104 protein-coding genes and 4 tRNA genes (2 of these 108 running past the window's edge) are annotated in these 112,361 nt (G+C 58.7%); 56 read left to right on the forward strand and 52 right to left on the reverse strand.

Translation table 11 applies throughout. The features are described 5' to 3' along the window. Both cydB and BMS17_RS16020 read left to right on the forward strand, forming a co-directional pair. Positions 1-795: the 3' portion of a cytochrome d ubiquinol oxidase subunit II gene (gene cydB, locus BMS17_RS16015; protein ID WP_046028614.1), read on the forward strand. It extends 213 nt beyond the left edge of the window; only the last 795 of its 1,008 coding nucleotides appear in the window; its start codon lies beyond the left edge, outside the window; the stop codon is at positions 793-795. Between the two features lie 84 nt (positions 796-879). Beyond that, positions 880-1,047 (forward strand): DUF2474 domain-containing protein, encoded by a 168-nt coding sequence (locus BMS17_RS16020; protein ID WP_077431231.1) that lies wholly within the window; start codon positions 880-882, stop codon positions 1,045-1,047. Positions 1,048-1,118: 71 nt separating this feature from the next. Here the strand turns inward: BMS17_RS16020 and BMS17_RS16025 are convergent, their stop codons facing one another. Next, a complete protein-coding gene (locus BMS17_RS16025) occupies positions 1,119-2,243 on the reverse strand; it encodes a class I SAM-dependent methyltransferase (protein ID WP_046028612.1) in 1,125 nt (374 codons plus the stop codon). A 179-nt stretch (positions 2,244-2,422) separates the two neighbouring features. Beyond that, positions 2,423-3,133 carry an autoinducer binding domain-containing protein gene (locus BMS17_RS16030; protein ID WP_077431232.1) on the reverse strand — a complete coding sequence of 237 codons (711 nt, stop codon included), beginning with the start codon at positions 3,131-3,133 and terminating at the stop codon, positions 2,423-2,425. Between the two features lie 355 nt (positions 3,134-3,488). On the opposite strand from BMS17_RS16030, the gene BMS17_RS16035 reads away from it, so the two are divergent. After that, entirely contained in the window at positions 3,489-4,265 is a 777-nt protein-coding gene (locus BMS17_RS16035; protein ID WP_046028606.1) for a ferredoxin--NADP reductase, read from the forward strand. Between the two features lie 45 nt (positions 4,266-4,310). On the opposite strand, the gene mscL is transcribed toward BMS17_RS16035, so the two are convergent. Further along, a complete protein-coding gene (mscL, locus tag BMS17_RS16040) occupies positions 4,311-4,724 on the reverse strand; it encodes a large-conductance mechanosensitive channel protein MscL (RefSeq protein WP_077431233.1) in 414 nt (137 codons plus the stop codon). 285 nt (positions 4,725-5,009) lie between these two features. Here mscL and katB point away from each other — a divergent pair, with 285 nt between their 5' ends. The 3 genes from katB to radA are packed head-to-tail and all read left to right on the forward strand — an operon-like array spanning position 5,010 to position 8,566. After that, a complete protein-coding gene (gene katB, locus BMS17_RS16045) occupies positions 5,010-6,551 on the forward strand; it encodes a catalase KatB (protein WP_077431234.1) in 1,542 nt (513 codons plus the stop codon). A gap of 59 nt (positions 6,552-6,610) precedes the next feature. Then, positions 6,611-7,153 (forward strand): ankyrin repeat domain-containing protein, encoded by a 543-nt coding sequence (locus BMS17_RS16050; RefSeq protein ID WP_046028602.1) that lies wholly within the window; start codon positions 6,611-6,613, stop codon positions 7,151-7,153. Positions 7,154-7,198: 45 nt separating this feature from the next. Then, positions 7,199-8,566 (forward strand): DNA repair protein RadA, encoded by a 1,368-nt coding sequence (gene radA, locus BMS17_RS16055; protein WP_046028601.1) that lies wholly within the window; start codon positions 7,199-7,201, stop codon positions 8,564-8,566. Between the two features lie 31 nt (positions 8,567-8,597). Here the strand turns inward: radA and BMS17_RS16060 are convergent, their stop codons facing one another. Next, entirely contained in the window at positions 8,598-8,966 is a 369-nt protein-coding gene (locus BMS17_RS16060; RefSeq protein ID WP_046028598.1) for a PilZ domain-containing protein, read from the reverse strand. Between the two features lie 160 nt (positions 8,967-9,126). On the opposite strand from BMS17_RS16060, the gene BMS17_RS16065 reads away from it, so the two are divergent. The 3 genes from BMS17_RS16065 to yjiA all read left to right on the forward strand — a co-directional run bounded on the left by BMS17_RS16065 (position 9,127) and on the right by yjiA (position 12,540). Then, complete coding sequence (locus tag BMS17_RS16065; RefSeq protein WP_077431235.1) at positions 9,127-11,193, forward strand: carbon starvation CstA family protein; 2,067 nt, start codon at positions 9,127-9,129, stop codon at positions 11,191-11,193. Between the two features lie 15 nt (positions 11,194-11,208). Continuing rightward, complete coding sequence (locus BMS17_RS16070; protein WP_003228401.1) at positions 11,209-11,406, forward strand: YbdD/YjiX family protein; 198 nt, start codon at positions 11,209-11,211, stop codon at positions 11,404-11,406. Positions 11,407-11,568: 162 nt separating this feature from the next. Next, positions 11,569-12,540 (forward strand): GTPase, encoded by a 972-nt coding sequence (gene yjiA / locus BMS17_RS16075; protein WP_077431236.1) that lies wholly within the window; start codon positions 11,569-11,571, stop codon positions 12,538-12,540. Positions 12,541-12,668: 128 nt separating this feature from the next. Here yjiA and BMS17_RS29900 read toward each other — a convergent pair whose 3' ends face one another. The 4 genes from BMS17_RS29900 to BMS17_RS16095 form a co-directional block, all read right to left on the reverse strand. Continuing rightward, on the reverse strand, positions 12,669-13,235 hold the full coding sequence (locus BMS17_RS29900) for a hypothetical protein (RefSeq protein WP_139348093.1): 567 nt from the start codon (positions 13,233-13,235) through the stop codon (positions 12,669-12,671). 78 nt (positions 13,236-13,313) lie between these two features. Continuing rightward, complete coding sequence (locus BMS17_RS16085) at positions 13,314-13,844, reverse strand: hypothetical protein (protein ID WP_046028590.1); 531 nt, start codon at positions 13,842-13,844, stop codon at positions 13,314-13,316. A gap of 217 nt (positions 13,845-14,061) precedes the next feature. Continuing rightward, on the reverse strand, positions 14,062-15,315 hold the full coding sequence (glyA, locus tag BMS17_RS16090; RefSeq protein ID WP_046028588.1) for a serine hydroxymethyltransferase: 1,254 nt from the start codon (positions 15,313-15,315) through the stop codon (positions 14,062-14,064). Between the two features lie 249 nt (positions 15,316-15,564). Next, positions 15,565-19,413 (reverse strand): bifunctional diguanylate cyclase/phosphodiesterase, encoded by a 3,849-nt coding sequence (locus tag BMS17_RS16095; RefSeq protein ID WP_077431237.1) that lies wholly within the window; start codon positions 19,411-19,413, stop codon positions 15,565-15,567. A 285-nt stretch (positions 19,414-19,698) separates the two neighbouring features. Here BMS17_RS16095 and ettA point away from each other — a divergent pair, with 285 nt between their 5' ends. Then, complete coding sequence (ettA, locus tag BMS17_RS16100) at positions 19,699-21,363, forward strand: energy-dependent translational throttle protein EttA (protein WP_046028585.1); 1,665 nt, start codon at positions 19,699-19,701, stop codon at positions 21,361-21,363. Between the two features lie 368 nt (positions 21,364-21,731). After that, entirely contained in the window at positions 21,732-23,069 is a 1,338-nt protein-coding gene (gdhA, locus tag BMS17_RS16105; RefSeq protein WP_046028584.1) for an NADP-specific glutamate dehydrogenase, read from the forward strand. Here the strand turns inward: gdhA and BMS17_RS16110 are convergent. From BMS17_RS16110 to BMS17_RS16120, 3 genes are all read right to left on the reverse strand, one after another. Then, entirely contained in the window at positions 23,066-23,560 is a 495-nt protein-coding gene (locus tag BMS17_RS16110) for a GreA/GreB family elongation factor (RefSeq protein WP_046028583.1), read from the reverse strand. The genes gdhA and BMS17_RS16110 overlap by 4 nt on opposite strands. 180 nt (positions 23,561-23,740) lie before the next feature. Beyond that, on the reverse strand, positions 23,741-25,594 hold the full coding sequence (locus tag BMS17_RS16115) for a DUF4105 domain-containing protein (protein WP_046028580.1): 1,854 nt from the start codon (positions 25,592-25,594) through the stop codon (positions 23,741-23,743). A 92-nt stretch (positions 25,595-25,686) separates the two neighbouring features. Beyond that, the gene (locus BMS17_RS16120) at positions 25,687-26,175 is read right to left on the reverse strand and encodes a DUF3015 domain-containing protein (RefSeq protein ID WP_046028578.1); all 489 of its coding nucleotides are present in this window, start codon (positions 26,173-26,175) and stop codon (positions 25,687-25,689) included. Between the two features lie 280 nt (positions 26,176-26,455). On the opposite strand from BMS17_RS16120, the gene BMS17_RS16125 reads away from it, so the two are divergent. Together BMS17_RS16125 and BMS17_RS16130 are read left to right on the forward strand one after the other, a co-directional pair. Next, positions 26,456-28,894, forward strand: coding sequence for a Lon protease family protein (locus BMS17_RS16125; protein WP_046028577.1), 2,439 nt, complete (start codon positions 26,456-26,458; stop codon positions 28,892-28,894). Positions 28,895-29,216: 322 nt separating this feature from the next. After that, the gene (locus BMS17_RS16130) at positions 29,217-29,558 is read left to right on the forward strand and encodes a hypothetical protein (protein ID WP_046028575.1); all 342 of its coding nucleotides are present in this window, start codon (positions 29,217-29,219) and stop codon (positions 29,556-29,558) included. A gap of 5 nt (positions 29,559-29,563) precedes the next feature. Here BMS17_RS16130 and BMS17_RS16135 read toward each other — a convergent pair whose 3' ends face one another. Next, a complete protein-coding gene (locus tag BMS17_RS16135; protein ID WP_046028573.1) occupies positions 29,564-31,393 on the reverse strand; it encodes a hypothetical protein in 1,830 nt (609 codons plus the stop codon). Positions 31,394-31,563: 170 nt separating this feature from the next. Between BMS17_RS16135 and BMS17_RS16140 the strand changes: the two genes are divergently transcribed. The 3 genes from BMS17_RS16140 to BMS17_RS16150 all read left to right on the forward strand — a co-directional run bounded on the left by BMS17_RS16140 (position 31,564) and on the right by BMS17_RS16150 (position 33,312). Next, on the forward strand, positions 31,564-32,052 hold the full coding sequence (locus BMS17_RS16140; RefSeq protein ID WP_046028571.1) for a TIGR00645 family protein: 489 nt from the start codon (positions 31,564-31,566) through the stop codon (positions 32,050-32,052). A gap of 210 nt (positions 32,053-32,262) precedes the next feature. Beyond that, the gene (locus tag BMS17_RS16145) at positions 32,263-32,574 is read left to right on the forward strand and encodes a DUF6482 family protein (RefSeq protein WP_046028569.1); all 312 of its coding nucleotides are present in this window, start codon (positions 32,263-32,265) and stop codon (positions 32,572-32,574) included. A 120-nt stretch (positions 32,575-32,694) separates the two neighbouring features. After that, positions 32,695-33,312, forward strand: coding sequence for an FKBP-type peptidyl-prolyl cis-trans isomerase (locus tag BMS17_RS16150; RefSeq protein WP_008028844.1), 618 nt, complete (start codon positions 32,695-32,697; stop codon positions 33,310-33,312). 113 nt (positions 33,313-33,425) lie between these two features. On the opposite strand, the gene BMS17_RS16155 is transcribed toward BMS17_RS16150, so the two are convergent. The 3 genes from BMS17_RS16155 to BMS17_RS16165 form a co-directional block, all read right to left on the reverse strand. Then, entirely contained in the window at positions 33,426-33,683 is a 258-nt protein-coding gene (locus tag BMS17_RS16155; protein ID WP_046028565.1) for a hypothetical protein, read from the reverse strand. A 204-nt stretch (positions 33,684-33,887) separates the two neighbouring features. Beyond that, positions 33,888-34,229, reverse strand: a complete 342-nt coding sequence (locus BMS17_RS16160; protein ID WP_046028563.1) for a zinc ribbon domain-containing protein YjdM — start codon at positions 34,227-34,229, stop codon at positions 33,888-33,890. Positions 34,230-34,420: 191 nt separating this feature from the next. Continuing rightward, positions 34,421-35,389, reverse strand: coding sequence for a polyprenyl synthetase family protein (locus BMS17_RS16165; protein ID WP_046028560.1), 969 nt, complete (start codon positions 35,387-35,389; stop codon positions 34,421-34,423). Between the two features lie 240 nt (positions 35,390-35,629). Here BMS17_RS16165 and rplU point away from each other — a divergent pair, with 240 nt between their 5' ends. The 5 genes from rplU to BMS17_RS16190 all read left to right on the forward strand — a co-directional run bounded on the left by rplU (position 35,630) and on the right by BMS17_RS16190 (position 39,468). After that, positions 35,630-35,944: a 50S ribosomal protein L21 gene (gene rplU / locus BMS17_RS16170; RefSeq protein ID WP_003176051.1), complete on the forward strand. Its 315-nt coding sequence runs from the start codon at positions 35,630-35,632 to the stop codon at positions 35,942-35,944. Between the two features lie 34 nt (positions 35,945-35,978). Continuing rightward, positions 35,979-36,254, forward strand: coding sequence for a 50S ribosomal protein L27 (gene rpmA, locus BMS17_RS16175; protein WP_007943982.1), 276 nt, complete (start codon positions 35,979-35,981; stop codon positions 36,252-36,254). Between the two features lie 193 nt (positions 36,255-36,447). Continuing rightward, positions 36,448-37,671, forward strand: coding sequence for an Obg family GTPase CgtA (gene cgtA, locus BMS17_RS16180; RefSeq protein WP_027924200.1), 1,224 nt, complete (start codon positions 36,448-36,450; stop codon positions 37,669-37,671). 201 nt (positions 37,672-37,872) lie between these two features. Next, on the forward strand, positions 37,873-38,991 hold the full coding sequence (gene proB, locus BMS17_RS16185; protein ID WP_046028559.1) for a glutamate 5-kinase: 1,119 nt from the start codon (positions 37,873-37,875) through the stop codon (positions 38,989-38,991). 12 nt (positions 38,992-39,003) lie between these two features. Continuing rightward, positions 39,004-39,468 carry a CreA family protein gene (locus BMS17_RS16190; RefSeq protein WP_046028557.1) on the forward strand — a complete coding sequence of 155 codons (465 nt, stop codon included), beginning with the start codon at positions 39,004-39,006 and terminating at the stop codon, positions 39,466-39,468. Positions 39,469-39,646: 178 nt separating this feature from the next. Here BMS17_RS16190 and rpsT read toward each other — a convergent pair whose 3' ends face one another. After that, the gene (gene rpsT, locus BMS17_RS16195) at positions 39,647-39,925 is read right to left on the reverse strand and encodes a 30S ribosomal protein S20 (protein ID WP_007942340.1); all 279 of its coding nucleotides are present in this window, start codon (positions 39,923-39,925) and stop codon (positions 39,647-39,649) included. A 252-nt stretch (positions 39,926-40,177) separates the two neighbouring features. On the opposite strand from rpsT, the gene murJ reads away from it, so the two are divergent. The 6 genes from murJ to ispH all read left to right on the forward strand — a co-directional run bounded on the left by murJ (position 40,178) and on the right by ispH (position 47,674). After that, positions 40,178-41,716, forward strand: coding sequence for a murein biosynthesis integral membrane protein MurJ (murJ, locus tag BMS17_RS16205; protein WP_046028555.1), 1,539 nt, complete (start codon positions 40,178-40,180; stop codon positions 41,714-41,716). A 128-nt stretch (positions 41,717-41,844) separates the two neighbouring features. Then, positions 41,845-42,795 (forward strand): bifunctional riboflavin kinase/FAD synthetase, encoded by a 951-nt coding sequence (gene ribF / locus BMS17_RS16210; protein ID WP_046028554.1) that lies wholly within the window; start codon positions 41,845-41,847, stop codon positions 42,793-42,795. After that, positions 42,796-45,627 (forward strand): isoleucine--tRNA ligase, encoded by a 2,832-nt coding sequence (gene ileS / locus BMS17_RS16215; protein WP_046028553.1) that lies wholly within the window; start codon positions 42,796-42,798, stop codon positions 45,625-45,627. After that, positions 45,620-46,132 carry a signal peptidase II gene (gene lspA, locus BMS17_RS16220; RefSeq protein ID WP_046028552.1) on the forward strand — a complete coding sequence of 171 codons (513 nt, stop codon included), beginning with the start codon at positions 45,620-45,622 and terminating at the stop codon, positions 46,130-46,132. The genes ileS and lspA overlap by 8 nt, the downstream gene beginning before the upstream one ends. A gap of 7 nt (positions 46,133-46,139) precedes the next feature. Beyond that, positions 46,140-46,577, forward strand: coding sequence for an FKBP-type peptidyl-prolyl cis-trans isomerase (fkpB, locus tag BMS17_RS16225; RefSeq protein ID WP_175649033.1), 438 nt, complete (start codon positions 46,140-46,142; stop codon positions 46,575-46,577). Positions 46,578-46,726: 149 nt separating this feature from the next. Beyond that, positions 46,727-47,674, forward strand: coding sequence for a 4-hydroxy-3-methylbut-2-enyl diphosphate reductase (gene ispH, locus BMS17_RS16230; RefSeq protein WP_046028548.1), 948 nt, complete (start codon positions 46,727-46,729; stop codon positions 47,672-47,674). Here ispH and BMS17_RS16235 read toward each other — a convergent pair. Then, positions 47,643-48,200: a GspH/FimT family pseudopilin gene (locus tag BMS17_RS16235; RefSeq protein ID WP_077431238.1), complete on the reverse strand. Its 558-nt coding sequence runs from the start codon at positions 48,198-48,200 to the stop codon at positions 47,643-47,645. The two genes, ispH and BMS17_RS16235, sit on opposite strands and share 32 nt — an antisense overlap. Positions 48,201-48,330: 130 nt before the next feature. On the opposite strand from BMS17_RS16235, the gene BMS17_RS16240 reads away from it, so the two are divergent. From BMS17_RS16240 to thiO, 7 genes are read left to right on the forward strand one after another with little or no spacing between them, the layout of a single operon-like run. Continuing rightward, a complete protein-coding gene (locus tag BMS17_RS16240) occupies positions 48,331-48,804 on the forward strand; it encodes a GspH/FimT family pseudopilin (RefSeq protein WP_046028544.1) in 474 nt (157 codons plus the stop codon). Beyond that, entirely contained in the window at positions 48,801-49,250 is a 450-nt protein-coding gene (gene pilV, locus BMS17_RS16245) for a type IV pilus modification protein PilV (protein ID WP_046028543.1), read from the forward strand. The genes BMS17_RS16240 and pilV overlap by 4 nt, the downstream gene beginning before the upstream one ends. Next, the gene (locus tag BMS17_RS16250) at positions 49,247-49,960 is read left to right on the forward strand and encodes a PilW family protein (RefSeq protein ID WP_077431239.1); all 714 of its coding nucleotides are present in this window, start codon (positions 49,247-49,249) and stop codon (positions 49,958-49,960) included. Before pilV ends, BMS17_RS16250 begins: the two co-directional genes overlap by 4 nt. Beyond that, positions 49,957-50,427 (forward strand): PilX N-terminal domain-containing pilus assembly protein, encoded by a 471-nt coding sequence (locus BMS17_RS16255; RefSeq protein WP_077431240.1) that lies wholly within the window; start codon positions 49,957-49,959, stop codon positions 50,425-50,427. The genes BMS17_RS16250 and BMS17_RS16255 overlap by 4 nt, the downstream gene beginning before the upstream one ends. Beyond that, positions 50,414-53,506, forward strand: coding sequence for a pilus assembly protein (locus BMS17_RS16260; RefSeq protein ID WP_077431241.1), 3,093 nt, complete (start codon positions 50,414-50,416; stop codon positions 53,504-53,506). The genes BMS17_RS16255 and BMS17_RS16260 overlap by 14 nt, the downstream gene beginning before the upstream one ends. Positions 53,507-53,520: 14 nt before the next feature. Further along, the gene (locus tag BMS17_RS16265; RefSeq protein ID WP_046028535.1) at positions 53,521-53,922 is read left to right on the forward strand and encodes a type IV pilin protein; all 402 of its coding nucleotides are present in this window, start codon (positions 53,521-53,523) and stop codon (positions 53,920-53,922) included. A 56-nt stretch (positions 53,923-53,978) separates the two neighbouring features. Next, entirely contained in the window at positions 53,979-55,079 is a 1,101-nt protein-coding gene (gene thiO / locus BMS17_RS16270; protein WP_046028533.1) for a glycine oxidase ThiO, read from the forward strand. A 21-nt stretch (positions 55,080-55,100) separates the two neighbouring features. Here the strand turns inward: thiO and BMS17_RS16275 are convergent, their stop codons facing one another. The 4 genes from BMS17_RS16275 to BMS17_RS16290 all read right to left on the reverse strand — a co-directional run bounded on the left by BMS17_RS16275 (position 55,101) and on the right by BMS17_RS16290 (position 59,400). Further along, the gene (locus tag BMS17_RS16275; RefSeq protein WP_046028532.1) at positions 55,101-56,441 is read right to left on the reverse strand and encodes a sigma-54 dependent transcriptional regulator; all 1,341 of its coding nucleotides are present in this window, start codon (positions 56,439-56,441) and stop codon (positions 55,101-55,103) included. Positions 56,442-56,443: 2 nt separating this feature from the next. Continuing rightward, positions 56,444-58,033: a PAS domain-containing sensor histidine kinase gene (locus tag BMS17_RS16280; RefSeq protein ID WP_046028531.1), complete on the reverse strand. Its 1,590-nt coding sequence runs from the start codon at positions 58,031-58,033 to the stop codon at positions 56,444-56,446. Continuing rightward, entirely contained in the window at positions 58,023-58,256 is a 234-nt protein-coding gene (locus tag BMS17_RS16285) for a PP0621 family protein (RefSeq protein WP_046028530.1), read from the reverse strand. Before BMS17_RS16285 ends, BMS17_RS16280 begins: the two co-directional genes overlap by 11 nt. Positions 58,257-58,377: 121 nt before the next feature. Further along, the gene (locus BMS17_RS16290) at positions 58,378-59,400 is read right to left on the reverse strand and encodes an outer membrane protein assembly factor BamD (RefSeq protein WP_046028529.1); all 1,023 of its coding nucleotides are present in this window, start codon (positions 59,398-59,400) and stop codon (positions 58,378-58,380) included. 151 nt (positions 59,401-59,551) lie between these two features. Here BMS17_RS16290 and rluD point away from each other — a divergent pair, with 151 nt between their 5' ends. The 8 genes from rluD to BMS17_RS16330 all read left to right on the forward strand — a co-directional run bounded on the left by rluD (position 59,552) and on the right by BMS17_RS16330 (position 66,604). After that, positions 59,552-60,514 carry a 23S rRNA pseudouridine(1911/1915/1917) synthase RluD gene (rluD, locus tag BMS17_RS16295; RefSeq protein WP_046028527.1) on the forward strand — a complete coding sequence of 321 codons (963 nt, stop codon included), beginning with the start codon at positions 59,552-59,554 and terminating at the stop codon, positions 60,512-60,514. Further along, positions 60,511-61,230, forward strand: coding sequence for a peptidoglycan editing factor PgeF (gene pgeF / locus BMS17_RS16300; protein WP_046028526.1), 720 nt, complete (start codon positions 60,511-60,513; stop codon positions 61,228-61,230). The genes rluD and pgeF overlap by 4 nt, the downstream gene beginning before the upstream one ends. Positions 61,231-61,526: 296 nt before the next feature. Then, positions 61,527-64,091, forward strand: a complete 2,565-nt coding sequence (gene clpB / locus BMS17_RS16305) for an ATP-dependent chaperone ClpB (RefSeq protein WP_077431242.1) — start codon at positions 61,527-61,529, stop codon at positions 64,089-64,091. A gap of 299 nt (positions 64,092-64,390) precedes the next feature. Beyond that, positions 64,391-64,466: transfer RNA gene (locus tag BMS17_RS16310), tRNA-Asn, on the forward strand. A gap of 9 nt (positions 64,467-64,475) precedes the next feature. Continuing rightward, positions 64,476-64,552 (forward strand) — tRNA-Pro (locus tag BMS17_RS16315). A 5-nt stretch (positions 64,553-64,557) separates the two neighbouring features. After that, positions 64,558-64,633 (forward strand) — tRNA-Lys (locus BMS17_RS16320). Positions 64,634-64,729: 96 nt separating this feature from the next. Continuing rightward, positions 64,730-64,806, forward strand: a tRNA-Pro gene (locus BMS17_RS16325). A 172-nt stretch (positions 64,807-64,978) separates the two neighbouring features. Then, positions 64,979-66,604, forward strand: a complete 1,626-nt coding sequence (locus BMS17_RS16330; protein ID WP_077431243.1) for a methyl-accepting chemotaxis protein — start codon at positions 64,979-64,981, stop codon at positions 66,602-66,604. Between the two features lie 59 nt (positions 66,605-66,663). On the opposite strand, the gene BMS17_RS16335 is transcribed toward BMS17_RS16330, so the two are convergent. The 5 genes from BMS17_RS16335 to BMS17_RS16355 all read right to left on the reverse strand — a co-directional run bounded on the left by BMS17_RS16335 (position 66,664) and on the right by BMS17_RS16355 (position 70,123). Next, positions 66,664-67,062, reverse strand: a complete 399-nt coding sequence (locus tag BMS17_RS16335) for a hypothetical protein (RefSeq protein ID WP_077431244.1) — start codon at positions 67,060-67,062, stop codon at positions 66,664-66,666. A 327-nt stretch (positions 67,063-67,389) separates the two neighbouring features. Then, the gene (locus BMS17_RS16340; protein ID WP_046028521.1) at positions 67,390-68,688 is read right to left on the reverse strand and encodes an NAD(P)/FAD-dependent oxidoreductase; all 1,299 of its coding nucleotides are present in this window, start codon (positions 68,686-68,688) and stop codon (positions 67,390-67,392) included. Positions 68,689-68,748: 60 nt separating this feature from the next. Further along, entirely contained in the window at positions 68,749-68,922 is a 174-nt protein-coding gene (locus tag BMS17_RS16345) for a DUF3094 domain-containing protein (protein WP_032830895.1), read from the reverse strand. Positions 68,923-68,972: 50 nt separating this feature from the next. Then, the gene (locus BMS17_RS16350) at positions 68,973-69,500 is read right to left on the reverse strand and encodes an MOSC domain-containing protein (protein ID WP_077431245.1); all 528 of its coding nucleotides are present in this window, start codon (positions 69,498-69,500) and stop codon (positions 68,973-68,975) included. Further along, the gene (locus BMS17_RS16355) at positions 69,497-70,123 is read right to left on the reverse strand and encodes a DUF1780 domain-containing protein (RefSeq protein WP_046028518.1); all 627 of its coding nucleotides are present in this window, start codon (positions 70,121-70,123) and stop codon (positions 69,497-69,499) included. The genes BMS17_RS16350 and BMS17_RS16355 overlap by 4 nt, the downstream gene beginning before the upstream one ends. A gap of 129 nt (positions 70,124-70,252) precedes the next feature. Between BMS17_RS16355 and BMS17_RS16360 the strand changes: the two genes are divergently transcribed. From BMS17_RS16360 to BMS17_RS16370, 3 genes are all read left to right on the forward strand, one after another. Then, positions 70,253-70,726: an FAD/FMN-containing dehydrogenase gene (locus BMS17_RS16360; RefSeq protein ID WP_077432188.1), complete on the forward strand. Its 474-nt coding sequence runs from the start codon at positions 70,253-70,255 to the stop codon at positions 70,724-70,726. Further along, positions 70,723-71,412: an energy-coupling factor ABC transporter permease gene (locus BMS17_RS16365; protein ID WP_077431246.1), complete on the forward strand. Its 690-nt coding sequence runs from the start codon at positions 70,723-70,725 to the stop codon at positions 71,410-71,412. The genes BMS17_RS16360 and BMS17_RS16365 overlap by 4 nt, the downstream gene beginning before the upstream one ends. A 63-nt stretch (positions 71,413-71,475) precedes the next feature. Then, the gene (locus BMS17_RS16370; RefSeq protein ID WP_046028516.1) at positions 71,476-71,691 is read left to right on the forward strand and encodes a hypothetical protein; all 216 of its coding nucleotides are present in this window, start codon (positions 71,476-71,478) and stop codon (positions 71,689-71,691) included. Between the two features lie 3 nt (positions 71,692-71,694). Here the strand turns inward: BMS17_RS16370 and yacG are convergent, their stop codons facing one another. From yacG to pilB, 5 genes are read right to left on the reverse strand one after another with little or no spacing between them, the layout of a single operon-like run. Beyond that, positions 71,695-71,895, reverse strand: a complete 201-nt coding sequence (yacG, locus tag BMS17_RS16375; protein WP_046028515.1) for a DNA gyrase inhibitor YacG — start codon at positions 71,893-71,895, stop codon at positions 71,695-71,697. Beyond that, positions 71,892-72,515 (reverse strand): dephospho-CoA kinase, encoded by a 624-nt coding sequence (coaE, locus tag BMS17_RS16380; protein WP_046028514.1) that lies wholly within the window; start codon positions 72,513-72,515, stop codon positions 71,892-71,894. Before coaE ends, yacG begins: the two co-directional genes overlap by 4 nt. Further along, on the reverse strand, positions 72,512-73,384 hold the full coding sequence (locus tag BMS17_RS16385) for an A24 family peptidase (RefSeq protein WP_077431247.1): 873 nt from the start codon (positions 73,382-73,384) through the stop codon (positions 72,512-72,514). Before BMS17_RS16385 ends, coaE begins: the two co-directional genes overlap by 4 nt. Before the next feature lies 1 nt (position 73,385). Next, positions 73,386-74,603 (reverse strand): type II secretion system F family protein, encoded by a 1,218-nt coding sequence (locus tag BMS17_RS16390; RefSeq protein WP_077431248.1) that lies wholly within the window; start codon positions 74,601-74,603, stop codon positions 73,386-73,388. 2 nt (positions 74,604-74,605) lie between these two features. Continuing rightward, complete coding sequence (gene pilB, locus BMS17_RS16395; RefSeq protein WP_046028511.1) at positions 74,606-76,306, reverse strand: type IV-A pilus assembly ATPase PilB; 1,701 nt, start codon at positions 76,304-76,306, stop codon at positions 74,606-74,608. A gap of 225 nt (positions 76,307-76,531) precedes the next feature. Between pilB and BMS17_RS16400 the strand changes: the two genes are divergently transcribed. Further along, the gene (locus tag BMS17_RS16400; RefSeq protein ID WP_077431249.1) at positions 76,532-76,954 is read left to right on the forward strand and encodes a pilin; all 423 of its coding nucleotides are present in this window, start codon (positions 76,532-76,534) and stop codon (positions 76,952-76,954) included. A 308-nt stretch (positions 76,955-77,262) separates the two neighbouring features. Then, positions 77,263-77,616 (forward strand): BON domain-containing protein, encoded by a 354-nt coding sequence (locus tag BMS17_RS16405; RefSeq protein ID WP_077431250.1) that lies wholly within the window; start codon positions 77,263-77,265, stop codon positions 77,614-77,616. Positions 77,617-77,901: 285 nt separating this feature from the next. On the opposite strand, the gene BMS17_RS16410 is transcribed toward BMS17_RS16405, so the two are convergent. From BMS17_RS16410 to dksA, 16 genes are all read right to left on the reverse strand, one after another. After that, positions 77,902-78,162 (reverse strand): DUF2845 domain-containing protein, encoded by a 261-nt coding sequence (locus BMS17_RS16410; RefSeq protein ID WP_046028862.1) that lies wholly within the window; start codon positions 78,160-78,162, stop codon positions 77,902-77,904. Positions 78,163-78,197: 35 nt separating this feature from the next. After that, positions 78,198-81,182 (reverse strand): DUF748 domain-containing protein, encoded by a 2,985-nt coding sequence (locus BMS17_RS16415; RefSeq protein ID WP_077431251.1) that lies wholly within the window; start codon positions 81,180-81,182, stop codon positions 78,198-78,200. Between the two features lie 60 nt (positions 81,183-81,242). Then, the gene (locus tag BMS17_RS16420; RefSeq protein ID WP_077431252.1) at positions 81,243-82,259 is read right to left on the reverse strand and encodes a class I SAM-dependent rRNA methyltransferase; all 1,017 of its coding nucleotides are present in this window, start codon (positions 82,257-82,259) and stop codon (positions 81,243-81,245) included. 104 nt (positions 82,260-82,363) lie between these two features. Beyond that, complete coding sequence (locus BMS17_RS16425) at positions 82,364-83,236, reverse strand: oxygenase MpaB family protein (protein ID WP_077431253.1); 873 nt, start codon at positions 83,234-83,236, stop codon at positions 82,364-82,366. A gap of 65 nt (positions 83,237-83,301) precedes the next feature. Further along, complete coding sequence (gene acs / locus BMS17_RS16430; protein WP_077431254.1) at positions 83,302-85,239, reverse strand: acetate--CoA ligase; 1,938 nt, start codon at positions 85,237-85,239, stop codon at positions 83,302-83,304. A gap of 179 nt (positions 85,240-85,418) precedes the next feature. Further along, a complete protein-coding gene (gene pgi, locus BMS17_RS16435; RefSeq protein ID WP_046028504.1) occupies positions 85,419-87,083 on the reverse strand; it encodes a glucose-6-phosphate isomerase in 1,665 nt (554 codons plus the stop codon). 231 nt (positions 87,084-87,314) lie between these two features. Then, complete coding sequence (panD, locus tag BMS17_RS16440) at positions 87,315-87,695, reverse strand: aspartate 1-decarboxylase (RefSeq protein ID WP_003228271.1); 381 nt, start codon at positions 87,693-87,695, stop codon at positions 87,315-87,317. 207 nt (positions 87,696-87,902) lie between these two features. Further along, positions 87,903-88,763: a pantoate--beta-alanine ligase gene (gene panC, locus BMS17_RS16445; RefSeq protein ID WP_077431255.1), complete on the reverse strand. Its 861-nt coding sequence runs from the start codon at positions 88,761-88,763 to the stop codon at positions 87,903-87,905. Beyond that, positions 88,760-89,560 carry a 3-methyl-2-oxobutanoate hydroxymethyltransferase gene (gene panB, locus BMS17_RS16450; RefSeq protein ID WP_046028502.1) on the reverse strand — a complete coding sequence of 267 codons (801 nt, stop codon included), beginning with the start codon at positions 89,558-89,560 and terminating at the stop codon, positions 88,760-88,762. Before panB ends, panC begins: the two co-directional genes overlap by 4 nt. Positions 89,561-89,925: 365 nt before the next feature. After that, positions 89,926-90,411: a 2-amino-4-hydroxy-6-hydroxymethyldihydropteridine diphosphokinase gene (folK, locus tag BMS17_RS16455; protein WP_077431256.1), complete on the reverse strand. Its 486-nt coding sequence runs from the start codon at positions 90,409-90,411 to the stop codon at positions 89,926-89,928. A 4-nt stretch (positions 90,412-90,415) separates the two neighbouring features. Then, entirely contained in the window at positions 90,416-91,816 is a 1,401-nt protein-coding gene (locus BMS17_RS16460; protein WP_046028499.1) for a polynucleotide adenylyltransferase PcnB, read from the reverse strand. A gap of 925 nt (positions 91,817-92,741) precedes the next feature. Then, complete coding sequence (locus BMS17_RS16465) at positions 92,742-94,178, reverse strand: sigma-54 dependent transcriptional regulator (protein WP_046028497.1); 1,437 nt, start codon at positions 94,176-94,178, stop codon at positions 92,742-92,744. A 22-nt stretch (positions 94,179-94,200) separates the two neighbouring features. Continuing rightward, a complete protein-coding gene (locus tag BMS17_RS16470; protein WP_175648970.1) occupies positions 94,201-97,155 on the reverse strand; it encodes a sensor histidine kinase in 2,955 nt (984 codons plus the stop codon). Beyond that, entirely contained in the window at positions 97,139-97,315 is a 177-nt protein-coding gene (locus tag BMS17_RS29915) for a hypothetical protein (protein ID WP_003176118.1), read from the reverse strand. Before BMS17_RS29915 ends, BMS17_RS16470 begins: the two co-directional genes overlap by 17 nt. A 77-nt stretch (positions 97,316-97,392) precedes the next feature. Continuing rightward, a complete protein-coding gene (gluQRS, locus tag BMS17_RS16475; RefSeq protein WP_046028494.1) occupies positions 97,393-98,289 on the reverse strand; it encodes a tRNA glutamyl-Q(34) synthetase GluQRS in 897 nt (298 codons plus the stop codon). Positions 98,290-98,490: 201 nt separating this feature from the next. Then, positions 98,491-98,934 carry an RNA polymerase-binding protein DksA gene (dksA, locus tag BMS17_RS16480; RefSeq protein ID WP_046028491.1) on the reverse strand — a complete coding sequence of 148 codons (444 nt, stop codon included), beginning with the start codon at positions 98,932-98,934 and terminating at the stop codon, positions 98,491-98,493. Between the two features lie 335 nt (positions 98,935-99,269). On the opposite strand from dksA, the gene BMS17_RS16485 reads away from it, so the two are divergent. Together BMS17_RS16485 and sfsA are read left to right on the forward strand one after the other, a co-directional pair. Beyond that, positions 99,270-100,442 (forward strand): pyridoxal phosphate-dependent aminotransferase, encoded by a 1,173-nt coding sequence (locus BMS17_RS16485; protein WP_046028490.1) that lies wholly within the window; start codon positions 99,270-99,272, stop codon positions 100,440-100,442. Continuing rightward, a complete protein-coding gene (gene sfsA, locus BMS17_RS16490) occupies positions 100,442-101,155 on the forward strand; it encodes a DNA/RNA nuclease SfsA (RefSeq protein ID WP_046028488.1) in 714 nt (237 codons plus the stop codon). The genes BMS17_RS16485 and sfsA overlap by 1 nt, the downstream gene beginning before the upstream one ends. On the opposite strand, the gene BMS17_RS16495 is transcribed toward sfsA, so the two are convergent. Further along, entirely contained in the window at positions 101,152-101,469 is a 318-nt protein-coding gene (locus BMS17_RS16495; RefSeq protein WP_046028476.1) for a Rieske (2Fe-2S) protein, read from the reverse strand. The genes sfsA and BMS17_RS16495 overlap by 4 nt on opposite strands. Positions 101,470-101,634: 165 nt before the next feature. On the opposite strand from BMS17_RS16495, the gene BMS17_RS16500 reads away from it, so the two are divergent. From BMS17_RS16500 to BMS17_RS16510, 3 genes are read left to right on the forward strand one after another with little or no spacing between them, the layout of a single operon-like run. Continuing rightward, positions 101,635-102,507 (forward strand): hemin ABC transporter substrate-binding protein, encoded by an 873-nt coding sequence (locus BMS17_RS16500; protein WP_046028473.1) that lies wholly within the window; start codon positions 101,635-101,637, stop codon positions 102,505-102,507. A 50-nt stretch (positions 102,508-102,557) separates the two neighbouring features. Continuing rightward, positions 102,558-103,541, forward strand: coding sequence for an iron ABC transporter permease (locus BMS17_RS16505; RefSeq protein WP_175649034.1), 984 nt, complete (start codon positions 102,558-102,560; stop codon positions 103,539-103,541). After that, positions 103,541-104,308, forward strand: a complete 768-nt coding sequence (locus BMS17_RS16510) for a heme ABC transporter ATP-binding protein (RefSeq protein ID WP_077431257.1) — start codon at positions 103,541-103,543, stop codon at positions 104,306-104,308. Before BMS17_RS16505 ends, BMS17_RS16510 begins: the two co-directional genes overlap by 1 nt. A gap of 251 nt (positions 104,309-104,559) precedes the next feature. Here BMS17_RS16510 and BMS17_RS16515 read toward each other — a convergent pair whose 3' ends face one another. The 3 genes from BMS17_RS16515 to BMS17_RS16525 all read right to left on the reverse strand — a co-directional run bounded on the left by BMS17_RS16515 (position 104,560) and on the right by BMS17_RS16525 (position 107,067). Further along, a complete protein-coding gene (locus tag BMS17_RS16515; RefSeq protein WP_007948654.1) occupies positions 104,560-104,832 on the reverse strand; it encodes a TfoX/Sxy family protein in 273 nt (90 codons plus the stop codon). Positions 104,833-105,075: 243 nt separating this feature from the next. Next, complete coding sequence (locus tag BMS17_RS16520; protein ID WP_046028469.1) at positions 105,076-105,420, reverse strand: pentapeptide repeat-containing protein; 345 nt, start codon at positions 105,418-105,420, stop codon at positions 105,076-105,078. Between the two features lie 90 nt (positions 105,421-105,510). Next, a complete protein-coding gene (locus BMS17_RS16525) occupies positions 105,511-107,067 on the reverse strand; it encodes a bifunctional aminoglycoside phosphotransferase/ATP-binding protein (protein WP_077431258.1) in 1,557 nt (518 codons plus the stop codon). A gap of 118 nt (positions 107,068-107,185) precedes the next feature. Here BMS17_RS16525 and mrcB point away from each other — a divergent pair, with 118 nt between their 5' ends. The 3 genes from mrcB to BMS17_RS16540 are packed head-to-tail and all read left to right on the forward strand — an operon-like array spanning position 107,186 to position 110,602. Next, the gene (gene mrcB, locus BMS17_RS16530; RefSeq protein ID WP_046028466.1) at positions 107,186-109,510 is read left to right on the forward strand and encodes a penicillin-binding protein 1B; all 2,325 of its coding nucleotides are present in this window, start codon (positions 107,186-107,188) and stop codon (positions 109,508-109,510) included. A gap of 16 nt (positions 109,511-109,526) precedes the next feature. Next, the gene (locus BMS17_RS16535; RefSeq protein ID WP_046028464.1) at positions 109,527-110,267 is read left to right on the forward strand and encodes a tetratricopeptide repeat protein; all 741 of its coding nucleotides are present in this window, start codon (positions 109,527-109,529) and stop codon (positions 110,265-110,267) included. After that, positions 110,267-110,602 carry a YqcC family protein gene (locus BMS17_RS16540; RefSeq protein WP_046028462.1) on the forward strand — a complete coding sequence of 112 codons (336 nt, stop codon included), beginning with the start codon at positions 110,267-110,269 and terminating at the stop codon, positions 110,600-110,602. The genes BMS17_RS16535 and BMS17_RS16540 overlap by 1 nt, the downstream gene beginning before the upstream one ends. Before the next feature lie 122 nt (positions 110,603-110,724). Here the strand turns inward: BMS17_RS16540 and BMS17_RS16545 are convergent, their stop codons facing one another. Then, positions 110,725-111,141, reverse strand: coding sequence for a DUF4124 domain-containing protein (locus tag BMS17_RS16545; RefSeq protein WP_046028460.1), 417 nt, complete (start codon positions 111,139-111,141; stop codon positions 110,725-110,727). Positions 111,142-111,541: 400 nt separating this feature from the next. Here BMS17_RS16545 and BMS17_RS16550 point away from each other — a divergent pair, with 400 nt between their 5' ends. Beyond that, positions 111,542-112,361 carry the beginning of an acetolactate synthase 3 large subunit gene (locus tag BMS17_RS16550; protein ID WP_046028860.1) on the forward strand. The gene runs 905 nt beyond the window's last position, so only the first 820 of its 1,725 coding nucleotides appear in the window; the start codon lies at positions 111,542-111,544; its stop codon lies beyond the right edge, outside the window.

Genomic DNA, 112,361 nt, shown 5'->3' on the forward strand with positions numbered 1-112,361 from the left:
TTCCCGCTGGCGTATTCGGTGGTGCTTTCGGCGTTGTACCTGCCACTGATCCTGATGCTTATCGGGTTGATTTTCCGTGGTGTGGCCTTTGAATTTCGCTTCAAGGCCCGGGACGACAAACGCCATCTCTGGGACAAGGCATTTATCGGTGGGTCCGTCACCGCGACCTTCTTCCAGGGCGTGGCGTTGGGGGCTTTCATTGATGGGTTGCCGGTGGTCAATCGCCAGTTTGCCGGTGGTTCGCTGGACTGGCTGACACCGTTCACCCTGTTTTGCGGTGTGGCGCTCGTGGTGGCTTATGCGCTACTCGGCTGCACCTGGCTGATCATGAAAACCGAAGGCAAGTTGCAAGCGCAAATGCACGACCTGGCACGGCCGCTGGCTTTCGTGGTGTTGGCGGTGATCGGTATCGTCAGCATCTGGACGCCATTGGCCCACGCCGAAATCGCCGCTCGCTGGTTCACGTTGCCCAACCTGTTTTGGTTCATGCCTGTGCCGATTCTGGTGCTGGTGACCATGTACGGTTTGATCCGCGCCGTTGCCCGCAATGCGCACTACACGCCATTCCTGCTGACGCTGGTGCTGATCTTCCTCGGCTACAGCGGTTTGGGCATCAGCCTGTGGCCGAACATCGTGCCACCGTCGATCTCGATCTGGGACGCCGCTGCACCGCCGCAAAGTCAGGGCTTCATGCTGGTGGGCACGTTGTTCATCATACCGTTCATCCTGGGATACACCTTCTGGAGCTACTACGTGTTCCGCGGCAAGGTGACCCACGAAGACGGTTATCACTAACACCCTGGGAGCGAGCTTGCTCCGGGCGGCGTTCCGACGATGGCGCCCTCACCGGCGCCATCGATCTGACTGAGGATCGATGCAATGAACGGCAAACATTCCCTGCACGACATTGAAGAAGCCGAAAAAAAGCCGCTGTGGCAACGGCTTGGATGGCTGGCCCTGATCTGGGTCGGTAGCGTCGCAGCCCTGTTTATTGTGGCGAGCCTGATGCGCATGTTCATGAATGCTGCGGGGCTGACCACACACTGAAGATCCCATCCCGTTGCCTTGGAGGCACGGACTTGCAACCCTCCCGCGTGGAGGGTTTTTTTTGCCCGCGCTTATTTGCGGGCTTTGAGAATCACGAATTTTGGGGTGGCGGCCACTTGCTCGACGCCACGGAACAGTCGGGCGAGCTTGCTGTGGTAACCCAGGTGGCGGTTGCCGACGATGTACAGCGCGCCACCTACCACCAGCGCTTCACGGGCTTGCTGGAACATGCGCCAGGCGAGGAAGTCGCCGACGACTTGTTGCTGGTGGAAGGGCGGATTGCACAGCACTACGTCCAGGGATTGCGGTTCTTGCCCCGTCAGGCCATCGCCTGCCCGCACTACGACCGCTCTGTCACCCAGCGCCGCGTGCCAGTTTTCGGCGGCCGATTGCACCGCCATGAACGACTCGTCCACCAACGTGTACTGCGCCTCGGGGTTTTGCAGCGCACTGGCAATGGCCAACACGCCATTACCACACCCGAGGTCGGCCACTCGCGCGGTGCCAAGGTTTTTCGGCAAGTGCGGCAGAAAGGCCCGCGTGCCGATGTCCAGGCCTTCGCGGCAGAACACATTGGCATGGTTGAGCAGCTCAATGGCCGGGTCATCGAGTTGGTAGCGCGAAGGGTAGGGGGACACGGCAGGCGCTTTTGCTTCAGGTGTGGCGATCAATAGCCGGGCCTTTTTCACCGCCAGGGAGGCTTGCACCGGGCCGATGTAGCGTTCCAGCAGATCACCGGCAGCACGTGGCAGATGCTTGACCATCGCCGCCGCAATCACCTGGGCGCCCGGCGCCAGTTGGCTTTGCAGGCGAATCAATTGTTCCTCCAGCAACGCCAGGGTTTTCGGTACGCGGATCAATACCCGGTCAAACGGGCCACTGAGCACTTCGCTGGCAGGCACATGGGGCACCGCGTCAAACGCCTGGCCGTTACGGATCAGGTTTTTCTCCAGTCCCTGAAAGGCCAGGAACGAGTCGCCGTTGCTGATGACCCGGACCTTGCCCGCGAGGCTGGCAGCCAGCGCGCCAAAACTGTCGTTGAGCACCAATACCCGAGTCTCAGCCGTGGGGTGTTGTTCAGCGAGATGGTTGAGCAGGTATTCGTCAGCCGCATCGAAAGCTTGCAGCGGTTCGTTCTGCTGCTCTGGCTGACGGATCAGATCGAGTTGGGCGAAGGGCGTTTCGAGCAGGGGCATGAGGCGGGGCTCTGGGTAGTCAACGGGTGTGGTGTCCCGCTGCCGAAGGCGTTGTAGCGGGCGGGACCGTCCGAGTGCACATCGACGAGATGTTAAACACGTCATCACTCAGGGGGGACCGCAAATGGTACTTTTTTTTCGGTTGGATTACTCGCGGGTTTTCCATGAACCGGGTGGATTCAGATGGCGCCCGTCCTCACCGCCTTTATCACCGCTGCAATCTTGTTGTTCACGCCAAACTTCTGGATCGCGCTGCGCACATGGAAATTGATGGTGCGTTCGCTGATGCTGAGAATTCTGGAGCATTCATAGGCGGTCTTGCCGTCGGCCGACAATTTCAGGATTTCGACTTCACGCGTCGACAAATGAGGTGTGCAGGCTGTCGGCAGGCGATGCCGCAGTTTTTGAGCCGCGAGATCATGCATATGGTGGTTGATGAAAATGACGTAACCCAGATGTCCATACAGTTCCTCGGCAGTGATCGGGGGGCTGCTTCTGGCCAGGCTAAACATACTGCGCAGACCGCTACCGTCGTGTAACGATTGTGACCAGCCATACTGCAAGCCTTGTTTTTTTTGCGCCTGTCTCAACTGAGGAGCCTTTGAAAAGACCTCATCCTCCCAAAGAATTGGCAGCTCTGATTGATTGCAATGAGCTAGTATTGGATCTATGTCACAAAAATGTTCATGTTCATACTTCGTGTTCCAATCGGGCGGGTAATTGTTAAAATTTACCGTGTCGCAATTAAGCCCGTCCGCGGAGGATGTAATTGAAAAAGCACAGAAATTGAAGCCAAGACACTGGATCAGATCGAGTGAAATTTCATAGGCGGATTTAATTTCCTTGGCGTCGTATATCTGTCGTAACTGTGACTCCTTCCACATTTTCATTGCAATAACTCCATGCGAACATCTTGGGGGTGCATGTTTGGATCCGAGATCCAGCACGTGCCGAGTGTAGGAGTAATCCTACATAAGCGCTGCAATTTTTTTGCTCTTGAAAACTATCTGAAGTGCATATCTGGTTCTTAGCTTTGGGAGGCGCAGTAAAACTATCTAGCATGGTGCATGTAATTCTATTTATTGTTTTTTGTACAAGTTTTCGAATGTCCTTGACGATGTATAAACACTTGTACAACTCAGTGCGACTAACAGCGGATCTCATTTCTAAAGACACTACAAATTATCAGTGTTTACATCATCTGCTTTGCGAGACACTGGCGGTATCAGTTCAATGGAGCGACCCATGACCGCCAGTGCCGAAAAGTTCACTCGCCAAACCTTGCTCGACGTCCAGCCGTTGACCCCGAATCTCTTTACCCTGCGGGTTACCCGGGATCCGGGCTTTCGTTTCAGGGCGGGGCAGTTTGCCCGGCTAGGCGTTACCAAGGCGGATGGCGGTACGGTCTGGCGTGCCTATTCGATGGTGTCCTCACCCTATGACGAGTTTCTCGAGTTCTTCTCCATTGTGGTGCCAGGCGGGGAGTTCACCAGCGAGCTGAGTCGCCTGGACGTCGGCGATACCTTACTGGTCGACCGCCAGGCCTTTGGTTATTTGACCCCTGACCGCTTTGTCGATGGGCGTGACCTCTGGTTGTTATCCACAGGCACCGGCATTGCGCCGTTTCTGTCGATCCTGCAGGACTTCGAAGTGTGGGAGAAATTCGAGCGCATTCTCCTTGTCTATAGCGTGCGCGAAGCCCGGGAACTGGCTTATCAGGCGCTGATCGCCGAGTTGGGGCAACGCGATTATCTGGCCGAATACGCCCACAAGTTGCAGTTCATCGCCACCGTCACTCGCGAGCAACACCCTGGCGCCCTGAATGGACGGATCACTACGCTGATCGAAAATGGCGAGCTGGAACGGGCAGCAGGCGTGGCGCTGACGGCCGAGCATTCGCGGGTCATGTTGTGTGGCAATCCGCAGATGATCGATGACACGCGTAAATTGCTCAAACAGCGTGACATGCACTTGAGTCTCAGTCGACGACCCGGCCAAGTGGCTGTGGAAAACTTCTGGTAAAAAAACGGCGCCCCAAAGGCGCCGTTTCTTGTTGCAGCCAGCCTGTCAGGGCCGATTGTTCTGGGCTTTGAGAAGGTCGCGGATTTCGCTCAACAACTCTTCTTCCTTGCTCGGAACCGGCGGCAGTGTCGGGGCGGCGGCCTCTTCGCGCTTCAGTTGGTTGATCGCTTTGATCCCCATGAAAATCGCGAGCGCGACAATGACGAAGTCAATCATGCTCTGGATAAATTTGCCGTAGGCCATCACCACGGCCGGGGCGTTGCCTTCGGCGGCCTTAAGCGTAATGGCCAGATCACTGAAGTCGACCCCGCCGATCAACAGGCCAATGGGCGGCATGACCACGTCACCGACAAACGACGTAACGATCTTGCCGAAGGCCGCGCCGACGATGATACCGACCGCCATGTCGATCACATTACCTTTGACCGCGAAGGCCTTGAACTCACTTATCACGCCCATAGGTTATTTCCTTGTTACAGATGAGGTTGGTGAACGCAGTGTAAATCAGCAAAACGACTCGTGCTCGAAACACCTAATTACAATGCTCGATGTAATTGACCTGTTTGCCGGCAATTAAAAGGCAAAGTGCCAGCAATCGCGCGCAAAATACGCGTTAAGTAACTGATTGGCGACATAAAATTCTGAATCGTCACGTTGCGATATTTCTATTTAAGTTTTACCGCTTCGGTCCCTAGCCTCTGGTCCACGCACTGGGAGTGCGTCTTGAAAACAGAGGAACCTGATATGACTTCGACCATCGGCCCGGGGACTTTTCCCCATCGGCGTACCTTTGGCGTTTTAACCGCCACTCTACTGTCCTTCTCCGTCCATGCTGCAACACTGACCCGCGATAACGGTGCTGCCGTGGGGGATAACCAGAACTCACAAACCGCGGGTGCCACTGGCCCGGTGCTGTTGCAGGACGTGCAACTGATCCAGAAGCTGCAGCGCTTTGACCGTGAGCGCATTCCTGAGCGTGTGGTGCATGCTCGTGGCACCGGGGCCCATGGCACGTTCACCGTGACCAATGACCTGAGCGACCTGACCAAGGCGAAAGTGTTTGCTGGTGGCCAGAGCACACCGGTGTTCGTGCGTTTCTCCGCCGTTGTTCATGGCAACCATTCGCCGGAAACCCTGCGCGACCCTCGCGGTTTCGCCACCAAGTTCTACACCGCCGACGGCAACTGGGACCTGGTGGGCAACAATTTTCCGACCTTCTTCATCCGTGACGCGATCAAGTTTCCAGACATGGTCCATGCGTTTAAACCAGACCCTCGCACCAACCTCGACGATGATTCGCGGCGTTTCGACTTCTTCTCCCATGTCCCGGAAGCCACTCGCACCCTGACCGAGTTGTATTCCAACTCTGGTACTCCCGCCAGTTATCGGGAAATGGATGGCAACGGTGTGCACGCCTACAAGTTAGTTAACGCCAAAGGCGATGTGCACTACGTGAAGTTTCACTGGAAGAGTTTGCAGGGGATTAATAATCTCGATCCAAAGTCCGTGACAGAAGTTCAAGGTAAAGATTACAGTCATATGACAAATGACTTGGTTGCGCATATTAACAAGGGCGATTTTCCGAAGTGGGACTTGTACGTTCAGGTTGTAAAATCACAAGATCTGTACAAGTTTGATTTCGATCCATTGGACGCGACCAAGATCTGGCCCGGAGTTCCTGAACGAAAAGTTGGACAAATGGTCTTGAATCGTAATCCTTCGAATGTCTTCCAGGAAACCGAACAAGTCGCCATGGCCCCCGCCAATCTTGTTCCCGGTATCGAGCCTTCGGAAGATCGCTTATTGCAAGGGCGAGTGTTCTCCTACGCCGATACGCAACTCTATCGTCTGGGCGCCAATGCGCTGCAGTTGCCGATCAATGCGCCAAAAGTTGCCGTGAATAACGGTAATCAGGACGGCGCGATGAACATCGGTCAAAGCAGTACAGGCGTGAATTATCAGCCGAGTCGTCTAATGCCCCGCGAAGAACCGCAAGCCGCGCGCTACAGCCAATCGGCGCTGACGGGCAGCACCCAGCAGGCGAAGATCCAGCGCGAGCAAAACTTCAAGCAGGCTGGTGATCTGTATCGCTCCTTCAGCAAAAAAGAGCGAAATGACCTGATCGAGAGTTTTGGCGGTTCGCTCGCGACAACCGATGACGAGAGCAAGCACATCATCCTGTCGTTCCTCTACAAGGCCGACCCGGAATACGGGACGGGCGTGACCAAGGTGGCCAAGGGTGACCTGAGCCGGGTCAAGGCGCTGGCGGCCAACCTGGTCGACTGACCGCGTTTGCCTGAAAAGCGGGACCTCGGGTGAGGTCCCGTCGAGCCAAGGAGATTGCGATGCGTGATTATCTGTTTCTGGTGCTGGCGTTGCTTTCGACCAGTGCCTTTTCCTCCACAAGTGACGATGCGGCCGCGCTGTCTGCTCAATTGCAGGATTACTACTTCGACGCCGCCCGCCGTGGTGATGTGCCAATGCTCGACACGTTCATCGAGGCTGGATACTCGCTCGATACCCGCGATGGCAAGGGTTATACCGCGCTGATACTGGCGGCTTATCACGGCCAGACCGGCGCAGTCGATCGCTTGCTCGCCGCCGGCGCGGATGCCTGTGCTCAGGATCAGCGAGGCAACACGGCATTGATGGGGGCGATTTTCAAAGGCGAAGTGCAAATCGCCCGGACCTTGTTGTCGGCCGGTTGCAGTCCGGACCAGCGCAACGGCGCGGGGCAGACTGCGGCGATGTACGCCGGATTGTTCAAACGTGCCGAGTTGCTCGATGCACTCAAGGCCAAAGGCGCGGACCTGAACGCCGAAGATCCGTTAGGCAACAGCGCCACGCGTCTGGCCAGCGGCGAAATCCGTACCGCCGCGCCGCGCTGATCGGTGTCAGCTGAGCTATCATCGCGGTTTTTGCCGGGAGTTCAGATGGCCAAGGCCAAGCGCATGTACGGCTGCACCGAGTGTGGCTCAACCTTCCCCAAGTGGGCCGGCCAATGCGGCGAGTGCGGGGCCTGGAACACGCTGACCGAAACCATGGTGGAAAGCGGTGGCGCCGCCGCCCCGAGCGGTCGCACTGGCTGGACCGGTCAGCAGGCCCAGATCAAGACACTGGCCGAAGTCAGTGTCGAAGAAGTACCGCGGTTTTCCACAGCCTCCAGTGAACTCGATCGGGTGCTGGGCGGTGGCCTGGTCGACGGTTCGGTGGTGCTGATCGGCGGTGACCCGGGCATCGGCAAATCGACCATCCTGTTGCAAACCTTGTGCAACCTCGCCAAAAGCATGCCGGCGCTGTACGTCACCGGCGAAGAATCGCAGCAACAAGTGGCCATGCGCGCCCGCCGGCTGGGTTTGCCGCAGGACCAACTGCGGGTGATGACCGAAACCTGCATCGAAACCATCATCGCCACGGCCCGGGTGGAAAAACCCAAGGTCATGGTGATCGACTCGATCCAGACGATCTTCACCGAACAACTGCAATCGGCACCGGGCGGTGTCTCGCAGGTTCGCGAGAGCGCAGCGCTGCTGGTGCGTTATGCCAAGCAAAGCGGCACGGCGATTTTCCTGGTCGGCCACGTGACCAAAGAAGGTGCTCTGGCCGGTCCGCGCGTGCTGGAGCACATGGTCGACACCGTTCTGTATTTCGAAGGCGAATCCGATGGGCGTCTGCGTTTGCTGCGGGCGGTGAAAAACCGTTTTGGCGCAGTTAACGAATTGGGTGTGTTCGGCATGACCGACAAGGGCTTGAAAGAAGTCTCCAATCCCTCGGCGATTTTTCTCACTCGCGCTCAGGAAGAAGTACCGGGCAGTGTGGTCATGGCTACGTGGGAAGGCACACGACCGATGCTGGTGGAAGTCCAGGCCTTGGTGGACGACAGTCATTTGGCCAACCCGCGCCGGGTAACACTGGGGCTGGATCAGAATCGCCTGGCGATGCTGCTCGCGGTTTTACACCGTCATGGCGGCATTCCGACCCACGATCAGGACGTATTCCTCAATGTGGTGGGCGGGGTGAAGGTGCTGGAAACAGCATCAGACCTGGCGTTGATGGCGGCCGTCATGTCCAGTTTGCGTAACCGGCCACTGCCGCATGATCTGTTGGTGTTTGGCGAAGTCGGCCTGTCGGGCGAAGTGCGCCCGGTGCCAAGCGGTCAGGAACGCCTGAAAGAAGCCGCCAAGCACGGCTTCAAGCGCGCCATCGTGCCCAAGGGCAATGCGCCGAAAGAATCACCGCCGGGGTTGCAGATAATTGCAGTGACCCGTCTGGAACAGGCACTGGACGCGTTGTTCGAGTAACCCGCAATTCCTGTAGGAGCCGGGGGTGAATTCAGATCTCGATCAACGCCCCCAGCTCACGTTCCAGCTCTTGCGAGTCTCCCACGTTGAGTTCAATCAACCGCCGCAGGCGTTCAATCGATTCCAGGCTGATGTGTTTGCAGACGAAGCCAAGCTGGCCATGATCATCGTGGGTCAGTTGCACATCCATCTTGATGGCAACGTCATCGGTGAGGTGAATATCGACCAGGAAATGCCACTCTCGATTTCCCAGCCACGGCTCGGGCTTCTCGATCAGCAGTCCCTTGAGCGACAGGTCGATCAGCTTCACCGGCCAGATGTATTCCCCTTGGCTCAACTCGGTTTTGGCATCGAACGCGATACGTTTGAAGCGGCGGCGATCGGCGGCGTGCTCGCTCATGGCGTAATCCTCGAAAAGGTACGCTGACTATAGACCCGCAATATCAAAGCCTGCCAGCGCAGACAGGCGTTTAGACCAATGTTGGGGTATGGCCTTTGCCGTCAGGAGAGCTAAACTCGGGGTGGCTTTCTTTCTTGTCCACTCTGGCTGGAATCATAAAATGAAAAATAATAATAGCCTGCTAAGCCACTTACCCTGGCTGCTGCTGGCAATCGTCGGTGCGTGCGCACTTGGGGTAGTGGCACTGCGCCGCGGAGAGGCAATCAACGCCTTGTGGATTGTGGTCGCGGCGATGGCCATTTATCTGGTTGCGTATCGCTACTACAGTCTGTTCATCGCTAATAATGTGATGCAACTTGACCCGCGACGGGCGACCCCCGCCGTACTCAATAATGATGGTCTGGACTACGTGCCGACCAACAAACACATTCTTTTCGGCCACCACTTCGCGGCCATCGCTGGCGCTGGTCCTCTGGTCGGTCCGGTATTGGCGGCGCAGATGGGTTACCTGCCGGGTACTCTGTGGATAATCGCGGGCGTGGTGCTGGCCGGTTCTGTTCAGGACTTCATGGTGTTGTTCATGTCGACCCGCCGCAACGGTCGGTCCCTGGGCGACATGGTCCGTGAAGAAATGGGCCGCATCCCGGGCACCATCGCACTGTTTGGCTGCTTCCTGATCATGATCATCATCCTCGCGGTGCTGGCACTGATCGTCGTGAAAGCCCTGGCTGAAAGCCCTTGGGGCATTTTCACGGTGATGGCGACCATCCCGATCGCGATGTTCATGGGCATCTACATGCGCTACATCCGCCCGGGCCGCATCGGTGAAATCTCCGTGGTCGGCGTGTTGCTGCTGCTCGGTTCGATCTGGCTGGGCGGGCAGATTGCCGCTGACCCGGTCTGGGCCAAGGCGTTCAGCTTCACCGGCATTCAGATTACCTGGATGTTGATCGGCTACGGTTTTGTGGCCGCCGTGTTACCGGTGTGGCTGATTCTGGCCCCGCGTGACTACCTGTCGACCTTCCTGAAAATCGGCACCATCGTCGCCCTCGCGATCGGCATTCTGGTGACCATGCCCGAGCTGAAAATGCCCGCGCTGACCCAGTTCATCGACGGCACCGGCCCGGTATGGAAGGGCGGTCTGTTCCCGTTCCTGTTCATCACCATCGCCTGTGGCGCGGTCTCGGGTTTCCACGCGCTGATCTCTTCCGGCACCACGCCGAAACTGCTGGATAACGAAACCAACGCCCGTTACATCGGTTACGGCGGCATGCTGATGGAGTCCTTCGTGGCGATCATGGCCATGGTTGCGGCCTCGGTGATCGAACCAGGCGTGTACTTCGCGATGAACAGTCCGGCGGCCGTGGTCGGCGGTGATGTGGTAGCGGTGGCGCAAGCGGTCAGCGGCTGGGGTTTTGCCATTACCCCGGAAGCCCTGCAAGCCGTGGCCCATGACATCGGCGAAACCACCATCCTGGCCCGTGCCGGTGGTGCGCCGACCCTGGCGGTCGGTATCGCGCAGATCCTGCACAGTGTCCTGCCGGGTGAAAACACCATGGCGTTCTGGTACCACTTTGCGATCCTGTTCGAAGCGCTGTTCATCCTGACGGCTGTCGACGCCGGTACCCGTGCCGGTCGTTTCATGCTTCAGGATTTGCTGGGCTCTTTCGTGCCGGCGCTGAAACGTACGGAATCCTGGACCGCCAACCTGATCGCCACCGCCGGTTGTGTAGCGATGTGGGGTTGGTTGCTGTATCAGGGCGTCATCGATCCGTTGGGTGGCATCAACACCTTGTGGCCGCTGTTCGGCATCTCCAACCAGATGCTGGCCGGTATCGCGCTGATGCTCGGCACCGTTGTGCTGATCAAAATGAAACGCCAGCGCTACATCTGGGTGACGTTGGTGCCAGCGGTCTGGCTGCTGATCTGCACCACCACCGCAGGCTTCATCAAGCTGTTCGACGCCAACCCGGCGATCGGCTTTCTGTCGCTGGCCAAGAAGTACAGCGATGCGCTGGCCAACGGTCAGATCCTCGCCCCGGCCAAGGACATCACGCAGATGCAGCACGTGATCTTCAATGCCTACACCAACGCTACGCTGACGGCGCTGTTCCTGTTCGTGGTATTCAGCATCCTGTTCTATGCACTCAAGGTCGGCATTGCCTCCTGGGGTAAAAAAGAGCGCACGGATAAAGAATCGCCATTCCACGCCCTGCCTGACGCGTAATCGAGGATTGCAAACATGTTCAATGACCTGAGTCGTCTCGGTAAATACCTCGGTCAGGCCGCGCGCCTGATGGTCGGCATGCCCGACTACGACACCTACGTCGAGCATATGCAAACCAAACACCCGGACAAACCGGTGATGAGCTACGAGATGTTCTTCCGCGAACGTCAGGAAGCGCGTTACGGTGGCAAGGGTGGGCCGAAGTGCTGTTGATCCGACAGCCAGATTGATGCAACCCCTGTGGGAGCGGGCTTGCCCGCGATGACGGACTATCAGTCAGCATTGATGTTGAATGGTAAATCGCTATCGCGGGCAAGCCCGCTCCCACATTTGTTTTTGTGTTCACTTTTTATTTTATGAAGCAGGAGATTCAGTTTGTCCTCTCCCATCCCCGTCACGATCCTCAGCGGCTTCCTTGGCGCCGGCAAGACCACGCTGTTGCGTCACCTGTTGAAAGCAGAGCACGGCCTGAAAATAGCCGTGATCGAAAACGAATTCAGTGATGCTGGTATTGATACCCAACTGTTGGGCGACGAGCCGGTACAAGTCATGACGCTGTCCAACGGCTGCGTCTGCTGCACCATCCACACCGACCTGACCAAGGCGCTGTACCTGTTGCTCGAACGCCTGGACAGCGGCGACATCGCCTTCGATCGCCTGGTGATCGAATGCACTGGCCTGGCGGACCCGGCTCCGGTGGCGCAAACGTTCTTCATCGACGAAGAACTGCGTGAACGCTACCTCCTCGACGGCATCATCACCCTGGTCGACGCGGCGCATGCCGACACGCACCTGGCTCAAACCATTGCCCAGGCGCAAATCGGTTTCGCAGACCGCTTGCTGGTGAGCAAGCGCGATCTGGTGGATGAGCCGACCTTCAGCGCATTGAGTGAACGCCTGACCCGTATCAACCGGCGTGCGCCGATCCGCGTGGTCGATCACGGCCAGATCGATCTGGCTGAATTGCTCGACGTGCGCGGTTTTAATCTGAATGCCGACCTTGGCGGTGGCGTGAGTCTGCGTCCGGTAAGCAAGGCGCCATCCATCGACCGCATCTCCAGCCTGGTGCTGCGCACCGACAAACCGCTGGATATCGACAAGCTCAGCGAGTTCATGAATGAATTGCTCGAAGAGCATGGCAAGCAACTGCTGCGCTACAAAGGCGTATTGAACATCCTCGGTGAGTCTCGACGCATGGTGTTTCAGGGTGTGCTGAAACTGTATGGTTTCGATTGGGATACCGAGTGGGCAGACGATGAGGCCCGCGAAAGCGTGATCGTGTTCATTGCCGATGACTTGCCGCAAGAGAAGATTCGCGAAGGATTTGCACGGGTGGCAGCGCAGTAGTGTGCAGAATTTGGGTTGTTTTCAGGTGAGGCGGCGGTGATCACCGCCTCACCCCGACTATGCACCTCCCGGTTTTGAGTCGGGAGGGGACGTCCGCCGCCGCTCAACGGTATTGAATGCCTGGATCGTCAGACCTCATCGGGGCTGCTGACGTAAGGGGCATTTCTTTCCAGGATGTGCAGATTGAAAGCCAAGGGGGAATCCCCTTTGTCTGCGACATAAAGATAGGTTGAATCATGCTCTTTGTGTTGATGTAGAAGTCCAGACTCCTTCGGCTGCAGATAAATACTGAGCGATTCACTTTTTATAGTATCAAGGGTCAGCATGTTTCCGCGTTCGTCTCTCAGCGCAAAGACGTTCGAGTCATCAGAAGGGAATGCCCCAAGTAATCCGTTGTCACTCATGCTGAGGCATTTTCCATAATAATCCCCTGCTGTTCGGACATAGAGCCTGTAATGACGCTGCGTATGCCTGAAATAAAGCTGTAGGCGAGGTTTGGCGTCTACCGGGACATCAGGGCGAAAACCAATTAAGTGTGAATCATCCCGGCTTTGACGCTTTCCAGTGAAAAATCCACCGCTGGCAAGTCCTGAGTTGACTATTGCCCGTTTGCCAAGTGCGATGTCCAGGAAATTCAATAACGTTGTTTCTGTGCCAAAGGTTGCGGTGAAAGATAGTTGTCGGTCGGTTTTCATTTCAGGCTGTCCATGCTTGATTTTAGTTCGTCCATGTTGATTTTTTTTCGTTCAATATTGGCAGGTCGGGAGAATGACTCAGAGAGTGCCTCGGGTCAGTATTTCAAGTTTGAAGTCCAGAGGCTGTGCTTTGACTTTGCCTGTACAAACCAGGCCGCCTACCGCTGTATTGCCCCGTACGCTGAGCGTCCGGCCGCCCCGAGTCTGAATCCGGAGTGTCGGAGTGTCGTTGTCGATCTGGTCGAGGGTTATGACGTTTCCGTTTTTATCTAGCAAGTTAAAGGTTGTCTGGTCATGGTCAGGGCGGAAGGCGCTGATGAAGTCTTTGTCTTCATTACTCAGTGCATACTGGTGATACGGGCCGTCAGTGATCAGATAAATTGAGTAATAGTCGTCGATGCAATGAAACTCGAATTTTAGCTGCTTGGGTGCAGTGTTTGCTTTAACGCAAAGATAACTGGATACGTCCATATTGGCTTCGAAAGACCACGTGTCAAAATCAAGTTTTTTGATGCGTGTTGTTTTGCCGTGGGTGATGCCTGGTAAATGCAAGTTGCCATGGCTGGTTGTCATTGTGGCAATAAAGGATCGCTCTTTGTTTTGGCTCATGTTGTTCATTCCCTGTGTGTGGTTTTAATTTGTAAAGTTGGCCGAAGTTGTCGGCTGGTTATTAAGCTAACAGTCGAGGGGCGGGAATGAGTAGTTGTTTTTGGGCTTTGATGTTTCAGTAGTTTTCAATTAGAGAAGTGTCGAAGTTTGCAGGGGTGCAAAAATAACAGGCAAAAAAAACCCGGCTGTCAGGCCGGGTTTATTCAAGCTGCTGCTATCAAGCGCCGTAAACCGGCAACTTCTTGCAGATGGCCTTGACCTTCTCACGAACGGCGTCGATCACCGCTTCGTTGTTCAGGTCAGCCAGGATGTCGCAGATCCAGCCGGCGAGTTCCTTGCACTCGGCTTCCTTGAAGCCGCGAGTGGTCACAGCCGGAGTGCCGAAGCGCAGACCGGAGGTGACGAACGGGGAGCGTGGATCATTTGGTACGGAGTTCTTGTTCACGGTAATGAATGCTTTGCCCAGAGCGGCGTCGGCGTCTTTACCGGAGATTTCCTGCTTGATCAGCGACAGCAGGAACAGGTGGTTTTCAGTACCGCCGGAAACGACGTCGAAACCGCGTTCGATGAACACGCCGGCCATGGCCTTGGCGTTTTTCACCACTTGTTGCTGGTAGGTCTTGAACTCAGGCTGCAGTGCTTCCTTGAAGCAGATCGCTTTAGCGGCGATCACGTGCTCCAGCGGGCCACCTTGGGCGCCCGGGAATACCGCGGAGTTCAGCTTCTTCTCGATGTCGGCATTGGCGCGAGCCAGGATCAGGCCGCCACGTGGACCGCGCAGGGTCTTGTGCGTGGTGGTGGTCACGACGTCAGCGAATGGCACCGGGTTCGGGTAGACGCCAGCGGCGACCAGACCGGCCACGTGGGCCATGTCGACGAACAAGTAGGCGCCAACCTTGTCGGCGATTGCACGGAAGCGCGGGAAGTCGAGGATCTGCGAGTAAGCAGAGAAACCGGCTACGATCATTTTTGGCTTGTGTTCAACCGCCAGGCGCTCGACTTCGTCGTAGTCGATCAGGCCGTTGGCGTCGATGCCGTACTGGATGGCGTTGTACAGCTTGCCGGAGGACGAAACGCTGGCGCCGTGGGTCAGGTGACCACCGTGGGCCAGGCTCATGCCCAGGATGGTGTCGCCAGCCGACAGAAGGGCCAGGTAAACGGCGCTGTTGGCTTGCGAACCGGCGTGCGGCTGAACGTTGGCGTAATCGGCGCCGAACAGTTCTTTTGCACGGTCGATGGCCAACTGCTCAACGACGTCGACGTACTCGCAACCACCGTAGTAGCGCTTGCCCGGGTAGCCTTCGGCGTACTTGTTGGTCAGAACCGAGCCTTGAGCCTCCATCACCGCTGGGCTGGTGTAGTTTTCCGAAGCGATCAGCTCGATGTGTTCTTCCTGGCGCTGAGCTTCTTGCTCCATGGCGGCAAAAAGATCGGCGTCGTACTTGGCAATAGTCAAATCACGGCTGAACATGGCGGTCCTCAAGGATCGGGGGCAGAAAAGGGGGGCATTCTAACCCAACGGGTTTTGGATGGCATATGAAACGACATCATGTCGCAGACAAGTGGGCTTCATGAAGGGATCAGCGGTGATCATGCAGGCCTCATCGCGGGCAAGCCCGCTCCCACAAGTTCTCGGGTGTACATAAAATGCGCGAACACTGAAGATCCACTGTGGGAGCGAGGTTGCTCGCGATAGGGTCATCAGCCTCTCAGCAGGACTTCAGTCGAGCATGAAGAGGGCATCATTGCTGAACTGTGCTTCAAAGCGGCTGGGTGGCATCGGCCGGCCGAACAGATAGCCCTGAACCTCATCGCAACCATGCTCGCGCAGGAAGTCGAGTTGCTCTTGGGTTTCCACGCCCTCGGCGATCACCGCCAGGTTCAGGCTGTGTGCCATGGCGATGATCGCCCGGGCAATTTGCGCATCCTGTTCACCGGACGGCAGGCCATCGACAAACGTGCGGTCGATTTTCAGAACGTCGATCGGGAACTGCTTGAGATAGTTGAGCGATGAGTAGCCGGTGCCGAAGTCATCGACCGCAATGCTCAGACCTAGGTTTTTCAACCCGGCGAGAATCTGCATCGCCTCGCTGACTTCGCGCATCAGGATACTTTCGGTCAGCTCCAGCTCCAGGCACGCCGGCGGCAGGCCGGTTTCCTTGAGGATGGTGGCGATCCGCGTGCCCAACTGGCCGTCGGAGAACTGCCGCGCCGAGATGTTCACCGATACTTTTGGCACGCGGACTTTCGTCTGGTGCCAGGTCTTGAGCTGGCGGCACGCTTCGCCGATGACCCAGTCGCCGACATCCACCACCAGGCCGAGCTCTTCGAGCACCGGAATGAAATCCCCCGGCGGCACCAGCCCGCGTCGTGGATGACTCCAGCGCAACAGGGCTTCGGCACCGGTCAAGCGTTTGCCGTCGCCGCTGAATTGCGGCTGGTAATACAGCACGAATTCGTTCTGTTCCAGGGCGTGTCGCAGATCACTTTCCAGCTCCAGGCGTTCCAGTGCGCTGGCGTTCATGTCCGCCTGATAAAACTGGAAGTTGTTCTTGCCGCGTTCCTTGGCGTGGTACATCGCCGTGTCGGCATTTTTCATCAATTGGCTGAGTTCATTGCCGTCCTGCGGGCTCAGGGCGATGCCGATACTGGCCGTGACGAAGAACTCGCGGCCCTCCAGTACAAAGGGTTTCACCAGGCTGGCCAGAATCTGTTCCGCCACATGGATCGCCCGGTTCAGCGCGATTTCGCGGTTGACCCGGGGTTGCAGCAGCAAGGTGAATTCGTCGCCACCCATGCGAGCCACGGTGTCGTCATCATCGACGCAGCCGAGCAGGCGCGTGGCCATTTCCTTGAGCATGCGGTCGCCGGCGGCGTGGCCGAGGGAATCGTTGATCGGCTTGAAACGGTCGAGGTCGAGGAACATCAGCACCACCCATGACTTCTGCCGGTCCGCCGATTGCAGCGCCGTGTGCAGGCGATCCTGGAACAGCGTGCGGTTGGGAAGATGAGTCAGGGCGTCGTAGTAGGCGAGGCGGTGAATCCGCTGTTCACTGGCCTTGCGCTCGCTGATGTCGCTGAAGAAGCACACATAACTGGCCAGGTCGCCTTCGTCGTCCAGCACCGCCGTGATTCCGACCCAGGCCGGGTAGTGCTCGCCGTTGCGGCGCTTGAGCCAGACTTCGCCTTCCCACGTACTGTTCTGATGCAGTTGCTTGAGCACGTAGCGCAGATGAGCGTCCTGCTGCTCGTCGACAGTCAGCATGTTCGGTAACTGGTCGAGCACTTGTTCCACGGCATAGCCGCTGACGCGACTGAACGCTTCGTTGGCCTGAACGATGTAACCGGCCGGGTCGGTGATCAGAATCGCCGAGGTCGAGTGTTCAAACACCGTGGCCGCCATGCGCAGGTCTTTCTCGGCGCGGCGTTGCTGGCTGATGTCACGACCGACCCCCAGCACGCCTTCAAACGCGCCGTGTTCGTCCCAGACCAGCACCAGTCGCAACTCGATGGGAATCTTGCGGCCATCGGCGCGCAGGCAATCGAACAGGAACAGTTGGGTCTGCACCTGGCTGCGCAACAGTGCCAGTTGCTCGGGTTTATCCAGCGCTTTGCTGACCCGGTCCATCAAGGTGAAGATGCCGGTCAGTTGTTGCGGGTTGGCGACGATCGATTGCCAGCCGTTCTGGAAGATCCACTCTGCGTCATAACCCAGCACGGCTTGCACCGAAGGGCTGACGTAGTTGAGCGACAGTTTGCTGTCGGTGGAGAAAATCACGTCGCTGATGCTTTCGGCGAGCATCCGGTAACGCTGTTCGCTGTCGCGCAACGATTCACTGGCTTCGATCTGATCGGTGATGTCCTTCGCCACCCCGATGATGCGCGTGACCTGATTGTGCTTGTCCCGTGCCAGGGCCTGTTCACGAATCTCGAACCGCCGCCATTTGCCATCGCGATGACGGAAGCGCAGTTGGCACTGCATCAATTGGCTGTAACCCGCCTGACGCTGGATCTGGCGCGAGCGATGGTAGAAATCGGCATCCTCGGGGTGCAGCAGGATTTCCCAGAAATACTCACCCATCTGATGCAGTTCGGTACGGTCGTATCCGAGGGTCTGGCCGAGGTGGTGGTTGCTGAAAATCATCCGCTGGCTGATTACGTCCTGCACGTACAGGTGATCCGGCACGGTGCGCACCACATCGGACCAGAATCCTTCGCGTTCCAGCAGTGACAGCTCGATCAGCTTGCGGCTGGTGATGTCGGTAATGCTCAGGATCACCGCTTTATAGTCGTTCTGATCGACCGGCAGGCGCAGGACCAGCCACAAGTGCTGATCGCGGTCGTTGGCACCCTGCAGTTTGATTTCCAGCTCAAGCTGTCGCTGCTGGTTAAACACCGCTTCGAGCACTTGATTGCCAATGGCCGTGCCGTTCTGTGCATTGCCGTCGATCAACAGGTTCCAGGCCTGCCCGCAAGCATTGACGTTGAGCAGTTGCAGGGCAACCTGGTTGACCTCGGTGATGCGCAACTCCTGAAGCAGTTGCCGGCGTTGTTCCGGGCGCTCAAGCCAGGCCTGCAATTGTTCGTTGCTCTGCAACTGCGCCTTGTCGAAAGCGCCCTTGAGCCCCGATACGTCGAGTACACAGAGTGCAACGCCGGTGCCTTCGAAAATGTCCTGGTAGCGTCGACGCCCCTCATTCAACTGGCGTTGGCGGCGGCGCATGTTCAGCAGCGCAATGAACGGTAGCAGCGAAAACGCCAGGCCCAGCAGGCATTTGCCAATGAACGCCGGCAGCAGCTCTTCGAGCACCCGTTGCCGATCGAACAACCCGCGCATTTGCCAGTCGCTGCTGCTCAACGGCACGGTCAGCACACTGCTGGCCAATTCATCCGGCGTCAGCACGGCTGGCGTGCTGGAGGGCACGGCATCATCGCGGCTGATGATCTGGCGATTAATGCGGTTTTCCACCAGCCACAGCGGACGGATGCCGGCCTCGCTCTGTTTGGTCAGCGTCGAGAAAAAGGTCGGTGTCAGGCGCAGGGCCCAATAGCCTCGGGAGCTGCCGCTGGCTTGATGCAGCAGTAGGTGCACCACCGAACCGTCATCGGCGTTGCTGAAGTAGTGGGCCTGGGCATGACTGCGCCGGACCAGATCACTCAGGTAGTCGGCGTCCTGACTGTCATCGGCGCTGTCGTTGAGGATTTTCCCGGAGGGGCTGAGCAACGCCAGGCTGCGTAGTTCCGGTAATGACTGTTGCAGCTTGCGCAGTAACGCCCGCTGTTCGTCGGCGCTTTGCGGTTGTTCGACGATCGGTAGCAGGTTGAGGGCGATTTGCGCGTTGAGCGCCATGTTCAGGCTGACTTGCGCGGCCAGGTCGGCGGTGTAATCGATGGTGTATTGGCGCTGGTGTTTCTGGGTTTCGCGAAGTTGATCCAGCAACTGCCAGAACAGCAGGGCGAGCAGCAACAGAACGAGTGTCGCCAGCGCGCCTTTCAGGGTTCCGCGCAGGGGCGAGCCGGTCGCAGGACTGGGAGCGCTCACGGAAGCTTGCGGAGTGGCATTAGACAAACTGGAATCCTGCGGTTTGACTGGACTGGCGCGACGTGCACTATAAGCCTGACGCCCGAAGGGCGGCTAGCATGCCTTGAGTTGTGGCTAAGTGCCAGCCCCTGTCGGCTGGACTGCCTTCCGTCAATCAGGTAGCTTTGCCGGTTACGCGGGAGCGTTCCAGCTCCTAGACTCAGACTTTTTCAGCGTGCACGTATTGATCGCCATCAATCGGACGACGCGCACAGTCTGGCCAGGCTTCGCCTGCGCTCCAATCATTCATCTGTCACTGACCCAAGGTTCTCCATGGCTCAATACGTCTTCACCATGCATCGGCTGGGCAAAGTGGTTCCGCCGAAGCGGGAAATCCTGAAAAACATTTCTCTGTCGTTCTTCCCTGGCGCCAAGATCGGCGTACTCGGCCTCAACGGTTCGGGTAAGTCCACGTTGCTGAAAATCATGGCCGGCGTCGACACCGAGTTCGAAGGCGAAGCCCGTCCGATGCCGGAACTGAACATCGGCTACCTGCCACAGGAACCGATCCTGGACCCGACCAAAACCGTGCGTGAAGTGGTTGAGGAAGCGGTCAGCGTGATCAAGAACGCCCAGGCGCGCCTGGACGAGGTCTACGCGGCTTACGCTGAAGAAGATGCCGACTTCGACAAGCTGGCGGCTGAACAGGCCAAGCTCGAAGCCATTCTGCAGGCCAGCGACGGTCACAACCTTGAGCGTCAACTGGAAGTCGCCGCCGATGCGCTGCGCCTGCCAGCATGGGACGCGAAAGTCGAATTCCTGTCCGGTGGTGAAAAGCGTCGCGTGGCCCTGTGCCGCCTGCTGCTGTCCGCTCCGGACATGCTGCTGCTCGACGAACCAACCAACCACCTGGACGCCGATTCCGTCGCCTGGCTGGAGCACTTCCTGCACGATTTCCCGGGTACCGTGGTTGCGATCACGCACGACCGGTACTTCCTGGACAACGTCGCCGGCTGGATCCTCGAACTCGACCGCGGTGCCGGCATCCCGTACGAAGGCAACTATTCGGGTTGGCTTGAAGCCAAGTCCAATCGTCTGGCTGCCGAATCCAAGCAGCAGTCGGCCCACGAAAAAGCCATGAAGGAAGAACTGGAGTGGGTGCGCCAAGGCGCCAAGGCCCGCCAGTCCAAATCCAAGGCTCGTCTGCAACGCTTCGAAGAAATGCAATCGCAGGAATTCCAGAAGCGCAGCGAAACCAACGAGATCTACATCCCGGCCGGTCCGCGCCTGGGCGACAAGGTCATCGAATTCAAGAACGTTTCCAAGGGCTACGGCGATCGCGTGTTGATCGACAACCTGTCGTTCTCCATGCCTAAAGGCGCCATCGTTGGCGTGATCGGCGGTAACGGTGCCGGTAAATCGACCCTGTTCCGCATGCTGATGGGCAAGGAAACGCCGGACTCGGGCAGCATCGAAGTCGGCGAAACCGTGCAACTGGCGTGCGTCGATCAGAGCCGCGAAGACCTGGACGGCAGCAAGACTGTGTTCCAGCAAATCTCCGACGGTTCGGATCAGATCCGCATCGGCAACTACGAGATCCCGTCGCGCACCTACGTCGGTCGCTTCAACTTCAAGGGCGGCGATCAGCAGAAGTTCGTCAAGGACCTGTCCGGTGGTGAGCGCGGTCGCTTGCACCTGGCCCTGACCCTGAAGGAGGGCGGCAACGTCCTGCTGCTCGACGAACCGTCCAACGACCTCGACGTTGAAACCCTGCGTTCCCTGGAAGAAGCACTGCTGGACTTCCCGGGCGCCGCCATTGTGATCTCTCACGATCGATGGTTCCTTGACCGCGTCGCGACGCACATCCTGGCGTACGAAGACGACTCGCAAGCGGTGTTCTTCGAAGGCAACTACACCGAATACGAAGCCGACCGCAAAAAGCGTCTCGGCGAAGCAGCTGCCCAGCCGCATCGTGTACGGCACAAAAAACTGGCCTGATACCGGATCGGTTGCATGAAAAACGGAGCCTTCGGGGCTCCGTTTTTTTATGCGTTTTTCAGTGGGATCGCGGTGAATTCATCGCAGGAAAGCCCGCTCCCACGGGAATGTGGATTGCCCGGGATACGCAAAGCTTCACGGACACTGTGGGAGCGGGCTTGCCCGCGAAGACGGTGTACCTGATGGTGCAAGACTTGAGTTGTGAATCCCCATTCAGGTGCAAAAAAGCTAAAAAACCAGATTAATTTATATCCTGTGCACCATTTAATTTCATAAATGCGACGTTATGCGCTGTTCTCGTGCATGAATCGTTTGTTACAGTCCGGCTCAATCTCCTCCAACGACAATAAATTTGCCGAGACTTTTCCATGATCGAATCCGTCGAATCCTTCCTTGCGCGCCTGAAAAAACGCGACCCGGATCAACCCGAGTTTCACCAAGCGGTTGAAGAGGTCTTGCGTAGCCTGTGGCCGTTTCTCGAAGCCAATCCACACTATCTGACCTCCGGCATTCTGGAGCGTATTTGTGAGCCGGAGCGGGCGGTTGTTTTTCGGGTTTCCTGGGTCGACGATCAGGGCAAGGTGCAGGTCAATCGCGGGTTCCGCATCCAGATGAACAGCGCGATCGGCCCCTACAAGGGTGGCTTGCGCTTCCATCCCTCGGTGAATCTGGGCGTGCTGAAGTTCCTCGCGTTCGAGCAGACGTTCAAAAACTCCCTGACTTCACTGCCAATGGGCGGTGGCAAGGGCGGTTCGGACTTCGACCCTAAGGGCAAAAGCGACGCCGAAGTCATGCGCTTCTGCCAGGCGTTCATGAGCGAGTTGTACCGCCACATCGGTGCCGATGTGGATGTGCCGGCCGGTGACATTGGTGTTGGCGCCCGGGAGATCGGCTTCCTGTTCGGCCAGTACAAGCGCCTGAGTAACCAGTTCACCAGCGTGCTGACCGGTAAAGGCCCGAGCTATGGCGGCAGTCTGATTCGCCCGGAAGCCACCGGTTTTGGTTGTGTCTACTTCGCCGAAGAGATGCTCAAGCGTCGCGGATTGACGGTCGAGGGCAAACGCGTGGCGATCTCCGGCTCCGGCAACGTCGCGCAATACGCTGCACGCAAGGTGATGGACCTTGGGGGCAAGGTTATTTCGCTGTCTGATTCCGAAGGCACGCTGTACTGCGAAAGCGGTTTGACCGAAGAGCAGTGGCTGGCCGTGCTGGAGCTGAAAAACGTCCAGCGCGGTCGTATCCGCGAACTGGCCAGCCGTTTTGGTCTGGAATTCCGTGGCGGCGAACTCCCGTGGTCCCTGAGCTGCGACATCGCACTGCCGTGCGCGACACAAAACGAGCTCGATGCCGAGGCCGCTCGCACCTTGCTGCGCAACGGCTGCATGTGCGTGGCGGAAGGCGCGAACATGCCGACGACCCTTGAGGCCGTGGACGTGTTCATTGAAGCAGACATTTTGTTCGCGCCAGGCAAGGCGTCGAATGCCGGCGGCGTTGCCGTGAGCGGGCTGGAAATGTCGCAGAACGCCATGCGCCTGTTGTGGACCGGCGGTGAAGTGGACAACAAGCTCCACGCGATCATGCAGTCGATCCATCACGCCTGCGTGCATTACGGCGAAGAGAACGGGCGGGTCAATTACGTAAAAGGTGCGAACATCGCCGGCTTCGTTAAAGTCGCCGACGCCATGCTCGCCCAAGGCGTGGTTTAAGCCGGTTCGATGCGGATAACTTCAATCAATTGATCTCCGGCGGGGCGTTGCCACAGCACTTCAGCTTGCAGTGGTGCACCCAGCAACGCGCGCCCCAGTGGCGAGTCCCAATTGATCAGGCCATGCGCGGCATCGGCCTGATCCTCGCCGACCAATTGCACACGGTGTTCGGTGTCGTGTTCGTCGGCGTAAGTGACCCAACTGCCGATCTGCACTTTTACCGTCGAGGTGGCGGGCTGCACGACTTGAGCGCTGCTCAGGCGTTGTTTGAAGTAGCGCAGGTCCCGTTCCAGATCTGCCACGCGCTGTTTGTCGGCCTGTTCGCCCTTGGCGGACTGCTCGGCATGCAGGGCTTGCAGTACAGCGACCTTGCCCTGTAACAGGCTCAAGCCTTGGGGCGTGACGTAATTGGGCTGCGCACTGACCTGCCGTTCGACCGGCTGATCGGCTTGCGCGGCAGCGTTATCTTCGTTGACGAATGCGCGGCTCATGGTGATCTCCCGTTATAGGGTTTGGGCCATGGTTGCAGGCTTTTGGTTTCGGTGGATGTCTGCGTACGACTCATTGCGAGCGATGGGCGCGGACGAGGCTGTTCAATGGGCTATCAATCAGTATTGATGATGAATGGTAAATCGCTATCGCGGGCGAGCCCGCTCTCACAGGGATTTACGTCAATAGTGATACCACTTCACCTCTAGCATCACTTCATTCTCGGGTGTGGCGAGGTGACTGAAGTCGCGCTGGGCGCTCAGGCGCAGGCCCAGGTTACGCGACAGTTCCCACTGCTGATTCAGGCTGATGTTTCGGCGCACTTCGCCATTGGTGAAGAAGTCGCCTTTGGTCTCCAGGCTGAAATTGCCCAGCGGGTTGTTCCACAGTACACCGGTGTTGAAGCCCGCCGCCGGGGCGATGAAAGCGGCGAAGTCGTTATTGTGTTCAACGCGCACGGTGCCCAAGGCAAAGCCGAGCAGGTCGTCACCCAGTTGCCAGGTGCCGCCGCCACCGCCATTGACGTGGCTGACCAGGGTTTCGTCGTCATGCTTGCCCGGCACGCGCTCCAGACCGCCGGTCACCTGCCACGACAGCGGTTGCAGCAGCTCGTTGCGCGGGGTCAGTGAGCGAATCGTTGCCAGGTCTAGCTGCTGAAACTGCCATTGATTGCCTTCGTACTGGCGCAGTTTCATTTGCAGGATTTCGATCTGTGCGCCGAGCGGGAAGCTTTCGGCGTTGTCGTTGAGATCGTGATAGGCCATGCGCAGGCCGTACTCGCCAAATGCTTTATCGCCCCGGGTGCCGATGCCGGCCTGCCAGGTGCGCGATTCATGGCCGTCCTCGGGCAGGCCGGGTCGCGGGATATCCAGCTCCGGCGCGGGGTTCTGGTTGATCGCCCGCAGCAGTTCGAAACTGCGTTGCGCTCGCGCCGGGTCGCGTTCCTGGCCGTTGGCGCGGTAGCGTTCCAAGCGATAAGCGGCGTCGATGATCAGCGCCTGGCGGTCTTTGGGTTGAGCCTTGAAGGCGGGGGCCTGCAACTGTTTCTGATCCGCGCTGACGTTCAGCACCCATTGCTGTTCATCAGCGTTCAGCGGTTCGGCGCGACTCAACAATTCACGCTCGCGCGACGGTCGATACGTTATCGACTCGACTAGCCCGGCTTCCTTGACCGCTTTGACGGTGTCGGTGGGGATGGCGGTCAGCGGGAATTGCTCGGTCAGGCGCAGGCTCGGTCGTGCCACCTGAAGCAATTCGAGCAGGCGGTAGGAGCAGTTTTCGTCGAAAAAGAAGTAGTCGAACTTGATCTGCTTCAGCTCCCAGACGTGCTCGACCATGCGTGCGGTTTCGGGCTGGGTCAGGTTCAGTCGGTATTCCCACAAATCACGGTTCTCGAGACTGCGGTATTCCGAGAGTTTTTCCTGATACGGCACCAGTGCGAACAACCCGGGATAACCGCCCATCAAGCCTTTCCAGGCGTAAAGGATGCTGTTGTCTGACCCTTCGATGTAGGCGCCAAAATTGATGGCGTAACTGAGCAGGGCGGTGTGGTCGCTTTGCACGTCTTTCTGGTCGATGCGCAGCAGCGTATGACCGAACATAGATGACGGACTGTTCAAGTAGGCCGCCGGGAAAATCATCACCGCGCTGTCGGGCGAGACGTCCTTGAACCACTGCTTGAACTCGGCACAGTCCAGTGTCGGCAGGTCGGTCAGCTTGAGCTGGGCCTTCAACCAGCGGGTGCGGGCCGGGTAAACGCATTGGGCATGTCGTTCGCCGGCACTGGCCGGGGCGTACAGCGCTTGCACGGTCGCGGCCAGTTCATGGTCGGGATGTTCGTTGCCATCAGGCGCAAGAAAGAACTTCTGGTCGCTGACATAGCTGCGCCAGCCGCCGAGCTTGGCGGTTTCGTAGTGGCCCAGGGAAATCCAGAAGGGGTCGTTGGCCAGTTGCTGCAAACGTTGATTGTCGAGGTGTGGCGCGGCGGACAGCGGGGCACAGACACAGAGCGCCAGCCAGGCAAGGCGTTTGAGCATAGTGAGCAACTTAAAGTCGAAAAAAACAAAGACCCAAAGAGGGGCGGGCCAAAAAATAAATCCGCTCCCCGAAAGGAGCGGGCGGTTCGAGCTTAAGCTTGAGTGGCGTACTTGGCCAGACGCGGATCGCTCTTCAGAACGGCCAGGGTGTTGGTATGCACGTCTTCAGCGGTCACGTCAGCCTTGCTGAAAATTTGCTGGAAGTGTTCGTGAGTCACCGCAGCGAAATGTGCACGGTCTTCCGGCGCCACGCCCAGTACCACGGCGTAAGTGGTTAGCGCTTCGCCCTGACCTTTAGCCATGTCTTCGGACAGCTCGTTCATCATGCCATTCATGGCAATCCAGGATTTACCGCCGTAGGTCAGCGATGCATTCGTGGCGCAACCGTTGGTACCGGAGGTCATGCCGAAGGTCGCGTTGCCGGAGGTGCCGTTGGTGGTGGAGGCCATGAAGTGAGCCGGGGTGCCACGCTGACCTTCGAACAGCATGTTGCCCCAACCGCAATCCGGGCCGCCTGGCGCCTGTGCCATGGCATTGATGGATACAGCGGTGAAGAGAGTACCGAGAAGAATCCGTTTCATAGCTATGTTCTCTTTGTGTGCATACCGATGGACTAGGGGGTTCTGGCCCATTCTGGCGCCAGTGGGCCGGTTATTTATCCAGCCGCGCAGTTTGGAGTTTAGGCACGATCCGGGGGTTCCGTGTTTTTTTGCAAAACATTCGCTGAAATCATGGATTTAGCCCCGGTCCACCTGGGGATGGCGGCTTGCCGATGCTTTGGCTTGAGGTGCGCCTTGCAAGTGAGGTATGGGCAGCGCCAGAATGCCGCTATCTGCCCCGCCTGATTGTTAAGGAAGCCCGATGCCTGATCCTGTTGCTGCCAGCTTGCGTCTAGCGCCTGAAGCGCTGACCCGTCCGTTTTCCGCTGAACAGTTCAGCTTCTCTACCACCAATGATCTGGAGCCCTTTCGCGGTGTGCTTGGCCAGGAACGTGCGGTTGAAGCCTTGCAGTTCGGTGTGGCCATGCCACGCCCTGGTTACAACGTCTTTGTCATGGGTGAGCCCGGTACCGGCCGGTTTTCTTTCGTCAAACGCTACCTGAAGGCCGAAGGCAAACGCCTGAAGACCCCGGCGGACTGGGTCTACGTCAACAATTTTGATGAACCGCGCGAGCCGCGCGCCCTGGAATTGCCGTCGGGCACCGCGGGTGCTTTCATCGGCGACATCAACGGCTTGATCGATAACTTGCTGGCGACCTTTCCGGCGGTGTTCGAACACCCGTCCTACCAGCAGAAGAAAAGCGCCATCGACCGCGCCTTCAACCAGCGCTATGACAAGGCTCTGGATGTCATCGAGCGCCTGGCCCTGGAAAAAGAAGTCGCCCTGTATCGCGACGCCAGCAACATCGCGTTTACCCCGATGAGTGAAGGCAAGGCGCTGGATGAAGCGGAATTCGCCCAGTTGCCGGAAGCCGATCGCGAACGTTTCCACGAAGATATTTCCGGTCTGGAAGAGCGTCTGAACGAGGAACTCGCCAGCCTGCCGCAATGGAAGCGTGAGTCGAGCAATCAACTGCGCCACCTCAACGAAGAAACCATCACCCTGGCCTTGCAGCCGCTGCTGTCACCTCTTTCGGAGAAGTACGCAGAAAACGCGGCGGTGTGCGGTTACCTGCAAGCGATGCAGGTTTATTTGCTGAAAACGGTTGTCGAGCAACTGGTCGACGACAGCAAAACCGACGCCATTGCCCGCAAGTTGCTGGAAGAGCAGTACGCGCCAAGCCTGGTGGTCGGGCATTCGGCCAGCGGCGGTGCGCCGGTGGTGTTCGAGCCGCACCCGACGTACGAAAACCTGTTTGGCCGTATTGAATACAGTACCGACCAAGGCGCGTTGTACACGACCTATCGGCAGCTGCGTCCGGGTGCCTTGCACCGGGCCAACGGCGGCTTCCTGATTCTTGAAGCGGAAAAAATGCTCAGCGAGCCGTTCGTGTGGGATGCGCTCAAGCGCGCCCTGCAATCGCGCAAGCTGAAAATGGAATCGCCGTTGGGTGAGCTGGGTCGACTGGCCACCGTGACCCTGACGCCGCAACACATTCCGTTGGCGGTCAAAGTCGTCATCATCGGTGCCCGCCAGCTGTATTACACGCTGCAAGACCTCGATCCGGACTTCCAGGAGATGTTCCGCGTCCTAGTGGACTTCGACGAAGACATCCCGATGGTCGACGAGAGCCTGGAGCAGTTTGCCCAGTTGCTCAAAACCCGCACTTCCGAAGAAGGCATGGCGCCGTTGACGGCCGATGCGGTGGCGCGTCTGGCCACGTACAGTGCACGCCTGGCCGAGCATCAGGGGCGCTTGTCGGCGCGTATCGGTGATCTGTTCCAACTGGTCAGCGAGGCGGACTTCATTCGTCACCTGGCCGGCGATGAAATGACCGACGCCGGTCACATCGAGCGTGCGCTCAAGGCCAAGGCCACGCGTACCGGGCGCGTTTCAGCTCGGATTCTCGACGACATGCTGGCCGGTATCATCCTGATCGACACCGATGGCGCGGCGGTCGGCAAGTGCAACGGGCTGACGGTGCTGGAAGTCGGCGACTCGGCCTTCGGTGTGCCCGCGCGGATTTCCGCCACGGTGTATCCAGGTGGCAGTGGCATCGTCGACATCGAGCGCGAAGTTAACCTCGGCCAGCCGATTCACTCAAAAGGCGTGATGATCCTCACCGGGTATCTGGGCAGTCGTTACGCCCAGGAGTTCCCGCTGGCCATTTCCGCGAGCATCGCCCTGGAACAGTCCTACGGGTATGTCGATGGTGACAGTGCGTCGCTGGGCGAGGCGTGCACGCTGATTTCGGCCTTGTCGAAAACACCGCTCAAGCAGTGCTTTGCGATCACCGGGTCCATCAACCAGTTCGGCGAAGTGCAGGCCGTGGGCGGGGTCAACGAGAAGATCGAAGGTTTCTTCCGGCTTTGCGAAGCGCGCGGGCTGACCGGCCATCAAGGGGCGATCATTCCGCAGGCGAACGTTGCCACGCTGATGCTCGATGAGAAAGTGCTGACCGCCGTGCGCGCGGGGCAGTTCCATGTCTATGCGGTGCGTCAGGCGGACGAAGCCTTGAGCCTGTTGGTGGGCGAACCGGCAGGTGCGCCGGATGAAAATGGCGAATTCCCTGAAGGCAGCGTCAATGCGCGGGTGGTGGAGCGTCTGCGGGTGATTGCCGAGATGATCAGCGAGGAAGACCTCAAGGAAGCCGAGAAAGAGATGGCGCAGGAGGCGTTGGCCGAAACAAAACCAGCGTGACGCGGTTTTGAGCTGAGTTCATACACCTCCTGTGGGAGCCGAGCTTGCTCGCGATGAGGCACTGACATTCAACATCTTTGTTGGTTGAAAGTCCGCTATCGCGAGCAAGCTCGGCTCCCACAATTTTTTGTGGTGTAGGCCGAAAGTGCCATCACTCTGGCGTCAATCTTCACACAATGACCATTCGGCGCCTTCTGGTCTCGCCTGGCGTGCTAGTCAAACTTTTCTTCTATTCTCTGGTTCAGGGATATCGACAGTAATCACAGGATCGAGACAGCCTTCCCGTGGGGGCTGAATACCGGATCTACCGAGGGTCGCCGCCATGTCGCGCAACCTCTGCCTTACCCGTCAATGCCTGGGTCTTGTCACCCGTATCGAATGTGCTATCCGCCCTCTGGCGGGAGATACGGGCATGTGGACCCTGCTCTTCGCCGCCGGAATGGCTGGCGAGCAACCCTCGGCCATCAAGGCGCAAGGCCCGTTTCATGGCCCTTTCGTGGCTGAATCCATCCTCGACACCATTGTTGAAAGCCTGACCCTGCACGGCTACGAACTGGCCGACGATCCACAAATCTGGTGCCTGCACCTGCAAGCCCAACTGCGGGAAATCAATGGTGGCCGTTGCCGCAATCTCGGCGGGTTCGAGTATCGGCCCGATCACTGAGCGGCTTATTGATCAAGCTGGCTCATATCAGCCTTGGCCAGTTTGACTTCGAAACCGTACTGCACGGTGGCGAGGTCGGTTCGCTGATAACTTTCCAGTTGTGTGGGCTGGCCATAGAAGTAGTGCACGTCGAATAACGCCGGGCCATCGGTACTGGCGTCGTGCGTGACCGCAAGAATCTCCTTCAGGTAGTTCCCACTGTCATCCTTGGCGAAAAATCGCCAGTCCTGCGCAGGAAACAACTTCACATCCACCATCAGCGCATTGCCTTTGAGCTCCAGGCCCTTGGGTAATTTGCGGGTGTCGAGCGTCTGTTTGTCGACGGTGGCCAGAAACAACGGCATGGAGCCCACTGCGAAGGCCGGTGTTTGCGCAAACAGGTTCAGGTCATAGGTGATCGTGCCGCGCAGAGGGTCGACCTGGTAAGCCTCTGGCGGCAGTTCGATCGGTTCATCGCGTTTGCCGTTACTGTCCGCGGTAAAAAAACTGACCGGGCTATCGCCGGGGCTGAAAGAGTTGCCAAGCAATTCGTCATTGAAGCTTCTGGGGTGAGTGAACTCGATACGCGCTGCGCTCGGGTCTTCCACCGACTGATTGACGTTGATGCTTTTTTTCAGCTGTTCCTCACTCAGTGTCGCGCCCTTGAGCCAGTTCGGCACCTGATCGTCGTACACCACCACCGGCAAGGTCAGCGGCTGAATGGTTTTTGCCGTGGTATGCGAGTCGAAGCTCAGTACCGTCAGCTTCAGGTCCTTGCGGGTTACGGTGACGCTCGAGAAGTCCAGCAGGCTGACTTCAAGGGTCTCGATCGGCCCGTTGAAATACACCTTGGAATAGTGCCGGCCCTGCTGCTTCTCGAACGTGCGCTGTTCTTCATCGAGCTGATGTTCGAACGCCTCGCTCCAGGCCTTTTGTTGCTGCATTTTCGCCAGTTGTTTTTGATAGAAGGCAATTTGCGTGGCGGTTTCGTTGATCGAGCCGGCCCGCGAGAGAAATTGCCCGGTGGTGTCTTTGGCCTGGACAATCAGGGGGTTCAGCGGCGTTTCACCGACTTCGGGGGCCACTGGCGCGCTGTTGGTGTATTCGATCTCGGCGTAGTTCTTTTCAAGCTTCAACAGGGTCACGCTGAGGTTGTCGTTGGTGCGGGTCTGGCCAACGTCCTTTTTGCTCAGGTCGAAGTTATAGAGCCGGTGCGGTGCGATCACTTCGACTTTGCCTTGCAGGCTCACCGGTTGCGGCTGGTTTTTTTTGTCGACATCCAGGCCTTCGATGAAAGGGTAAGTCACCGTCAGGTCATCGGGGTTGGTCAGGTTGGAACTCGACGGGCTGAGTTGAATGCCGGGATCGGTTTCCGACCATTCGGGCTGGAAGGGGATGACTCGTTTGTTGCTCAGTGTCACCGACTGCCATTCCAGGCCATGGGGGAACAGGAACGCTGCCGGAATACTGAAATTGAAGGGGAACACCGGTTGCAGGTCGGTCAGGTAATCGGAGCTGGAATCCTTGTGCAGCACAAACAGGCCATTGATGTAGGTGTCGACCAGAGCCTGGGGCGTGGGGTAGTGCTTGAGCACGGCGAGGGCATCTTCGCCGTATTCGGTTTCCACCGGTTTGCTGTCGAGTTTGAGCTGCGCACGTTCAAGCAGCAGGAGTGAACCGCCGAGTTCGGAGACCGCGTCCTTGAGTTTCGGGTCCTGGATCTGATCCAGTGACTGCTCGAACTGCGCGGTTTTTTCCTCGAGGCTGACCTGATGCTTATCCTCGCCGGGCGAGCAGCCGCTCATCAGCAGAATCAGGCAGATACCGGCACTCGATAAAGGCAATCGCACATCCATTTTCCAGTCTTCCTGTCCGATGTCGCTGAGCGGTCAATAGTCTGGACACTAGCAGAAAAACTTTGTGACACACGCGCAGGTGGCGGATTTCTCGACGGTTTCTGGCTGCTTCTGGGTATAGACAGGTGGCTGATATACTCGCCGCCATTTCCAACCCTGTGTGAGATTCAATGGAACGCTTTATCGAAAACGCAATGTACGCCTCCCGCTGGCTGCTGGCGCCAATCTACTTCGGACTGTCCCTCGGGCTACTGGCTCTGGCGCTGAAGTTCTTTCAGGAAGTTTTCCACGTTATCCCTAACGTATTCTCGATGGCGGAGTCGGATCTGATCCTGGTGCTGCTGTCGCTGATCGACATGGCGCTGGTGGGCGGTTTGCTGGTGATGGTGATGATTTCCGGTTACGAGAACTTCGTCTCTGAACTGGACATCGACGAACACAAGGAAAAGCTCAACTGGCTGGGCACCATGGATTCATCTTCACTGAAGATGAAAGTGGCGGCTTCTATCGTGGCGATTTCCTCTATCCACCTGCTGCGGATCTTCATGGATGCCAAGAACGTCGATCCCGAGCATTTGAAGTGGTACGTGATCATTCACATGACGTTCGTGATATCGGCGTTCGCCATGGGCTACCTGGACAAGCTGACCAAGCACTGATTAGCCCAACCCCTGTAGGAGCATGGCTTGCCTGCGATGGCTACACCTCGGTCTGACGATAAACAGCGGTGATGCCATCGCGGGCAAGCCATGCTCCTACAAGGGTTATTCGGTCGAACCGGACGGGCGGTGTCGTTTCTGGCTTGTACTTTGATGCGCCGAAGCCTATCCCTGTAAGTAGTCTCGGCTCGTCACTGTAGGGGTGCATCCATGAACCTTGTTGAATTACGTGCTTATGCCATCGCAGGGAAAATCGATGAGCTGAACCTGATCTCCATGGAAGGCGGGATCTACTTGCTGGAAGCACGCATGCATGGCGCAGCGTATCCCTTGAGTGATGCCCATGACCAAATGTTCAATCTACGTTCGGTCGAGCATGCGCGTCAGATACTCCATGACTTCCCCACATTGCCATTCAACCTTGTGCATACCCTGGTTCATGATGAAATGTGCGGGCTTGTTTCCAATGCAGAGGAAAACCTGAAGGTGCAACTCGCCTTCCAGAGCGCATGGCACCACTGAGGTCCTAATCAACGCTACGGCATCTGTGCTAGTCTGCTGGCCCTTTTGGTTCCGGGCGCTCCGGGACGCGCTGTGCACGCACGGCAAGTTCCCGAGCCGTCCGCACAGCGGAGCAGTGTCATGTCCGAAGTAAATCTGTCCACCGACGAAACCCGCGTCAGCTACGGTATTGGCCGTCAGCTGGGCGACCAACTGCGCGACAACCCGCCACCGGGCGTTAGCCTGGACGCAATCCTGGCTGGCCTGACCGATGCCTTCGCCGGCAAGGAAAGCCGTGTTGGCCAGGAAGAAATGTCCGCGAGCTTCAAGGTGATCCGCGAAATCATGCAGGCCGAAGCGGCTGCCAAAGCTGAAGCGGCTGCTGGCGAAGGCCTGGCTTTCCTGGCTGAAAACGCCAAGCGTGATGGCATCACCACCCTGGCTTCCGGCCTGCAATTCGAAGTATTGACTGCCGGTGAAGGCGCCAAGCCAACCCGTGAAGATCAAGTGCGTACTCACTACCACGGCACCCTGATCGACGGCACTGTGTTCGACAGCTCCTACGAGCGCGGCCAGCCTGCAGAGTTCCCGGTTGGCGGCGTGATCGCTGGCTGGACCGAAGCCCTGCAACTGATGAACGCCGGTAGCAAATGGCGTCTGTACGTGCCGAGCGAACTGGCTTACGGCGCTCAAGGCGTTGGCAGCATTCCGCCGCACAGCGTACTGGTATTCGACGTCGAACTGCTCGACGTTCTGTAATCCCCCCTGTAGGAGCATGGCTTGCCCGCGATGGCATCAACTCGTTTTCAAGGCGAAACCAAATCGTCTGTATCGCGAGCAAGCTTTGCTCCTACAAGGATTTTCGGACTTTTTCATATCTCGATCCTGTGGTGCAGTTCACTGCTGGGGCGCAACGCCCGGGCATAGCAGAACAGAAACAGATTACGCACCAGTTCCTTGAGCACCAGTGGCTCGCTGGAACTCAGGCCATTGACGTCCAGGTCACCCTGATCCTGCAGTTCATTCAGCGCTTCTTCTTCAAGTACCGCGCAGACTTCCCCGGTTTCCCGATGCAGGATCCTGAGGTAAGGGTGTGGGCGGTCGAGCCAGGCATCGATTAAGTAAGTCATGAATCTCATCTCCATTGATGGGTTTCAATGAGAATAATTCTTATTCATCAAATAGCAAGGGCCTATTGGCGGATCGGGATTTTTTCTGGGTAAAGACTGCGCAAGGTCAAGCGGCTGGCGTTTGGCTATGTCTCGTGTTTGCGGATTGAAACGGGGAGGGCGAAGCACCATCCCACGCAGGGCGCGGGATGGAATACAGCAGGTTCAGACTTTTCTGACGAACTCGGATTTGAGCTTCATCGGGCCGATGCCGTCGATCTTGCAGTCGATGTCGTGGTCGCCATCACACAGGCGGATGTTCTTGACCTTGGTGCCGACCTTGACCACCAGCGACGTGCCTTTGACCTTGAGGTCCTTGATCACGGTGATGGTGTCGCCGTCCTGCAGGACGTTGCCGACCGAATCCTTTTTCACCGTGTCATCGGACGCCACGTCAGCTTCACCGCTGGCAGACCATTCGTGCGCGCACTCGGGGCAGATCAGCTGTGCGCCGTCTTCATAGGTGTATTCGGAATTGCATTTTGGGCAGGGTGGCAACGTGCTCACTAAAGCTCCTTGGATTCAGGATCGCTAAAAAGCGCACATTATATAGGGTTTTTGGCGGATGGTGGGGCAGCGCGATCTTTGTAGGAGCCGGGCTTGCCCGCGATGGCATCACCACGGTTTATCGTTAGACCGGGTTGATGCCATCGCTGGCAAGCCAGGCTCCTACAGGAGCCGGGTTCTAACAGGTGGGATCAGTGCGTGCGGGCGACCGCAAATTCGCTCAATTCGACCAGTGCATCGCGGTATTCGCTGGCAGGCAGTGCGTCGAGGCACTTGATAGCCCGGGCCACGTAATCACGAGCCAGTTGCGCGGTATATTCCAGCGAACCAGACGCTTCTACCGCTTCGCGGATGCTTTCCAGGTCTTCGATGCCGCCTTTCTGGATCGCCTTGCGCACCAGCGCAGCTTGCTCTGGCGTGCCTTCGCGCATGGTGAAGATCAGCGGCAGGGTTGGCTTGCCTTCGGCCAGATCGTCACCGACGTTCTTGCCCAGGGTTTCGGCATCGCCCTTGTAGTCCAGCAGGTCGTCCACCAGCTGGAAAGCCACGCCCAGGTGGTCGCCAAAGGTGCGCAGTGCTTCAGCCTGTTCCGACGTGGCTTCGCAAAGAGCGGCGGCGCTGTGGGTCGACGCTTCGAAGAGCATCGCGGTCTTGCCGCGGATGACTTCCATGTAGGTTTCTTCAGTGGTGCTGGCGTCACGGACCTTCGACAGCTGCAACACTTCGCCTTCGGCGATGATGCGGGTCGCTTGCGAAAGGATCTTCATGACCGGCATGGAGCCCAGTTCGACCATCATTTCGAAGGAACGCGAGTAGAGGAAGTCGCCAACCAGCACGCTCGGTGCGTTGCCCCACATGGCGTTTGCCGTCGAGCGGCCACGGCGCATGCCTGACATGTCGACCACGTCGTCGTGCAGCAGGGTCGCGGTGTGCAGGAATTCGATGGTTGCCGCCAGCAGGCGCAGGTCATCGCCTTCACGGCCCAGCGCCTTGCCACACAGCAACACTAATAAAGGACGAAGGCGTTTACCGCCAGCCGAGGTAATGTAATCGCCGATTTTCGATACCAGCGGCACTCGGGAAGTCAGCTGCTTCTTGATGATGCCGTCGACGGCGCTAAAATCGTCCGCCACCGCGCGGTAGAAAGCTTGGGGTTGCATCAGCGACAGTTGCTCCAGAAGGGTTGCGCGGCATGCTAGGACCCACGTCGGCGGGTGTCAAGGCACGATAGACGGCCTCTTGCATCGCTCCGGCAGCTTGCGTACAATCGCGCACCCTGAACTTCCTGGGCAGCACCTGCCTTACGCAATTGCAAACAGGCCTTCCAGCCCTATGCAGCCATGCCAGCCAATACCTCTTCTTATAAAGAGCTGGGTGAGCAGGATTATCGGAGAAATACCATGTCGTACGCAGTAATTGTTACTGGTGGCAAGCAATACAAGGTCGCCCCAGGTGAATACCTGAAGATCGAAAAACTGGAAATCGCTACCGGCGAATCCGTTACTTTTGATCGCGTTCTGTTGGTCGCCAATGGCGATGACGTGAACATCGGCGCTCCAGTTGTTGCTGGCGCTACCGTTGTGGCTGAAGTGATCTCCCAAGGTCGTCACGATAAAGTCCGCATCATCAAGTTCCGTCGTCGTAAGCACCACATGAAGCGTATGGGCCACCGCCAGTGGTACACCGAGATCAAAATCACCGGTATTCAGGCTTAATTTTAGCCTAATTCCTCACTAGGAGAATTGACTCATGGCACACAAAAAAGCTGGTGGTAGTACCCGTAACGGTCGCGACTCAGAAGCCAAACGCCTTGGCGTGAAGATGTATGGCGGCCAGGTTATCATTCCGGGCAACATCATCGTGCGTCAGCGCGGCACCCAATTCCACGCCGGTTACGGTGTTGGCATGGGTAAAGATCACACTCTGTTCGCTAAAATCGACGGCGTGATCAAGTTTGAAGTAAAAGGCGCTTTCAACCGCCGTTACGTAAGCATTGTCCCGAAGACTGACGTCGTCGCGGCATAATTACGTGGTTGCTGGAAAAGCCCTGTCTTGCGACGGGGCTTTTTCGTTTGTGGGGTGAGTCTCTTGCAAAGCTGTTTGTGATGGGCTCCAGCGCAGGTTTTGCGGTCGTTGAATGAGGTCGCTGCGCTCATTTTTGCAAGAGTCTTATGTCTAGATTTTTTCGGCTCGTCCGTATGGCGAGAGGCGTTTTGTTATGAAGTTTGTTGATGAAGTATCGATTCGAGTAAAGGCCGGTGACGGCGGTAACGGTTGCATGAGCTTCCGTCGCGAAAAATTCATTGAAAACGGCGGCCCGAACGGCGGTGATGGTGGTGATGGCGGCTCGGTCTACATGATCGCCGACGAAAACCTCAACACCCTGGTCGACTACCGTTACACCCGTCACTTCGATGCCGAGCGCGGTTCCAACGGTGGTAGCACCGACTGCACTGGCAAAAAAGGTGAAGAGTTGGTGCTGCGCGTACCGGTTGGCACCACTGTCATCGATGCGGCCACTCAAGAAGTGATCGGCGACCTGACCAAGGCTGGTCAGAAGCTGCTGGTGGCTCACGGTGGCTGGCACGGTCTGGGTAACACCCGTTTCAAATCCAGTACCAACCGCGCTCCGCGTCAGACCACTCCGGGTAAGCCGGGTGAGGCGCGTGATCTCAAGCTGGAAATGAAAGTACTGGCTGACGTCGGTCTGCTGGGCTTGCCGAATGCCGGTAAAAGTACCTTTATCCGCTCGGTATCGGCCGCCAAGCCGAAAGTCGCCGACTACCCGTTCACCACTTTGGTGCCGAACCTGGGTGTGGTCAGCGTCGATCGCTGGAAGAGCTTCGTGGTTGCGGACATTCCGGGGCTGATCGAAGGTGCTTCCGATGGCGCCGGCCTGGGGATTCGTTTCCTCAAGCACTTGTCGCGTACCCGTTTGCTGCTGCACCTCGTGGACATGGCGCCACTGGATGACACCAGTGCGCCGGATGCTGCTGAAGTAATCGTCAGCGAGTTGACCAAGTTCAGTCCGTCCCTGGCTGAGCGTGATCGCTGGCTGGTGCTGAACAAGTGCGACCAGATCCTTGAAGAAGAGCACGATGCTCGCGTCAAGGAAATCGTTGATCGCCTGGAGTGGACCGGCCCGGTTTACGTGATCTCGGCCATCTCCAAGCTGGGCACTGAGCGTCTGTGTCACGACATCATGCGTTATATGGAAGACCGTGCTGATCGCCTGGCTGCCGACCCGGCCTACAAGGAAGAGTTGGCTGAGCTCGATCAGCGCATCGAAGACGAAGCGCGTGCTCAACTGCAGGCCCTGGATGACCAGCGTGCCCTGCGTCGTAGCGGCGTGAAGTCGGTCCATGACATCGGCGACGATGATTGGGATGAAGAAGATGTGGATGACGAAGACGGTCCGGAAATCATTTACGTGCGTGACTGATTCGGTAGGAGCCGGGCTTGCCCGCGATGGCGGTTTATCTGTCTGATCGCGGTGTTATCATCGCTGGCAGACCGGCTCTCTAAGCGCCGCTCAATTGAGCGGCGTTTTAGTATCTGGAAATCGGTAGTTGGTCACGAATAGCCACGAATAACGTCACGGGCAGTGCCAGGTCGCGCTGTCCTCAAGCTAAGGTTGAAGATGATGCGGAGCAAGGTGACAGGTGCGCAGCGTTGGGTCGTGAAGATCGGCAGCGCTTTGCTGACGGCGGACGGCAAAGGCCTGGATCGCGCGGCAATGGGTGTCTGGGTCGAGCAGATGGTGGCGTTGCATGAGGCTGGCGTCGAACTGGTGTTGGTGTCTTCCGGGGCTGTGGCTGCCGGCATGAGCCGCCTGGGCTGGAGCGTACGACCCAGTGCGATGCATGAATTGCAGGCTGCCGCTGCCATCGGTCAGATGGGGTTGGTGCAGGCTTGGGAGTCGAGCTTTGCCGAGCATGGCCGGCATACCGCGCAGATTCTCCTGACGCACGATGACTTGTCTGATCGCAAGCGCTACCTGAATGCCCGCAGCACCTTGCGTGCGTTGGTGGAGTTGAAGGTGATCCCGGTGATCAACGAAAACGACACCGTGGTGACGGACGAAATCCGTTTTGGCGACAACGACACACTGGCTGCACTGGTTGCCAACCTGGTCGAGGCCGACTTGCTGGTGATCCTTACGGATCGCGATGGCATGTTCGATGCTGACCCGCGCAACAACCCTGATGCCAACCTGATTTACGAGGCGCGCGCCGATGATCCGGCGCTGGACGCGGTGGCTGGCGGTACCGGCGGCGCGTTGGGGCGTGGCGGCATGCAAACCAAGCTGCGTGCTGCGCGTCTGGCGGCTCGCTCCGGGGCGCATACCATCATCGTCGGCGGGCGCATTGAGCGCGTGCTGGATCGCTTGAAGGCGGGTGAGCGCATCGGCACCTTGCTATCGCCTGAGCGCGGCATGCTGGCGGCGCGCAAGCAGTGGCTGGCCGGACATTTGCAGACCCGCGGCACGCTGGTGCTGGATGCGGGGGCCGTGACGGCGCTGTCCCAGGGCAATAAAAGTTTGCTGCCGGTGGGCGTGAAGCTGGTGCAAGGCAGCTTCCGCCGTGGCGAAATGGTGGTGTGCGTGTCGCCGGACGGTCGTGAAATTGCTCGCGGCCTGGCCAATTACAGTGCCTTGGAGGCACAAAAAATTATCGGTCAGTCGTCTGAGGCGATTGTCGGTCTGTTGGGTTATATGGCTGAGCCGGAACTGGTTCACCGCGATAACCTGATTCTGGTCTGAAGGAATATCTGAATGCGCGTGGCAAAAGGATTATTGGGGCTGCTGCTGGCAATCCCGCTGCTGGCTTCGGCTGAGGAAATTGGCCAGGTGTCGACGGTGTTCAAATTCGTCGGCCCGAACGACCGCATCGTCGTCGAGGCGTTTGATGACCCCAAGGTTGAAGGCGTGACCTGCTACCTCTCGCGCGCCAAGACCGGCGGCGTGAAGGGTGGTCTGGGTTTGGCTGAAGACCGTGCGGAGGCATCTATCGCTTGCCGTCAGGTCGGGCCCATCAGCTTCAAGGGTGAGCTGAAAGATGGTGATGAGGTGTTCAAGGAGCGCACATCGCTGGTGTTCAAGACCATGCAGGTGGTGCGTTTCCTCGACAAGAAGCGCAATACGCTGGTGTATCTGGTCTATAGCGATCGTTTGATCGAGGGTAGCCCCCAGAACGCGGTGACGGCGATTCCAATTCTGCCCTGGGCGCACGCTCAATAACCTACGCAAAACCAATGCGAGCTTGCTCGCGATGACTGACTAACATTCAATATCTCTGTTGACTGAAAGTCCGCTATCGCGAGCAAGCTCGCTCCCACATTTTTTTTGCGCGTTGTCTTGTTAAATCGCAGGCAATAAAAAACCGACCCTGAGGTCGGTTTTTCAACAAGCTTATCGCTTATGCGGCAACAGCAAGGTTCAGAGCCTTGACGTGACCGTTCAGGCGGCTCTTATGACGAGCAGCCTTGTTCTTGTGGATGATGCCTTTATCGGCCATACGGTCGATAACTGGCACGGCCAGAACGTAAGCAGCTTGAGCTTTAGCAGCGTCTTTTGCGTCGATGGCCTTAACTACATTCTTGATGTAGGTACGAACCATGGAACGCAGGCTGGCGTTGTGGCTGCGACGCTTCTCAGCCTGTTTTGCACGTTTTTTGGCGGAAGGTGTGTTGGCCACCGTCGAGCTCCTCGAAAGACTTTTTAGGAAATAGCAAACAAAATAGGCCGCGAATCATGCCGATGAGTTGATGTCTTGTCAAGGGCGGTTGAGACGTTCCGCTAAGTGGTAGGTGTAAAGAGGCGGGATATTTATTTCCGGCGCTTGACCTGTAAACTCGCGAGCTTTGGCTCTGTGCTGTTGCGGCGCGGAGTATCGCATAAGTAGGCGCTTTGTTCGCCTGCTGTTTATCGACAGGCACAAACTCTTTCAATGAATCTGCTCAAATCGTTGGCCGCCGTCAGCTCTATCACGATGATTTCCCGGGTTTTGGGGTTCGTTCGTGACACGCTCATCGCACGTATATTTGGTGCCGGGATGGCGACAGACGCCTTCTTTATCGCCTTCAAACTGCCCAACCTGCTGCGGCGGATCTTCGCCGAGGGGGCTTTTTCCCAAGCATTCGTGCCGATTCTGGCCGAATACAAAAGCCAGCAAGGTGAGGAGGCGACGCGAACGTTCATTGCCTACGTGTCGGGCCTGCTGACGCTGGTGCTGGCGCTGGTCACGGCGTTGGGCATGCTGGCTGCGCCCTGGGTGATCTGGGCGACCGCGCCGGGTTTTACCGATACACCGGAAAAATTCGAGCTGACGACCAGCCTGTTGCGGGTGACTTTTCCCTACATCCTGTTGATTTCCCTTTCGTCCCTGGCCGGGGCGATCCTCAATACCTACAACCGTTTTTCGGTGCCGGCCTTCGTGCCGACGCTGCTCAACGTCAGCATGATCGTCTTTTCAGTGTTCCTGACCCCGTACTTCGATCCGCCGGTCATGGCGCTGGGGTGGGCAGTTCTGGTGGGTGGTCTGGCGCAATTGCTCTATCAACTGCCGCACCTGAAAAAAATCGGTTTGCTGGTATTGCCACGCCTGAACCTGCGTGACAGTGGCGTCTGGCGGGTCATGAAACAAATGCTGCCCGCGATTCTCGGCGTATCGGTCAGCCAGATTTCGCTGATCATCAACACTATTTTCGCGTCGTTCCTGGTGGCCGGTTCCGTGTCCTGGATGTATTACGCCGACCGCTTGATGGAGTTGCCGTCCGGCGTTTTGGGTGTGGCGTTGGGCACGATTTTGCTGCCGACCCTGGCCAAAACCTACGCCAGCAAGGACCGTCACGAGTATTCGCGCATTCTCGACTGGGGCCTGCGCCTGTGCTTCGTACTGGTGTTGCCGTGTTCCCTGGCGTTGGGAATTCTTGCCGAGCCGCTGACCGTTTCCCTGTTCCAATACGGGCAGTTCAGCGCTTTCGATGCGTCCATGACGCAACGGGCGCTGATCGCCTACTCGGTCGGATTGCTCGGAATTATCGTGATTAAGGTGCTGGCACCGGGGTTTTATGCGCAACAAAACATCCGCACGCCGGTAAAAATCGCAATTTTCACCCTGGTGGTCACACAGCTGTTCAACCTGATGCTGATAGGTCCTCTGGCCCACGCCGGCTTGGCCCTCGCCATCAGCGCGGGTGCTTGTATCAACGCGAGTTTGTTGTTTTATCAACTGCGCAAGCAGCAGATGTACCAACCGCAGCCGGGCTGGGCGAAGTTCGGCTTCAAGCTGGTGATTGCCGTGCTGGTGATGTCTGCCGTGTTGTTGCTCGGCATGCATTTCATGCCAGCGTGGGATCAAGGGCATATGCTTGAGCGGTTCCTGCGCCTGGGCGCTTTGGTCGCGGCCGGCATCGTTAGCTATTTCGGGATGTTGCTTCTGATGGGCTTCCGTTTGCGCGACTTCAATCGCAAGGCGCTGAGCTGAGGTCGCGACCTCGATAAACACGGGCGAGCCGGCAGTTTTGTCGGCTCGATCACTTTGGTTACGGTGTTGCCTGTCGTCGGCCGCCGGGTGTGGTTATAATCGACCACTTTATGAGCAAGAAGCGCGTTATGCAGCTGGTTCGAGGCCTCCACAATCTGCGCCCCCAGCATCGGGGCTGTGTCGCCACTATTGGCAACTTTGACGGTGTTCACCGTGGTCACCAGGCTATCCTGGCAAGGCTGCGTGAGCGCGCGCTCGAGTTGGGCGTGCCCAGCTGCGTGGTGATTTTTGAGCCGCAGCCGCGAGAATTCTTCGCCCCGGACACGGCTCCGGCCCGTCTGGCCCGGCTGCGGGACAAACTGCAGCTGCTTGCCGACGAAGGTGTCGACCGCGTCCTGTGCCTGGCCTTCAATCAGCGGCTGAGCAAGCTCAGCGCCAGTGAATTCGTTGATACCATTCTGGTGGACGGCCTTGGCGTCCAGCACCTGGAAGTCGGCGACGACTTCCGGTTCGGCTGTGACCGGGTAGGGGACTTCGATTTCCTGCAACAAGCCGGCAGTGTTCAGGGCTTTACCGTCGAAGCGGCGCAAACCGTCGAGCTGGACGGCATTCGCGTCAGCAGCACCCAGGTCCGTAATGCCCTGGCCGCAGCTGATTTTGCCTTGGCCGAGCGACTGCTCGGGCGGCCGTTCCAGATTACCGGGCGGGTGCTGCACGGCCAGAAGCTGGCGCGCCAGTTGGGAACGCCCACGGCCAACATACAACTCAAGCGCCGTCGCGTTCCGCTTTCCGGGGTTTACCTGGTCAACGTCGACATCGACGGCAAGACCTGGCCAGGTGTCGCCAATATCGGCGTGCGGCCAACGGTTCAAGGTGATGGCAAGGCCCACCTCGAAGTGCATCTTTTAGATTTTGCCGGCGATCTGTATGACCGGCGTTTGACGGTGGTCTTCCACCACAAGCTGCGTGAAGAGCAGCGTTTCGCCTCTCTGGAGGCGCTTAAGACGGCGATCAATGCGGATGTCGCCGCCGCCCGTGCCCTGTCGCACCTAGCGCCAATCGCTAATGAAGAGCCTTAAATGACCGACTATAAAGCCACGCTAAACCTTCCGGACACCGCCTTCCCAATGAAGGCCGGCCTGCCACAGCGCGAACCGCAGATTCTGCAGCGTTGGGACAGTATTGGCCTGTACGGTAAGTTGCGCGAAATTGGCAAGGATCGTCCGAAGTTCGTCCTGCACGACGGTCCTCCGTACGCCAACGGCACGATTCACATCGGTCATGCGCTGAACAAGATTCTCAAGGACATGATCATTCGCTCGAAGACCCTGTCGGGTTTCGACGCACCTTATGTGCCGGGCTGGGACTGCCACGGTCTGCCGATCGAGCATAAAGTCGAAGTGACCCACGGCAAGAACCTGGGCGCGGACAAAACCCGCGAACTGTGCCGTGCCTACGCCACCGAGCAGATCGAAGGCCAGAAATCCGAATTCATCCGTCTGGGCGTGTTGGGCGACTTCGCCAACCCGTACAAGACCATGGACTTCAAAAACGAGGCCGGTGAAATCCGTGCCTTGGCTGAAATCGTCAAGGGCGGTTTCGTGTTCAAGGGCCTCAAGCCTGTGAACTGGTGCTTTGACTGCGGTTCGGCCCTGGCCGAAGCGGAAGTCGAGTACGAGAACAAGAAATCCTCGACCATCGACGTGGCCTTCCCGATTGCCGACGAAGCCGAGCTGGCTGCCGCGTTCGGCCTGCCGTCGCTGGCCAAACCGGCTTCGATCGTGATCTGGACCACCACCCCATGGACCATCCCGGCCAACCAGGCGCTGAACGTTCATCCAGAGTTCAATTACGCCCTGGTCGACGTCGGCGACAAGCTGCTGGTGCTGGCTGAAGAACTGGTCGAGTCGTGCCTGGCCCGTTACAGCCTGCAAGGCTCGGTCATCGCGACCACCACCGGTAAAGAGCTGGAACTGATCAATTTCCGTCACCCGTTCTACGACCGTTTGTCGCCAGTTTACCTGGCCGAATACGTTGAACTGGGCGCCGGCACCGGTGTGGTTCACTCCGCGCCGGCCTACGGCGTGGACGACTTCGTGACCTGCAAGAAGTACGGCATGGTCAACGACGACATCCTCAATCCGGTGCAAAGCAACGGTGTTTACGCGACCTCGCTGGAGTTTTTCGGCGGCCAGTTCATCTGGAAAGCCAACCCGGCCATCGTCGACAAACTGACTGAAGTCGGTGCGCTGCTGCACACCACCATCATCGAACACAGCTACATGCACTGCTGGCGTCATAAGACCCCGTTGATCTACCGCGCCACCGCGCAGTGGTTCATCGGCATGGACAAAGAGCCTGCGACCGGCGAGACCCTGCGCAAGCGGGCGATCAAAGCCATCGAAGACACCAAGTTTGTTCCGGCCTGGGGCCAGGCGCGTCTGCACTCGATGATCGCCAATCGTCCGGACTGGTGCATTTCCCGTCAGCGCAACTGGGGCGTGCCGATCCCGTTCTTCCTGAACAAGGAAAGCGGCGAGCTGCACCCACGTACCGCCGAGCTGATGGAAGAAGTCGCCAAGCGCGTCGAAGTCGAAGGCATCGAAGCCTGGTTCAAGATGGACGCCGCCGAGTTGCTCGGTGACGAAGCGCCGCAGTACGACAAGATCAGCGACACCCTGGACGTCTGGTTCGATTCGGGCACCACGCATTGGCACGTTCTGCGCGGTTCGCACCCGATGGGCCACGAAACTGGTCCACGTGCCGACCTGTATTTGGAAGGCTCGGACCAACACCGTGGCTGGTTCCACTCGTCCCTGCTGACCGGTTGCGCCATCGACAACCACGCGCCGTACCGCGAGCTGTTGACCCACGGCTTCACCGTCGATGAGTCCGGCCGCAAGATGTCCAAATCGCTGGGCAACGTGATCGCGCCGCAAAAGGTCAACGACACCCTGGGCGCCGACATCATGCGTCTGTGGGTGGCTTCCACCGACTACTCCGGTGAAATGGCGGTTTCCGAGCAGATCCTGCAACGCAGCGCGGACGCCTACCGGCGTATCCGTAACACCGCGCGCTTCCTGCTCTCCAACCTGACCGGTTTCAACCCGGCCACCGACATCCTGCCCGCTGAAGAAATGCTCGCGCTGGACCGTTGGGCCGTGGACCGCACCTTGCTGCTGCAACGCGAGTTGCAAGAGCACTATGGCGAATATCGCTTCTGGAACGTCTACTCCAAGATCCACAACTTCTGCGTGCAGGAGCTGGGCGGTTTCTACCTCGACATCATCAAGGACCGTCAGTACACCACTGGCGCCAACAGTAAGGCCCGCCGTTCGGCGCAAACCGCGCTGTATCACATCTCCGAAGCGCTGGTGCGCTGGATCGCACCGATCCTCGCCTTTACCGCTGACGAACTGTGGGAATACCTGCCGGGCGAGCGTAACGAATCGGTGATGCTCAACACCTGGTACGAAGGTTTGACCGAGTTGCCGGAAGGCTTCGAGCTGGGTCGCGCCTACTGGGATCGCATCATGGAAGTGAAGGTTGCAGTCAACAAGGAAATGGAAATCCAGCGCGCGGCCAAGGCCGTCGGTGGCAACCTGCAAGCCGAAGTGACGCTGTTCGCCGAAGAAGCGCTGAGCGCCGACCTGGCCAAGTTGAGCAACGAATTGCGCTTCGTATTGATTACTTCGACCGCCACCGTTGCGCCGTTTATCAAGGCACCAGGGGACGCGGTAGTCACCGAAGTCAGCGGCTTGAAGCTGCAAGTGGTCAAGTCGAGCCACGCCAAGTGCGCCCGTTGCTGGCACTGCCGTGAAGACGTCGGCGTGAACCCGGAGCATCCGGAAATCTGCGGTCGTTGTGTCGACAACATCAGCGGCGATGGCGAGGTCCGTCACTATGCCTAATGCCGTTGGCCGCTTTGGGCGGCTGGGCTGGCTCTGGTTGAGTTTGCTGGTCCTGGTCATCGACCAGGCCAGCAAGTTCCACTTCGAAAGCTCGCTCACCATGTACCAGCAAATTGTGGTGATCCCCGATTATTTCAGCTGGACCCTGGCCTACAACACCGGTGCCGCGTTCAGCTTTCTGGCCGACAGCTCGGGTTGGCAGCGCTGGTTGTTTGCCCTGATCGCAGTGGTGGTCAGTGCGGTGTTGGTGGTGTGGCTCAAGCGTCTGGGGCGCAATGAAACCTGGCTGGCGATTGCGCTGGCCCTGGTTTTGGGTGGTGCGCTGGGCAACCTGTACGACCGCATTGCCTTGGGTCATGTGATCGATTTCATCCTGGTGCACTGGCAGAACCGCTGGTATTTCCCGGCGTTCAACTTTGCCGACAGCGCTATTACTGTCGGTGCCGTGATGCTGGCACTGGATATGTTCAAAAGTAAAAAGACCGGAGAAGCCGTTCATGACTGAACAGGTATTGGCTGAGCAACGCATCCGCCAGAACACGGAAGTCACCTTGCACTTTGCACTGCGCCTGGAGAATGGCGACACCGTCGACAGCACCTTCGACAAAGCCCCGGCGACCTTCAAGGTCGGCGACGGCAACCTGTTACCAGGTTTCGAAGCGGCACTGTTCGGCTTCAAGGCTGGCGACAAGCGCACGCTGACGATTGCGCCGGAAAACGCTTTCGGCCAGCCAAACCCGCAGAACGTACAGATCATTCCGCGTTCGCAGTTCAAGGACATGGACCTGTCGCCGGGTTTGCTGGTGATCTTCAACGATGCGGCGAATACTGAGTTACCCGGCGTGGTGCAGGAATTCGATGACGAGCAAGTGACCATCGACTTCAACCACCCGCTGGCCGGTAAGACATTGACGTTTGACGTAGAAATCATCAGCGTCAGATCGTTGTAACTGACCGAACACGGTCACCTGTAGGAGCGGAGCTTGCTCGCGAAGGCGTCACCACATTCAGCATCAATGTTGACTGACACACCGCTTTCGCGAGCAAGCTCAGCTCCTACAATGTTTTAATTTCTTGCGCGCAAGACACGAGGCACAGCATGCAAATCAAACTCGCCAACCCCCGTGGCTTCTGCGCCGGTGTGGACCGCGCAATCGAAATCGTCAACCGCGCCCTGGAAGTGTTCGGGCCGCCGATCTATGTGCGCCACGAAGTGGTTCACAACAAATTTGTCGTCGAAGACCTGCGTGCTCGTGGGGCGATCTTTGTCGAAGAGTTGGATCAGGTGCCGGACGACGTCATTGTGATCTTCAGTGCCCACGGCGTTTCCCAGGCCGTGCGTACCGAGGCTTCGGGCCGTGGATTGAAAGTATTCGATGCGACCTGTCCGCTGGTGACCAAAGTGCACATCGAAGTTGCGCGATACAGCCGTGATGGCCGTGAATGCATCCTCATCGGCCACGCCGGTCATCCGGAAGTCGAAGGGACCATGGGCCAGTACGATGGCAGCAATGGCGGCGCGATTTACCTGGTCGAAGACGAGAAAGACGTCGCCGCGTTGCAAGTGCACAACCCTGAAAAACTCGCCTTCGTGACCCAGACCACCCTGTCCATGGACGACACCAGCCGCGTGATCGACGCGTTGCGTGCGCGCTTCCCGGCGATCGGTGGTCCGCGCAAGGATGACATCTGCTACGCCACGCAAAACCGTCAGGACGCCGTGAAGCAACTGGCTGACGAGTGCGACGTGGTGCTGGTGGTCGGCAGCCCGAACAGTTCCAACTCCAATCGCTTGCGTGAACTGGCCGAGCGCATGGCCACTCCGGCTTACCTGATCGACGGTGCTGAAGACCTGCAAAAGAGCTGGTTTGACGGTGTCGAGCGTATCGGCATTACCGCTGGTGCCTCTGCTCCTGAAGTATTGGTGCGTGGTGTGATCCAGCAATTGCAGGCCTGGGGTGCGACTGGTGCCGATGAGCTGGCAGGTCGTGAAGAGAACATCACGTTCTCCATGCCTAAAGAGCTGCGCGTGCGTTCGGTGCTTTAAAACGCTTCCCTCCCGGACATAGCGCCTGCTCAGCCTTATCGCTGCGCAGGCTGATGCGACCTGTAGCCGCCAGCACCACCTGGAGCTGGCTGACCGGTTCGCGGGCTGCACAAACGTGCAATGTCCCCGCTTGAAAGGCCCGCCCGGGCATCTGTGGTTCGCCTGCCCCATTGAATCGAACGTATTGCCGGACCGGCCAATTGCCGACAATCGGCACCCGAGCGCCACTCTCGCGCTCAACCAGCAGCGGATTGCTGCTGTCCTCCGGCCCTTTGCCACTGATGTCCAGAATGATCCGCCAGCCTTGACCCCAGTCCCCGTTGATCCCATGAACGACAACGGTCTGGTGGCGTGTGATGGCGATTGTCCTTGCGTTGCGTAGACCGCTGGCCAGCGCCTGTGCTGCCTGCTCCCGGTGGTTCGATTCAGTGAGTGATGCGAACGCCGGACTGACCAACAGCAGAACAATTGCGGCAATTGCCAGTCCCATAAACAGTTCGATCAGGCTGAAGCCCTGTTGATGCATGGCATTTCCCTCCCTGGAGCGTTGTGTACCGCGCATTCCTTGCGCGAGTCATAGCCAAACAACCTGCCTGCGCCGGTCGAATGTTCTAGCGTGTAGAGGCAGGTATAGCCGACGGCAACGGAGGGCATCGATGGATCATCGTACAAAAGGTTTCACGCTGATCGAGTTGTTGGTCACGCTCGCGGTGTTTCTGATCCTGGTGACCCTGGCCGTGCCCGCGTTTACCCGTTCGGTACAAACCACGAGGACCGACACTGAGGTCGGCGACCTGCAACGGGGACTCAATTTCGCCCGACTGGAGGCAATCGACCGAGGCATCACCACCCGGGTTCGTCCAACGGCCGGCGGTAGCGTATGGACCGGTGAGTTGACGGTTTATGACGGTACCGGCACGCCGGCCAATGTATTACGGGTTGTTCCAGCGATGAGCAGTGGCGCCACTCTGACGCTAACCTCAGGTGTGACCGCTCTGGACTTCAACAATCTGGGCGGTTTGTCGACGCCGTCCACCGCCGTGGTCATCAACTATGTACTGGGGACGCAAAGCAGGACGCTGAACGTGTGTTTGAACGGACGAATTCTATTGGGTGGAAGTTGCGGATGAGGGTATGGAGCAAGCGTGCACAGGAGGGCATGACGCTGATCGAAGTCTTGGTTGCGTTGTTGATACTGACAGTGGGGCTACTGGGGGCTGCGGCGATTCAGCTCAATGCGCTGAAGTACACCGACAGTTCACGGATGACGAGTCAGGCCAGTTTTATCGCCTACGACATGATGGATCGCATCCGCGCCAACGCCGCTGCCGATTACACGGTCGCGCCACCGACCTCGGGCAACCTGAGTGTCGCGCGGGACCAGGACCTCTACGATTTCACCACCAACATCATCAATTTCGGCGGCCCGACGGCCACCGGCAGCGTGGCACTGAACCAGCGGGTCTACACCATCACCATCAATTGGGATGACTCACGCGCCGCCAATTCCGCCAACTCGCGCCGCAGTTTCGTGCTGACCAGTCGCGCCACCGTCGACCCGGTTTCCACGCCATGAGCCGCAGCAACCGAGGGTTCGGCCTGATCGAGTTGCTGATCGCGCTGGCGTTGAGCCTGATCGTGGTACTGGGTGTGGCGCAGATTTTCATCGCAGCGAAAAATACTTACGTCAGCCAGAACGTCTCCGCCGGCATGCAGGAGGACGCGCGTTTTGTGTTGAGCAAAATGATTCAGGAAATCCGTATGGTCGGTATGTTCGGTTGCCTGGGCGCCATCACTGACGCCAGTTCGGCAGGTGATTTCAACGCCAGTCAAATAACCCCCATCAGTTGGGATAACGCGAGCCTCAAGCTGACCCTGGTGACGGCGGATGTCGGCGGCACGGGCGCAGTGCCGACCTGGACAGTGGTGTCTGACTGCCGAAACTCGGCGACCGCGTACACAGGCGTGCGGACACCAGCGACGGGATTTCTGGCGTTTCCGATACGGCGATCGGTCTACAGCTTCAGCAATAACCAGATCCTGATGGGAACCGGAGCCGGCACGCCAACCCAGTTCGTGCTGGTGAACAACGTGAGTGCTTTTAACGTGAGCTTTGGCCTCGCCAGTTCGGCCGCCGATGTCGCGGCCTCCAGCTACAGCAGTAATCCGTCGGACCCTGCGCGTATTCGCAGCGTACGGCTGAGCCTGACCCTCGCCGATCCGAACAACCGGGTGCGCAATCAAACCTTCAGCGTGGTTGCCGCCTTGCGCAACCGCTTGCCATGAGGGCCACTGCCATGACGTCTTACGCTCAGCGTGGCATGGCGCTGCTGGTCAGCCTGGTGTTTCTGCTATTGCTGACGCTGATCGGCCTTTCTTCGATGCAAAACGCCACCCTGCAGGAGAAAATGGCCGGCAGCGTGAGTTTGCGCAACCAATCGTTCCAGGGCGCCGAAGCGGCGTTGCGCGTGGGTGAAAGTGCAGTGCAACTCGACACCTTTTCTCTGCCGGTTTGCAGCCAGTGCGCACCGCCGCCCGAGGCCTCGGTCATCACTGCCGCCGGCCTCAACTCCAGCTCCGGGGTGACGTGGGTCGCTTCCGGCAGTGGTTTTTACGGGGTGCAAAACATCGGCACCACGCTCACCGCCGTCAATGTGCCGAGCAATACCTCCGCGACGCTTTACCGGGTGACCGCCGTCGGCATCGCGGGCAACTCGCGCAGCGTCGTGGAGAGTATTTATGCGAAGTACTGAAAGGCTTGCCAGGGTTTGGCGGCTGCTGTGTGGCGCGGTGTTCGGGTTGTATCTATCAGCCCCGGTCTACGCCTTCACGCCTTCGGATTCACCGCTGTTAAGCGCAGCGGCAGTCGCGCCGAACGTGATGTTGTTGATCGACGATTCGGGCAGCATGAACAGCATCATTTATGCCGCCGGGTTCGATCCCACGGTCACTGGACGGACCCCCGCCAGGCAGTGCAATTATTTCGCCGGGCTGTGTTCGAACGGGAGCGATATCGTCGGTGATTCAATCTTCCTTTCCAGCCTGCCGCAGTCCGGTTGTTCCGGTGGCGGCTACGCGTTTTACAACAACAGCGTGGCGCCGCTGTGCCTGAAGTTGCCTGACCCGGTCGGTAATGAAAATACTCGGTACTCCGACGATTACCTGTCTTATCTGGTGGGGCTGGCCAACGGCAGCAACCGCGACTTCACCACAGGCTCGATTCCCAACGATTACCGCATGAACGTGGCGCGAAATGTGTCCACAGCCCTGGTGAGCAGTAACCGCGGACTGCGCATGGGCCTGGCGACCTTCAATCCGGCCAATAACAACAACTCTGGCAATGGCGGTTTCATCGCCCGGTCGGTCAGCGACCTGTCGGTAGTGAGCGGCAGCGTCACGCAGTCTCAGGCCGATACCAATTACAACAACCTGATCGCCTCCATCAATGGTTTGAGTGCCGTGGCCAACACGCCATTGGCGGAAACCTATTACGAAGTCACCCGGTATTTCCGGGGGCTGGCGCCTTACTACAACTCGACGCCCACCACTTACACCAGCCCGATCCAGTACCGCTGCCAGAAAAACTACGGGGTAGTCATCACCGATGGCCTGCCGACATTTGATCGGACCTTTCCGGCCAATGACCCCTTGGCAAAAACTTCACTGCCGAACTGGGATGGCGTGAACAACGATGGCAACAACCCCGAAGGTGATCGCGAAGGGGACACCCTTTACCTCGACGACATCGCCAAGTTCGCTTTTGACATCGACATGCGCTCCACCGGCACCGACGCGGCGGGCAAGAGCTGGAACGCAGTGGATTTCCCGAAGCAGAACATGAATACCTACACCGTAGGTTTTACCGCCGCGAATCAGATGTTGTCGGACGCGGCCGGTTATGGGCAGGGCAAGTACTATCAGGCGACCGATAGCACAGGGCTCAACAGCGCCTTGTCGTCGGCATTGAGCGACATCACCTCCAAGGCCGGTTCCGGTGGCAGCGGCGTCTCCAGTGGCACGACCCTGGCCAGTGGTTCGAGCTACTTCCAGACCAGTTATGACCCGAAAGACTGGCGCGGCACCGTCAAGTCCTTCGGTTTTAATTCGGCGGGCGCGGTGAATACTTCGGCCGTGCTGTGGACAACTGACACGACCATCGTCCCGGGTGCCACGGCTCCCACCTACCAATCCTGGAACACCCTGACGAATGCCGCCGTCGCGCTGACCTACAACAGCTTTTCCCCGGCGCAGCAGACGTCGTTGAATCAAGGTCTGCCCGCCGGTGTCACCGGCAATGATCTGCTCGAGTGGAGCAAAGGCATCAACAAAACCGGGCTCAAGGTACGCAGCGTATTGCTCGGAGACATCATCAACTCACCTCTGGTGCTGGCGTCCCCGACGGAAAAAACCGCCTCCGATCTGGCCGGGGACACCACTTACAGCACTTATCTGAACACCAAGGCCGCCACCATGAATGCCAGTCTGGTGGTGAACGCCAACGACGGCTTTGTGAATGTCATCAACTCGGCCACGGGTGCCCGGCGTTATGCCTACATGCCTTCCAGCGTTTTGCCATCGCTGCGTTACATCGCCGATCCGACTTATATCAACGGCGTGAGCCACAAGTTTCTGGTCGACGGTCAGGTCGGCGTGTTCGACGCCCAGCTCGGCGGCGCCTGGAAAACCCTGGCCATCGGCGGCACCGGAGCGGGCGGCAAAACCTTTTATACCCTGCAATTGTTCGATGCAGCGGCGGGGAACGTCTTTAAAGCGCTGTGGGAAATCACTGCGCCTGCCATAGCCAGTACCGCGAACGTTTTCAATGATCTGGGTTATGCCTATGCGCGGCCGGAGGTGGCACGCTTGGCCGATGGTCGATGGGCGGCGTTTATTTCCAACGGCTACGGCAGCAACTCCGGGGTCGCGGCGCTGTACGTGGTGGATGTTCGTGACGGTTCGCTGATCAGGAAAGTCGTGGTCGACAGCAGCGAAACTAACAATGGCCTGTCTTCGGTGAATCTCCGGGTCAACTCGCAGAACGTGGTACAGGCCGCTTATGGCGGAGACTTGAAAGGGCGGCTGTGGAAATTCGATCTGAGTGCCACGGCGCCCGATAGCTGGGGTGTGGCCTTTTCAGGTAAGCCGCTGTTTACCACTGCCGGCGGTGCCACTCAGCCCATCACGGCGCAGCCATTGCTGGCGGACAATTCACTGGGCGGCAAGGAGATTTTTTTTGGTACCGGAAAGTTCAACGAGACCGCCGACAAGACCAACAAGGATCTGCAGGCGTTTTATGCGGTGTGGGATGCGGACGGCGGATCGGGTCAAATCACTGTCTCCAGTTTGCAGGCCCAGGCGGTGACGGGGGTGTTCTCGGGCAGCACCGGTCAATTCATCACCACCACTCAGAACGACGTAACTTACCCGGCGGAGAAAGGCTGGTATTTGCCATTGGTGTACAACAACGCGCTGCTCGGCGAACGGGTGCTCAATCAGGCAAGCCTGGTGCTGGGACGAATCATTTTCACCACGGCAGGTGTCGATACCACGGACCCGTGCGCCAGTTTCGGTACCGGCAAACTGGTCGAGCTGGAGGCATTCAGCGGTAAGATGCTCAACTATGCGGTTCTCGATACCAATGGCGACGGTGTGGTAGACAGCACCGATGCGGTGTCGAGCGGGGTGATTTTTACCGGTGGCATTCCGACCCTGAACGCCATCGTCAACGGAGCAACCCGTAAAATCGTGAACGATTCCAGTGGCGGTATCACCACGCTGGTGGAAAAATCCGGCGGCGGCAGCCGTCGCATCATGTGGCGCCAAATACAGTAAGTGAGAATTGAGGCATGCGTAGATCCAACCGAGGTTTCACCCTGATCGAAATCATGATCGTGATTGCGATCATCGGCATCGTCATGACCATCGCCGCCCCGAGCATTACCGAGTACCTGAAGAAGGGCCGGCGCAGCGAAGTCGCCGGGCTGCTATCCGAACAGGCGCAGATCCTTGAACGGTTCTACTCCAAGAACAATGTCTACACCAATGCGACCGGCCTGAGCGCTGGAAACGACTACTACACCATCACCCCGACCCTTGCCGATCAGACTTTCCTGCTGACAGCGGTGCGCAAGGCCGGTACCAGCATGGCAACCGACAAGTGCGGGGATTTCACCCTCACCAATACCGGTGTCAGGAGCATGGTCAATGCGACGGCCGGCTTGACCACCAAGGATTGCTGGGGTCGTTGAATTCCTCTTTCGGGTGCCTTTTGCGCCCTCTGTCTATTTAACGGTTGGATCTGAACATGACCAGGCAACAGCAAGTGGTGATTGTCGGCGGCGGCGTAATTGGGCTGCTGACGGCGTTCAATCTCGCGTCCGAAGTACACAGTGTTGTGCTGCTGGATCGCTCGAACGTCGGGCAGGAGTCTTCATGGGCGGGGGGCGGGATTGTTTCGCCACTGTACCCGTGGCGCTACAGCCCGGCGGTCACGGCGTTGGCGCATTGGTCACAGGATTTTTATCCACAGCTTGGTGAGAGACTGTTCGCCGCGACGGGTGTTGATCCTGAAGTTCATACCACCGGCCTGTACTGGCTCGATCTGGATGACGAGGCCGAGGCGCTGGCGTGGGCCAAGCGCGAGAATCGTCCGCTGCGTGCTGTGGATATCTCGGCCGTGCACGACGCGGTGCCGGTGATGGGGGCAGGTTTTTCGCGGGCAATCCATATGGCCGATGTGGCCAATGTGCGCAATCCGCGACTGGTGAAGTCGTTGAAGGCTGCATTGCAGGCACTGCCGAATGTGACGATTCATGAACAGTGCGAAGTCAGCGGGTTTGTCCGTGATGGCGATAAAGTCGTCGGAGTGCAGAGTTCGGCGGGCGCGATTCGCGGTGATCAGGTGGTCCTGACGGCGGGTGCCTGGAGTGGTGATCTGCTGAAAAGTCTTGGGCTGGTGCTGCCGGTCGAGCCGGTGAAAGGGCAGATGATTCTCTACAAGTGCGCGGCGGATTTCCTGCCGAGCATGGTGCTGGCCAAGGGGCGCTATGCCATTCCCCGGCGCGACGGTCATATCTTGATTGGCAGCACGCTGGAGCATGAAGGCTACGACAAGACACCGACAGAGGCAGCATTGGAAAGCTTGAAAGCGTCAGCAGTCGAGTTGATTCCTGCGCTGGCGGACGCCGAGATCGTAGGGCATTGGGCCGGATTACGGCCAGGTTCGCCTGAAGGCATTCCCTACATCGGGCGGGTGCCAGGGTTCGATGGGCTCTGGCTCAATTGCGGGCATTACCGCAATGGCCTGGTGCTGGCGCCGGCGTCGTGTCAGTTGTTGGCCGATGTGATGCTGGATCGCAAGCCGATCATTGATCCTGAGCCCTATGCTCCCATCGGGCGGATTTAATCGCGGCCGCTGAAAAGGGCCTCAATCCAGTCCGAATTTTTTCAGTCGGTAACGCATCGACCGAAATGACAGGCTCAACCGCTGAGCCGCCGCCGTGCGGTTCCAGCGGGTTTCCTCCAGCGCCTGGAGGATGAGTTTGCGTTCGACGTTTTCCAGATAGTGTTCAAGATTATCGATCTGCGTCAGGTCCGGCACGCCGGTCTCTGCCGTGCAATTGCCTTCGGCCAGGCGCAGGTCGCTGGCTTCGATCTGCTTGTTTTCACACAGGGTGTAAGCCCGTTCGAGCACGTTCTCCAGTTCCCGCACGTTACCCGGAAATCGGTAGCTTTTCAGTGCCTCCAGGGCCAGAGGGTGGAGCTTTGCGGCAGGTTGGCCGCTGCTGGCTGCCAAGCGCTTGAGCACGTGGCTGGCCAGTGGTTCGATGTCGTCACGGCGTTCGCGCAAGGGCGGAACCGGCAGCTCGATCACGTTGAGCCGGTAATACAAATCCTGACGAAAACGTTCTGCAAAGACTTCGGCATCAAGGTCTTTGTGGGTGGCGCAAAGGATGCGCACATCGACCACCGTTTCCTGTGATTCGCCGATGCTGCGAACCGCTTTCTCCTGAATCGCGCGCAGCAGTTTGACCTGCATCGCCAAAGGCAGATCCGCGACTTCGTCGAGAAACAACGTTCCGCCGTGGGCTGCCTGGAACAACCCTCGCTTGTCTTCGATGGCGCCACTGAAACTGCCTTTGCGATGGCCGAAGAACTCGCTCTCCATCAGCTCTGACGGAATCGCCCCGCAGTTGACCGGGACAAATGGATGATGGGCTCGCGGTCCTTGCTCGTGAATCAGCCGTGCGACCAACTCCTTGCCACTGCCGGATTCGCCGCTGATGTACACCGGTGCCTGGCTGCGGGCGAGTTTGTCGATGTGTTTGCGCAGACTGCGCATAGGCAGTGAGTCACCCAGCAGGCGACGATCACTGGCCGTACTGGCTCCGCCCGGTGCAGGCAGGCGCAGGGCACTGGTGACCAGTTCCCGCAGGCGAGTGAGGTCGACCGGTTTCGTCAGGAAGTCGAAGGCGCCAGCCTTGAGCGCGTTGATCGCAGTTTCGAGACTGCCGTAGGCGGTGATCATCGCCACCGGCACTTGCGGATAACGCTGCTGGATATGCTGCACCAGTTCGAGGCCGGTGCCGTCAGGCAAGCGCATGTCGGTCAGGCACAGGTCGAATGTTTCCCGGGCCAGCAAGGCTTGGGCATCGCCCAGGTTACGGGCACTGAAGGTATCGAGTTTCATCCGTCCGAGGGTGATTTCGAGGAGTTCGCGGATATCCGGTTCGTCGTCGACGATCAGGACTTTTGGCCGTGGGCTCATGTTCAACTTTGTTTCCGTCCGTGAGCAAAAGTGATGCGAAAGCAGCCGCCGCCTTGGCGTGGTTGGAAGTCTAGGCGGGCCTGGTTGCTTTCGCACAGCTCACGGGACAGATAGAGCCCCAGGCCTGTGCCTTGGCTACTGGTGGTAAAGAACGGTTCGAACAAATGCACCTGCTGGTCCGGAGCCACGCCGGGCCCATCGTCCAGCACTTCCAGTATGGGCAACTGGCTGTCGACATCGACAAACAGCTCAAGCCAGACCTGGGCTTCGTCGTGATTGAGGGCGCTATGGCGCCAGGCATTGCGCAACAAATTGTCCAGAATCTGGGTGAGCTGGTTCGGGTCCATCAAGGTGTTGAAGTCGCCTGGCCCGGTACGCAGGTGAATGTGCTGACCCAGAGGGGCGCCCTCGCGGGTTTCGGCGACGAATCGTTCCAGCCACGGCTTCAGATCGAGCCGTTGCGATACGGTTTGCTGGCGGCGGGACAGTTGCAGGACGTTTTCGATAACCCGATTCATTCGCGCTGAGTGATCTTGAATAATCTGGGTCAGACGCCGATCCACGCCATTGAGTTCCTCGGATTCGCGCAGCAATTGCGCGGCATGACTGATGGCACCCAGTGGGTTGCGGATTTCATGGGCAATACCTGCCGTCAGTCGACCGAGGGCGGCGAGTTTCAACTGCTGTGCCTGTTGTGCGACCTGAGCGAGGTCCTCGAGAAACACCAGGGTCTGATGGTTTGGGCTCTGGTCCAGAGCGATGAAACTGGGTTGCAGTTCCAGGCCACTGCTGGCGTTTTTCAGGCTTTGCGGGCGCAACGTCGGATTGTTGAGCCAGAGCTGAAGACGTTCGACCAGTGCGGGTGAAAAGTCGTCGATCCGATGTCCATCGAGTGCTTTATGCCCCAGCAAGGTCAAGGCGCTGTGATTGGCCAGTTGCACACGTCGTTGTTCATCCAGCACCAGAATGCCGGTGCGCATGCGTTGCAGGATCAGCGCATTGAGTGCTTCGAGGCCTACCACTTCGCTGGCTCGCTGTTCGGCGAGGTGTTCGCTGACCTCCAGTCGCCTGGTCAAGCCTTGTACCAGCCATGCTGCGGCAAAGCACAGTGCGCCGAGCGTGCTGACTTGCAGGTAGTCGTTGGGGCTGGTCGGGTGGCTGAAGCTCAGGAGGAAACTCAAGCCGACGATCCCCAGTGCGCCGACAGCGGCTATCAACAGGCCGGTACGTCCACGCAGCAGGGCATTGCTGATGGCCACCGACACGATCAATAGATTGCCGATGGCGCTGGCCACGCCGCCTGCGGCGTAGAACAAACCACAGAGCAGCAAGACGTCGACCAGTGCCAGACTGAAGAGCTGTGCTGGTTTTTGGGTGTTTTCCAGAAACACCACCAGCAGAATATTCAGCACCAGGTACAACCAGCTGCCATTGCGCAGCAGGTCGTCTCTGGCGAACGTCAGTAACTGGTTGTCCAGGTTGCTGGTAGTCAGCAACACCAAGGTGATGCCGACGCTTAAGCGATAGAGGTGATAAAGGCGCAGCAGCCGCTGAGCCTGTTTGCCGCCGGGACTGGACGTCTCAGCGACCACTCGGGCCCGGGCCTTGCTCAAGGTGAGCCTGGCTGCAATACCATTGCTGTTGAAGACTCAGCGCACGGTCGCGAGGCAGGTGCACGCCACAATGGGCGCAGCGGACCATGGGGGCGGCCTCCAGCTCAGGGGAGGACTTGGGGGCGGAAGCCGAGCCCTTGAATTTGCGCCAGAACCATACCGCAGCGGCAATCAGGGCGATCCAGAACAGTAAACGAAGCATGATGAGCTGCTATTTGGCGAGTGATTCAGCAGTTTAGCCAAGGACATGCCGAGCGCACAGCCTAATAATCACGCCCACAAAAAAGGAGCCTCGCAAGGCTCCTTTTGTACAACCTGAGGTGTCAGTCGAACACGCCAAAGGTCATGTAGCTGAACCAGGAACGGTCGCTGTTGTTGCCTTCGGCCTCGTGATTCTCTTCTTCGATCGCGTCGCCATTTCCGTCTTTAGGCTTCAGCTCGCTCGGAATTGCGTCCTTGGCGTCCTGGAACTGTCGCTGCACGTCCTGGTTGGCGCGGGTTTCGCCCGGCGGCAGCGGTGGGCTGGATTCGATCAGGCCCAGCGTGGCCTTGCTCAACCACGAACGGTTGTCGGCTTCGGCGACCGAAGGCTTGAACTGACCGTCTTCCAGGCTTGGGTGGTTCGGGTAGTTGAGCTTCAGGGTTTCAAGGCTGGTGGCCGCCAGCTCGTCCAGGTGCATGCGCATGTAGGCTTCAGTCATGACCGCCAGGCCGTCACCGACCGAAGGCGTCTCCTGGAAGTTTTCTACCACGTAACGGCCACGGTTTGCGGCGGCGACATAGGCCTGACGGGTCAGGTAATAGTCGGCAACGTGAATCTCGTAGGCCGCCAGCAGGTTACGCAGGTAAATCATGCGCTGCTTGGCGTCTGGCGAGTAACGGCTGTTCGGGAAGCGGCTGGTCAGCTGGGCGAACTCGTTGTAGGAGTCGCGGGCAGCGCCCGGGTCACGCTTGGTCATGTCCAGCGGCAGGAAACGCGACAGCAGGCCAACGTCCTGATCAAAGGAAGTCAGACCTTTCAGGTAGTAGGCGTAATCCACGTTCGGGTGCTGCGGGTGCAGACGAATGAAACGCTCGGCAGCAGACTTTGCAGCTTCTGGCTCGGTGTTCTTGTAGTTGGCGTAGATGAGCTCGAGTTGAGCCTGATCAGCGTAGCGACCGAACGGATAACGCGATTCCAGAGCCTTCAGCTTCGCGATGGCGCTGGTATAGCTACTATTGTCGAGATCTTGCTGAGCCTGCTGGTACAGCTCGACTTCGCTAAGGTTTTCGTCTACGACTTCCTTCGATGAGCAAGCAGCGGTCAATGCGAGGATGGCGATCAGCAGCAGGTGTTTCACTTGCATGGCGGCTTGCGTCCCTATGACGGCCGCTGTCTTGGGCGAGGCCGTCCTGTTATGATGAGCGCCCCGTTGAATAGCCTCGGGGCAAAAGACGCCGTATTTAACCACAAGCGCGCAGCCGAAACCAAAGGCTGTGCCGACGCCTAGTCTGAGCATGTCCGATAAAATTGAACTTCGCGCAGAGGTGCCGTCCGAATTGGGCGGCCAACGCCTCGATCAAGTCGCCGCACAATTATTCGCTGAGCACTCGCGCTCGCGCCTTTCCGCCTGGATCAAAGACGGCCGCCTGACTGTGGATGGGGCGGTTATCCGCCCGCGAGACATCGTTCACGGTGGCGCCATTCTTGAACTGACTGCCGAGCAGGAAGCTCAGGGCGAATGGATCGCTCAAGACATCGAGCTGGACATCGTCTATGAAGATGACGACATCCTGGTGATCAACAAGCCTGCGGGCCTGGTGGTGCATCCGGCTGCCGGTCACGCTGATGGCACCTTGCTCAACGCCTTGCTGCACCACGTGCCGGACATTATCAATGTGCCCCGCGCCGGTATCGTGCATCGCCTGGACAAGGACACCACCGGTCTGATGGTGGTGGCCAAGACCATTCAAGCGCAGACACAGCTTGTCACGCAATTGCAGAGCCGCAGCGTAAGCCGGATCTACGAATGCATCGTGATCGGTGTGGTGACGGCGGGTGGCAAGATCAACGCGCCCATCGGTCGTCACGGTCAGCAACGCCAGCGCATGGCCGTGATGGAAGGGGGCAAGCAAGCCGTCAGCCATTACCGCGTGCTCGAGCGTTTCCGCTCCCACACCCACGTTCGGGTGAAGCTGGAAACCGGTCGTACCCACCAGATTCGTGTGCACATGGCTCACATCAACTTCCCGTTGGTCGGAGACCCTGCCTACGGCGGTCGCTTCCGCATCCCGCCGGCAGCTAACCCGACCATGGTCGAATCGTTGAAGGCGTTCCCGCGCCAGGCCCTGCATGCACGGTTCCTGGAGCTGGATCACCCGACTACTGGCGTGCGCATGAGCTGGGAATCGCCACTGCCGGACGATTTCGTCTGGTTGCTGACCCTGCTCAAGCAAGACCGTGAGGCGTTCATCGGATGAGTGACTGGCTGATTCCCGACTGGCCTGCGCCTGCCGGGGTGAAAGCCTGTGTGACCACCCGTGCGGGCGGCGTCAGTCTGGCGCCGTTCGACAGCCTCAATCTCGGCGATCACGTCGATGACAGCCCTGAAGCTGTTGCCGAAAATCGCCGTCGCCTGACCGATCACTTTTCTATTCAACCGGCCTGGTTGCAGCAGGTTCACGGCATCGTCGTGGCTCATGCAGACCCAAGCCAGGTCGCCACGGCTGACGCCAGCTGGACGGCAACACCCGGCATCGCCTGCACGGCGATGACCGCCGACTGTTTACCTGCGCTGTTTTGCGACCGCGCCGGCACTCGCGTGGCGGCGGCCCATGCCGGTTGGCGTGGATTGGCGGCGGGTGTGCTCGAAGCGACGCTCGACAGCCTGGACGTGCCGCCCGCCGACGTACTGGTCTGGCTTGGCCCGGCCATCGGCCCGCAAGCCTTTGAAGTCGGCCCGGAAGTGCGCGAAACCTTCGTTGAGCAATTGCCGGAAGCCGCCAAAGCCTTTGTGCCGAGTGCCAATGCTGGCAAATTTATGGCTGACATCTATGAGCTGGCGCGTTTGCGTCTGGCTACTCGCGGTGTCACGGCTGTTTATGGTGGCGGTTTCTGCACGGTGACCGATCCACGCTTCTTTTCTTACCGTCGCAGTCCCCGCACCGGCCGATTCGCCTCCCTTATCTGGCTGTAGTGCCCGGTCTCACGAATACTGTTCCTTTTTGACGGCGTCTGTTGCCGTCATGCTGCGTTGCCGCTTCTCGCCATAGCGGGCGATGACTCGTTGCGGCGCCTTGCCTGACGACAACCGCCACTCGTCAAAAGAGGAACGTATTCGTGAGACCGGGCACGAACGCTAGACTTCTCTGATCTGCATCAACGTCACGACGCTTGAAACTCCCAGAATCGACCGCATCTATAACGGTATCTGGCAGGTTTCTTCATTCAGGATGTTTTATAGGTCCGGCCTGCTCAAAAGGAAGGTGACCCATGCGTATAGATCGTTTAACCAGCAAATTGCAGTTAGCACTATCCGACGCCCAATCTCTGGCCGTCGGCCTTGACCATTCCGGCATTGAACCGGCGCACTTGATGCAAGCCATGCTTGAACAGCAGGGTGGTTCGATCAAACCCCTGCTGATGCAGGTCGGTTTCGACGTCAACAGTTTGCGCAAAGAGCTGACCAAAGAGCTCGATCAACTGCCGAAAATCCAGAACCCGACCGGCGACGTGAACATGTCGCAGGACTTGGCGCGCCTGCTCAATCAGGCTGATCGCCTGGCCCAACAGAAGGGCGATCAGTTCATCTCCAGCGAACTGGTGCTGCTGGCCGCCATGGACGAGAACAGCAAGCTCGGCAAATTGCTGCTGGGTCAGGGCGTGAGCAAGAAAGCCCTGGAAAACGCGATCAACAACCTGCGTGGTGGCGAAGCGGTCAACGATGCCAACCACGAGGAATCGCGCCAGGCGCTGGATAAGTACACCGTCGACCTGACCAAGCGCGCCGAAGAAGGCAAGCTCGACCCAGTGATCGGCCGAGACGACGAAATTCGCCGGACCATTCAGGTCCTGCAACGTCGCACCAAGAACAACCCGGTACTGATCGGTGAACCTGGCGTGGGTAAAACCGCCATTGCCGAAGGTCTGGCCCAGCGCATCATTAATGGTGAAGTGCCGGATGGCCTGAAGGGCAAGCGCCTGCTGTCCCTCGACATGGGGGCGCTGATTGCCGGTGCCAAGTATCGCGGTGAGTTTGAAGAGCGCCTGAAATCGCTGCTCAACGAGCTGTCGAAGCAGGAAGGGCAGATCATTCTGTTCATCGACGAACTGCACACCATGGTCGGCGCCGGTAAAGGCGAAGGCTCGATGGATGCGGGCAATATGCTCAAGCCTGCGCTGGCTCGCGGTGAACTGCATTGCGTCGGTGCGACCACGCTCAATGAGTACCGCCAATATATTGAGAAGGACGCAGCCCTTGAGCGGCGCTTCCAGAAAGTACTGGTGGATGAACCGAGCGAGGAAGACACCATCGCCATTCTGCGTGGCCTGAAAGAGCGTTACGAGGTTCACCACAAAGTGGCGATTACCGACGGCGCGATCATCGCTGCGGCCAAGCTCAGTCATCGCTACATCACCGACCGCCAGTTGCCGGACAAGGCCATCGACCTGATCGACGAAGCGGCCAGCCGTATTCGTATGGAGATCGACTCCAAGCCGGAAGTACTGGATCGTCTGGAGCGTCGCCTGATTCAGTTGAAGGTGGAATCCCAGGCGCTGAAAAAAGAAAGCGATGAAGCGGCGATGAAACGCCTGGAAAAACTCCAGGAAGAAATCGCGCGTCATGAGCGTGAATACTCGGACCTCGAAGAAATCTGGAACTCGGAAAAAGCCGAAGTCCAGGGCTCTGCGCAGATCCAGCAGAAAATCGAACAGTCCCGTCAGGAACTGGAAGCCGCGCGCCGTAAAGGTGACCTGAACCGCATGGCCGAGCTGCAGTACGGGGTGATCCCGGACCTGGAGCGCAGCCTGCAAATGGTCGATCAGCACGGTAAAAGCGAGAACCAGTTGCTGCGCAGCAAGGTGACCGAAGAAGAGATCGCTGAAGTCGTGTCGAAGTGGACCGGCATTCCGGTGTCGAAAATGCTCGAAGGCGAGCGCGACAAGCTGATGAAGATGGAAAGCCTGTTGCACCAGCGTGTGATCGGTCAGGACGAAGCCGTGGTCGCGGTCTCCAACGCCGTGCGGCGTTCCCGGGCCGGGTTGTCCGACCCGAATCGCCCGAGCGGTTCGTTCATGTTCCTCGGCCCGACCGGTGTCGGTAAAACCGAGCTGTGCAAGGCGTTGGCCGAGTTCCTCTTTGATACGGAAGAGGCCATGGTGCGAATCGACATGTCCGAGTTCATGGAGAAACATTCCGTGGCCCGACTGATCGGTGCGCCACCAGGATACGTAGGCTACGAGGAGGGCGGTTACCTGACCGAGGCGGTGCGTCGCAAGCCTTACTCGGTGATCCTCCTGGATGAGGTTGAGAAGGCCCACCCGGATGTGTTCAACATCTTGCTGCAAGTGCTGGAAGATGGTCGCTTGACCGACAGCCATGGCCGCACGGTGGACTTCAAGAATACCGTGATCGTCATGACCTCCAACCTGGGCTCGGTGCAGATCCAGGAACTGGTCGGTGATCGTGAGGCGCAGCGTGCGGCGGTGATGGATGCGATTTCCAGCCACTTCCGGCCGGAGTTCATTAACCGGGTCGACGAAGTGGTGATCTTCGAGCCGCTGGCGCGGGATCAGATCGCGGGCATTACCGAGATCCAGTTGGGTCGCCTGCGCAGTCGCCTGACCGAGCGCGAGCTCAAGCTTGATCTGAGCCCTGAGGCCATGGATAAGCTGATCGCGGTGGGTTACGACCCGGTGTACGGCGCACGTCCGCTCAAACGAGCGATTCAGCGCTGGATCGAGAACCCGCTGGCTCAGCTGATTCTGTCGGGTCGCTTCATGCCCGGCGATACCGCCAAGGGTGTGGTGGAAAACGACGAAATCGTATTCGTCTGATCCATCCTGGCAACAAAACTGACGAGGCCTCGCATTGCGAGGCCTTTTTTTCGCCAGGCTGTTGAACTCTAAGGAAAAGGCTTGTAAAGTGCGCCCCGCAGTAAGTCACCCGGAAGGGTTTCTGCTCCCCAAGCGGAAATCTGAAATAAGTTGCAAATCATTAACTTGAAAGCAATTTAGGGGGTTGACAGAGGTGCTTAAGATTGTAGAATAGCGCGCCTCAGACACACGAACGCAGCGATGCGAACGGGTCGAAGAGAACGCAAAAAGCTTCACCGTTGTAAATTGAAATATGTAGTTCCGTGATAGCTCAGTCGGTAGAGCAAATGACTGTTAATCATTGGGTCCCAGGTTCGAGTCCTGGTCACGGAGCCAATTTCAAACCGGGGTATAGCGCAGTCCGGTAGCGCGCCTGCTTTGGGAGCAGGATGTCAGGAGTTCGAATCCCCTTACCCCGACCATTTTTGGGTCGTTAGCTCAGTTGGTAGAGCAGTTGGCTTTTAACCAATTGGTCGTAGGTTCGAATCCCACACGACCCACCATTTTTGAAACCAGTTAACGCTGGAATCGAATCTTAAGATCAGAGGCCAAAAGCGCTGATCGAAGAAGGCGACTTGCAAAGGTCGCCTTTTTTTTACCGGGGTATAGCGCAGTCCGGTAGCGCGCCTGCTTTGGGAGCAGGATGTCAGGAGTTCGAATCCCCTTACCCCGACCATATTAAAAATCCTCGTATCGAAAGATACGGGGATTTTTTTTGTCTGCCGTTTTTTTGTCTGCCGAAAAGGCAATTCCCTTCAAGTCATCGTACAACTTGCCGATAGCCAAGCGACGGGGTCCTGCCGTAACTGCCCCTTATCCAAGTCATTACAAGAAAAAGGGCGTTCGTTATGTTGCTTCGTCAGTTGAATATTGCTCCTCGAGCAGCGTTGGGGTTTGCCCTGATCGCTGTGTTGGTCGCTTTGCTCGGCGTATTTGCGCTGGGGCAGATGTCGAGCATTCGCGACAGTGAGGTGGCAGTGGAGAAGCAATGGCTGCCGAGTATTCGCGGTGGGGACGAGATCCGCGAGTTGATGCTGCGCATTCGTACCATTTCATTGCGCATGGCCCTGGACCAAGACCCGAAAAACATTCCGGTCTACCGCGGACAAATGGACACCCGAAACAAAGAACTGAGCGAGAAAATCGCGACTTACGACAAGTTGGTCGACACCCCCGAAGGCCAGGTCTTGTATGACCAGTTCAAAACCACTTTCGCGGCCTATCGCACAGGCATTGCCCAGTCTTTCACCCTTGCCGAGCAAGGTCGCCATGACGAACTGACCAAACTGTTGCTGATCGACATGAAAACCGTGGTCGACGGCTCCGGCAAGCAGCTTAATGACTTGGCCGACCTGTTCGCCAAACAAGTTGCAACTGAGAGTGAGAAGTCCGCAGCGCATTACGACACGTCGCGAACGATCGTCAGCCTGTTCATCGCATTGGCGGCGCTGGCCACCGTCGGCCTGGCAATGTTGCTGACCCGCAGCATCGTCCGTCCATTGAACGAAGCCCTGACCGCAGCGGAAAGTGTGGCGCGAGGCGATTTGACCCGGCCTATCGAAACCCATGGCAATGACGAAGTCAGCCGCTTGCTCAAAGCCCTGGCGACGATGCAGCGCAATTTGCGCGAAACCCTGCAAGCCATCAGCGGTTCGGCCACGCAACTGGCCACCGCGGCGGATGAGTTGAACGCCGTCACGCTTGATAGCACTCAAGGTCTGCAACAACAGAACAACGAGATTGAGCAGGCCGCCACAGCGGTCAATCAAATGACCATCGCCGTGGAAGAAGTTGCGCGCAACGCGGTGTCGACCTCCGATGCCGCCCGTCAGTCCAGCGAATCGGCGCATCTGGGGCAGGAGCGGGTCAGCGAAACCGCGAGTGCCATCAGCGCCTTGGCCAATGACGTGCAGCATACCGGTGAGTTGGTGCAGTCCTTGGCCAACCAGTCTCAGGACATCGGCAAAGTGCTGGATGTGATTCGGGCTATCGCCGAGCAAACCAACCTGTTGGCGCTCAACGCGGCGATTGAGGCGGCGCGCGCGGGTGAAAGCGGACGCGGTTTTGCGGTCGTGGCCGATGAAGTGCGTGCGCTGGCGCATCGCACGCAGCAATCGACCCAGGAAATCGAGCAAATGGTCCAAGGCATGCGCAATGGTTCGAGCCTGGCGCTGGACTCGATGAACGCCAGTGCTTCCCGTGCTGCCAGCACGCGGGTCCTGGCGGAGCGGGCAGGTGACGCGCTGCAGACCATCACTGCCTCGGTCCATGAAATTCACGAACGTAATCTGGTGATCGCCAGCGCCGCCGAAGAACAAGCGCAAGTGGCCCGCGAGGTGGACCGCAACCTGGTGAACATTCGTGATCTGTCGGTGCGTTCCTCCACCGGCGCCGATCAGACCAGCGCCTCCAGTCATGAGTTGTCAAAATTGGCCAACGCTCTGCAGGGCTTGGTACAGCGCTTCCAGGTGTAAATCCGCCAGACAAAAAAGCCCCGCTTCTCGTTGGAGAGCGGGGCTGGGTACTCGAAGGCTTAGGCGCCGTCTTGGTCTTTCAGGTGCTCGAACAAGCCTTTTGGCATTTTCTTGCCGTTCGCTTCGAAGTTGGCTTTCACGTTGTCGTAAGCCTCTTTCTCGTCGATGAAGCCATCGTGGTTGGTGTCGATCTTGTCGAAGTTGGACTTCGGCGCAACTTTCTGGAATTCCGCGCGGGATACCTTGCCGTCGCCATCGGTGTCGGTCTTGGCCATCGACGCATCGCCACACTTGCCTTCGCCACATTTGCCCTCAGGGGTTTTCACCACCTGTTCGGCCGAAGCCAGCAGATAGCCTTGAGTCAGCGGCTGCGAAGCGAATACGGTGCCGGTCAACATCATGCCACCGGCCAAGACAGCGCCAAGCAAACCGATAGTGTTTTTGGTGGTACGGGACATTTCAAATCTCCTGGGTTGCGCGACACAACCGTTCGATAAAGGACGCCACGTGAGTGCGGCGATAACCAGTGCAGGCGGGGTGCCTTGCTCGGGTGTGGCCATTTAGCGGGATGGGTGTATCGCTACTGTGTCGCGCAAGGGGGGAGTTTGTAAGCGAAGGGGTAAATCGCGGGGGCAGATACAGTGAGACACAGAAGTGTTCGCCGGTTAGACCGAGGCGCCTGCATCGCAGGCAAGCCACGCTCCTACATTGGATCTGCGTCGTGCACAGATCAATTGTGGGAGCGTGGCTTGCCCGCGATGAGGCCCTGGCTGACGCCGGAAACTTTAGTGCAGCTTGAGCCGAGGCTCAGTCCCGCGACCAATCTTGCTGCCCAGCATCAGCATCGCCGTGCGGAACGCGCCATACAGCGCCATCTGGTGCATGCGGTACAGCGACACGTAAAACATCCGCGCCAGCCAGCCTTCCAGCATCACGCTGCCGGTCAGGTTACCCATCAAGTTACCCACAGCCGAAAAACGCGACAGCGAGATCAATGAGCCGTAATCGGTGTACTTGTACGTCGGCAATGCCTTGCCTTCGATACGCAGCTTCAGCGATTTGGCCAGCAACGAAGCTTGCTGGTGCGCTGCCTGTGCACGCGGCGGCACATTACGGTCAGTGCCCGGTTGCGGGCAGGCCGCGCAGTCACCGAAGGCGAAGATGTTCTCGTCGCGCGTGGTTTGCAGGGTCGGCAGTACCTGCAGTTGATTGATGCGGTTGGTTTCCAGGCCGTCGATGTCCTTGAGGAAACCCGGTGCGCGAATGCCCGCCGCCCAGACTTTCAGGCTGGCATTGATCACTTTGCCATCGGCGGTGATCAGGCTGTCGGCCGTCACTTCACTGACCGCCGCATTGGTCATCACATTGACCCCTAGTTTCTCCAGGGTTTTATGCACAGGCCCACCGATACGTTCTGGCAGGGCGGGCAACACCCGTGGGCCGGCTTCGATCAGGGTGATGTGCATGTTTTCCGGTTTGATCCGGTCCAGGCCATAAGCGGCCAGCTCGTGAGCGGCGTTGTGCAGCTCGGCGGCCAGTTCCACGCCAGTGGCACCGGCGCCGACGATGGCCACGCTGATCTGTTCGACCTTGTCGGTTTGCCCGGCATGGGCACGCAGATAGTGGTTAAGCAGTTGCTGGTGGAAACGTTCGGCCTGTTTTCGGGTATCGAGGAACAGGCAGTGCTGCGCCGCGCCCTGAGTGCCGAAATCGTTGGTGGTGCTGCCGACGGAGATCACCAGCGAGTCGTAGGGCACTTCGCGGGCCGGGACCAATTCCAGGCCGGCCTCGTCATAGGTGGCGGCCAGCTGGATTTTCTTCTGCGTGCGGTCAAGCCCGCTCATGCGCCCCAGCTGGAACTCGAAGTGGTTCCATTTTGCCTGGGCAACATAATTGAGTTCGTCTTCGGAAGAGTTCAGCGACCCGGCCGCCACTTCATGCAGTAACGGCTTCCAGATGTGGGTCAGGTTCGCGTCGACCAGCATCACACTGGCCGTGCCACGCTTGCCCAGAGTCTTACCCAGACGGGTAGCCAACTCCAGACCGCCGGCGCCGCCGCCGACAATAACAATACGATGGGACATGGGGATAACTCGCAAGGCTAAAAGAAATCGGTGCAATTACCCGAGCGAGCGCGATGCGGCTCATAGCGTCAGGTAACTGATAAGTCGGCTCAAAAGGCCCAGACCAATGGTCACTGCCAACACCACCACCAGGAGCATCCACGGCCGGAAAGGCCGGCGCTCGACTCGGTGCTGGGACAGGTGCAGGTACTCTTCGACATGCTTCTGGTCGTCTGGGTTCAAGCGGCTGGTCATATAGGCCTCGTCAGTAGACGTTGCTGAATGTGTAGAAGCTACAGGCTGAGTTAACGAACGTTGAACGGAGCATAGCCGCTGTCCGGGATGGGCTCGACGCTCACCGTGTTGTCCAGTCGAATGATGCCACTTTGTAACACTCGGACGGTGATTCCGCCATGGCCGCGCACGGCCTGAAAGGTCCCGGGGCCGAGGTTGTGTTCAAGGCGCGCGCAGGGCTGGCACCAACCAGTGGTTTCAAAAATGGCCTGGCCGATTTTGAAGCGTCGGCCCTTGAGGCTGAACAGATTGATGCCGCTGACCACCAGGTTGCGCCGTAGGTCCTGCGGCAATACCGGTTGATCGTCGGGCCGGCCCATCAGCGAACTGATGGCGGCCAGGTGTTCCCATTGAATCAACGTCACCTGCCGCGCATTGCGCGCTCCGGGCCGGGCGTGATCGCCGGTCAAACCGGCTTCAAACCGCGCCTCCACAGCATCGAGTGCGATCATCGGCGAGCGTGATTGCGGGCGCACGCCGATCCAGCGTACGCGGCCGGTTTGCGGGACCTGCGCGATCAATTCCTGCAGTGGGCTCACAGGCTGATGCCGACATCGAAGACGATGCTGCGACCCAGGTTGTTGCGCAGGAAATCCGGGGCTTCGGGGTGCGCGAACAGCACCCGGGCGAATGTCGGGCCGACCAGCGATAACGAGCGCCAGCCTTGGCGCAAATATTCGGTCGGGGGTGGAAAGTGGCTATTGAGGTCCAGCACTTCGCGCTTGAGGCTGGCGAAGGCGATGATGTCGAGCTCCCCCAGGTCCATGCCACGTTCTTTGTAGTTGTGCGCTTTTTTGCGCAAGGTCGGCGCCAGTCTCAGCAAAAATTCATTGGCGGGGATGCGTTTGGGTTTGGCTTCACGTCGTACTAACTGACTCAACGAAAACGCGCTGCGGCGACGTTGCAACTCGTCGCGCCATTCGTCGTTCAGGCGCCGGCCCTCATCGAGCACGAAGAACACTTCGAAATTCGCCTCGCGAAACAGCACGTCCGGCGGCTCGCCGGCCGGGGCGAATTCGTCGGCGCGGTAGGGAATGTTCAAGCCTTGCAGCAGGCGCTGGCATACCCAACGCTCCCGCTCCCATTTGCGGGCATTGGAGAGGAACGCGTTGGCTTGCTCGGCCGCGATGGTCAGCAGGCGTAAATAATCTGAGTCATCCATAGGCCCAAGCTTAGCGTTCAAATGCGACAAGCAGAAAGCGTTTACCGGCAATGGACGTCACTGGGCAGTCTGAAAGAGCGGTGTAGACTGATGGCCATCATGCAGAAGCGATAGGACAAGGGGATGAATGTGAAATATTGGCCGGTGTTGCTGCTCGGATTTCTGCCCTTGTGGGCCCAGGCGCTGGAAGTGGGCGAGCGGCTGGCGCCCTGGACCTTGCTCGATCAGTACGACCAGGCGTTTACACTGGATAATCAGACCAAGACTCAGACGCTGCTGGTGGCGCGAAGTATGGATGCCGCCAAACTGGTAGAGGCTGCGCTGCAAGGCCAGCCAAAAGGCTATCTGGAGGCGCGGCACGTCGTATTTTTAGCGGACATTCAGCGCATGCCACGGTTGATCGCGAAGATGGTTGCCATTCCGGCCATGCGTGATTACTCCTACCGGGTAATGCTGGACCGTGAGGGGCGTGTGGCGCCGCGCTACCCTGGGGCTGAGGACAAAGTACTGTGGTTGCAACTCAAGGACGGCCAATTGTTGGCACAACACGAATATGCCACGGCCGCGCAACTGCATGAGGCGCTAGAGAAGGCCCGGCCATGATCGGCGCCGAGCTGCTGTCACCCGAAACGCTGACAGTCGGCTGGCTGATCTTTGTGCCCATCGTGCTCTGGGCCATCTGGCGTGCGCCCTGGGTTGAGCTGTTCACCGACAGTCGCCGCCAGCATTTGCTGTTTGGCACGGTGTTCGCGCTGTTTATGCTGTGGCTGGTGCGACGGGATTTCGACACCGGCGTGTCTTATCACTTCATCGGCATGACGGCCGTGACCTTGTTGCTGGATTGGCCGTTGGCAATCGTCGGCGGCTTGATTGCGCAGTTCGGGCTGGTGTTGCTCGGGCGTCAGGACCTGGTCGCTATCGGCGTAAACGGGGCGTTGCTGATTTTGCTGCCCGTGTGGGTTACCGAGTGCATCGCCATCCTGGTGGAGCGTGCACAACCGCGTAATCCCTTTGTGTATATCTTCTGTTCCGGTTTTTTTGCCGCCGCGCTGTCGGCATTGTTGTGCCTGCTGCTGGCGCTGTTTGTGTTGTGGTACGACGAACGCTTTGCCATGCCGTATTGGCTGGAAGATTTTGTCGGCTATCTGTGGCTGCTGATTTTTCCGGAAGCGTTCATCAACGGCATGCTGGTCAGCGCACTGGTGGTGTTTTGCCCCGAGTGGCTGGAGACGTTCAACCGCACACGCTATCTTTCAGCACCCTGGAATGACGACGATCCGAAGTCTTGATCCGCATCAAATCTTTCTGACGCGGGTGAACTCATGCTCGGCAAAACCTTCAGGAGCATGGGCATGAGTGTTTACGAATGGGCACGGCAGGAGTTGCGTCAGAGTCTGGATGGGGCGCAGGAGGTGGGATTTGATCCGGGCTTGAGCTTGCGCGCCCTGCTCAGTGCCGTGGTGCAGCAGAGTAAAGCGGTGCGCAGTGCCGAAGACCTGGCCGACGAGTTGCGTTTTCTCGCGGAAAACCTCGATGACGGCCAGGACTACGGTTTTACGCGGCCTTGAACATCAGTGGCGCGGTTCGAAATCTTCGCTGAACATTTCGTCTTCGGCGTCCGGGCTGACGGGAATCTTGTGTTCTTCCGATGCCCACGCCCCGAGGTCGATCAGTTTGCAGCGATCCGAGCAGAACGGCCGGAAGGTGCTCTCGGCACTCCATTCAACAGGAGCGCCACAGGTTGGGCATTGGACGGTTGGGGTCTGGCTCATGACTGGCCTCCACGCAAAGTAAGGTAAAAGTGATGCAGGCGTTCGACCTCGCTGTGCAGCCAGGCGAGGTCACGGTCGTTGACCACGACGTCGTCGGCATGGCTCACGCGGTCCTGGCGGCTGGACTGGGCCTTGAGGATCGCCTGGACCTGTTGCTCGCTGGTCTGGTCACGCTGCAAGGTGCGTTCGATCTGTAGTTTTTCAGGGGCATCGATCACCAGGACACGTTGGGTCATGGCGTACTGCCCGGATTCGATCAGCAGCGGTGAAACCAGAATCGCGTAAGGCGATTGTGCCTTGGCTAGATTGTGAGCAATTTCTTCACCGATCAACGGATGCAACAAGCCTTCGAGCCACCGGCGTTCCTCCGGCACTTCAAAAATCAAGCTGCGCAGAGCCGCGCGATCCAGTTGCCCGTCGGCTTGCAGCACGCCGGGGCCGAAGTGTTCGGCGATGGCGGCCAGCGCCGGGCGACCCGGTTCCACCACCCAGCGCGCCGCGTGATCGGCGTCCACGACATGGATGCCCAGGTCGATGAAGTGCTGGGCAGCGGCGCTTTTGCCGCTGCCGATGCCGCCGGTCAGGCCAAGAATCCAGGGTTTTTCCACAGGGGTATTCATTTCAAACCGACAAACTGCCAATAGAAGTCGGTTATTTGACCACCCCAGAGCAAGGCAATCCAGCCGGCAATCGCCAGATAGGGGCCGAAGGGGATCGGTGTCGATGTATTCGCATTGCGCAAACGCAGCAAAATCACGCCGACGAATGCCCCCACGAGCGATGACAGCAGAATCGTCAGAGGCAAAATCTGCCAGCCGCCCCAGGCCCCCAGCATGGCCAGCAACTTGAAATCACCGTGGCCAATCCCGTCTTTGCCGGTGAGCAGCTTGAACAGCCAGTACACCGTCCACAACACCATGTACCCGGCCACTGCTCCCCACAGGGCTTCATGCAATGGCACGAAAACCCCGAAGCTGTTGACGATCAACCCCAACCACAACAGCGGCAGCACCAACACGTCCGGCAGCAATTGGTGCTCGGCGTCGATCAGGCTCATCGCCAGCAATCCCCAACTCAGGACCAGCACCGTGCCGGCCTGCCAACCGAAACCGAAATGCCAGGCGATAAACGCCGAGAGCAGGCCGCAGGCCAGTTCAGTCAGCGGGTAGCGCTTGCTGATCGGTGCGCTGCAGTTTGAACACCGCCCCCTTAAAAACAGGTAACTGAGCACCGGAACGTTTTCCCATGGGCGAATTCGATGGTCGCAATGCGGGCAATGGGAATGGGGCAGCATCAAATTGTAGGGTGGGCCTGGTGCTTCGGCGGGGACACCGAGCACGTCATGGGCCTGCAACCGCCATTCGCGGTTGAGCATTTTCGGCAGGCGCCAGACCACCACATTGAGGAAACTGCCCACCAGCAGACCTACAACCAGTGCAATGGCCACGAACGCCAGCGGATAAACAGTCAGGATTTCATTCAAGGGCATGTCAGATCGCTGAGCCGAGTTGGAAGATGGGCAGGTACATTGCAACCACCAGGCCTCCGACGATAACACCGAGCACGACCATGATGAACGGCTCCATCAGGCTGGTGAGGTTATCGACCATGTTGTCCACTTCGTCCTCATAGAAACTCGCGACTTTGTCGAGCATGTCATCCAGTGCGCCGGACTCTTCGCCAATCGCTGTCATCTGAATCGCCATGTTGGGGAAGATGCCCGAGGTGCGCATGGAGAAGTTCAACTGCATGCCGGTCGACACGTCCTGCCTGATCCGCAGCACCGCACGCTTGAACACAATGTTGCCAGTGGCGCCGGCCACGGACTCCAGCGCTTCGACCAGCGGGACACCTGCGGCAAAGGTGGTCGACAGCGTACGGGCGTAACGGGCCACGGCAGATTTGTACATCAGCGTGCCAATCAGCGGCAGCTTCAACAGCCAGGTGTCCGTCCAGTCGCGAAACCCGGGGGACTTCCTGAAAGCGTGGCGCACACCGAAAATGCCCGCGATCAACCCGCCGAGCAGCGCCCACCACCACTGCTGCATGAACGCCGAAAGGCCGATGACCATCACGGTGAACGCCGGCAGTTCAGCGCCAAACCCTTTGAACACCGACTCGAACTGGGGCACCACCTTGACCAGCAGAATCCCCGTGACAATGATCGCGACAAACACCACCGCGAGCGGGTAGGTCATGGCTTTCTTGATCTTGGCCTTGAGGCTTTCGCTCTTTTCCTTGTAGGTGGCCACCCGTTCCAACAGGGTATCGAGAGCGCCAGCCTGCTCGCCGGCGTCCACCAGGTTGCAGTAGAGCTCATCGAAATACTGCGGCTTCTTGCGCAGGGACGCGGCGAAGCTGTTACCGGCCGCGACTTCCTGTTTCACCTCGTCCACCAGTTTGCGCATGGCCGGGTTATCGAAGCCTTCGCCGATAATGTCGAATGACTGCAGCAGCGGCACGCCCGCTTTCATCATGGTCGCCATCTGCCGGGTGAACAGGGCAATGTCCTGGGGCTTGATGCGTTTGCCGACGCTGAAAATCGAGGCGGATTTCTTGCGTACCTTGCCGGGATTGATGCCTTGCTTGCGCAGTTGGGCCTTGATCAACGCCGGGTTCTGGCCGCTCAACTCGCCTGTCATTCGGGTGCCTTTGCGGTCTGTGCCTTCCCAGGCATAGACGCTGATTTTTGCTGCTTTGACCGCCATGTTCAGTCCTTGGTGACCCGGTTGATTTCTTCAAGGCTGGTGACGCCTTGCATGGCCTTGAGCAGGCCCGAGGTGCGCAAGTCGTTGAAACCGTCCTTGCGCATCTGGCTGTCGATTTGCAGTGAGTTGCCCTCGGCCATGATCAGCCGTTGCAGGTCCTTGGTGTTCTTCACCACTTCATAAATCCCGACGCGCCCTTTGTAGCCGTTGTTGCACTGATCGCAACCGACCGGCTCATAGATCGCGAATGAGCCGATGCGTTCCTCGGGGAAACCTTCCTTGAGCAGCGTTTCACGAGGGACGTCGATGGATTGCTTGCAGTGGTTGCACAATTTGCGCGCCAGACGCTGGGCGATGATCAGGGTGACCGAGGTGGCGATGTTGAAGCCCTGAATGCCCATGTTATGCAGACGGGTCAAGGTTTCGGCGGCGCTGTTGGTGTGCAGGGTGGACAGCACCAGATGCCCGGTCTGCGCGGCTTTGATGGCGATTTCGGCGGTTTCCAGATCGCGGATTTCGCCCACCATGATCACGTCCGGGTCCTGGCGCAGGAACGAACGCAGCGCCTGGGCGAAATCCAGCCCCTGCTTGGGATTGACGTTGACCTGGTTGATGCCTTCCATGTTGATCTCCACCGGGTCTTCGGCGGTGGAAATATTGATGTCCACGGTGTTGAGGATATTCAAGCCGGTGTAGAGCGACACGGTCTTGCCCGAGCCGGTGGGCCCGGTGACCAGAATCATGCCCTGTGGCTGCTTCAGGGCGGCCATGTACAAGTCTTTCTGGTCGGACTCGTAGCCGAGGGCATCAATGCCCATTTGCGCGCTGGACGGGTCGAGGATCCGGATCACCACTTTCTCGCCCCATAGCGTCGGCAGGGTATTGACCCGGAAATCAATCGACTTGCTCTTGGACAGGCGCATTTTTATCCGCCCGTCCTGAGGTTTGCGGCGCTCGGAAATGTCGAGGCTGGCCATGACTTTGAGCCGCGCCGCAATGCGGTTGGCCAATTGAGTGGGCGGCTTGGCCACTTCGCGCAACATGCCGTCGGTGCGCATCCGCACCCGGTATGTTTTTTCATAGGGCTCGAAGTGCAGGTCGGACGAGCCGCTCTTGATCGCGTCGAGCAGCATTTTGTGGACGAAACGCACGACGGGCGCATCGTCGGCATCCTGTCCGGCAATAGCGTCCTTTTTGTTGTCATCGACCGACTCGATGTCCAGCCCGTCGAGATCGACATCTGCCATGTCTTCCAGGCCACTGGCATGGCTGTCGAAGAATTTCTCGATGGCATCGCTGAGCTTGTCGTCCTCCACCAGGATGGCTTCGGTGTTCAGCCCGGTGCTGAACTGGATGTCATTGATCGCCTGATGATTGGTCGGGTCGGAAACCCCCACGAACAACTTGTTGCCGCGTCGCCAGAGAGGCAGCGCATGGTGCTGGCGGATCAGCTTTTCGCTGACCAGTCCTTTGGGCTGGGTTTCCTTGTCCAGGCAATAGAGGTCCAGCAGCGCCATGCCGAAATGCTCCGAGGCAATCTCGGCGATTTGTCGACTCTTCGCCAGATTGTTCTGTACCAGGTAACTGACCAGGGAAATCTTGTTGCGTTGGGCTTGCTGATACGCCTGTTGCGCGCTTTTGTCAGTGAGCAGCTCGGCCAGGACCAATTGCTTGGCCAGACCGCTTAGGGCGATGTCGTTCATGGGGATACCGGACACAGACAGTTCAAGACTTATAGCCTAGTCAAGGCGCTGAACCAAACCAGCGGCGTTGAGGTGACAAAAAGTGTCAGATAGTGCGGTTGCAGGGGGCTCGAAAGCCCTTCGGCTCGACTTCGCGCCCCGCCAGCAGGGGCTCTGGCGCTTGGCATGGGCTGTGCTGATGCTCTTGCAGATCATGAGATTTCAACTCATGCATGGAGCGTGTCTATGAAGACTCAGAAAGGTTTTACCCTGATCGAACTGCTGATCGTGGTGGCGATCATCGGGATTCTGGCGACGTTTGCGTTGCCGATGTATTCCAAATATCAGGCTCGGGCGAAAGTGACGGCAGGCTTGGCCGAGATTTCCGCCATGAAGGTTCCGTATGAAGATGTGATCAACCAGGGGACTGCGCCAACGGTGGCCAACGTGGCGCCGGCGGGCAATGCCACCACCAGCAATTGCACGGTCGCAGTGACAGGTACGGTTGCCACGGGTGCCGGCACCATCACGTGCACGATCTTGAATGCACCGGGGCCCGTGTTGAGCAAGACCATCACATTGACCCGTGATGCCGCCAATGGCTGGTCGTGTACCAGCACTGCTCAACAAGACTACGTGCCTAAAGGCTGCACGGGTTCCGCTACGTAAACGCTGAGATCCGGCACAGCCCCGCTTCTAAGGACACGGGGCTTTGTTTGCTTGCGAATGTCTTGCAGACACAGAAAAAAAGCCAAAAAATTCAGCGTGTTAGGAACTTTGTGAAAACCCGCATGTTGCATGCAGAGATTTACCAGGTCATGCATTTTGCATGATTTCGAAAATGGATAGAATTTGTAAGTTATTGATTTATAAGAATTTGTTAGTTGTTTCAAAGTTGGCACAGCGTTCGCAATATCCCCAGTAACCCTGCTGAGAAGACAACCAGCAGACTTTCTAGAAAAACAGGAGTTACTCGTATGAAGAAGTTCGCTATCGCTGCCGCTACTGCTACCGCGCTGACCCTGACCCTGGCCAACGCAGCATTCGCGCAGACCACCACCACTCAAGCCCCTTTGACATTGGCTTCTGGTGAGGCTGCCAAGGTCGAGGAAGCTACTTCCGATACCTGGATCACCACCAAAGTTAAAAGCGACCTGCTGACTGAAAAAGGTATTCCTGGCACCGACATCAAAGTCGAAACCAACAAAGGTGTTGTGTCCCTGTCGTCCACGGTTGCCGTGACTGATTCTCAGAAAGCCACCGCTGTGGCGATCACCAAGAAAATCAAAGGCGTCAAAGCGGTCTCCGCTGACGGCCTGAAAGCCGAGTAAGGCAAGACTTCTCGCCTGGACCGGGAGAAGGTGTGGCAGACGGGCTGAGCAATACGCCTGCCGCTTCTTGGGAGTTCATGCGAACGGCCATAAGGATGTGGCCATTACAGGCCTCCGACATTCGTGTCGGGGGCCTGTTCTATATGGGCAACACAAAACAACTGTGGGAGCGAGCTTGCTCGCGATGAGGGCATAACATTCAACATCCAGGTTGACTGTTAGACCGCCATCGCGAGCAAGCTCGCTCCCACATTTTTGATTGTGGCAACTTGAGGGTGTGGGGATTTAATTGCCGCGTTTGCTGGTGATTTGGGTCAGGCGATTGCCTTCAAAACGCAGGAACTGGTACATCCCGCCGTTGGGCCCGTAGGTCCATTCCTCCACCTGGAACTCTTCACGTCGATTGGCACTGCGTTTGTACCCGAGCAAATCGCGGCTGACCGGTTCTCCGCATTTCTGCAGCACTTCGCTGGACCTGTCGCCGACGCTGATCAATTGACTGCCACAGCGCAAGGTGTCGGCCGCGGAGGCTTGGCTGGCGCCCATCACCAGCACCAGGCCTGAGAGCAATCGCCTGACCTTCACTCGGCGTCCAGATGCATCGGCGTCACCACCCGGCCATCACTTTCTGCTTCGCCAAGGCTGGCGTCGATGAAGTACACGCGGTCATCGGCCAACTGGCCCTTGTCGACCAGATAATCCTTGATGCTGCTGGCGCGGTCCTGACCCAACTGACGCAACAGCACATCGCTGGTACTCCAGAACTTGATCACGTCCGCACGCATTTTCGCGGTGCGATCTTCCTTGCCCAGGTCCTTCCATTCGGCGGGTGGCTGGGTCTTCAGGCGGGTGCGGTAGATGCCTTCCAGCAGCGGGCCTTTCTCGTTGTCCGGAACATCCAGCAATGAGGCCTGTGCCGGCACCTTGTCGCCACGACGCTGGAGCATTTTGTAGTAGTTGTACTGGTATTCCCGTTCCAGGCGTTGCTCGGCGATCAGCGGGCCATCGCTGCTCGCCGCCGCCGTGCCTTCGATTTCCAGGCGCAGGGCCGGGCGTTCCTTCAGGGCGTTGGACAGTTTGACCAATGCCGCTTCGGCATCCTTGCCCAGGTCGCTTGAACCCGGCGCGAATGACACGCTGCCCAAGTCTTCGGAACCGCCGCCACTGACCAGCCCGCCAATCATTTTGAACGGCGCAGCGGCCGCCTTGACGATCAGGTTGCGCAGGGTTTGCCAGATAATCGGCATGACGCTGAACTGCGGGTTATTGAGGTCACCGGTGACGGGCAATTCGATGGAAATCTTGCCGTCGACATCCTTGAGCAAGGCAATCGCCAGCTTCAACGGCAGGCTCACGGCATCCGGGCTGTCGACTTTTTCCCCTAGCTGCAATTGCTCGACCACCACTTTGTTTTCGGCCTTGAGCTGACCTTTGGTAATCAGGTAATGCACGTCGAGATTGAGCCGGCCCTTGCGGATGCGATACCCGGCAAATTTGCCGGAGTAAGGGGTGAGCGTGGTCAGCTCAACGCGTTTGAAACTGGTGGCGATGTCGAGGCTGGCCATCGGGTCGAATGGATTGACTGCGCCCTTGATCGTCACGGGTGCATAACGATCTACCTTGCCTTTCACATCAACGCTGGCCGGTTTTGGCTGACGGCTGTCGATGGTGCCGATCTGCCCGTTGAGCTGTTGCACAGCGGTGGCGAAGTTCGGGGTCAGGCTGAAGTCGGCGAAGTTGGCCGAACCGTCATTGATGGCAATGCCGCCGATGTGGATGCCCAGTGGTTTGCCGTTGCCGGCCGGTTTGGCCGCGGTGGTTTTCGCGCCGGTGTCGGGCGGTTGCGGGATCAACAAGTCATCAATGTTGGTGGTGCGATCTTCATTGATCATGAAGCGCACATAGGGCTGGAACAGGTTGACCTTGTCGATCGACAGGCTGTCACCGTGTTGATAGTTCAGGCCTTCGACCACCACCTGCTGCCACTTGAGAAAGTCCCGGGTTTTCAGGGTGTCGAGGGTGTGCAACTGATCGACCTGAGCGCGACCGGTGACGCTGAACGCCAGAGGCTCGGTGCTTTTCAGATCGACTGCCAGATCACTGCCGAGCATGCCGCTGCGCAGTTCCAGGCGAATGAACGGGGTGATGTATGACTGGGCGACACGCAGGTCGATGTCTTTGGTCTGCACCTTCAGTTTGGCGCTGATCGGGGCGAGATTGACCACGCCGTCTGCCAACACCTTGCCCTGCTTGCCCAGGCCGGTGTCGAGCTTGAGATTGAAAGGCGAGCCATTGAGGCTGTCGAAGTTCTGCAGGTCCAGGTTCAACGGGCCCACTTCCAGCGCGACGGCGGGTTGCGCCTTGCGGTCGGCCAGGTGCACCTGGTAATCGCGCAGTTGCACGTCTTTGAGCAGCACTTGCCACGGTTTGCTCGGTGGCGCAGGTTCCGGTTTCGGTGAGTCGGCAGCCGCGGGTGTACTGGCCGGTTCGGCCTTGGCTTTGGCAGCGGGTTTGGATGGCTGGCTGGCGAGCAGTTTTTGCCAGTCAAGTTGCCCGTCGGCTTCGAGGGCGGCCCAGGTTTCCAGTTTGTGGCTGCGGACTTTGCCGACCACCACTTGTTGCTTGGCCAGGTCCACGGTGGTGTCGCTGATGTCCAATCGTTCGAGCTTCACCAGCGGCCGCCCGTCCGGGGCCTTGATCGCGAAAGGCGCGACGCTGACAGCGACATTGCTCAACAGCAGTTCGGTTTCCTTGGACAGATTGAGCTTGTAGTCGGTGCTGAGGCTCATGATGCCGCTTTCGAGGTCCAGGGGGACTGCGTCGCGGACATAGGGCCAGAAGGCTTTCATCTTGCCATCGGTGATTTTCAGCTTACCTTCGGAGGCGAGCGGGATCAGGCTGAAGTTGCCGGTCCAGTCGATCTGTCCGCCGTTGGGGCCGATGGCCACCAAGGTCATGTCGGCGCTGTCTTCGGGCAGGGTGCTGAGGTTTTTCAGCTCAAAGTCGAGTTTGTCGTAGAGAAACTCGATGGGTTCGCTGGGCCGGGCATCTTCAAAGTGCAAGGCGCCGCCCGCCAGCTGGATCCGCTCGATGCGCAGTGGAAACGGCTTGGCATCCGGGTCGGCGGGGGTGGGTTCGCTTGCTGGCAGTTTGAACAGCCCAAGCAGATTGAGCTTGCCGTCCTTGCCGAAGAGGATTTCAGTCTTGAGTTTGTCCAGTTCGATATCGGACAGATGCACGGCCTTGGTCCAGAGGCTGTCGATTTGCAGGTTGGCGTACAGGCGTTCGAAGCCGATCTGTTCCTTGCCCGGCTCGCCGATGACCAGGCCCCAAAGGGTCACTTCAAGGCTGAACGGGTTGAGTTCGATACGCTGGAGGTGGGCGGGCACCGTGGCGTAGTTGGCCAATTGTTGGTTGGCAACCCGCAAGGCGATGCCCGGTAAAATCAGAAACCCCAGCAAGCTGTAGAGAGCCAGAGCAGTCAACAAGGCGCCGATAGCGCGAATCAATCCTTTGGGCATGTGCGGCTTCATCTGTCTGAATCGGAGTGCCTTGGAGTATGGCATGCGATTGCCGTTCCGAAGTAACCACGCTTTGCAGGATTTGTCTGAATTTTTGGGTGAATGTCAGAGCTGCAGAATCAGCGTTTTCAGCGGCGGCTGCTGATCCATCGACGGGAAATCAGCGCCCGGTGTCATCACTGTCCACTCGCGCACCGGTCGCCCGGCTTTCTCTGCGCAGCGCAATACCTGTTCGCGCCAATCGTCCATGCTGACCTTTGCCAGGTTGTTGCAACAGATCAGCACGCCATTGTCGGCAGTGGTCAGTAGTGCGGGTTTGAGCAGGCTCTGGTAGTCGCGTAGCAGGTCGACGGTGCCGAAAGCACTCTTGGCCCAGGCGGGCGGGTCGAGCAGCACCAGGTCATATTGACGCTGTTCCAGGCGCTGATAACTCGGCAATTTCTGCCCACGGCGTTGACTGATGGGCAGCCCCGCCAGTTGGCGGATCGCCGGGAAGTAGTCGGACTGGATGAATTCCATGGTGGGCAATTGCGGATTGAGCAGCCCATTCTCACGGCCGACTGCCAGGTTGCCCTCGGCGAAATCCAGGTTGCACACCTCGCGGGCTTCCCCGGCCGCCGCACTCAGCCCGACGCCACAGGTGTAGGCAAACAGGTTGAGCACGCTTTTGTTCTGGCTGTGTGCTTTGACCCAGCCACGGGTGTTGCGCAGGTCGAGGAATAGCAAAGGGTCCTGGCCGGCATGGCGCCCGCGAACCCGGTAGTTCAGGCCCCACTCGTGGCCGACCAAATCCTGAAGCGCGGCTTCATCGGCCTGGTAGACGGTGTCTTCGCGGTCGATGCGCGAATTGCCACGGGAGCGGTCGTTGTAGACCAACAGGGTTTCCAGGCCCAGGTGTTGATTTATGGCGTCGTGCAATTGCAGCAGGGCGTCGCGTTCCAGAGACTGGTGAAAGCTTTGCACCAGCAGTTGCGGACCATAGCGGTCGATGGTCAGGCCGCCGGCGCCTTCCTGGCTGCCGTGGAATAGGCGATAGCAATCGGTGCCTTGCTGATGCAGTTCGGCAAGCAGGTCCTGGCGATGTTCGAGGGCGGCGCGCAGCGCCTGATTCAAGGAAGACATGCTGGGCGCCTTGCAGGAGGGAATTTGGCGCGGGAGTTTAACAGCATTGCACCTGATCCCGAGCCACTGATCGTTCCCACGCGGAGCGTTGGAACGATCAATCGTCAGGTCAACAGCCCCATCCGCCGCTTCGCCCGCTGCACCGAGCCATTGCGCACTGCCCAGCGCAGCATCGGTGCACTGCGGTTGACGCTGGCGCGGATCAGTTTGCGTTGCAGTGGATTCTGGCTGACGCCGAGCATGGCACTGGCCCAGTCCGGTAGCAGATCGATACCCGCCTGCATCATCAAACCGCCAAAAGGCTTGGCCAAACGGCTGGGGGAGGGCGCGCTCAGCAGCAACCGCAACACTTCCCGGCTGCGTTCGTCGCACAGCAACTGAGGGCGAATGCGCGCAAGGTAATCGGCAATGGCCTGTCGCGAGCGGGGTACATCGCGGGCACCCAGGCGTTCGGCAACGAGGGCGATTTCTGCGTAGTAGCGATCCTGATCGGCCAGCGACAGCGCCGGATTGCGGTAACGCAAATGCGCGGCGAGAAAGTTGCTGACCTCGGCCACATGCACCCAGGTCAGCAAGTCTGGATCACTGGCGGCGTAGGGGCGTCCGTCCGGTGCCGTACCGGTGACTTGCAGGTGGATGGTGCGGACTTTCTCGATCAGCCAGTCGGCATCCTTTCGCGAACCAAACGTGGTGCCAGAGATGAACTGCCCGGTGCGGCGCAGTCGGCCGAGCATGTCCTCGCGAAAATTCGAATGATCCCAGACCCCGGCCAGCGCCAGTGGATGCAGGGCTTGCAGCATCAGGGCGCTGATGCCGCCAATGAGCATGCTGCTGAAATCGCCGTGCACTTGCCAACTCACCGAGTCGGGGCCGAACAGGCCGGGATCACCTTTGGGATTTTCCAGATCGAGCTTGCCCAGTGACAGACCGCTCAGGCTCATGATTTGGGTTTCGATGCGGGTACGGATGAATTCCATGGCGACTCAGTGGCGAAAAAAAGGCGCGGCCATCGCTGGCCGCGCGGGTGGGATGCAACAACGAATCATTGGTTCAGGCGTTTGTCGATCAAGCCCTGAACGACACTCGGATCGGCCAGGGTCGAGGTGTCGCCCAGGCTGTCCAGTTCATTGCAGGCGATCTTGCGCAGAATACGCCGCATGATCTTGCCCGACCGGGTTTTAGGCAAGGCCGGAGCCCACTGGATCAAGTCCGGTTTGGCGAAGCTGCCGATGTCCTTGCTGACGTGGTCGAGCAATTCCTTCTTCAGTTCGTCATTGGGGTCGGTGCCGTTCATGGGCGTGACGAAGGCGTAGATGCCCTGGCCTTTGACGTCGTGGGGATAACCGACCACGGCGGCTTCGGCGATGCTGTCATGCAGCACCAGGGCGCTTTCCACTTCGGCAGTGCCGATGCGGTGGCCGGAGACGTTGATCACGTCGTCGATGCGCCCGGTGATCCAGTAATCGCCGTCCTCATCGCGTCGCGCGCCGTCGCCGGTGAAGTAATAACCGGGGTAGGGCTTGAAGTAGGTGTCGATCATCCGTTGCGGGTCGCCGTAGACACTGCGGATCTGTGCCGGCCAACTGGACTTGATCGCCAGCACGCCGCTGCCGGCGCCTTTGATTTCCTTGCCCGTTTCATCGAGCAACACCGGTTGTACACCAAACATCGGTTGCGTGGCGCAGCCGGGTTTGATTCGTTGCGCGCTGACCAGCGGGCTGAGCATGATGCCGCCGGTTTCGGTCTGCCACCAGGTATCGACGATGGGGCAACGCTGCTCGCCGACCACATTGAAGTACCAATCCCACGCCTCCGGATTGATCGGCTCACCAACAGTGCCGAGTAATCTGAGGCTTGCGCGGGACGTTTCCTGCAACGGTTCGCGGCCTTCACGCATCAAGGCGCGCAGGGCGGTGGGCGCGGTGTAGAAGATGTTGACGTGGTGCTTGTCGATGACTTGCCAGAAACGCGAGGTGCTGGGGTAACTCGGTACGCCTTCGAAGATCAGCGTGGTTGCGCCGTTGGCCAGCGGACCGTAGACGATGTAGCTGTGGCCGGTGACCCAGCCGACATCGGCGGTGCACCAGAACACTTCGTCATCACGGTAGTCGAGCACGTATTTGAAGGTCATCGCTGCTTGCAGCAGGTAGCCGCCAGTGGTGTGCAACACGCCTTTGGGTTTGCCGGTGCTGCCGGAGGTGTAGAGGATGAACAGCGGATCTTCGGCGTCCATCGGTTCCGGCGGGCAGTCGTCGCTGACATCACGCAAGGCCTGGTGATACCAGAGATCGCGGCCTTCAACCCAGTTCACATCGCCCTGGGTGCGCTCGATGACGATGACCGTGCTGACGTTCGGGCAGCTCTGAAGGGCCTTGTCGACGTTGTGTTTGAGTGGCACGAATTTACCGCCACGCACGCCTTCATCGGCGGTGATTACCGTGCGGCAGTCAGCGTCGAGAATCCGGTCGCGCAGGGAGTCCGGCGAGAAACCCCCAAACACCACCGAATGCACCGCTCCGATGCGTGTACAGGCGAGCATGGCGTAAGCGGCTTCGGGGATCATCGGCATGTAAATGCAGACGCGATCGCCTTTCTTCACGCCGCGGCTCTTGAGCACGTTGGCCAGGCGACAGACGTTGTGATGGAGTTTTTTGTAGGTGATTTGCGCGGATTCGGCGGGATCGTCGCCTTCCCAGATGATCGCGATTTGATCGCCGCGTTGTTTCAAATGACGGTCGATGCAGTTGTAACTGACGTTCAACTGACCGCCGGCAAACCAGCTCGCTTCACCGGTTTTCAGGTTATAGCGCTGGACGCTGTCCCACGGCGTACTCCAGTCGAGAAAGCGCGTGGCTTGTTCGGCCCAGAACGTACTGGGGTGTTCGATGGATTCGCGATACAGGCGCTGGTAGTCGTCTTGACTCAAATGCGCAGCCCGGCGGACGGCATCGGCTTTGGGGAACGTGCTGATATCGAACATGACGGTTCCTTATGCTTGTTTTGCGACAAGGATAAAGATGCGCCGAGTAGCGGGTGGGTTCAAGCCTTGCACCGCCGCTGTAAGAGCCGAGCTTGCTGGCGATGCAGACGTCGCGGTGGATCAGATACACCGCGTCATCGTTCATCGCGAGCAAGCCCGGCTCCTACGGGAGTGGGGTGTTAACCGCGGTGACGACCGCGGAAGTAGTTGATCAGACCTTGGGTCGAAGCATCGTCAGCCGGGGTTTCTTCGCTGCCGACGAGGCGGTTGTAGACGCCTTTGCCCAACTCTTTACCCAGTTCCACGCCCCACTGGTCGAAGGCGTTGATGCCCCAGACCACGCTTTGCACGAAGACTTTGTGTTCGTACATGGCCACCAATGCACCGAGACGACGCGGGCTGATGCGCTCGACCACCAGGGTATTGCTCGGGCGGTTGCCCGGGATCACCTTGTGCGGTGCGAGTTTCTGCACATCGGCTTCGCTCATGCCTTTGTCGCGCAGTTCGACTTCGGCCTCGCTGAGGGTCTTGCCGAGCATCAGCGCCTGGCTTTGCGACAGGCAGTTGGCGTACAGCCACTGGTGGTGGTCGGACACCGGGTTGAAGCTGACGATCGGCACGATGAAGTCGGCCGGGATCAGTTGGGTGCCTTGGTGCAGCAACTGGTGATAGGCGTGTTGGCCGTTGCAGCCGACGCCACCCCAGATCACCGGACCGGTGTCGGTGGACACTGGCGTGCCATCCTGACGCACGCTCTTGCCGTTGGATTCCATGTCCAGCTGTTGCAAGTGCTTGGTGATGTTCCGCAAGTAGTGGTCATACGGCAGGATGGCGTGGCTTTGTGCACCCCAGAAATTGCCGTACCACACGCCGAGCAAGGCCAGCAGTACCGGCATGTTCTGCTCGAACGGCGCGGTCTGGAAATGCTGGTCCATGGTGTAGGCACCGGACAGCAGTTCCTTGAAGTTGGACATGCCGATGGCCAGGGCAATCGGCAAACCGATGGCCGACCACAGCGAGTAACGACCGCCGACCCAATCCCACATCGGGAAGATGTTTTCTTCACGAATGCCGAAGGCCACGGCCGCTGCATTGTTGCTGGAAACGGCGATGAAGTGGCGATACAGCTCGGCTTCCGAGCCGCCCTGAGCCAGGTACCAGGCGCGTGCGGCCTGGGCGTTTTTCAGGGTTTCGAGGGTGTTGAAAGATTTCGACGAGACGATGAACAGCGTGGTCTCGGCGCGCAGCTTCATGGCCAGTTCGTGGAATTCGCTGCCGTCGATGTTTGCCAAATAGTGGCAACGCACGCCTTTCTGGGCGTAGGACAGCAAGGCTTCGGACACCAGTTCCGGGCCGAGGAACGAGCCACCGATGCCGATGTTCACCACGTCAGTGATCGGCTTCTCGGTGTAACCGCGCCACAAGCCGTCGTGGATGCGGCCCACGAGGTCGGTGATCTGGTTCAGTACTTTGTGCACTTCCGGCATCACGTTGACGCCATTGACCGACAGCTTGTCGCCAACCGGGCGGCGCAGTGCGGTGTGCAGGGCCGGACGACCTTCGGACGCATTGACGATTTCGCCTTCGAACAGCGATTTGATCGCGCCCTTGAGGTCGACTTCGTTGGCCAGACCCACCAGCAGATTGCGGGTCTCGGTGGTGATCAGGTTCTTCGAGTAATCGAGAAACAGACCGCAGCTGCTAAGGGTGAATTGAGTGAAACGCTGCGGGTCGGCATTGAAGGCCTCGCGCATGCTGAAATCCTGCATGGCTTGGCGGTGATCATTCAACGCTTGCCAGGCGGGCAGAGCGGTAACGTCGTGAGGGGTGCGGTAGTACGCCATCGCTGCGGGTTTCCTTTTTACTTGAACGGCCTTTTGAACACTAAAAATCCCGGAGCGCCTGGGGTGGCGCGTCCGGTCAACTGCGTCGACACGATCTCATGGCGCAGGGCGACTACAGTAAACCCCGCGCCTTGATCTGTCTTGACTTTGTCTGACCTGTTTCCTGTACTTTTTTAACATCGAAGTCAGGAACAACCCGACAAACGGAGGGTCGGCAACGCGTCGGTGCGATCAGGCGACCTGAACCGGAATGGCATTGCTGGTGTGGCTCAATTCATTGCCCGGTGCCATGTAGAGCATGCGCGGCTTGAAGTTGAGCAGCTCGGCTTCGCTGTAATGAGCGTAAGCGCAGATGATCACGCGGTCACCGACCTTGGCCTTGTGGGCAGCGGCGCCGTTGACCGAGATCATGCGCGAGCCTTCTTCGCCACGGATGGCGTAGGTGGTGAAGCGTTCGCCGTTGTCGACGTTATAGATCTGGATTTGCTCGTATTCGCGGATGCCGGACAAGTCCAGCCATTCGCCGTCGATGGCGCAGGAACCTTCGTAATCAAGGACAGCGTGGGTAACTTCGGCGCGATGCAGCTTGGCCTTGAGCATGATGGCGTGCATGAGTGTTTCCCCAGGTCGGAATCGAACGGCGGGCAGTTTGCCCGAAGGGTTTGTGGGCGGCAATACAGCTGAAATGCAATCTTCAGAGCCACCAAAAAACCTGTGGGAGCCGAGCTTGCTCGCGATGAGGCCCGCACATTCAACATCATTGTTGAATACCAGATCGCTATCGCGAGCAAGCAAGGCTCCCACAGGGTTTGGTGGTGTTTAGACGGGGGCGTCGAGGTTCAGGTGCAGGTTGTCGATCAACCGCGTGGTGCCGAGGAACGCGGCCACCAGAATCACCAGATCGCGATCTTCGGACGTCGCCGGGCGCAAGGTCAGCGCATGGCGGATTTCCAGATAGTCGGGACGCAAACCGGCGGTTTCAAGTTGTTTGATCTGTGCGTCGATCAGCGCCGGGAAATCCCGCTCACCTTGCTTGATTGCCTCGGCAATCGAACTCAGCGTGCGATAGACCACGGGCGCCACGGCACGCTGTTCTTCGCTGAGAAAACCATTGCGCGATGACAGCGCCAGGCCATCGGCTGCACGGACAGTCGGTTCGCCAATGATCTGGATCGGCATGTTCAGGTCATGCACCAGGGATTTGATCACCGCCAGTTGTTGGAAGTCTTTCTGGCCGAAGATCGCCAAGTCTGGCTGGACCATGTTGAACAACTTGCTGACCACCGTCGCCACACCTTCAAAGTGCCCCGGCCGGCTGGCGCCGCACAGGCCTTCAGACAGCAGTGGAACGCTGACGCGAGTCTGGCCGGCCATGCCATCCGGGTACATTTCTTCAACGGCTGGCGCGAACAGCAAGTGGCAACCGGCCTGGAGCAGCTTCTCCTGGTCGGCGGCGAGGGTGCGCGGGTATTTGTCGAGGTCTTCGCCAGCGCCGAATTGCAGCGGGTTGACGAAAATGCTCGCGACCACGAAATCCACCCGCTGGGAGGCTTTGGTAATCAGTGCAATATGACCGCTGTGCAGGTTGCCCATGGTCGGCACGAAGCCGATGCGCTTGCCTTCGCTGCGGGCACGGGCCACGGCGGCCCGCAGTTCGCGTACGGTTTTTACGGTGTTCATGCAGAGAATCCGTGTTCGATGCCTGGGAAAGTCGCCGCTTTGACTTCGGTCACGTAAGCACTCAGGGCTGCTTGAATGGTGTTCTGTCCAGTCATGAAGTTCTTCACGAACTTTGGCACACGACCGGTAATCGACAAGCCCAGCATGTCGTGCAGGACCAGGACCTGGCCGTCAGTGCCGCTGCCGGCGCCGATCCCGATGACCGGAATCTTCACGGCCTGGGTGATTTCTTCGGCCAGTTCGCTGGGCACGCATTCGAGCAGCAACATGGCGGCGCCAGCCTGTTCCAGTGAGATGGCATCGGCGCGCATCTGCCTGGCCTGGTTTTCGTTACGCCCCTGGACTTTGTAACCGCCCAGGATGTTCACCGATTGCGGCGTCAGCCCCAGGTGTGCGCACACCGGGATACCGCGTTCGGCCAGCAGGCGGATCGAGTCCGACAGCCACAGTGCGCCTTCTACCTTGACCATGTGCGCGCCGGCCTGCATCAACAGGGCACTGTTGGTCATGGCTTGTTCGGTGGTGGCGTAGGCCATGAACGGCAAGTCGGCGAGGATCAACGCATCGGTGTTGCCGCGTTTGACCGCTGCGACGTGGTAAGCCATTTCGGCGGTCGTCACGGGCAGGGTACTGTCGTGACCTTGCAAAACCATGCCGAGGGAGTCGCCCACCAGCAACACTTCGACACCGGCCTCATTGCAGGCGTGGGCGAAGGTCGCGTCATAGCAGGTCAGCATGGTGATTTTTTCACCTTTTTGCTTGAGACCTTGCAGCGTGGTCAGGGTGATGGCTGGCATGAAAAGTTCCTCATTCAGGCGCTGTGGAAACTACTGCGAGTAACGCGCGTGATTCTTCGTTAAATACAGGCGCACGGTCTGTTGTCGTGCTTTTACGGCCTGGATTGCGCCCTTCAACGCCGTGTTGGCGGCAGCGGGACGCCTATAGTCGTGAGGAGAACTCGGGAAGTCAATTGCATGTGTTACCGCATTGTTACGACAGAGGTGTTACCGGGGTAACTGATGCGATTCAGCAGCAGATTTTGGCTTCAACACAAAAATCAATGTGGGAGCGGGCTTGCTCGCGAATGCGGTGTGTCAGTCAATGTTGATGCTGAATGGCACACCGCATTCGCGAGCAAGCCCGCTCCCACAGGGGATTTTTGTCAATTTTTGGAGAGGCGTTCCAGGCCGACGAACGGGCAGGCTGCGAGTAAATCCTTCAGATTGCGGCCATCGGCCAAGCGCAGATCTGCCGGAGCCAGTTCGGCCAGTGGATACAGGACAAAGGCCCGTTCCTGCAGGTGATAGTGGGGGACTTTGAGGCGGGGTTCGTCGATCAGCCGATCACCAAACAACACGATATCGAGATCCAGCGTGCGTGGGCCCCAGCGCTCAAGACGCTCGCGGCCTTGCTCGTTCTCGATGGCTTGCAGCGCATCAAGCAATTCCAGTGGCGCAAGCGTGCTGTCGAGGGCCGCCACCGCGTTGGTGTAACGCGGTTGGCCGGGCAGCAGCGAGTCGCTTTGATAAAACGCGGAAACACCGACCAGTCCGGTCTGCGGTAACTGCGCCAGCGCCTGGACGGCGCTGCGCAATTGTTCGGCGGGGGCAGACAGATTGCTGCCCATGCCGATGTAGATGCGTTCCATGGATTTACTCGCCCGAGACGCTCGGTGCGCCGGCAGCGCGTTTGCGCTTGGCGCCACCGCTGCGGCGACGTTTGCGGGGTGCGCCGGTGCCGTCGTCCTTGCCGCTGAGGTCGCGGATCATGTCGCGACGTTCGCTGTCATTGGCGTCCTGATAGTCCGTCCACCATTCGCCCAGGCCATCGGTCTGCTCGCCGGCGCTTTCGCGCAGCAGCAAGAAGTCGTAACCGGCGCGGAAGCGTGGGTTGTCCAGCAACAGGTCGGCACGCTTGCCGCTGCGGCGTGGCAGGCGCTCTTGCATGTCCCAGATCTCACGGATCGGCATGGTGAAGCGTTTTGGAATCGCAATGCGCTGACACTGTTCGGCAATCAGCTCGTGAGCCGCTTCCTGCATGGCCGGAATCGGCGGCATGCCGCGTTCTTGCAGGCGCAATACGCGAGCCGGCAGGGCAGGCCACAACAGGGCGGCAAACAGGAACGCCGGGGTCACCGGTTTGTTCTGCTTGATCCGCAGGTCCGTGTTGATCAGCGCTTCGCTGATGAGGGTGTGGGTGTACGTCGGGTTGTATTCCAGCGCTTCGGCACTGGCCGGGAACAGCGGATCGAACAGTTGCAAGTCGACCAGCATCTCGAAGGTGTCCGCGGCGTGGCCGGAGAGGAACAGCTTGAGCACTTCTTCGAACAGACGGGCCGACGGGATCTCGCGCAGCATCGGTGCCAGTTCGCGAATCGGCAGGGCACTGTGTTTTTCGATACCGAAATTCAACTTGGCGGCAAAACGCACGGCCCGCAGCATCCGCACCGGGTCTTCCTGGTAGCGCTGCTTCGGATCGCCGATCAAGCGGATCAGGTGATTGCGGATGTCGTGTACGCCGTTGGCGTAGTCGAGGATGCGCTCGCTGACCGGATCGTAGTAGAGGGCGTTGATGGTGAAGTCGCGGCGTTGCGCGTCTTCTTCCAGCGTGCCATAGACGTTGTCGCGCAAGATGCGCCCGCTTTCATTACGGGAAGACTGGTTGCTGTCTTCTTCCTCGTCGTTTTGCGGGTGATTGGCGCGGAAGGTCGCGACTTCGATGATTTCTCGACCGAAGTGGATGTGCACCAGTTTGAATCGACGGCCGATGATCCGCGCGTTGCGGAATTCGGCACGCACCTGTTCAGGTGTGGCGCTGGTGGCAACGTCAAAGTCTTTGGGCGTGATGCCGAGCAGCATGTCACGCACGCAGCCGCCGACCAGGTAAGCCTGATAACCGGCGTTCTGCAGGCGTTCGACGATATTCACCGCGTAACGGCTGAATTGCGCCTTTTGCAGCGAGTGTTGGCCGCTGTTGAGCACTTCAGGCGTACTGCGAATGTGTTGCGTATGACGCTTGGGAGAACGGAATGACTGGAACAGCTTCTTCAGCATGGGATGCACTGTTTGAAGGAATGTTCGGCCATAACAGAAGAATGACCGCATGATGGGCGGGGATTCTAGCATTTAGTCGAGGGATGGTGTAGGAAGCTGCGCAAGCAGCTGAAGGGGATATCTGGCAGACGCTATCCGTGTAGCCGCTGACGAGCAACACGAGGCTGCGTCCGGCGGCGAAGCCGTCGTCATTGCGGTGTTTCAGATGAAACGGGTCGTCTGTATTACGACTGCTGCGCAGCCGAACGCAGCCTCGCAGGCTCGACAGCTGCTACACGAGCCAACGCAGCCTCGCGTTGCTCGACAGCTGCTACAGGTCGGACGGGGGTTGGCAATTGCTGTCGCGTAAACGCCAGAAACTACAAGGGGAGCCGAAGCTCCCCAAGAAGTAGTTGCATGCTCTATTTTTATTATTGGTTTCGGGCTTTTTGTTTTTGTTAAGTGCCCTCGCCATGAAGATTTTCCTTCATGACCCTCCCAATCGGGAGCCAAGAGCAAACGGATTGCTTTGGTCGCTGTGCTGCAGTGATCTTGCGATCCAACCAGTTCAGGCACTGTCTGAGTGACAGTTTTTTATTATTCTCGGTCTGGTCGTGGGGCAAGCCCCAAATACAACGCCTCTCCAAAAGAATCAGTTAGCTGCGCCTCTCGCCGTCTTGTTTTTATTGTGCGTGAGTCGATTCGTCTTATTTTTATTGTCTTTTGCATTGCTTGTTATTGTTCTTGTACTAAACATATAGCAGGGTGCGTGCCAACTTTTGCGAACCCCAATAAAACAAGGGGTTAGGTCGGTCGGTGGGGTTTTTCAGGGGCAAAAAAAACCGGGGCTTCGTTACCGTAAGCCCCGGCTTCTGTTACGTGATAAATCTGAGGTAACAGTTTTTTCAGCGTGTCACGTGTTACCCACGTCTCAGACAGGTGACGTTCAGCTCTCGCTGGCGACCCCGGTCTTGCGCCGTGGGATGCCCAGGCGCTGACGCCGCTCCCACAGGCATTTGCGGCTGACCCCTAGTTTGCGGGCCAGCTCGGTTTCGGTCATGTGGTCCTGGTGCTCGAGAACGAAGTGCTGGAAATAGTCTTCCAGTGACAAGTCTTCGGTTGGCTCATGACTGGAATTACCGCCGTTGTTGCCCTGCTGCGGCGCCAGGCCGATGAACTCGTCCTCTTCCAGATCGCTCAGCTCGATGTCGATACCCAGCAGTTCAGCAGAGATTTCCGGGCTCTCGCACAGGATGACCGCGCGCTCGACCGCGTTTTCCAGCTCGCGAACGTTACCGGGCCAGGAATAATGACGAATCGCTTGCTCGGCATCCGGGGCGAATTTCAGGTCGGTGCGGTTGATCCGCGCGCTCTGTCGCGCCAGGAACGCATTGGCGATTTCGTTCACGTCCGCACCGCGCTCGCGCAAGGCTGGCAGCTTCAGGGCGATCACATGGAGGCGGTAATACAAGTCTTCGCGGAACTGGCCGATTTTTGCCAGGCTCTTGAGGTCGCGGTGAGTCGCCGCGATCAGGCGCACGTCAACCTTCTGCGATTGAACCGAACCCACACGGCGAATTTCGCCTTCCTGCAACACGCGCAGCAGGCGAGCCTGGGCTTCGAGTGGCAGTTCGCCGATTTCGTCGAGGAACAGGGTGCCGCCGTCCGCCGCTTCCACCAGGCCGGCACGCCCGGCGCTGGCGCCGGTGAATGCGCCTTTTTCGTGACCGAATAGCTCGGACTCGATCAGGCTTTCCGGAATGGCCGCGCAGTTCACCGAAATCATCGGCGCCTTGGCGCGGCGGGACAGGTTGTGCAGGGCGCGCGCCACCAGTTCTTTACCGGTACCGGATTCGCCCTGGATCAGGACGTTGGAATCGGTTGGGGCGACTTTGCGAATTTTGCTGTACAGGTCCTGCATCGGCGGACACGAGCCAATGATGCCGATTTCGCCGTTGCTGTTGTCGGCACCCGCTTTCGCGGCGCCATTGCCGGCTTTACCCGCAGCAGGTTCACCGTTGGCTGGCAGCGATTGTCGGTCACGCAGGATCCGGGCGACGGCCTGGAGCATTTCGTCGTGATCGAAAGGCTTGGCGATGTAATCCACCGCGCCCATCTTCATTGAGTCGACCGCCGAACGCAGGCTGGCGTAGCTGGTCATGATCAGCACCGGGGTGCCTTGGCCGAGTTTGATCAACTCGGTGCCAGGTGCGCCGGGCAGGCGCAGGTCACTGACGATCAGGTCGAACGTGGGAATGGTGAAGCGTTCTTGTGCTTCCTGCACTGAACCGGCTTCGCTGACCTGGTACTGGTTGCGTTCCAGCAGGCGGCGCAAGGCGGAGCGGATAATTGTTTCGTCTTCGACGATCAAAATGTGCGGCATTGATTCGATACTCTCGACGGTCTCAGTTCACAGCGGACGTCGCTTCGACATGACGCGGCAAGGTCACCCTGATACGGGTGCCGCGTTGGCTTTGAACATCAGCCGGGCTGTCGATGGTGATTTGTCCATAATGCTCTTCAACGATGGAATAGACCAGTGCAAGGCCCAGACCGGTGCCTTCGCCAGGATCCTTGGTGGTGAAGAAAGGTTCGAACAATCGGTCCATGATGTTCTTCGGAATACCGCTGCCTTCGTCTTCCACGATCAGGTCGACCGTGTGTTCGCCGGCTTCGCTTTTAACCCGCACGGCGCTACCCGCAGGCGAGGCGTCGCGGGCGTTTGAGAGCAGATTGATGAGTACTTGGGCGAGTCGCTGCGGATCGCCTTCGACCCAGTGATCGGGGTCGCACAGATTATAGAACTGTACTTCGAAATTGCGTCGGTTCAAGGCCAGCAGGCCGATGGCATCTTGAGCCACTTCGGCCAGACAGACGGGTTCGTCGCTGTGCTGGTGACTGCCGGCGTGGGCGAAGCTCATCAGCGATTGAACGATGCGTGAGACGCGTTTGGTCTGTTCGAGGATCTGCCCGCTGATTTCCTTCAGCTCGCCATCGTCTTCGCGCTCTTCGCGCAGGTTCTGCGCCAGGCACGCAATGCCGGTAATCGGGTTGCCGATTTCATGGGCCACACCTGCCGCGAGTCGGCCGATGCTGGCCAGGCGCTCGGAATGCACCAGCTTGTCTTCGAGCATCTGGGTTTCGGTCAAGTCTTCCACCAGCAACACCAAACCGCTGTTACCCGGCGCCAGCGGTTCATCGATCGCCGCTTTGTGCAGGTTCAGCCAGCGAGTCTGGCCATCAAGGGCCAGGTGCTGCTTGTGCAAATGCTCGTCGGGCAGGTTGATGAAGCCTTGCAGCAGTTCTTTCCACGGATCGGCAATGGTGCTCAGGCGCGAACCGACCACACGCTGCGCGGCAATACCCGTCAGTTCCTCCATGGCTTTGTTCCACATGAGGATTTCCTGATCCTTGGCCAGCGAGCAAACGCCCATCGGCAGTTCTTGCAGGGTCTGGCGGTGATAGCGGCGCAGGGCATCGAGTTCGGCGGCCAGGCCGGTCAGCCGTGAGTGGTAATCCTCAAGGCGACTTTCGATGAAGTGAATGTCCTCGGTGACGTAGTTCTCGCCACCCGCCTTATAAGGCAGGAACGTCTCGACCATGTCTTGGGCAACGCTGGGGCCCATCAAGCCGGACAGGTTGGCTTCGATACGATCACGCAAACGGCGCAAGGCGTAAGGCCGGCGCTCGTCGAACGGCAGATAGAGATCGCGCAGCGCCTGTTCGACTTCTTTCTGAGCAGCTTTGGCGCCCAAGGGTTTTGCCAGCTGCGTGGCGAATTCCTGGGGTGACGCGGCGTGCAGTTCGCGACGTTGCGGGCGACGCACATTGTCCACGGCGCAGGCTTCGGCGGCGCTGGCCTCTTCGGGGCTGGCGTTGGTAAACAGCGAGATCAGGGTGAACATCAGCACGTTGGCTGCCAACGACGCGATGGCCGCCATGTGCCAGCTGGTGTCGTCCAGCACGTAGATCATGTTCAGCAGGGGAATGTAGAAGCCCTGCAGGTTGCCCACCAGTGGCAACAGCATGGTCACCAGCCACACCAGAATCCCTGCCAGCAAACCGGCAATGAAGCCCCGGCGGTTGGCGGTCGGCCAGTACAGAACCGAGAGAACGCCTGGCAAGAACTGCAATGTGGCGACAAACGCGACGATGCCGAGATTGGCCAGATCCTGCTCCACGCCCAGCAGCAGGTAGAAACCGTAGCCGGCCATGATAATTGCGACGATCAGCGCCCGACGAGTCCACTTCAGCCAGCGGTAGATATTGCCTTCGGCCGGTGGTTGATAGAGCGGCAGCACCAGGTGGTTCAGTGCCATCCCGGACAGCGCCAGGGTGGTGACGATGATCAGGCCGCTCGCTGCCGACAAACCGCCGACATACGCCAGCAGCGCCAAGGCTTTGCTGTTGGCGGCGATGCCGATGCCAAGAGTGAAATACTCAGGATTAGTCGTGGCGCCGAGTTTCAGCCCGGCCCAGAGAATCAGCGGCACCGCCAGGCTCATCAGCAGCAGAAACAGCGGCAAACCCCAGCTGGCACTGACCAGCGAGCGCGGGTTGAGGTTTTCGGTAAACGTCATGTGATACATGTGCGGCATCACGATTGCCGAAGCAAAAAACACCAGCAGCAGCGTGCGCCACGGACCTTCTTGCAGCGGGGTGTGCAAGGCGGCGAGGGCGGTCTGGTTTTGCAGCAGCCACAGTTCAAGCTGTTGCGGGCCGTCGAACACGCCGTACAGCGCATACAGGCCGACGCCGCCAATGGCGATCAGTTTGATGACCGATTCGAAGGCAATCGCGAACACCAGGCCTTCATGTTTTTCTCGGGTGGCGATGTGGCGCGAGCCGAAGAAAATCGTAAACAGCGTAATCAGGGCGCAGAAACTCAGGGCCACGCGATGTTGAACCGGTTCGCGAGTAAGGATGCCGATGGAGTCGGCCACGGCCTGAATCTGCAACGCCAATAACGGCAGGACGCCGATCAGCATGAAAATCGTCGTCAGCGCGCCGGCCCAGGTGCTACGGAAACGGAACGCGAACAGGTCGGCCAGGGACGACAACTGATAAGTGCGAGTGATTTTCAGGATTGGGTACAGCAACACCGGCGCCAGCAGAAATGCGCCGGATACCCCCAGGTAGCTGGACAGAAAGCCGTAACCGTACTGGTAGGCCAGGCCGACCGTGCCGTAAAAAGCCCAGGCGCTGGCGTAGACGCCCAGCGACAGGGTGTACGTCAGCGGGTGGCGAATGATCGCCCGGGGGATCATGCCCCGTTCACTGACCCAGGCTACGCCGAACAGCACCGCCAGGTACGCGGCGCTGATCAGGATCATCTGGGTCAGGCTAAAGCTCATCGGCATCTTTTTGGCTCTGCAGGATGAAGGTCACAACGATCAGGATCAGCCAGAGCAAATAAGGGCGATACCAGGCGCCAGTGGCGTCGATCCACCAATCCATGATGGCCGGGGAGAACAGATAAATCCCCACTACCAGGAGCAGGACCAAGCGATAGATGTACATCCCGGCCTCTCTTTTTTATGCGTGTGCCCGAAAACGTGCGGCGATGGTAACGGATGGGCGCGCCACTGCAAGTGCGATCACTGCAGTTGCGCCTCGGGCAGGTTCAGTGTGCGCGGGATCAGCGACGCATCCCAGTGGGCAATGCCCCAGTCCAACACTTCCCGTGGGGTGGCGTAAGCCAGTTCGGTACCGGGTTTTTGCCCGAGTGCGCGTAAGGCACGCAACAACAAAGGTGTCGCCTGATTTTCGGCCAACGGCGGCGATCGGTAGGATTTGCCGAGTTTGTTGCCATCGGGCTGGGTAATCAGCGGGATGTGCAGATAACGCGGTTGGCGCAGGCCGAGCAGTTCTTGCAGATAGAGCTGGCGCGGCGTGGAGTCCAGCAGGTCGGCACCCCGCACGATATCGGTGATGCCTTGCCAGGCGTCATCCAGGACGACGGCCAGTTGATAGGCATACAGCCCGTCGCGGCGGCGAATCACAAAATCGCCCACCTCGCGACCCAGGTGCTGACGGTATTCGCCCTGGACGCGGTCGGTGAAGTGGTATTCCAGTTCGGGGACGCGCAGGCGAATCGCGGCGTCTTCGGTGCCATGGCCGGCATTGCGGCACAGGCCCGGATAAATCCCGTGATAAGGCTCCAGCTGTTTTCGCGAGCAGGTACAGGCGTAAGCCAGGCCATGGTTGAACAGGCTATTGAGCACTTCGGCGTAGGTGTCGTGCCGTTCACTCTGGCGGACCATCTCGCCGTCCCATTCAAAGCCATAGCTTTCCAGGGCATTGAGGATCGCCGCTTGAGCGCCGGGTTCTTCCCGTGGCGGGTCAAGGTCTTCCATGCGCATCAGCCAGCGGCCCCCCACCGAGCGGGCGTCGAGGTATGAAGCGAGTGCGGCGACCAGCGAACCGAAATGCAGGTGGCCGCTGGGGGTAGGGGCGAAGCGCCCGATGTAAGCGGAAGAGGTGATGGCAGTCATGAGGGCGGTTACGTTGTCTGGTCGTATTGAGCATGGCTTGAAGCCGTCATCGCGAGCAAGCTCGGCTCCTGCAGGAAGTCACGCCAGCCTTTGTAGGAGCCGAGCTTGCTCGCGATGGCGATTTTAAAGACAGCAGGTATCATCAAATACCAGAAACAAAAACGGAGCGTTCGCACGCTCCGTTTTTCGTTCAAGTCGATGTTACTTGCCGACTTGCTTTTCCTTGATTTCCGCCAGGGTCTTGCAGTCAACGCACATGTCGGCGGTAGGGCGGGCTTCCAGTCGCTTGACGCCAATTTCGACGCCGCAGGACTCGCACCAGCCATATTCTTCGTCTTCAATCAACTGAAGGGTTTTGTCGATCTTCTTGATCAACTTGCGCTCGCGGTCGCGGGCGCGCAGTTCGAGGGCGAACTCTTCTTCCTGGCTGGCACGGTCTGCCGGATCCGGGAAGTTGGCTGCCTCGTCCTTCATGTGATCAACCGTGCGGTCGACTTCCTGCATCAAATCCTGTTTCCACTTGTTCAGGACCTTGGTGAAGTGCGCGCGCATGGGCTTGCCCATGTACTCCTCGCCCTTCACTTCTTTGTAGGGTTCGAAGCCGCTGATCGTCGGGCTCGGTTGTTGCTTTGCTTGGGTGGACATGAAATAGACCGCCTCTACTCTTGTAATCCATCTGCGCAGGATTGCTCCATCACCGACACCTGCCGGCCCCGCGGCTGCAAGCGGGCGAACTTACCAGATCAAATCGGACCGCGCTACTCCCGGATGTCGAGGTAGTGGTCCGCAGGCCTTGCAAATCATTGCAAAGCCTTGTCTGGTGGTGCTGGAGACCTGATCAAATATTGATTTTAGTCAAACTTGAGGTACTCGTTTGGGTCGTTTGTGGCCGGGCTTATTAACGGTTGTGACCGCTTTAGGTTCTCGCTCGTTCCTGTGCTTGGGTAGAATTGATTTTTTTCTCTGTTGAAGGAAGGCTAATGGCTCAGTCCTACAGTGCCCGCAGTCGCGCGATCGAACCTTTTCACGTCATGGCGTTGCTGGCACGGGCCAATGAGCTGCAAGCCGCCGGTCACGACGTGATCCACCTGGAAATCGGCGAGCCGGACTTCACCACCGCCGAACCGATCATTCAGGCCGGCCAGGCCGCGTTGACGGCGGGGAAGACCCGTTACACCGCCGCACGGGGCATTCCCGAGCTGCGAGACGCCATCTCCGGTTTCTATCAGCAGCGGTATGGGTTGAACATCGACCCTCAACGAATCCTCATCACCCCCGGCGGTTCGGGTGCTTTGTTGCTGGCCAGCGCCTTGCTGGTGGACCCGGGCAAGCACTGGCTGCTGGCGGACCCCGGCTACCCGTGCAATCGCCACTTCCTGAGATTGGTGGAAGGCGCGGCGCAGCTTGTTCCAGTAGGTCCTGAGGTGCGTTATCAACTGACCCCTGATCTAGTGGCGCGTCATTGGGACCACGACAGTGTCGGCGCATTGGTAGCGTCCCCGGCCAACCCGACCGGGACGATCCTGACCCGTGACGAGCTGGCGGGGTTATCGCAGGCGATCAAGGTTCGCCATGGTCATCTGGTGGTGGACGAGATCTATCACGGCCTGACCTATGGCACCGATGCGGCCAGCGTGCTGGAAGTCGATGACAACGCCTTTGTGCTGAACAGTTTTTCCAAGTACTTCGGCATGACCGGTTGGCGGCTCGGCTGGCTGGTGGCGCCGGAAGCGGCAGTCGGCGAGCTGGAAAAACTCGCGCAAAATCTCTATATCAGCGCGCCGAGCATGGCCCAGTATGCCGCTCTGGCTTGCTTTGAACCGGCGACCATCAGCATTCTCGAAGAGCGTCGCGCTGAGTTTGGTCGTCGTCGCGATTTCCTGCTGCCGGCCCTGCGTGAATTGGGATTCGGCATTGCCGTGGAGCCTGAGGGTGCGTTCTATTTGTATGCAGATATCAGCAATTTCGGCGGAGATGCCTTCGCGTTCTGCCGGCACTTCCTCGAAACCGAGCATGTGGCATTTACCCCGGGGTTGGATTTCGGGCGATATCAGGCTGGGCACCATGTGCGTTTTGCCTACACCCAAAGCCTGCCGCGCCTGGAAGAAGCGGTCGAGCGGATCGCTCGCGGATTGAAGAGCTGGCAAGGCTGATGCGTTTTCATCCTCCCCTCGAAAAAGGGCGACTTATCCGCCGTTACAAGCGTTTTCTTGCCGATATCGAAACCGTTAGCGGCGAGTTGCTGACCATTCATTGTCCCAATACGGGCTCGATGCTCAATTGCCAGGTCGAAGGCGGGCAGGTCTGGTTCAGCCGCTCCAATGACCCGAAGCGCAAGTTGCCCGGTACCTGGGAGGTTGGCGAAACCCCGCAAGGGCGCCTGTTTTGCGTTAACACCGGGCGAGCCAATGGTTTGATCGAAGAGGCGCTGCGCGGCGGTGTCATCAGCGAGTTGAACGGTTTTACCGAACTGAAGCGCGAAGTCGCCTACGGTCAGGAAAGAAGCCGAATCGATTTCCGCCTCGATTACCCCGGCGGTCCTGCTTATATAGAAGTCAAAAGCGTCACCCTGGGTTTTGACGGCTCATCGGTAGCTGCGTTTCCCGACGCCGTTACCCAGCGCGGGGCCAAGCATTTGCGTGAATTGGCGCATCTGGCCCGGGACGGGATTCGCGCGGTTCAGTTGTATTGCGTCAACCTGACCGGCATCGACGCGGTACGTCCAGCAGAGGAAATCGATTCGGCCTACGCGGTGGCCTTGCGTGAGGCGGTCGCGTGCGGGGTCGAGGTGCTGGCCTATGGTGTGCGGTTGACCCATGAAGAGATGGTGGTCGATCGGCGTCTGGACGTGCTGCTCAACGGCTAAAGGCTGACCCAGATGCCTTGCGCGTCTTCGAGGCAGGGCACGGTGGTCAATGATTGGCCCGCGCAGGGGCCGGAAACGCACTCGCCGTCTTCAATCAGAAACAGTGCGCCGTGGGTGGCGCACTGGATCAGGCTGTTGCTGGGGTCGAGAAAGCTGTCTGGCGTCCACTCCAGGCCAACGCCGCGGTGCGGGCAGCGATTGATGTAGACGTAGACCTGGCCAGCCCGGCGTACGGCGAAGAGCTTCTGGCCGTCGATGTCGAAACCGCGACTGCTGGCGTCAGCCAATTCGGCGCCGGTGCAAAGAAACTTCATGTCTATCCTCAAGTCCTGCGTCTCGTGACCAGATATGTCCGAGCTTGACGTTCAAATGCAAACAATTATCAAATGGCCGCCTTGCCCGTCGGGCGCAGGTGCCAGTGGCCGAGAATACTTGGCCTGCCATCTCGATGCCTGGGAAAACTTTAAAGGAAGCTGTTTATGCGCCTGAGTACCCGCGTTGCTGCGCTCTGTGTCGGACTTCTCGTCAGCCACCACGGCGCAGCGGCCGAGTTGCCACAACGTTGGGTCAGTGCCGGTGGCTCATTGTCCGAGTGGGTGAGCGCGCTGGGGGGCGAATCGAAGCTGGTCGGCGTCGACACTACCAGTCAGCATCCTGAAAGCCTCAAGTCGCTGCCAAGCATTGGCTATCAGCGGCAGTTGTCGGCGGAGGGTATCTTGAGCTTACGCCCGCAGATACTGATCGGCACCGAAGAAATGGGTCCGCCGCCCGTGTTGTCGCAGATTCGTAATGCCGGGGTACAGGTCGAATTGTTCTCGGCGCAGCCGGATTTGCCGACATTGCAGGGTAACTTGCAGCACCTGGGCCAGTTGCTTGGGGCTGAAGACCAGGCTGCGCAGGCGTTCCTGCGTTATCAGGAGCAACTTGAACAACAAAAAGTCCGGGTGACCAAGGTGCAGCTGACGAAAAAATCACCGGGCGTGTTGGTGTTGCTCGGTCATGCAGGCGGCAAGCCGCTCATCGCAGGCAAGGACACCGCGGCCGATTGGATACTGCGACAGGCCGGCGGCCACAACTTGGCAACGCATACTGGTTACAAACCTTTTTCTGTCGAGTCGCTGGTCAGCCTGGACCCGGAGGTGCTGGTGTTTGCTGACCGGGCACTGACCGGTGATGCGGCGCGGGCCGCGCTGTTCAAGGAAAACCCGATGCTGTCCTCGACCCGTGCGGCGAAGGACGGTCGAGTCATGGAGCTGGATCCTACGTTGTTGGTAGGCGGGTTGGGGCCACGGCTGCCGGAAAGCCTGAAAGAACTCTCTGACGGGTTCTTCCCAGGCACCGTCGGCCAATGACTCTCCTGATTAAACCTCGTGCGTTGTTTATTGGCCTGAGCCTTTTGTGTTTGCTGGCGATCTGGCTGTCATTGGCGCTGGGGCCGGTCAGCTTGCCGTTGCTCGATACCGCGCACGCTGTGCTGCGCCTGGCCGGATTGCCGATTGCACCGCAAGGCCTCGAGCAAGCGGAATTGATCGTGGGGCAGATCCGTCTGCCGCGAACCTTGCTGGGGTTGGCGGTGGGGGGCGTGCTGGCGCTCTCCGGTGTGGCCATGCAGGGCCTGTTTCGTAACCCGTTGGCCGATCCGGGATTGGTGGGGGTGTCCAGCGGCGCCGCATTGGGTGCGGCCATCGCGATTGTGGGCGGGTCGATGTTTGGCGGCCTGCCTGAGTCGTTCGGGCCTTACCTGTTGTCGGTGTGTGCGTTTCTCGGTGGGTTGGGTGTGACAGCACTGGTGTATCGGCTCGGTCGACGCAACGGTCAGACCAACGTCGCAACCATGTTGCTGGCCGGTATCGCCTTGACCGCTCTGGCGGGCTCGGCGGTGGGGTTGTTCACCTACCTGGCGGACGACGCGACCCTGCGTACGCTGACGTTCTGGAATCTGGGCAGCCTTAACGGCGCCAGTTACGCGCGTCTCTGGCCATTGCTGCTGGTGAGCACGGGCGTGGCGCTCTGGCTGCCGCGTCGAGCCAAAGCCTTGAATGCATTGTTGCTGGGGGAGTCGGAGGCCGGCCATTTGGGCATCAACGTTGAAGGGCTCAAGCGCGAATTGGTGTTCTGTACCGCGTTGGGTGTCGGCGCGGCGGTGGCGGCGGCGGGGATGATCGGGTTTGTCGGCCTGGTGGTGCCGCACCTCGTGCGCTTGCTGGCCGGTCCTGATCATCGGGTGTTGCTGCCTGCCTCGGTGCTCGCCGGTGCCAGTCTTCTGCTGTTCGCCGATCTGGTGGCGCGCCTGGCCCTGGCGCCCGCCGAACTGCCGATCGGTATCGTCACGGCCTTTATCGGTGCGCCGTTTTTTCTGTTTTTACTGCTCCGGAGTCGCGCCTGATGTTGCGCACGCAAAACCTGCAAATCCGTCGGGGCAGCAAGACTGTACTGACGGACATCACGCTCGAACTTCGGCCAGGTGAAGTGCTTGGTGTGCTCGGCCCTAATGGCGCCGGCAAAAGTACCTTGCTCGGTGCCTTGTGCGGGGAGTTGCACGCCGACCAAGGCAGTGTCTGGCTCGATGATCGCGAATTGAATCACTGGGCCGCACCGCTGCGAGCACAGCGGCTGGCGGTACTGCCGCAGGTGTCGACGCTGGACTTTGCCTTTCGTGTTGAAGAAGTCGTGGGTATGGGGCGTTTGCCCCATCAAAGCGGTCGAGTGCGCGATGACGAGATCGTTGCCTGCGCCCTGCGCGCCGCTGATGCCGGGCACCTGAGTGGTCGCAGCTATCTGGCTTTGTCCGGCGGCGAGCGTCAGCGCGTGCATCTGGCGCGGGTGCTGGCGCAGCTCTGGCCGGGTGAGGTGGGCCAGACGCTGCTGCTCGATGAGCCGACATCGATGCTCGACCCGCTGCATCAACACACCACCTTACAAGCGGTGCGCGAGTTTGCCGATCACGGCGCGGCGGTGCTGGTCATCCTGCATGATCTGAATCTGGCGGCGCGTTACTGTGATCGTCTGTTGCTGCTTGAAGGCGGGCGCCCGGTTGCGCTGGATACGCCGCAGCACGTCTTGAAGCCTGAGTCGCTCAAAGCAGTGTTCGGGCTGGAAGTGTTGGTGCAGCAGCACCCGGAGCGCGGGCATCCGCTGATCATCGCCCGCTGAAAAATATATCGGGTTGAACATGCCTCTGGTGCCGGTTTTTCACAGGCAAAAAAAGACCCGGCAAGAGCCGGGTCAAATAACCGTGATTAGCCTGATGAGGAGATATCTGAGAGTCCGAACCAAGGGCTGTTCAAATATCGACCAGTCTCGCGACCAGTTGGTGGTAATCATAGCGATTCTCATTACCATGTCAACCGCTGTTTTTCAGTTTCTTTGAGATGCCTCGTCAATTCGGTTCAAAGCCAATGATTTCAAGCCTTGTGGCGCGAGGAAATCGCCTCCAGCTGTTTGTTCAAGGCTTCTTTGCGCTCGGCGGGAATGTCATTCCAATGCACGTCCATCAGTGCGCCTTCGATCGCATACAACAACACCTTGGACGCCCGAAAACCGCGCGTACGCACGGCCCGATAAGCATCCACCGCCCCGAGGCGACGCAAGTCCGACGCACTGTGGATGCCCACGGCATGCAGCCACTGTGCTGACGTCTTGCCAAGATTCTTCAGGTGTTGCAGTTCATCATTCATCAAGCCTCCTTGCGACGGCCGAACGGTGCGTGGGCGAGCCTATCAGGAGTGTAGCCATCAGTAGGAAAAGCGTGATTGTTTGGTCGTTTTCGACGCAAAAGCTTCTAAGAGGAAGACACCAGTCATTGAGTAAAAAGCATTGCGAATGCAGTGGGGGCGGGTGTCGGAAGTCGAACCTGGGGCAGTCCACACGGCATCCAGCGCAAAGCGGGGGCGCTGGATTTGTTGGGTAGAGCGTCGTTTTTAGCGGGTGCGATAACGCAGGCGAGTGCCGAAGTTCATCGACATAAGAATCTCGTCTGCACTCAGCTCTGGCGGGAAGTAGGCACCGGAGATTTGAGCATGTGCCAGGCTGGCACCTTCCAGTGAGGCGTTACGAAAATCGATGCCGCGCAAATCGGCGGAGCGAAAATAGGCATCGGTGAAGTCGACACCATCAGCGTTCAGCTCGCGCAAGTCCAGGCCTCGGAAATCGCCACCGACCATGTCGACAGTTCCGTAGTTGGCGCGTTCGGCGTTGAAGCCTGCGATGTCATCTTTGTGCAGCAAGGCATACAGCGGGGTGTCGAGAAGTTTGGGCTGGCTCATGTCGCATCACCTGATGGTTTTATGACGCCAGTATAGTGCCACTATTTGGCAGCCGTGAAGCCAGCGGAGGCCTCACGGCTGAAATAGTTTTTACAGACCTGGCATGCGTTGACGAATTTGCGCGACGACCGTGTCGAGCGTCCCGCTTTCATTGGTCTGAACGCGTTTGCTGTACAGAATCTCTGCTGGCGTCAGCGGTTCGCGATTGGCTTGCTGGGCTGCGATAACGGTCAGGTTGGCGTCAGACGGATCCTTTTTGTCTGCCTGGCGCAGGGCCAACCAACTCTCGATCACGGCTTGCGGTGCATGGCAATCAAGGATCAGGAACGGAGCCCCAGTGGCTTCGGCGACTTTTGCCGCGTTTTCGCGCTGGTCGTGCTTGAGGTAAGTGGCATCGATCACCACCGGAAAACCGGCGCGCAAGATGACCGCGGCAATCTCGTGAAGACGGCTGTAGGTGGTGGCGCTGGCGTCGGCGCTATAAATGCCGGCCTGCGGGTCGTTCGCGACGGTTTGTTCGCCGAACAGACGTTTGCGCTCTACATCCGAGCGAAGACGAATGGCGCCCAACGCTTCTACCAGGCGCATTGCTACGTGGCTCTTGCCGACAGCGGACACGCCGTGGGTGATGGCCATGAAACGCGAGGGAATGGTGCTGTAGCTTTCCGCGAGGTTGGCGTAGTTGCGGTATTGGCGCAGGGTCGTGGCGCGTTGTACCGGGTCGGCTTCGGCCGGCATGCTGAACAGGCTCACCTTGGCGCGAACCAGTGCGCGATAGGCTTTATAGAAGTTCAGCAGCTCAAGGCCCTGGTAGTCGCCGGTCAGCTCCAGGTACTGGCTGACGAAACGGCGCGCGAGGCATTTCAAGCCACGGTCTTCCAGGTCCATCGCCAGGAAACCGGTGTCGGCATAAACGTCGGTGAAGCGGAACGGTTCGTTGAACTCGATGCAGTCGAAGATCACGACCTTGCCATCGATTACTGTCGCGTTGCCGAGGTGGATATCACCGTGGCATTCACGAATGAAACCTTCGGCCTTGCGCTGGGCGAACAGCGGCTTGAGGCGTTCGAAGCTGCTTTCGGCCCAGGCTTGCAGGGCGTCCAGTTGTACCAGGTCGGCCTTGTCGCTGAGGAATGGACGGATCTGTTCGAAGTTCTGGCGTACGGGTGCCATAACGCTGTCGGGGGTGCCGGCTTCGTGTTCGGCAGGCACTTTCGGTGCGTTGAGGTGGAATTGAGCAATCTGCGCGGCCATCTCGTCGATGTGGGCGGTAGTCAGTTCGCCATTCGCCTGCAGGGTGCTGAGCAATTGGCTTTGTGGGAACTGACGCATTTTCAGCGCGAAATCGACTACAGGGCCGTCGCCACCGAACTGCGGTGCTTCGGCGCTGCCAGTGATCGGCAACACTTGCAGGTACAAGTCGTCGGTCAGGCGCTGGTTGAGGCGCAGTTCTTCACCGCAGAAATGCTCACGTGCATCCAGGCTGGTGAAGTCGAGGAAACCGAAATTCACGGGTTTCTTCACTTTATAAGCAAAGGGGCCTGTGAGGATGACCCAGGAAATATGGGTCTCGATGACCTGGAAACCGTCTACCGGGTGCGGGTAGAGGGTCGGGTTTTGCAGGGCAGCAATCAGGGACTGGCTCACAGGCGATCCTTCAGAGTCTGGGAAAAATTCAAGGCCGCCATTATGGCCGCAAGTCCGCCTGACGCAAACCTCGGAGGGCTCCTGTTGAGTATTAATAAAGTGCGTATAATCCGCCGCCATGACTCGTACTCGATCCCCCCGCACTCCAAAAAAACCACCTTCCCGGGGCCTGCACCCGTGGCTGGGCTGGGCCCTTAAACTCAGTCTGGTCGGCCTTGTGGTGCTCGCCGGATTCGCGGTTTACCTCGACGCTATCGTCCAGGAAAAGTTCTCCGGCAAACGCTGGACCATTCCGGCCAAGGTGTATGCACGCCCGCTGGAGCTGTTCACTGGCCAGAAGCTGAGCAAGGAAGACTTTCTCACCGAACTCGACGCCTTGGGCTACCGGCGCGAAAGCGTGAGCAATGGCCCTGGTGCGGCGTCGGTCAACGGCAATACCGTCGATCTGAACACCCGTGGCTTCCAGTTCTATGAAGGCCTGGAGAAACCTCAGCCCGTGCGCGTGCGTTTCTCCGGCGACTATGTTGCTGAACTCTCGGCGACCAACGGTTCGAAGCTTTCCGTGGTGCGCCTTGAACCGCTGATGATCGGCGGTATTTACCCGAAAAATCTGGAAGACCGCATCCTGATCAAAATTGATCAGGTCCCGCCGTATCTGCTGGAGACCCTGGTCGCCGTGGAAGACCGGGATTTCTATAGCCACTGGGGCGTGTCACCCAAGTCGATTGCACGCGCTGTCTGGGTCAACACGTCTGGCGGCAAGATGACCCAGGGCGGCAGTACGCTGACACAACAGTTGGTCAAGAACTTCTATCTGACCAGTGAGCGCAGCCTGACCCGTAAACTCACCGAAGCCATGATGGCGATGTTGCTTGAGCTGCATTACGACAAACCGGAGATTCTTGAGGCTTACCTCAATGAAGTGTTCGTCGGTCAGGACGGCCAGCGCGCGGTGCACGGTTTCGGTCTGGCCAGTCAGTTCTTCTTCGGACAGCCGTTGTCCGAATTGAAACTGCATCAAGTTGCCTTGCTGGTGGGGATGGTCAAGGGGCCGTCCTATTACAACCCGCGTCGCAATCCTGAGCGAGCGCTTGAGCGGCGCAATCTGGTGCTCGATGTCCTCCAGGAACAAGGCGTCGCCACCGCCGAGCAGGTCGAAGCTGCGAAAAAAATGCCGCTGGGTGTAACGACACGCGGCAAGCTGGCCGACAGCTCGTTCCCGGGCTTTATCGACCTGGTCAAGCGCCAGTTGCGCGAAGACTACCGCGACGAAGACTTGACCGAAGAAGGCCTGCGGATCTTCACCAGTTTCGACCCGATTCTGCAGATGAAAGCCGAAGCTTCCGTCAACGACACCTTCAAGCGACTGTCCGGTCGCAAGGGTTCCGATGACGTCGAAGCGGCCATGGTCGTGACCAACCCGGAAACCGGTGAAGTCCAGGCCATGATCGGCAGCCGCCAGGCCAGTTTTGCAGGCTTCAACCGTGCGCTGGATGCGGTGCGCCCCATCGGCTCACTGATCAAACCGGCGGTTTATCTGACGGCGCTTGAGAAGCCTACCCAGTACACGCTGACCAGTTGGCTGTCGGATGAATCCTTCTCGGTCAAGGGCGCGGACGGTCAGGTCTGGAAACCGCAGAACTATGATCGCCGCTCCCACGGTACGGTGTTCCTGTATCAGGGGCTGGCGCATTCCTACAACCTGTCGACTGCGCGTCTCGGATTGGCAGTGGGTGTACCGAATGTCCTCAAGACCCTGGCGCGCCTGGGGGTAACTCGCGAGTTCCCGGCATTCCCGTCGATGTTGCTGGGGGCCGGTGGCATGACGCCAATTGAAGTGGCGACCATGTACCAGACGCTGGCCAATGGTGGTTTCAACACGCCGATGCGCGGGATTCGCAGCGTATTGACCGCCGAAGGCGAACCGCTCAAGCGCTATCCGTTCCAGATCGAACAGCGTTTTGATCCGGCTTCTATCTACCTGATCCAGAGCGCCATGCAGCGAGTCATGCGTGAAGGTACCGGCAGTTCGGTTTATAACGTGTTGCCAAAGACCCTGACCCTGGCCGGCAAGACCGGTACCAGTAACGACTCGCGGGACAGTTGGTTCGCAGGTTTCAGTCAGGACCTGCTGGCGGTGGTCTGGCTGGGTCGTGATGACAACGGCAAGACGCCGTTCACCGGTGCTACCGGTGCCTTGCAGGTCTGGACCAGCTTCATGCGTAAAGCCGATCCATTGCCGCTGGACATGCCGCAGCCGGACAACGTTGTTCAGGCGTGGGTCGATTCGCATACCGGACAAGGCTCCGATGCCAACTGCCCGGGCGCCGTGCAGATGCCGTATATTCGCGGCAGCGAACCACCTCCCGGTGCAGCTTGCGGTGGCGAAAGCCCTGCTTCCGGCGAAACGGTGATGGATTGGGTCAAGGGCTGGATGAATTAAGCAAAGAGGGATTCACGTGAACAAGTGGTTGATACCAGCGGTTGCCGCCGTGGCATTGCTCAGCGGTTGCTCCACCGTACAACGCGGTTCGATTCCGGTTGAGGATTCCGGTACGGCTGTGTCCAACAGCGAGCGGATCTCGGCGAATGGCGGTTTCCGCAAGACGACAGTGAAGCGTCCTGTGCAAGCCCAGACCCAAACCCAGGCGATTCCGCAGGGCGACACCGGTGTGGTGGTGATGGTCCCGGGTGGCGGCGCCGTCACTTCGGCCCCGATCAGTACCTCGCCGATCACCCCAGGCCCGATTACTCCGGGGCCGATCGATACGTCGCCGGTCCAGTCGGCACCGATCAATCAGGGCAGCTACAGCATGCCGTCGACGCCGAGCGGGATTCCTTCGGCGAGTGCCGGTGGCCTGTCGGCCGATGAACAACTGGATGGCCCGGTGCTGGCGCTGTTGACCACGGCTCAGCAGCAACAGGCCAGCGGCGACCTCAACGGTGCTTCGTCCAGTCTCGAGCGCGCCCAGCGTGTCGCGCCGCGTGAGCCACAAGTGCTTTATCGCCTCGCTCAGGTGCGCATGGCTCAAGGTGATGCCGCGCAGGCTGAACAATTCGCTCGTCGTGGGCTGACGTTCGCCAATGGTCGTCCGGATCTTCAGGCCAGCCTGTGGGAATTGATCGCCCAGGCACGCGAGAAACAAGGTGATTCCAGCGGCGCTACGCTGGCCCGCCAGAAGGCCAAGGTTTCGCTGTGATGGATGCCCGCTTTCCGAAGATTGCCGAGCAGTTGCTGCTGATCGAGCGTGAATTGCGGGTGCAGGGGTGGTGGGATGAAGTCCCACCCTCCGCTGAAGCGCTTGCCAGTGTCGAGCCGTTTTCGGTCGATACGCTGGATTTTGAGCAGTGGCTGCAGTGGATTTTCTTGCCTCGCATGAAGATCATCCTCGAACAGGATTTGCCGCTGCCTAACGCTTCGGGCATTCAGGAGATGGCCGAAATGGTCTTCGCCGGGCGCAATGTCCAGGGCAAGGACCGGCAGCTACAAGTGCTGCTCAAAGAGTTCGATCTACTGATCACCGCCTCCCGCTAACACCCGATCTCTGTAGGAGCCGAGCTTGCTCCGGGCGGCGTTCCGACGATAGCGGTGCAACATTCAACAGGCCTGTTGGGTGTTTCGCCCTCATCGCGAGCAAGCTCTGCTCCTACAGGTACTTACTGGCAGTTATCCGTAATCTGTTTCTGTGTTTCGCTGATGCGCTCCTGACGTTGTTGATCGGTCAGGCGGCGCATCTCGCCGTCCACATCTTCCCGAAGTCGCGGATTGTTCTGCAGTTGCGCCAGATTCGTTCGCGCCTGCATGCAAAATGTCTTCAACTGAGCTTGCTGCTCGGCGACCTGCTTTTTTACGTTGTTGTCGATGACCTGTTGATCGCCTATGGCGTTGCTGCGTGGCAGCGTCTGCGGATTGCTGGCAGAAGAGGAGGGCGGCAGCACGGTGGTGACCTCCTGTCCTTGGGGCGGTTGTGAATCAAAGTGCGTTACGCCTTGGGCATCGACCCATTTGTAGATCTGACCCGCCATGCATAAAGGGCTGATCAGCAGGCAGACCATGAAGAATGTCGTTCGCATGCCATTTCCTTGTCATTAGTTGCGCAATCCAAGCTAACACAGTGGCTGTTTAGCGATTTTTTCTTGCTTTCTCATGTGCTTACTTCAATAAAGCACATACACGACTTGACTTGCAGGGGACGAAACAGAAGAATCCAAAGTCCGCTGTAGAGGGACTGCCAGAAGCAGACCCACTCGGCAGATCATGAGGCGCACATCCGCGCCGACCTGTTACACCCGCAACGCGTTACCTCGCGCTGGGTGGGAAAAGCCCGCAACACTTGGGACGATCCCAATACTTGCTCAGTCAGTGCTGACGTAGTCGGCGACCACCGTCGCTCATGCTCTGCTGAGAAGTAAACCTATTAAGACCCGTCCCTGTTTATGTGGGCGGTATTCTGGCGTTTTAGAGGTGAACAACGTGGAGCTTTTATCTGGCGGTGAGATGCTCGTCCGCTTCTTGCGTGACGAAGGCGTCAAATATATTTACGGGTACCCGGGTGGTGCTCTTCTTCATGTCTACGATGCCCTGTTCAAAGAACCGGAAGTGACCCACATCCTGGTTCGTCACGAACAAGCGGCTACCCATATGGCTGACGGCTATGCCCGTGCCACCGGTAAAGCCGGCGTGGTACTGGTGACTTCCGGTCCTGGCGCAACCAATGCCATCACCGGTATCGCCACGGCTTATATGGACTCCATTCCGATGGTGGTTATTTCCGGCCAGGTGCCTAGCACCATGGTGGGTACCGATGCGTTCCAGGAAACCGACATGATCGGTATCTCCCGGCCGATCGTGAAGCACAGCTTCATGATCAAGCACGCGTCGGAAATTCCGGAAGTCATGAAGAAAGCCTTCTACCTGGCGCAATCCGGTCGTCCTGGTCCGGTCGTTGTCGATATCCCGAAAGACATGACCAATCCGGCCGAGAAGTTCGAATACGTCTTCCCGAAAAAAGCCAAGCTGCGTTCCTACAGCCCGGCCGTTCGCGGTCACTCCGGGCAAATCCGCAAGGCAGCAGAAATGCTCCTGGCGGCCAAGCGTCCTGTGATGTACGCAGGCGGCGGCGTGATTCTCGGTGGTGGCTCCGCGCCGCTGACCGAATTGGCGAAGATGCTCAACCTGCCAGTGACCAATACCCTGATGGGGCTGGGTGCCTACCCTGGCACTGATCGTCAGTTCATTGGCATGCTCGGCATGCACGGCAGCTACACCGCGAACCTGGCCATGCACCATGCTG

It is taken from the genome of Pseudomonas sp. C9 (genome assembly GCF_002000165.1).
Lineage (GTDB): Bacteria > Pseudomonadota > Gammaproteobacteria > Pseudomonadales > Pseudomonadaceae > Aquipseudomonas.

What these genes read in the sequence shown, in the direction of transcription:
- ettA (WP_046028585.1), top strand. Translation starts at nt 19,699, where the DNA reads ATGGCTCAATACGTCTTCACCATGCATCGGCTGGGCAAAGTGGTTCCG.
- BMS17_RS16545 (WP_046028460.1), bottom strand. Translation starts at nt 111,141, where the DNA reads ATGCGAACGACATTCTTCATGGTCTGCCTGCTGATCAGCCCTTTATGC.
- BMS17_RS16425 (WP_077431253.1), bottom strand. Translation starts at nt 83,236, where the DNA reads ATGGAATTCATCCGTACCCGCATCGAAACCCAAATCATGAGCCTGAGC.
- acs (WP_077431254.1), bottom strand. Translation starts at nt 85,239, where the DNA reads ATGTTCGATATCAGCACGTTCCCCAAAGCCGATGCCGTCCGCCGGGCT.
- rpmA (WP_007943982.1), top strand. Translation starts at nt 35,979, where the DNA reads ATGGCACACAAAAAAGCTGGTGGTAGTACCCGTAACGGTCGCGACTCA.
- BMS17_RS16465 (WP_046028497.1), bottom strand. Translation starts at nt 94,178, where the DNA reads ATGCCGCACATTTTGATCGTCGAAGACGAAACAATTATCCGCTCCGCC.
- BMS17_RS16275 (WP_046028532.1), bottom strand. Translation starts at nt 56,441, where the DNA reads ATGAGCCCACGGCCAAAAGTCCTGATCGTCGACGACGAACCGGATATC.
- BMS17_RS16110 (WP_046028583.1), bottom strand. Translation starts at nt 23,560, where the DNA reads ATGAGCCGCGCATTCGTCAACGAAGATAACGCTGCCGCGCAAGCCGAT.
- BMS17_RS16405 (WP_077431250.1), top strand. Translation starts at nt 77,263, where the DNA reads ATGAAGAAGTTCGCTATCGCTGCCGCTACTGCTACCGCGCTGACCCTG.
- BMS17_RS16265 (WP_046028535.1), top strand. Translation starts at nt 53,521, where the DNA reads ATGCGTAGATCCAACCGAGGTTTCACCCTGATCGAAATCATGATCGTG.
- pilB (WP_046028511.1), bottom strand. Translation starts at nt 76,306, where the DNA reads ATGAACGACATCGCCCTAAGCGGTCTGGCCAAGCAATTGGTCCTGGCC.
- thiO (WP_046028533.1), top strand. Translation starts at nt 53,979, where the DNA reads ATGACCAGGCAACAGCAAGTGGTGATTGTCGGCGGCGGCGTAATTGGG.
- cgtA (WP_027924200.1), top strand. Translation starts at nt 36,448, where the DNA reads ATGAAGTTTGTTGATGAAGTATCGATTCGAGTAAAGGCCGGTGACGGC.
- coaE (WP_046028514.1), bottom strand. Translation starts at nt 72,515, where the DNA reads ATGAATACCCCTGTGGAAAAACCCTGGATTCTTGGCCTGACCGGCGGC.
- ispH (WP_046028548.1), top strand. Translation starts at nt 46,727, where the DNA reads ATGCAAATCAAACTCGCCAACCCCCGTGGCTTCTGCGCCGGTGTGGAC.
- BMS17_RS16155 (WP_046028565.1), bottom strand. Translation starts at nt 33,683, where the DNA reads ATGACTTACTTAATCGATGCCTGGCTCGACCGCCCACACCCTTACCTC.
- ribF (WP_046028554.1), top strand. Translation starts at nt 41,845, where the DNA reads ATGCAGCTGGTTCGAGGCCTCCACAATCTGCGCCCCCAGCATCGGGGC.
- panD (WP_003228271.1), bottom strand. Translation starts at nt 87,695, where the DNA reads ATGCACGCCATCATGCTCAAGGCCAAGCTGCATCGCGCCGAAGTTACC.
- mscL (WP_077431233.1), bottom strand. Translation starts at nt 4,724, where the DNA reads ATGGGCGTGATAAGTGAGTTCAAGGCCTTCGCGGTCAAAGGTAATGTG.
- ileS (WP_046028553.1), top strand. Translation starts at nt 42,796, where the DNA reads ATGACCGACTATAAAGCCACGCTAAACCTTCCGGACACCGCCTTCCCA.
- BMS17_RS16165 (WP_046028560.1), bottom strand. Translation starts at nt 35,389, where the DNA reads ATGCAACCCCAAGCTTTCTACCGCGCGGTGGCGGACGATTTTAGCGCC.
- BMS17_RS16150 (WP_008028844.1), top strand. Translation starts at nt 32,695, where the DNA reads ATGTCCGAAGTAAATCTGTCCACCGACGAAACCCGCGTCAGCTACGGT.
- clpB (WP_077431242.1), top strand. Translation starts at nt 61,527, where the DNA reads ATGCGTATAGATCGTTTAACCAGCAAATTGCAGTTAGCACTATCCGAC.
- BMS17_RS29915 (WP_003176118.1), bottom strand. Translation starts at nt 97,315, where the DNA reads ATGTACATCTATCGCTTGGTCCTGCTCCTGGTAGTGGGGATTTATCTG.
- BMS17_RS16120 (WP_046028578.1), bottom strand. Translation starts at nt 26,175, where the DNA reads ATGAAACGGATTCTTCTCGGTACTCTCTTCACCGCTGTATCCATCAAT.
- dksA (WP_046028491.1), bottom strand. Translation starts at nt 98,934, where the DNA reads ATGTCCACCCAAGCAAAGCAACAACCGAGCCCGACGATCAGCGGCTTC.
- BMS17_RS16290 (WP_046028529.1), bottom strand. Translation starts at nt 59,400, where the DNA reads ATGCAAGTGAAACACCTGCTGCTGATCGCCATCCTCGCATTGACCGCT.
- gdhA (WP_046028584.1), top strand. Translation starts at nt 21,732, where the DNA reads ATGATCGAATCCGTCGAATCCTTCCTTGCGCGCCTGAAAAAACGCGAC.
- BMS17_RS16250 (WP_077431239.1), top strand. Translation starts at nt 49,247, where the DNA reads ATGAGCCGCAGCAACCGAGGGTTCGGCCTGATCGAGTTGCTGATCGCG.
- BMS17_RS16365 (WP_077431246.1), top strand. Translation starts at nt 70,723, where the DNA reads ATGATCGGCGCCGAGCTGCTGTCACCCGAAACGCTGACAGTCGGCTGG.
- BMS17_RS16190 (WP_046028557.1), top strand. Translation starts at nt 39,004, where the DNA reads ATGCGCGTGGCAAAAGGATTATTGGGGCTGCTGCTGGCAATCCCGCTG.
- BMS17_RS16385 (WP_077431247.1), bottom strand. Translation starts at nt 73,384, where the DNA reads ATGCCCTTGAATGAAATCCTGACTGTTTATCCGCTGGCGTTCGTGGCC.
- pgeF (WP_046028526.1), top strand. Translation starts at nt 60,511, where the DNA reads ATGAGTGACTGGCTGATTCCCGACTGGCCTGCGCCTGCCGGGGTGAAA.
- glyA (WP_046028588.1), bottom strand. Translation starts at nt 15,315, where the DNA reads ATGTTCAGCCGTGATTTGACTATTGCCAAGTACGACGCCGATCTTTTT.
- BMS17_RS16540 (WP_046028462.1), top strand. Translation starts at nt 110,267, where the DNA reads ATGGATGCCCGCTTTCCGAAGATTGCCGAGCAGTTGCTGCTGATCGAG.
- gluQRS (WP_046028494.1), bottom strand. Translation starts at nt 98,289, where the DNA reads ATGACTGCCATCACCTCTTCCGCTTACATCGGGCGCTTCGCCCCTACC.
- lspA (WP_046028552.1), top strand. Translation starts at nt 45,620, where the DNA reads ATGCCTAATGCCGTTGGCCGCTTTGGGCGGCTGGGCTGGCTCTGGTTG.
- BMS17_RS16390 (WP_077431248.1), bottom strand. Translation starts at nt 74,603, where the DNA reads ATGGCGGTCAAAGCAGCAAAAATCAGCGTCTATGCCTGGGAAGGCACA.
- panB (WP_046028502.1), bottom strand. Translation starts at nt 89,560, where the DNA reads ATGCCAGCCATCACCCTGACCACGCTGCAAGGTCTCAAGCAAAAAGGT.
- sfsA (WP_046028488.1), top strand. Translation starts at nt 100,442, where the DNA reads ATGCGTTTTCATCCTCCCCTCGAAAAAGGGCGACTTATCCGCCGTTAC.
- BMS17_RS16410 (WP_046028862.1), bottom strand. Translation starts at nt 78,162, where the DNA reads ATGGGCGCCAGCCAAGCCTCCGCGGCCGACACCTTGCGCTGTGGCAGT.
- BMS17_RS16340 (WP_046028521.1), bottom strand. Translation starts at nt 68,688, where the DNA reads ATGTCCCATCGTATTGTTATTGTCGGCGGCGGCGCCGGCGGTCTGGAG.
- radA (WP_046028601.1), top strand. Translation starts at nt 7,199, where the DNA reads ATGGCCAAGGCCAAGCGCATGTACGGCTGCACCGAGTGTGGCTCAACC.
- folK (WP_077431256.1), bottom strand. Translation starts at nt 90,411, where the DNA reads ATGGAACGCATCTACATCGGCATGGGCAGCAATCTGTCTGCCCCCGCC.
- BMS17_RS16370 (WP_046028516.1), top strand. Translation starts at nt 71,476, where the DNA reads ATGAGTGTTTACGAATGGGCACGGCAGGAGTTGCGTCAGAGTCTGGAT.
- pgi (WP_046028504.1), bottom strand. Translation starts at nt 87,083, where the DNA reads ATGGCGTACTACCGCACCCCTCACGACGTTACCGCTCTGCCCGCCTGG.
- BMS17_RS16520 (WP_046028469.1), bottom strand. Translation starts at nt 105,420, where the DNA reads ATGAGCCAGCCCAAACTTCTCGACACCCCGCTGTATGCCTTGCTGCAC.
- BMS17_RS16065 (WP_077431235.1), top strand. Translation starts at nt 9,127, where the DNA reads ATGAAAAATAATAATAGCCTGCTAAGCCACTTACCCTGGCTGCTGCTG.
- pilV (WP_046028543.1), top strand. Translation starts at nt 48,801, where the DNA reads ATGAGGGTATGGAGCAAGCGTGCACAGGAGGGCATGACGCTGATCGAA.
- BMS17_RS16485 (WP_046028490.1), top strand. Translation starts at nt 99,270, where the DNA reads ATGGCTCAGTCCTACAGTGCCCGCAGTCGCGCGATCGAACCTTTTCAC.
- BMS17_RS16345 (WP_032830895.1), bottom strand. Translation starts at nt 68,922, where the DNA reads ATGACCAGCCGCTTGAACCCAGACGACCAGAAGCATGTCGAAGAGTAC.
- BMS17_RS16135 (WP_046028573.1), bottom strand. Translation starts at nt 31,393, where the DNA reads ATGGATGTGCGATTGCCTTTATCGAGTGCCGGTATCTGCCTGATTCTG.
- BMS17_RS16335 (WP_077431244.1), bottom strand. Translation starts at nt 67,062, where the DNA reads ATGTCCCGTACCACCAAAAACACTATCGGTTTGCTTGGCGCTGTCTTG.
- BMS17_RS16460 (WP_046028499.1), bottom strand. Translation starts at nt 91,816, where the DNA reads ATGCTGAAGAAGCTGTTCCAGTCATTCCGTTCTCCCAAGCGTCATACG.
- BMS17_RS16355 (WP_046028518.1), bottom strand. Translation starts at nt 70,123, where the DNA reads ATGGATGACTCAGATTATTTACGCCTGCTGACCATCGCGGCCGAGCAA.
- mrcB (WP_046028466.1), top strand. Translation starts at nt 107,186, where the DNA reads ATGACTCGTACTCGATCCCCCCGCACTCCAAAAAAACCACCTTCCCGG.
- proB (WP_046028559.1), top strand. Translation starts at nt 37,873, where the DNA reads ATGCGGAGCAAGGTGACAGGTGCGCAGCGTTGGGTCGTGAAGATCGGC.
- BMS17_RS16235 (WP_077431238.1), bottom strand. Translation starts at nt 48,200, where the DNA reads ATGCATCAACAGGGCTTCAGCCTGATCGAACTGTTTATGGGACTGGCA.
- BMS17_RS16415 (WP_077431251.1), bottom strand. Translation starts at nt 81,182, where the DNA reads ATGCCATACTCCAAGGCACTCCGATTCAGACAGATGAAGCCGCACATG.
- BMS17_RS16330 (WP_077431243.1), top strand. Translation starts at nt 64,979, where the DNA reads ATGTTGCTTCGTCAGTTGAATATTGCTCCTCGAGCAGCGTTGGGGTTT.
- BMS17_RS16420 (WP_077431252.1), bottom strand. Translation starts at nt 82,259, where the DNA reads ATGTCTTCCTTGAATCAGGCGCTGCGCGCCGCCCTCGAACATCGCCAG.
- BMS17_RS16085 (WP_046028590.1), bottom strand. Translation starts at nt 13,844, where the DNA reads ATGAGCCAAAACAAAGAGCGATCCTTTATTGCCACAATGACAACCAGC.
- BMS17_RS16050 (WP_046028602.1), top strand. Translation starts at nt 6,611, where the DNA reads ATGCGTGATTATCTGTTTCTGGTGCTGGCGTTGCTTTCGACCAGTGCC.
- BMS17_RS16125 (WP_046028577.1), top strand. Translation starts at nt 26,456, where the DNA reads ATGCCTGATCCTGTTGCTGCCAGCTTGCGTCTAGCGCCTGAAGCGCTG.
- BMS17_RS16515 (WP_007948654.1), bottom strand. Translation starts at nt 104,832, where the DNA reads ATGAATGATGAACTGCAACACCTGAAGAATCTTGGCAAGACGTCAGCA.
- BMS17_RS16260 (WP_077431241.1), top strand. Translation starts at nt 50,414, where the DNA reads ATGCGAAGTACTGAAAGGCTTGCCAGGGTTTGGCGGCTGCTGTGTGGC.
- BMS17_RS16495 (WP_046028476.1), bottom strand. Translation starts at nt 101,469, where the DNA reads ATGAAGTTTCTTTGCACCGGCGCCGAATTGGCTGACGCCAGCAGTCGC.
- BMS17_RS16255 (WP_077431240.1), top strand. Translation starts at nt 49,957, where the DNA reads ATGAGGGCCACTGCCATGACGTCTTACGCTCAGCGTGGCATGGCGCTG.
- BMS17_RS16060 (WP_046028598.1), bottom strand. Translation starts at nt 8,966, where the DNA reads ATGAGCGAGCACGCCGCCGATCGCCGCCGCTTCAAACGTATCGCGTTC.
- BMS17_RS16025 (WP_046028612.1), bottom strand. Translation starts at nt 2,243, where the DNA reads ATGCCCCTGCTCGAAACGCCCTTCGCCCAACTCGATCTGATCCGTCAG.
- rluD (WP_046028527.1), top strand. Translation starts at nt 59,552, where the DNA reads ATGTCCGATAAAATTGAACTTCGCGCAGAGGTGCCGTCCGAATTGGGC.
- BMS17_RS16510 (WP_077431257.1), top strand. Translation starts at nt 103,541, where the DNA reads ATGTTGCGCACGCAAAACCTGCAAATCCGTCGGGGCAGCAAGACTGTA.
- BMS17_RS16500 (WP_046028473.1), top strand. Translation starts at nt 101,635, where the DNA reads ATGCGCCTGAGTACCCGCGTTGCTGCGCTCTGTGTCGGACTTCTCGTC.
- panC (WP_077431255.1), bottom strand. Translation starts at nt 88,763, where the DNA reads ATGAACACCGTAAAAACCGTACGCGAACTGCGGGCCGCCGTGGCCCGT.
- BMS17_RS16035 (WP_046028606.1), top strand. Translation starts at nt 3,489, where the DNA reads ATGACCGCCAGTGCCGAAAAGTTCACTCGCCAAACCTTGCTCGACGTC.
- BMS17_RS16400 (WP_077431249.1), top strand. Translation starts at nt 76,532, where the DNA reads ATGAAGACTCAGAAAGGTTTTACCCTGATCGAACTGCTGATCGTGGTG.
- BMS17_RS16030 (WP_077431232.1), bottom strand. Translation starts at nt 3,133, where the DNA reads ATGAAAATGTGGAAGGAGTCACAGTTACGACAGATATACGACGCCAAG.
- katB (WP_077431234.1), top strand. Translation starts at nt 5,010, where the DNA reads ATGACTTCGACCATCGGCCCGGGGACTTTTCCCCATCGGCGTACCTTT.
- BMS17_RS16240 (WP_046028544.1), top strand. Translation starts at nt 48,331, where the DNA reads ATGGATCATCGTACAAAAGGTTTCACGCTGATCGAGTTGTTGGTCACG.
- BMS17_RS16115 (WP_046028580.1), bottom strand. Translation starts at nt 25,594, where the DNA reads ATGCTCAAACGCCTTGCCTGGCTGGCGCTCTGTGTCTGTGCCCCGCTG.
- BMS17_RS16140 (WP_046028571.1), top strand. Translation starts at nt 31,564, where the DNA reads ATGGAACGCTTTATCGAAAACGCAATGTACGCCTCCCGCTGGCTGCTG.
- murJ (WP_046028555.1), top strand. Translation starts at nt 40,178, where the DNA reads ATGAATCTGCTCAAATCGTTGGCCGCCGTCAGCTCTATCACGATGATT.
- BMS17_RS29900 (WP_139348093.1), bottom strand. Translation starts at nt 13,235, where the DNA reads ATGAAAACCGACCGACAACTATCTTTCACCGCAACCTTTGGCACAGAA.
- BMS17_RS16020 (WP_077431231.1), top strand. Translation starts at nt 880, where the DNA reads ATGAACGGCAAACATTCCCTGCACGACATTGAAGAAGCCGAAAAAAAG.
- BMS17_RS16070 (WP_003228401.1), top strand. Translation starts at nt 11,209, where the DNA reads ATGTTCAATGACCTGAGTCGTCTCGGTAAATACCTCGGTCAGGCCGCG.
- rplU (WP_003176051.1), top strand. Translation starts at nt 35,630, where the DNA reads ATGTCGTACGCAGTAATTGTTACTGGTGGCAAGCAATACAAGGTCGCC.
- BMS17_RS16285 (WP_046028530.1), bottom strand. Translation starts at nt 58,256, where the DNA reads ATGCTTCGTTTACTGTTCTGGATCGCCCTGATTGCCGCTGCGGTATGG.
- BMS17_RS16145 (WP_046028569.1), top strand. Translation starts at nt 32,263, where the DNA reads ATGAACCTTGTTGAATTACGTGCTTATGCCATCGCAGGGAAAATCGAT.
- BMS17_RS16130 (WP_046028575.1), top strand. Translation starts at nt 29,217, where the DNA reads ATGTCGCGCAACCTCTGCCTTACCCGTCAATGCCTGGGTCTTGTCACC.
- yacG (WP_046028515.1), bottom strand. Translation starts at nt 71,895, where the DNA reads ATGAGCCAGACCCCAACCGTCCAATGCCCAACCTGTGGCGCTCCTGTT.
- BMS17_RS16470 (WP_175648970.1), bottom strand. Translation starts at nt 97,155, where the DNA reads ATGCCGATGAGCTTTAGCCTGACCCAGATGATCCTGATCAGCGCCGCG.